The organism is Streptomyces sp. DG2A-72 (assembly GCF_030499575.1).
GTDB lineage: Bacteria > Actinomycetota > Actinomycetes > Streptomycetales > Streptomycetaceae > Streptomyces.
The window spans coordinates 6,788,020-6,900,080 of record NZ_JASTLC010000001.1; the positions used below are offsets into that span (position 1 = coordinate 6,788,020).

The 112,061-nt window shown below is 69.8% G+C and carries 103 protein-coding genes, 2 tRNA genes, 7 pseudogenes and 1 riboswitch (2 of these 113 only partly in view); of the genes and pseudogenes, 64 read left to right on the forward strand and 48 right to left on the reverse strand.

The features are described from left to right. Both QQY66_RS32295 and QQY66_RS32300 read right to left on the reverse strand, forming a co-directional pair. Nucleotides 1-809 carry the 5' portion of an AarF/ABC1/UbiB kinase family protein gene (locus tag QQY66_RS32295; protein WP_301983835.1) on the reverse strand. 562 nt of this gene lie to the left of the window's left edge, so the window shows 809 of its 1,371 coding nt (coding positions 1-809); its start codon is at nt 807-809; its stop codon lies beyond the left edge, outside the window. Then, complete coding sequence (locus QQY66_RS32300; RefSeq protein ID WP_301983836.1) at nt 802-2,016, reverse strand: TOMM precursor leader peptide-binding protein; 1,215 nt, start codon at nt 2,014-2,016, stop codon at nt 802-804. Before QQY66_RS32300 ends, QQY66_RS32295 begins: the two co-directional genes overlap by 8 nt. Nucleotides 2,017-2,245: 229 nt before the next feature. Here QQY66_RS32300 and QQY66_RS32305 point away from each other — a divergent pair, with 229 nt between their 5' ends. The 4 genes from QQY66_RS32305 (at nt 2,246) to QQY66_RS32320 (ending at nt 6,190) form a co-directional block, all read left to right on the forward strand. Beyond that, nucleotides 2,246-2,842, forward strand: a complete 597-nt coding sequence (locus QQY66_RS32305) for a M48 family metallopeptidase (protein WP_301983837.1) — start codon at nt 2,246-2,248, stop codon at nt 2,840-2,842. 138 nt (nt 2,843-2,980) lie between these two features. Then, complete coding sequence (locus QQY66_RS32310; RefSeq protein WP_301983838.1) at nt 2,981-4,726, forward strand: TerD family protein; 1,746 nt, start codon at nt 2,981-2,983, stop codon at nt 4,724-4,726. A gap of 13 nt (nt 4,727-4,739) precedes the next feature. Further along, complete coding sequence (locus tag QQY66_RS32315) at nt 4,740-5,420, forward strand: AIM24 family protein (RefSeq protein ID WP_210572303.1); 681 nt, start codon at nt 4,740-4,742, stop codon at nt 5,418-5,420. Nucleotides 5,421-5,434: 14 nt separating this feature from the next. Continuing rightward, a complete protein-coding gene (locus QQY66_RS32320; protein ID WP_301983839.1) occupies nt 5,435-6,190 on the forward strand; it encodes an AIM24 family protein in 756 nt (251 codons plus the stop codon). A gap of 52 nt (nt 6,191-6,242) precedes the next feature. Here QQY66_RS32320 and QQY66_RS32325 read toward each other — a convergent pair whose 3' ends face one another. After that, nucleotides 6,243-6,758, reverse strand: a complete 516-nt coding sequence (locus tag QQY66_RS32325) for an NUDIX hydrolase (protein WP_301983840.1) — start codon at nt 6,756-6,758, stop codon at nt 6,243-6,245. Then, on the reverse strand, nt 6,755-8,173 hold the full coding sequence (locus QQY66_RS32330; RefSeq protein WP_301983841.1) for a zinc-dependent metalloprotease: 1,419 nt from the start codon (nt 8,171-8,173) through the stop codon (nt 6,755-6,757). Before QQY66_RS32330 ends, QQY66_RS32325 begins: the two co-directional genes overlap by 4 nt. A 191-nt stretch (nt 8,174-8,364) precedes the next feature. Here QQY66_RS32330 and QQY66_RS32335 point away from each other — a divergent pair, with 191 nt between their 5' ends. The 4 genes from QQY66_RS32335 (at nt 8,365) to QQY66_RS32350 (ending at nt 11,557) form a co-directional block, all read left to right on the forward strand. Further along, the gene (locus QQY66_RS32335) at nt 8,365-9,483 is read left to right on the forward strand and encodes an SDR family oxidoreductase (protein ID WP_301983842.1); all 1,119 of its coding nucleotides are present in this window, start codon (nt 8,365-8,367) and stop codon (nt 9,481-9,483) included. Nucleotides 9,484-9,595: 112 nt separating this feature from the next. Further along, on the forward strand, nt 9,596-10,054 hold the full coding sequence (locus QQY66_RS32340) for a molybdenum cofactor biosynthesis protein MoaE (protein ID WP_301983843.1): 459 nt from the start codon (nt 9,596-9,598) through the stop codon (nt 10,052-10,054). 175 nt (nt 10,055-10,229) lie between these two features. Beyond that, nucleotides 10,230-10,394, forward strand: a complete 165-nt coding sequence (locus tag QQY66_RS32345) for a hypothetical protein (RefSeq protein WP_301983844.1) — start codon at nt 10,230-10,232, stop codon at nt 10,392-10,394. 68 nt (nt 10,395-10,462) lie between these two features. After that, nucleotides 10,463-11,557: a PDZ domain-containing protein gene (locus tag QQY66_RS32350; protein WP_301983845.1), complete on the forward strand. Its 1,095-nt coding sequence runs from the start codon at nt 10,463-10,465 to the stop codon at nt 11,555-11,557. Between the two features lie 9 nt (nt 11,558-11,566). Here QQY66_RS32350 and QQY66_RS32355 read toward each other — a convergent pair whose 3' ends face one another. Continuing rightward, nucleotides 11,567-12,112, reverse strand: coding sequence for a PPA1309 family protein (locus tag QQY66_RS32355; RefSeq protein WP_301983846.1), 546 nt, complete (start codon nt 12,110-12,112; stop codon nt 11,567-11,569). 164 nt (nt 12,113-12,276) lie between these two features. On the opposite strand from QQY66_RS32355, the gene QQY66_RS32360 reads away from it, so the two are divergent. The 4 genes from QQY66_RS32360 to QQY66_RS32375 all read left to right on the forward strand — a co-directional run bounded on the left by QQY66_RS32360 (nt 12,277) and on the right by QQY66_RS32375 (nt 17,756). After that, on the forward strand, nt 12,277-15,228 hold the full coding sequence (locus QQY66_RS32360; protein ID WP_301987566.1) for a UPF0182 family protein: 2,952 nt from the start codon (nt 12,277-12,279) through the stop codon (nt 15,226-15,228). 41 nt (nt 15,229-15,269) lie between these two features. After that, nucleotides 15,270-15,343: transfer RNA gene (locus tag QQY66_RS32365), tRNA-Met, on the forward strand. A gap of 208 nt (nt 15,344-15,551) precedes the next feature. Beyond that, the gene (locus QQY66_RS32370; protein ID WP_301983847.1) at nt 15,552-17,465 is read left to right on the forward strand and encodes a tetratricopeptide repeat protein; all 1,914 of its coding nucleotides are present in this window, start codon (nt 15,552-15,554) and stop codon (nt 17,463-17,465) included. Nucleotides 17,466-17,682: 217 nt separating this feature from the next. Continuing rightward, nucleotides 17,683-17,756, forward strand: a tRNA-Met gene (locus QQY66_RS32375). Between the two features lie 142 nt (nt 17,757-17,898). Here the strand turns inward: QQY66_RS32375 and QQY66_RS32380 are convergent. From QQY66_RS32380 to QQY66_RS32395, 4 genes and pseudogenes are all read right to left on the reverse strand, one after another. Then, entirely contained in the window at nt 17,899-18,087 is a 189-nt protein-coding gene (locus tag QQY66_RS32380) for a hypothetical protein (RefSeq protein WP_301983848.1), read from the reverse strand. A 129-nt stretch (nt 18,088-18,216) separates the two neighbouring features. Next, a pseudogene (locus QQY66_RS32385) lies at nt 18,217-18,402 on the reverse strand (ABC transporter ATP-binding protein); the annotation flags it as partial. A gap of 146 nt (nt 18,403-18,548) precedes the next feature. Beyond that, a pseudogene (locus QQY66_RS32390) lies at nt 18,549-18,758 on the reverse strand (ATP-binding cassette domain-containing protein); the annotation flags it as partial. 116 nt (nt 18,759-18,874) lie between these two features. Continuing rightward, nucleotides 18,875-19,291 (reverse strand): Fur family transcriptional regulator, encoded by a 417-nt coding sequence (locus QQY66_RS32395; protein ID WP_301983849.1) that lies wholly within the window; start codon nt 19,289-19,291, stop codon nt 18,875-18,877. Nucleotides 19,292-19,420: 129 nt separating this feature from the next. Here QQY66_RS32395 and QQY66_RS32400 point away from each other — a divergent pair, with 129 nt between their 5' ends. Continuing rightward, complete coding sequence (locus QQY66_RS32400) at nt 19,421-20,890, forward strand: catalase (protein WP_301987567.1); 1,470 nt, start codon at nt 19,421-19,423, stop codon at nt 20,888-20,890. Between the two features lie 78 nt (nt 20,891-20,968). Here the strand turns inward: QQY66_RS32400 and QQY66_RS32405 are convergent, their stop codons facing one another. Next, a complete protein-coding gene (locus QQY66_RS32405) occupies nt 20,969-21,361 on the reverse strand; it encodes a cyclic nucleotide-binding/CBS domain-containing protein (RefSeq protein ID WP_301987568.1) in 393 nt (130 codons plus the stop codon). Nucleotides 21,362-21,477: 116 nt separating this feature from the next. After that, nucleotides 21,478-22,278: a histidinol-phosphatase gene (hisN, locus tag QQY66_RS32410; protein ID WP_301983850.1), complete on the reverse strand. Its 801-nt coding sequence runs from the start codon at nt 22,276-22,278 to the stop codon at nt 21,478-21,480. A gap of 186 nt (nt 22,279-22,464) precedes the next feature. Between hisN and QQY66_RS32415 the strand changes: the two genes are divergently transcribed. Beyond that, nucleotides 22,465-23,073 carry a TetR/AcrR family transcriptional regulator gene (locus tag QQY66_RS32415; protein ID WP_301983851.1) on the forward strand — a complete coding sequence of 203 codons (609 nt, stop codon included), beginning with the start codon at nt 22,465-22,467 and terminating at the stop codon, nt 23,071-23,073. 7 nt (nt 23,074-23,080) lie between these two features. Here QQY66_RS32415 and QQY66_RS32420 read toward each other — a convergent pair whose 3' ends face one another. The 4 genes from QQY66_RS32420 to QQY66_RS32435 form a co-directional block, all read right to left on the reverse strand. Then, entirely contained in the window at nt 23,081-23,404 is a 324-nt protein-coding gene (locus QQY66_RS32420; protein WP_301983852.1) for a multidrug efflux SMR transporter, read from the reverse strand. A 103-nt stretch (nt 23,405-23,507) separates the two neighbouring features. Further along, nucleotides 23,508-24,515 (reverse strand): ribosome small subunit-dependent GTPase A, encoded by a 1,008-nt coding sequence (gene rsgA, locus QQY66_RS32425; protein ID WP_301983853.1) that lies wholly within the window; start codon nt 24,513-24,515, stop codon nt 23,508-23,510. 12 nt (nt 24,516-24,527) lie between these two features. Then, complete coding sequence (gene aroA / locus QQY66_RS32430) at nt 24,528-25,853, reverse strand: 3-phosphoshikimate 1-carboxyvinyltransferase (protein WP_301983855.1); 1,326 nt, start codon at nt 25,851-25,853, stop codon at nt 24,528-24,530. Between the two features lie 113 nt (nt 25,854-25,966). Then, nucleotides 25,967-26,680 carry a M50 family metallopeptidase gene (locus QQY66_RS32435; RefSeq protein WP_301983856.1) on the reverse strand — a complete coding sequence of 238 codons (714 nt, stop codon included), beginning with the start codon at nt 26,678-26,680 and terminating at the stop codon, nt 25,967-25,969. Between the two features lie 50 nt (nt 26,681-26,730). On the opposite strand from QQY66_RS32435, the gene QQY66_RS32440 reads away from it, so the two are divergent. The 10 genes from QQY66_RS32440 (at nt 26,731) to QQY66_RS32485 (ending at nt 36,769) form a co-directional block, all read left to right on the forward strand. Beyond that, a complete protein-coding gene (locus QQY66_RS32440) occupies nt 26,731-27,546 on the forward strand; it encodes an SOS response-associated peptidase (protein WP_301983857.1) in 816 nt (271 codons plus the stop codon). Nucleotide 27,547: 1 nt separating this feature from the next. Next, nucleotides 27,548-28,177 carry an alpha/beta family hydrolase gene (locus tag QQY66_RS32445; protein WP_301983858.1) on the forward strand — a complete coding sequence of 210 codons (630 nt, stop codon included), beginning with the start codon at nt 27,548-27,550 and terminating at the stop codon, nt 28,175-28,177. A 257-nt stretch (nt 28,178-28,434) separates the two neighbouring features. Then, complete coding sequence (gene sigR / locus QQY66_RS32450) at nt 28,435-29,130, forward strand: RNA polymerase sigma factor SigR (RefSeq protein ID WP_301983859.1); 696 nt, start codon at nt 28,435-28,437, stop codon at nt 29,128-29,130. Then, on the forward strand, nt 29,127-29,429 hold the full coding sequence (rsrA, locus tag QQY66_RS32455) for a mycothiol system anti-sigma-R factor (RefSeq protein WP_210572346.1): 303 nt from the start codon (nt 29,127-29,129) through the stop codon (nt 29,427-29,429). The genes sigR and rsrA overlap by 4 nt, the downstream gene beginning before the upstream one ends. 109 nt (nt 29,430-29,538) lie before the next feature. Then, nucleotides 29,539-30,870, forward strand: coding sequence for an HD-GYP domain-containing protein (locus QQY66_RS32460; RefSeq protein ID WP_301983860.1), 1,332 nt, complete (start codon nt 29,539-29,541; stop codon nt 30,868-30,870). Continuing rightward, the gene (locus QQY66_RS32465; protein WP_301983861.1) at nt 30,867-32,114 is read left to right on the forward strand and encodes an HD-GYP domain-containing protein; all 1,248 of its coding nucleotides are present in this window, start codon (nt 30,867-30,869) and stop codon (nt 32,112-32,114) included. Before QQY66_RS32460 ends, QQY66_RS32465 begins: the two co-directional genes overlap by 4 nt. Nucleotides 32,115-32,227: 113 nt before the next feature. Further along, nucleotides 32,228-33,208 carry a hypothetical protein gene (locus QQY66_RS32470; RefSeq protein WP_301983862.1) on the forward strand — a complete coding sequence of 327 codons (981 nt, stop codon included), beginning with the start codon at nt 32,228-32,230 and terminating at the stop codon, nt 33,206-33,208. Nucleotides 33,209-33,360: 152 nt separating this feature from the next. Next, nucleotides 33,361-34,011 (forward strand): peptide deformylase, encoded by a 651-nt coding sequence (gene def, locus QQY66_RS32475; protein WP_301983863.1) that lies wholly within the window; start codon nt 33,361-33,363, stop codon nt 34,009-34,011. A gap of 299 nt (nt 34,012-34,310) precedes the next feature. Next, nucleotides 34,311-35,396 (forward strand): epi-isozizaene synthase, encoded by a 1,086-nt coding sequence (gene cyc1 / locus QQY66_RS32480; RefSeq protein ID WP_301987569.1) that lies wholly within the window; start codon nt 34,311-34,313, stop codon nt 35,394-35,396. Continuing rightward, the gene (locus tag QQY66_RS32485) at nt 35,393-36,769 is read left to right on the forward strand and encodes a cytochrome P450 (protein WP_301983864.1); all 1,377 of its coding nucleotides are present in this window, start codon (nt 35,393-35,395) and stop codon (nt 36,767-36,769) included. Before cyc1 ends, QQY66_RS32485 begins: the two co-directional genes overlap by 4 nt. 4 nt (nt 36,770-36,773) lie before the next feature. Here QQY66_RS32485 and QQY66_RS32490 read toward each other — a convergent pair whose 3' ends face one another. From QQY66_RS32490 to QQY66_RS32535, 9 genes are all read right to left on the reverse strand, one after another. Then, nucleotides 36,774-37,739, reverse strand: coding sequence for a GlxA family transcriptional regulator (locus QQY66_RS32490; RefSeq protein ID WP_301983865.1), 966 nt, complete (start codon nt 37,737-37,739; stop codon nt 36,774-36,776). Between the two features lie 218 nt (nt 37,740-37,957). Then, nucleotides 37,958-38,971 (reverse strand): ribonucleotide-diphosphate reductase subunit beta, encoded by a 1,014-nt coding sequence (locus QQY66_RS32500; RefSeq protein ID WP_301983867.1) that lies wholly within the window; start codon nt 38,969-38,971, stop codon nt 37,958-37,960. Next, nucleotides 38,971-41,319 carry a ribonucleoside-diphosphate reductase subunit alpha gene (locus tag QQY66_RS32505; protein WP_301983868.1) on the reverse strand — a complete coding sequence of 783 codons (2,349 nt, stop codon included), beginning with the start codon at nt 41,317-41,319 and terminating at the stop codon, nt 38,971-38,973. Before QQY66_RS32505 ends, QQY66_RS32500 begins: the two co-directional genes overlap by 1 nt. Nucleotides 41,320-41,417: 98 nt before the next feature. Next, nucleotides 41,418-41,591: riboswitch (cobalamin riboswitch) on the reverse strand. A 42-nt stretch (nt 41,592-41,633) separates the two neighbouring features. Further along, a complete protein-coding gene (locus tag QQY66_RS32510) occupies nt 41,634-42,134 on the reverse strand; it encodes a GNAT family N-acetyltransferase (protein WP_301983869.1) in 501 nt (166 codons plus the stop codon). A gap of 74 nt (nt 42,135-42,208) precedes the next feature. Further along, entirely contained in the window at nt 42,209-43,840 is a 1,632-nt protein-coding gene (mctP, locus tag QQY66_RS32515) for a monocarboxylate uptake permease MctP (RefSeq protein WP_301983870.1), read from the reverse strand. Next, on the reverse strand, nt 43,837-44,091 hold the full coding sequence (locus QQY66_RS32520) for a DUF3311 domain-containing protein (protein WP_301983871.1): 255 nt from the start codon (nt 44,089-44,091) through the stop codon (nt 43,837-43,839). Before QQY66_RS32520 ends, mctP begins: the two co-directional genes overlap by 4 nt. Nucleotides 44,092-44,220: 129 nt before the next feature. Beyond that, nucleotides 44,221-44,421 (reverse strand): YbdD/YjiX family protein, encoded by a 201-nt coding sequence (locus tag QQY66_RS32525; protein ID WP_301983872.1) that lies wholly within the window; start codon nt 44,419-44,421, stop codon nt 44,221-44,223. Beyond that, entirely contained in the window at nt 44,393-46,531 is a 2,139-nt protein-coding gene (locus QQY66_RS32530) for a carbon starvation CstA family protein (RefSeq protein ID WP_301983873.1), read from the reverse strand. The genes QQY66_RS32525 and QQY66_RS32530 overlap by 29 nt, the downstream gene beginning before the upstream one ends. A gap of 96 nt (nt 46,532-46,627) precedes the next feature. Further along, nucleotides 46,628-47,392 (reverse strand): GntR family transcriptional regulator, encoded by a 765-nt coding sequence (locus QQY66_RS32535; RefSeq protein WP_301983874.1) that lies wholly within the window; start codon nt 47,390-47,392, stop codon nt 46,628-46,630. A gap of 305 nt (nt 47,393-47,697) precedes the next feature. Between QQY66_RS32535 and QQY66_RS32540 the strand changes: the two genes are divergently transcribed. From QQY66_RS32540 to QQY66_RS32555, 4 genes are all read left to right on the forward strand, one after another. Then, nucleotides 47,698-48,981 carry an extracellular solute-binding protein gene (locus QQY66_RS32540; RefSeq protein WP_301983875.1) on the forward strand — a complete coding sequence of 428 codons (1,284 nt, stop codon included), beginning with the start codon at nt 47,698-47,700 and terminating at the stop codon, nt 48,979-48,981. A gap of 104 nt (nt 48,982-49,085) precedes the next feature. Continuing rightward, on the forward strand, nt 49,086-50,078 hold the full coding sequence (locus tag QQY66_RS32545; RefSeq protein WP_301983876.1) for a carbohydrate ABC transporter permease: 993 nt from the start codon (nt 49,086-49,088) through the stop codon (nt 50,076-50,078). After that, entirely contained in the window at nt 50,075-50,917 is an 843-nt protein-coding gene (locus QQY66_RS32550) for a carbohydrate ABC transporter permease (protein ID WP_301983877.1), read from the forward strand. The genes QQY66_RS32545 and QQY66_RS32550 overlap by 4 nt, the downstream gene beginning before the upstream one ends. Before the next feature lie 9 nt (nt 50,918-50,926). Continuing rightward, entirely contained in the window at nt 50,927-52,408 is a 1,482-nt protein-coding gene (locus tag QQY66_RS32555; RefSeq protein ID WP_301983878.1) for a glycoside hydrolase family 3 protein, read from the forward strand. 152 nt (nt 52,409-52,560) lie between these two features. Here QQY66_RS32555 and nagB read toward each other — a convergent pair whose 3' ends face one another. Continuing rightward, the gene (gene nagB / locus QQY66_RS32560) at nt 52,561-53,346 is read right to left on the reverse strand and encodes a glucosamine-6-phosphate deaminase (protein WP_301983879.1); all 786 of its coding nucleotides are present in this window, start codon (nt 53,344-53,346) and stop codon (nt 52,561-52,563) included. 227 nt (nt 53,347-53,573) lie between these two features. Continuing rightward, nucleotides 53,574-53,743 (reverse strand): annotated as a pseudogene (locus QQY66_RS32565) (short-chain dehydrogenase); the annotation flags it as partial. On the opposite strand from QQY66_RS32565, the pseudogene QQY66_RS32570 reads away from it, so the two are divergent. Then, nucleotides 53,736-53,909, forward strand: a pseudogene (locus QQY66_RS32570) (TetR/AcrR family transcriptional regulator); the annotation flags it as partial. The pseudogenes QQY66_RS32565 and QQY66_RS32570 overlap by 8 nt on opposite strands. A gap of 398 nt (nt 53,910-54,307) precedes the next feature. Next, nucleotides 54,308-55,783, forward strand: a complete 1,476-nt coding sequence (locus QQY66_RS32575) for a sensor histidine kinase (protein ID WP_301983880.1) — start codon at nt 54,308-54,310, stop codon at nt 55,781-55,783. Nucleotides 55,784-55,950: 167 nt separating this feature from the next. Here QQY66_RS32575 and QQY66_RS32580 read toward each other — a convergent pair whose 3' ends face one another. Both QQY66_RS32580 and QQY66_RS32585 read right to left on the reverse strand, forming a co-directional pair. Beyond that, nucleotides 55,951-56,208, reverse strand: coding sequence for a WhiB family transcriptional regulator (locus QQY66_RS32580; protein ID WP_016639615.1), 258 nt, complete (start codon nt 56,206-56,208; stop codon nt 55,951-55,953). Nucleotides 56,209-56,528: 320 nt separating this feature from the next. Next, nucleotides 56,529-57,497, reverse strand: a complete 969-nt coding sequence (locus QQY66_RS32585) for a diacylglycerol kinase family protein (RefSeq protein ID WP_301983881.1) — start codon at nt 57,495-57,497, stop codon at nt 56,529-56,531. 104 nt (nt 57,498-57,601) lie between these two features. On the opposite strand from QQY66_RS32585, the gene QQY66_RS32590 reads away from it, so the two are divergent. Beyond that, nucleotides 57,602-58,054: a hypothetical protein gene (locus QQY66_RS32590; RefSeq protein WP_301983882.1), complete on the forward strand. Its 453-nt coding sequence runs from the start codon at nt 57,602-57,604 to the stop codon at nt 58,052-58,054. 18 nt (nt 58,055-58,072) lie between these two features. Here the strand turns inward: QQY66_RS32590 and QQY66_RS32595 are convergent, their stop codons facing one another. The 3 genes from QQY66_RS32595 to QQY66_RS32605 form a co-directional block, all read right to left on the reverse strand. Continuing rightward, the gene (locus QQY66_RS32595) at nt 58,073-59,188 is read right to left on the reverse strand and encodes a SigB/SigF/SigG family RNA polymerase sigma factor (RefSeq protein WP_301983884.1); all 1,116 of its coding nucleotides are present in this window, start codon (nt 59,186-59,188) and stop codon (nt 58,073-58,075) included. Next, on the reverse strand, nt 59,185-59,598 hold the full coding sequence (locus QQY66_RS32600; protein WP_030784224.1) for an anti-sigma regulatory factor: 414 nt from the start codon (nt 59,596-59,598) through the stop codon (nt 59,185-59,187). Before QQY66_RS32600 ends, QQY66_RS32595 begins: the two co-directional genes overlap by 4 nt. A 271-nt stretch (nt 59,599-59,869) precedes the next feature. After that, entirely contained in the window at nt 59,870-60,130 is a 261-nt protein-coding gene (locus QQY66_RS32605; RefSeq protein WP_301983886.1) for a UBP-type zinc finger domain-containing protein, read from the reverse strand. Nucleotides 60,131-60,188: 58 nt separating this feature from the next. On the opposite strand from QQY66_RS32605, the gene QQY66_RS32610 reads away from it, so the two are divergent. Beyond that, on the forward strand, nt 60,189-61,784 hold the full coding sequence (locus tag QQY66_RS32610) for a Na+/H+ antiporter (protein WP_301983887.1): 1,596 nt from the start codon (nt 60,189-60,191) through the stop codon (nt 61,782-61,784). Nucleotides 61,785-61,875: 91 nt separating this feature from the next. On the opposite strand, the gene QQY66_RS32615 is transcribed toward QQY66_RS32610, so the two are convergent. Next, nucleotides 61,876-62,784: a 1-aminocyclopropane-1-carboxylate deaminase/D-cysteine desulfhydrase gene (locus tag QQY66_RS32615; RefSeq protein WP_301983888.1), complete on the reverse strand. Its 909-nt coding sequence runs from the start codon at nt 62,782-62,784 to the stop codon at nt 61,876-61,878. 201 nt (nt 62,785-62,985) lie between these two features. Next, nucleotides 62,986-63,564, reverse strand: a complete 579-nt coding sequence (locus tag QQY66_RS32620) for an N-acetylmuramoyl-L-alanine amidase (protein WP_301987570.1) — start codon at nt 63,562-63,564, stop codon at nt 62,986-62,988. 223 nt (nt 63,565-63,787) lie between these two features. Between QQY66_RS32620 and QQY66_RS32625 the strand changes: the two genes are divergently transcribed. The 8 genes from QQY66_RS32625 (at nt 63,788) to QQY66_RS32660 (ending at nt 69,965) form a co-directional block, all read left to right on the forward strand. Continuing rightward, the gene (locus tag QQY66_RS32625) at nt 63,788-65,191 is read left to right on the forward strand and encodes a family 2B encapsulin nanocompartment shell protein (protein WP_301983889.1); all 1,404 of its coding nucleotides are present in this window, start codon (nt 63,788-63,790) and stop codon (nt 65,189-65,191) included. Nucleotides 65,192-65,302: 111 nt separating this feature from the next. Continuing rightward, nucleotides 65,303-66,442 (forward strand): family 2 encapsulin nanocompartment cargo protein polyprenyl transferase, encoded by a 1,140-nt coding sequence (locus QQY66_RS32630; RefSeq protein ID WP_301983890.1) that lies wholly within the window; start codon nt 65,303-65,305, stop codon nt 66,440-66,442. 260 nt (nt 66,443-66,702) lie between these two features. Further along, nucleotides 66,703-67,302 (forward strand): N-acetyltransferase, encoded by a 600-nt coding sequence (locus QQY66_RS32635; RefSeq protein WP_301983891.1) that lies wholly within the window; start codon nt 66,703-66,705, stop codon nt 67,300-67,302. A 181-nt stretch (nt 67,303-67,483) separates the two neighbouring features. Beyond that, nucleotides 67,484-67,693, forward strand: coding sequence for a hypothetical protein (locus QQY66_RS32640; protein WP_301983892.1), 210 nt, complete (start codon nt 67,484-67,486; stop codon nt 67,691-67,693). An 87-nt stretch (nt 67,694-67,780) separates the two neighbouring features. Next, nucleotides 67,781-68,194, forward strand: coding sequence for a YciI family protein (locus tag QQY66_RS32645; protein ID WP_301983893.1), 414 nt, complete (start codon nt 67,781-67,783; stop codon nt 68,192-68,194). A 2-nt stretch (nt 68,195-68,196) separates the two neighbouring features. Then, nucleotides 68,197-69,396, forward strand: coding sequence for an RNA polymerase sigma factor (locus QQY66_RS32650; RefSeq protein ID WP_301983894.1), 1,200 nt, complete (start codon nt 68,197-68,199; stop codon nt 69,394-69,396). A gap of 9 nt (nt 69,397-69,405) precedes the next feature. Next, nucleotides 69,406-69,729 carry a DUF952 domain-containing protein gene (locus QQY66_RS32655; RefSeq protein WP_301983895.1) on the forward strand — a complete coding sequence of 108 codons (324 nt, stop codon included), beginning with the start codon at nt 69,406-69,408 and terminating at the stop codon, nt 69,727-69,729. Further along, nucleotides 69,726-69,965 (forward strand): hypothetical protein, encoded by a 240-nt coding sequence (locus QQY66_RS32660; RefSeq protein ID WP_301983896.1) that lies wholly within the window; start codon nt 69,726-69,728, stop codon nt 69,963-69,965. Before QQY66_RS32655 ends, QQY66_RS32660 begins: the two co-directional genes overlap by 4 nt. On the opposite strand, the gene QQY66_RS32665 is transcribed toward QQY66_RS32660, so the two are convergent. Next, the gene (locus QQY66_RS32665) at nt 69,962-70,696 is read right to left on the reverse strand and encodes a VOC family protein (protein WP_301983897.1); all 735 of its coding nucleotides are present in this window, start codon (nt 70,694-70,696) and stop codon (nt 69,962-69,964) included. The genes QQY66_RS32660 and QQY66_RS32665 overlap by 4 nt on opposite strands. Before the next feature lie 147 nt (nt 70,697-70,843). Here QQY66_RS32665 and QQY66_RS32670 point away from each other — a divergent pair, with 147 nt between their 5' ends. From QQY66_RS32670 to ppk2, 3 genes are read left to right on the forward strand one after another with little or no spacing between them, the layout of a single operon-like run. Beyond that, nucleotides 70,844-71,995 (forward strand): inorganic phosphate transporter, encoded by a 1,152-nt coding sequence (locus tag QQY66_RS32670; RefSeq protein ID WP_301983898.1) that lies wholly within the window; start codon nt 70,844-70,846, stop codon nt 71,993-71,995. A gap of 16 nt (nt 71,996-72,011) precedes the next feature. Then, entirely contained in the window at nt 72,012-72,245 is a 234-nt protein-coding gene (locus tag QQY66_RS32675) for a hypothetical protein (protein WP_301983899.1), read from the forward strand. A gap of 27 nt (nt 72,246-72,272) precedes the next feature. Then, nucleotides 72,273-73,160, forward strand: a complete 888-nt coding sequence (gene ppk2, locus QQY66_RS32680) for a polyphosphate kinase 2 (RefSeq protein ID WP_301983900.1) — start codon at nt 72,273-72,275, stop codon at nt 73,158-73,160. A gap of 396 nt (nt 73,161-73,556) precedes the next feature. Here ppk2 and QQY66_RS32685 read toward each other — a convergent pair whose 3' ends face one another. Next, the gene (locus QQY66_RS32685) at nt 73,557-73,838 is read right to left on the reverse strand and encodes a hypothetical protein (RefSeq protein WP_301983901.1); all 282 of its coding nucleotides are present in this window, start codon (nt 73,836-73,838) and stop codon (nt 73,557-73,559) included. 137 nt (nt 73,839-73,975) lie between these two features. Further along, a complete protein-coding gene (locus tag QQY66_RS32690) occupies nt 73,976-74,596 on the reverse strand; it encodes a LysE/ArgO family amino acid transporter (RefSeq protein WP_301983902.1) in 621 nt (206 codons plus the stop codon). Between the two features lie 475 nt (nt 74,597-75,071). On the opposite strand from QQY66_RS32690, the gene QQY66_RS32695 reads away from it, so the two are divergent. After that, on the forward strand, nt 75,072-75,704 hold the full coding sequence (locus QQY66_RS32695) for a B3/4 domain-containing protein (RefSeq protein ID WP_301983903.1): 633 nt from the start codon (nt 75,072-75,074) through the stop codon (nt 75,702-75,704). A 597-nt stretch (nt 75,705-76,301) separates the two neighbouring features. On the opposite strand, the gene QQY66_RS32700 is transcribed toward QQY66_RS32695, so the two are convergent. Next, entirely contained in the window at nt 76,302-76,901 is a 600-nt protein-coding gene (locus QQY66_RS32700) for a TetR/AcrR family transcriptional regulator (RefSeq protein ID WP_301983904.1), read from the reverse strand. 179 nt (nt 76,902-77,080) lie between these two features. Between QQY66_RS32700 and QQY66_RS32705 the strand changes: the two genes are divergently transcribed. Continuing rightward, nucleotides 77,081-78,028: a crotonase/enoyl-CoA hydratase family protein gene (locus QQY66_RS32705; protein WP_301983905.1), complete on the forward strand. Its 948-nt coding sequence runs from the start codon at nt 77,081-77,083 to the stop codon at nt 78,026-78,028. A gap of 1 nt (nt 78,029) precedes the next feature. Beyond that, nucleotides 78,030-79,640 carry an AMP-binding protein gene (locus QQY66_RS32710; protein ID WP_301983906.1) on the forward strand — a complete coding sequence of 537 codons (1,611 nt, stop codon included), beginning with the start codon at nt 78,030-78,032 and terminating at the stop codon, nt 79,638-79,640. Between the two features lie 227 nt (nt 79,641-79,867). Here QQY66_RS32710 and QQY66_RS32715 read toward each other — a convergent pair. The 3 pseudogenes from QQY66_RS32715 to QQY66_RS32725 form a co-directional block, all read right to left on the reverse strand. Continuing rightward, nucleotides 79,868-80,044 (reverse strand): annotated as a pseudogene (locus tag QQY66_RS32715) (NUDIX hydrolase); the annotation flags it as partial. 4 nt (nt 80,045-80,048) lie between these two features. Next, a pseudogene (locus QQY66_RS32720) lies at nt 80,049-80,269 on the reverse strand (RNA-binding protein); the annotation flags it as partial. Nucleotides 80,270-80,310: 41 nt separating this feature from the next. Beyond that, nucleotides 80,311-80,502: pseudogene (locus QQY66_RS32725) on the reverse strand (hypothetical protein); the annotation flags it as partial. A gap of 23 nt (nt 80,503-80,525) precedes the next feature. Between QQY66_RS32725 and QQY66_RS32730 the strand changes: the two are divergent. Further along, nucleotides 80,526-81,320 carry a hypothetical protein gene (locus QQY66_RS32730; protein WP_301983907.1) on the forward strand — a complete coding sequence of 265 codons (795 nt, stop codon included), beginning with the start codon at nt 80,526-80,528 and terminating at the stop codon, nt 81,318-81,320. Continuing rightward, the gene (locus tag QQY66_RS32735; protein WP_301983908.1) at nt 81,317-82,135 is read left to right on the forward strand and encodes a class I SAM-dependent methyltransferase; all 819 of its coding nucleotides are present in this window, start codon (nt 81,317-81,319) and stop codon (nt 82,133-82,135) included. The genes QQY66_RS32730 and QQY66_RS32735 overlap by 4 nt, the downstream gene beginning before the upstream one ends. Before the next feature lie 114 nt (nt 82,136-82,249). Here the strand turns inward: QQY66_RS32735 and sodN are convergent, their stop codons facing one another. Continuing rightward, complete coding sequence (gene sodN / locus QQY66_RS32740) at nt 82,250-82,645, reverse strand: superoxide dismutase, Ni (RefSeq protein ID WP_020123534.1); 396 nt, start codon at nt 82,643-82,645, stop codon at nt 82,250-82,252. 289 nt (nt 82,646-82,934) lie between these two features. On the opposite strand from sodN, the gene QQY66_RS32745 reads away from it, so the two are divergent. Both QQY66_RS32745 and sodX read left to right on the forward strand, forming a co-directional pair. Beyond that, the gene (locus QQY66_RS32745; protein ID WP_301983909.1) at nt 82,935-84,569 is read left to right on the forward strand and encodes a transposase; all 1,635 of its coding nucleotides are present in this window, start codon (nt 82,935-82,937) and stop codon (nt 84,567-84,569) included. Nucleotides 84,570-84,619: 50 nt separating this feature from the next. After that, a complete protein-coding gene (gene sodX / locus QQY66_RS32750) occupies nt 84,620-85,054 on the forward strand; it encodes a nickel-type superoxide dismutase maturation protease (RefSeq protein ID WP_301987571.1) in 435 nt (144 codons plus the stop codon). Here the strand turns inward: sodX and QQY66_RS32755 are convergent. Beyond that, the gene (locus QQY66_RS32755) at nt 84,958-85,587 is read right to left on the reverse strand and encodes an ABATE domain-containing protein (RefSeq protein ID WP_210572423.1); all 630 of its coding nucleotides are present in this window, start codon (nt 85,585-85,587) and stop codon (nt 84,958-84,960) included. The two genes, sodX and QQY66_RS32755, sit on opposite strands and share 97 nt — an antisense overlap. A 114-nt stretch (nt 85,588-85,701) precedes the next feature. Here QQY66_RS32755 and QQY66_RS32760 point away from each other — a divergent pair, with 114 nt between their 5' ends. Then, complete coding sequence (locus tag QQY66_RS32760) at nt 85,702-86,475, forward strand: trans-aconitate 2-methyltransferase (protein ID WP_301983910.1); 774 nt, start codon at nt 85,702-85,704, stop codon at nt 86,473-86,475. A gap of 80 nt (nt 86,476-86,555) precedes the next feature. On the opposite strand, the gene QQY66_RS32765 is transcribed toward QQY66_RS32760, so the two are convergent. Genes QQY66_RS32765 through QQY66_RS32775 form a run of 3 tightly spaced genes read right to left on the reverse strand, consistent with a single transcriptional unit; the run spans nt 86,556 to nt 89,246 of the window. Next, nucleotides 86,556-87,323: an amino acid ABC transporter ATP-binding protein gene (locus QQY66_RS32765; protein ID WP_301983911.1), complete on the reverse strand. Its 768-nt coding sequence runs from the start codon at nt 87,321-87,323 to the stop codon at nt 86,556-86,558. A 3-nt stretch (nt 87,324-87,326) separates the two neighbouring features. Continuing rightward, nucleotides 87,327-88,256: an amino acid ABC transporter permease gene (locus QQY66_RS32770; RefSeq protein ID WP_301983912.1), complete on the reverse strand. Its 930-nt coding sequence runs from the start codon at nt 88,254-88,256 to the stop codon at nt 87,327-87,329. A gap of 33 nt (nt 88,257-88,289) precedes the next feature. Further along, nucleotides 88,290-89,246 carry an ABC transporter substrate-binding protein gene (locus QQY66_RS32775; RefSeq protein ID WP_301983913.1) on the reverse strand — a complete coding sequence of 319 codons (957 nt, stop codon included), beginning with the start codon at nt 89,244-89,246 and terminating at the stop codon, nt 88,290-88,292. Between the two features lie 559 nt (nt 89,247-89,805). On the opposite strand from QQY66_RS32775, the gene QQY66_RS32780 reads away from it, so the two are divergent. The 4 genes from QQY66_RS32780 (at nt 89,806) to QQY66_RS32795 (ending at nt 93,110) form a co-directional block, all read left to right on the forward strand. Then, nucleotides 89,806-91,029, forward strand: a complete 1,224-nt coding sequence (locus tag QQY66_RS32780; RefSeq protein WP_301983914.1) for an NADP-dependent malic enzyme — start codon at nt 89,806-89,808, stop codon at nt 91,027-91,029. 188 nt (nt 91,030-91,217) lie between these two features. After that, nucleotides 91,218-92,183 (forward strand): zinc-binding dehydrogenase, encoded by a 966-nt coding sequence (locus QQY66_RS32785; protein WP_301983915.1) that lies wholly within the window; start codon nt 91,218-91,220, stop codon nt 92,181-92,183. A 151-nt stretch (nt 92,184-92,334) separates the two neighbouring features. Then, entirely contained in the window at nt 92,335-92,544 is a 210-nt protein-coding gene (locus tag QQY66_RS32790; protein ID WP_210572430.1) for an HTH domain-containing protein, read from the forward strand. After that, nucleotides 92,544-93,110: a Clp protease N-terminal domain-containing protein gene (locus tag QQY66_RS32795; RefSeq protein ID WP_301983916.1), complete on the forward strand. Its 567-nt coding sequence runs from the start codon at nt 92,544-92,546 to the stop codon at nt 93,108-93,110. Before QQY66_RS32790 ends, QQY66_RS32795 begins: the two co-directional genes overlap by 1 nt. 70 nt (nt 93,111-93,180) lie before the next feature. On the opposite strand, the gene QQY66_RS32800 is transcribed toward QQY66_RS32795, so the two are convergent. Together QQY66_RS32800 and QQY66_RS32805 are read right to left on the reverse strand one after the other, a co-directional pair. Further along, nucleotides 93,181-94,242 carry a PadR family transcriptional regulator gene (locus tag QQY66_RS32800; RefSeq protein WP_301983917.1) on the reverse strand — a complete coding sequence of 354 codons (1,062 nt, stop codon included), beginning with the start codon at nt 94,240-94,242 and terminating at the stop codon, nt 93,181-93,183. Nucleotide 94,243: 1 nt separating this feature from the next. Further along, complete coding sequence (locus tag QQY66_RS32805) at nt 94,244-95,305, reverse strand: DUF4097 family beta strand repeat-containing protein (protein ID WP_301983918.1); 1,062 nt, start codon at nt 95,303-95,305, stop codon at nt 94,244-94,246. A 146-nt stretch (nt 95,306-95,451) separates the two neighbouring features. Here QQY66_RS32805 and QQY66_RS32810 point away from each other — a divergent pair, with 146 nt between their 5' ends. The 9 genes from QQY66_RS32810 (at nt 95,452) to fxsT (ending at nt 108,428) form a co-directional block, all read left to right on the forward strand. Next, nucleotides 95,452-96,285: a hypothetical protein gene (locus tag QQY66_RS32810; protein ID WP_301983919.1), complete on the forward strand. Its 834-nt coding sequence runs from the start codon at nt 95,452-95,454 to the stop codon at nt 96,283-96,285. 150 nt (nt 96,286-96,435) lie between these two features. Next, nucleotides 96,436-96,612, forward strand: coding sequence for a DUF6104 family protein (locus QQY66_RS32815; protein ID WP_301983920.1), 177 nt, complete (start codon nt 96,436-96,438; stop codon nt 96,610-96,612). 215 nt (nt 96,613-96,827) lie between these two features. Continuing rightward, a complete protein-coding gene (locus QQY66_RS32820; protein ID WP_301983921.1) occupies nt 96,828-97,238 on the forward strand; it encodes a CU044_2847 family protein in 411 nt (136 codons plus the stop codon). Next, on the forward strand, nt 97,235-99,307 hold the full coding sequence (locus QQY66_RS32825; RefSeq protein WP_301983922.1) for a trypsin-like peptidase domain-containing protein: 2,073 nt from the start codon (nt 97,235-97,237) through the stop codon (nt 99,305-99,307). Before QQY66_RS32820 ends, QQY66_RS32825 begins: the two co-directional genes overlap by 4 nt. A 158-nt stretch (nt 99,308-99,465) precedes the next feature. Beyond that, a complete protein-coding gene (locus QQY66_RS32830; RefSeq protein ID WP_301987572.1) occupies nt 99,466-100,482 on the forward strand; it encodes a MoxR family ATPase in 1,017 nt (338 codons plus the stop codon). Between the two features lie 7 nt (nt 100,483-100,489). Continuing rightward, complete coding sequence (locus tag QQY66_RS32835; RefSeq protein WP_301983923.1) at nt 100,490-103,693, forward strand: SAV_2336 N-terminal domain-related protein; 3,204 nt, start codon at nt 100,490-100,492, stop codon at nt 103,691-103,693. 91 nt (nt 103,694-103,784) lie between these two features. Continuing rightward, nucleotides 103,785-104,060, forward strand: a complete 276-nt coding sequence (locus QQY66_RS32840; protein WP_301983924.1) for a hypothetical protein — start codon at nt 103,785-103,787, stop codon at nt 104,058-104,060. Continuing rightward, on the forward strand, nt 104,057-105,349 hold the full coding sequence (locus tag QQY66_RS32845) for an HEXXH motif-containing putative peptide modification protein (RefSeq protein WP_301983925.1): 1,293 nt from the start codon (nt 104,057-104,059) through the stop codon (nt 105,347-105,349). Before QQY66_RS32840 ends, QQY66_RS32845 begins: the two co-directional genes overlap by 4 nt. A gap of 76 nt (nt 105,350-105,425) precedes the next feature. Beyond that, complete coding sequence (fxsT, locus tag QQY66_RS32850; RefSeq protein WP_301983926.1) at nt 105,426-108,428, forward strand: FxSxx-COOH system tetratricopeptide repeat protein; 3,003 nt, start codon at nt 105,426-105,428, stop codon at nt 108,426-108,428. 96 nt (nt 108,429-108,524) lie between these two features. Here fxsT and QQY66_RS32855 read toward each other — a convergent pair whose 3' ends face one another. Continuing rightward, nucleotides 108,525-112,061, reverse strand: the 3' portion of a protein-coding gene (locus QQY66_RS32855; protein ID WP_301983927.1) for a multifunctional oxoglutarate decarboxylase/oxoglutarate dehydrogenase thiamine pyrophosphate-binding subunit/dihydrolipoyllysine-residue succinyltransferase subunit. Its footprint extends 237 nt past the window's final position; 3,537 of the gene's 3,774 nt are visible here — the last part of the coding sequence; its start codon lies off the right edge, out of view — the gene reads right to left on this strand; its stop codon occupies nt 108,525-108,527.

A 112,061-nucleotide genomic window follows, 5' to 3' on the forward strand; every position in this document is an offset into this window, starting at 1 on the left:
GAGAAGAGGAAGCGGGCCAGGAGCTGCCCGGCACGGTCGCGCTGGTCCTGGGTGCCCTCCGAGATGATCTCCGACATGGGGATGCCGTCCATCCACTCGGTGATCAGGACCTGCTCGCGCTGGTGGACCACCTCGGGCACCACGACGTCCGGGTCGTCCGTGAACTCCTCGGCGTGCGCCTGCTGAGCCTGCGCCTCCAGGTCGTAGTCCAGCTCCTCCGAGACCCGGTCGCGCAGCTCCGCGATGAGGGGTTTGATGTCCATCCCCGGGATGAGCGGGCCCAACAGGCGGGCGAAACGGCTCAGTTGGTTCAGATCGGACAGCAGGGCTTCACCGGCGCCCGGGTACTGCACCTTGACCGCCACCTCGCGGCCGTCGTGCCACACTCCCCGGTGCACTTGGCCGATCGAGGCTGCCGCGGAGGGCTTGTCCTCGAACTCGAGGAACAGGTCGTGCCAGTCCTCGCCGAGCCGCTCCGACAGCACGGCGTGCATGGTGCGCGTCGGCATAGGCGGGGCCGCGTCCTGCAGCTTGGTCAGCGCCGCCCGGTAGGGCCCGGCGACCTCCTCGGGCAGCGCGGACTCGAAGACGGACAGGGCCTGCCCGAACTTCATCGCCCCGCCTTTCAGCTCGCCGAGGACCTTGAACAACTGCTCCGCGGTGCGCTGTTGCAGTTCGCGGCCGACGATCTCCGCGGACTCGCCGACGATCCGCTTGCCGAGTCCCCAGGTGGCCCGCCCGGCGAAGCCGAGCGGGAGTGCGGCGAGCTTGGCGGTCCGGGTGACCGCCTTCCGGGGAAGATCAGACATGCGCCCTCCAGGTCCCAGCCAGCCGCGCCGTGTGTGTCGTACGGCGAAACTCCTTCGACGGTTGTTGCTCTGCCATTGTCTCGTGTGACTCCTCGTCCTCCGAGGAGTGTTCCCCCTTAGCTTTCTCCGCGGCGCCGCAGGGGCATGCGGGATGGGCCCAGATCGGCCGCGCATGCCAGTGGAGGGAGGGCAGGGACACCTCCCAGCGGGCGCCGGCGGTCGACGGCAGATGGCCGTCCAGGAAGGCGAGCGCATGCGTGGCCGCGAGCCCGGCGACCGTGGTGGCCAGCGCCAGATCACAGGGTCCCACCTGCCGTTGTTTCCCCGAACGCCACTGGGCCACCAGGCGCGGCCAGGCCGGATCCCGGTCCGTGCGCCCCTCGTGCAGACAGCCCGCACAGCTGGTCTCCCCGGGCAGGACGAGGGGGCCGACCACGCCGGTTCCCTCCACGACGCCGGCGTACAGATGAGGCGTGCCGGAGGTGATCAGGGGCTCGGCGGTAGCGGGGACGGGCGCGTGCACACCGACGTCGTCCCGTGGCGCGAGAACGACCAGGGAGTATCCCGGGTCGCGGTCCTCGAGCGGGGACTGCGGGCCGCGGCGTGGCGGGCGGTCCGGTGCCGCCCGGCGTACGGCCCGGCGGGCCGCTTCGGCTCTGCGCTCGCCGATCGACTCGGCGGGCAGCCCACCCGGTGCGATGTCCCACGGCTCGACGGTGCCGCCGTCGAGCACGTCCACCTCGCCGACGCCGGCCCCTGACAGCAGGGAGGCGAGAACCGCTCCCACCCGGCCCGCGCCCCGCACCTGGACCCGCAGGGAGCGGCGTGCCGTCAGCTGCCGCATCGCGTCGCCCGGTGCGGAGGTGGTCAGGGTCAGGGAGGCCAGATCGGGGCGCAGCCGGTCCAGGACCTCCTTCTTCTTGCGCAGCGCCGCGGCAGCCGGGCCGCCGCCTGTCGCGTCGTCGACGAGGCCGGACCGCGTCAGCCGCTCCACCAACTCGTCGACATGTCCGTCCGGTAGATCCATTCGCCGGCCCTCTTCGCGCAGCAGTGGGAGTCCGCGCGTGCCGTTGAGCAGATCGAGAAAGCTTCCCGTCGCCGTGTCCATCGGGCCCAGGGTCATCGCGTGCGCCGGTGTCATGCCGAACTGCACGGTGTTGAGGTCGCGCCAGCCGCGCCTGAGCGCGGGCTTCACCATCGGATGCATGTCAGGCCCCCGTAGCCCTGTGAAAGATCCCCGTACGTCCCCGTTCGTCGGAGAGGCGTGGTCAGTGCTCTGCCGACGAGTGCCAGCATGCCCGCCCCCGCGGCCGGACGACGAAAGTTGTCCACAGGCGGTGGGTATTCTTCGTACAAATCAGACGCCCGGTGGGGGATCGGAATCGAACCGTCCCGGAGTCGGGACTTCACCCATGTGCAGCGGGTAACGTCGGGGCGTGTCCGCCGACCCACTGCACCGTGCCGGAACTCCACAGCGCAGTACGACGAGCCCGCCGCCGAGCGGCCCGGGGGCGAGCGCGATCGAGGTGCGCCGGAGCGCCCGCAGACGCAGGACGGTCTCCGCGTACCGCGAGGGCGATCGCACCGTAGTGCTCATTCCTGCCCGGATGTCCGAGGCGGAGGAGCAGCGCTGGGTCAACGTCATGCTCGACAAGCTCGCCGCCCAGGAGAGCAAGCGGCAGTTGGGCGACGCCGAGCTCGCCGAGCGGGCGGAACGGCTCTCGGACCAGTACTTCGGCGGTCGCGCCCGGCCCACGTCCGTGCGCTGGGTCACCAACCAGAACACACGCTGGGGCTCGTGCACCCCGGCCGAGGGCAGTATCCGGCTCTCGCACCGGCTGCAGGGCATGCCCGAGTACGTCGTCGACTACGTCCTGCTCCATGAGCTCGCGCATCTGCTGGTCCCCGGACACGGGCCCCGGTTCTGGCGCCTGCTGGAGGCGTACCCGCGCACCGAGCGGGCCCGCGGCTATCTCGAAGGGGTGGTCGCCGCCGACCGGCTGCCGCATCTGCCCGGCGAGCGCACCGAGTGACCACTCCTGCCGACGGGGCCCGAAGTGCCGTCGAAGGGTCATTGTGTACCGGGTCTGTACCGACTTCGTCCGGTGCCCGAGTTTGCAGTTAGCCTGACGCGACGCACTCACATTCGGGATGGGGGACGGTCGTTACGCATGGCCAGGGAATTCCAACGCGGCCACAAGGCCAAGATCAGTGACCTCACCGCGGGCACGGATCTGTACGTAGGTGTGCAGATTTCGGGCCCCGGGCTGAGCTTCGACATCAGCTGCTTCGGCCTCGACGCCGACGAACGGCTCTCGGACGACCGGTACTTCGTCTTCTTCAACCAGCCGAAGTCCCCCGAGGAGTCCATCCAACTGCTGGGGGCGCAGGCCGGCGACACGGAGTCCTTCCGGGTCACGCTCGACAGGATCCCGCCGCAGATCCAGAAGCTGTCCTTCACGGCGACGCTGGACGGCGCCGGTCAGCTGTCGCAGATCGCTCCCGGATACATCCGCATCGTCGCCGGTGGCGAGGAAGTGGCCCGCTATCCCTTCAACGGCTCGGAGTTCTCCACCGAACGGGCCGTGATGCTGGGCGACTTCTACCTGAAGGACGTCTGGCGGTTCGCCGCGGTCGGCCAGGGCTTCGACGGCGGCCTCGACGCACTGCTGAAGAACTTCGGCGGCGAGGTCCTCGAAGAGGAGACGCCCGAGCCGCAGCCGCAGGCCCAGGCAGGTGCGGCTCCCGGTTTCGCGCCGCCCGCGCAGGCCGCCGCGCCGCCTGCCTTCGGCGCCCCGTCCACTCCGGAACCCGCCCCCGCGCCGACCCCGGCGCCTCCGGCACCGCAGCCCGCCGCGCAGGGCTTCGCGCCCCCGCCCGCGGCCACTCCGCCGGCAGCACCTCAGGCCCCGGCGCCCGCACCCTCCGTGCACGCCGCGCCCACCGTCGTCGCCCCGATGAGCCCGCCCGGCGGTGCCCAGGTGCCGCCCCCGGCCCCCGCCCCGGCGCCCTACGGACAGCCCCCCGGCCAGCAGCAGCCGCCGTACGGCCAGGCTCCCGGCCAGACCGCCCCGCTGCCGCCCGGCTACGCCCAGCCCCAGGCACCGCAGGCCCCGCAGTCACCGCAAGCCCCCACGCCGCCGCCCGGCTACGGTCAGCCGACCCCGCCCCCGGGCTATGGACAGCCGCCGCAGTTCGGACAGGCCCACGGCCAGCAGGCAGCCCCGTACGGCGCTCCCCAGGGAACCCCGCAGGCTCCCGGTGTGGCCGCCGCGCTCCAGAAGTTCAAGGAGACGCCCACCGGGCAGCGCTGGACGCAGCAGAACAAGAAGATGGTCCGCGTCGACCTCGGCGTCGGCGGGCAGCCGGTGCTGGCCCGGCAGGGCAGCATGGTGCTCTACCAGGGCAAGGTCGACTTCAGCTACAAGAGCGCGGGCTTCGCCGGCCGGATCGCGGGCAACGCGACCGGCCAGGAGATGCAGCTGATGCGCTGTACCGGCCAGGGCCAGGTGTTCCTCGCCGAGAACTCCACGATGCTGCACCCCATCGAGCTCCAGGGCGACGGCATCTGTGTCTCCGCCGATAACGTCCTCGCCTTCGACGAGAGCCTCCAGCACGAGGTCCGCCGTATCGAGGGACACGGCATCCCCGGAGGCGCGCTGTTCACGATGCAGTTCACCGGGACCGGCACGATCGTCGTGAAGACGCACGGCACGCCCGTGGTGCTGCCGGTCACGCCCACGACGTTCGCGGACTGCAACGCCGTGGTCGCCTGGTCGGCCGCCGCCCAGGTGGTCGTCTCCAGCCAGGTCCGCATGCGCCGCAACGCCTACCCCGGCGACACCGGGGAGAGCGTCAACCTCCAGTTCCGTGGCGCGCCCGGCAACTTCATCGTCGTCCAGCCGTACGAGATCTGAGGGAGAGCCCGTCATGAACCAGCCGCTCGCGGGCTACGCTCCCGCACCCGTCACCGCCCGCATGGAGAACCACGGCAACCACATGCTGAAGGTCGCCATGCAGACCGGAAACGACCTCCTCGCGCGCGTGGGGTCGATGGTCGCCTACGAAGGGTTCGTCCAGTACGAGCCCAACCCGCCCGCCGTCCGCCAGATCGCCCGCGACTGGGCCACCGGCGAGGGCGCGCCCCTGATGAAGTGCTCCGGCGACGGCCTGCTCTACCTCGCCGACTACGGCGCCAACGTCGTCGTGATCAACCTCAACGGCGACGGGATCTCCGTCAACGCCACCAACCTGCTCGCCTTCGACGCCCACCTCACCTGGGGCGTCGAGCGGGTCAAGGGGCTGGCGAAGTTCGCCGGGCAGGGCCTGTGGAACACCAAGATCTCCGGGCAGGGCTGGGTCGCGCTGACCTCCCGGGGCAAGCCGATCGTCGTCGACTGCGGCGGTGGCGAGGACGAGACGTACGTCGACCCGGACGCGCTCGTCGCCTGGTCCCCGAACCTCAAGGTGAAGGGCAAGCGCAGCTTCAAGGCGCAGTCGCTCATCGGCCGGGGCAGCGGTGAGGCCTTCCAGATGGCCTTCTCCGGCCAGGGCATCGTCGTCGTCCAGCCCAGCGAGGACAGCACCGACCGTCTCCGGGTCCGGGGCTGAGGGGGAGCACCACCATGCAGAGTCCGCTTTTCGCCTACAACGACCAGCAGACCCAGGAGCGTTGGAGCCTGCAGAACAAGCAGATGCTCCGCGTCGCCGTGGATGGTCACGAGGACCTCCTCGCCCGCAAGGGCACGATGGTCGCCTACCAGGGCCTCGTCGAGTTCGACGCCGAGTACCAGAGCCGCAATCAGGGACGCGCGCGTGCCCGCACCGGCGAGGGCCTGGACCTGATGCGCTGCCACGGACAGGGCACGGTCTACCTCGCCAACCTCGCGCAGCACGTCCATGTGATGGAGGTGGACCACGACGGGCTGACCGTCGACAGCAGCTACGTCCTCGCCATGGACTCCTCGCTGCACCACGAGGTCATCGCCGTCGACAGCCTCTACGGCATCTCCGGCTCCGGGAAGTACCAGCTCAACATCACCGGCCGCGGCAAGGTCGCGCTGATGACCTCGGGCGCCCCGCTGATGATGCAGGTGACACCCGACAAGTACGTCAACTGCGACGCCGACGCCATCGTCGCCTGGTCGACCTCCCTGCGCGTGCAGATGCAGGCCCAGACGCACTCCTCCGGGATCTGGCGGCGCCGCGGCAACACCGGTGAGGGCTGGGAACTCAGCTTCATGGGCAGCGGCTACGCCCTCGTCCAGCCCAGCGAGCTGCTTCCGCCGCAGAACGCCCAGGTCGGCTCGGGCGCCGCCGCGCAGTTCGGCATGGGGCAGCAGGGGGCACGGGGGCAGAACCAAGGCAACGTCTGGAGCTGACCGCACGTGACAGGTAAGGGGTGACCACCAATGGCGGTCACCCCTTACACGTTCACAGCCTGGCGCGCGTCGCTTCCAGCAGTCGTACGACCGACTCGTCCGCTACGGTCGCCACCTCGTCGTAGGCGAACCAGCGCAGGTCGAGCGACTCGTCGCTGATTGCTTCCACGGCCCCGGCCGGAGCAGCCGCCGCGTACTGGACGTCGAGGTGCCAGGCGCAGGGCGTGGGATGCCGGTCCAGGCGCACCGGGCCGCCGGACAGCAGGGCCAGGCCCGCGATGCCCGACTCCTCGGTCGCCTCGCGCAGCGCGGCAGCCTGCACAGAGGTGTCCTGCGGCTCGCAGTGGCCGCCCATCTGCAGCCACATCCGCAGCTTCTTGTGCAGGGTCAGCAGGACTCGCCCGCGCGAGGGGTCGATCACCAGCGCGCTCGCCGTGATGTGCCCGTCCTTGCAGGCCTTCCACATGCCGTCCGGGTGTGCCGCGAGATGGTCCAGGTACGCCTGGCGCAGCTCTTCCTGGCCCTCGTACCCCTTCAGCACGAGGACCGCGTCGTCGTACAGGCTCACTCGGTGTCGTCGTCCTCGCTCTTGTCCCGCTTCTTGAGGTCGGGCTTGTCCGCGGCCTCGCCGAGCATCTTGTCCAGCTCGGAGAAGTCGAGCTGCTCGCGGTGCACGAAACCGTCGGGGTCGTCCAGGTCGGAGGCCGTCGGCAGCATGTCCGGGTGGGCCCACAGGGCGTCCCGGCCGTCGACACCGCGCGCGTCCGTCAGGGAGGCCCACAGACGGGAGGCGTCCCGCAGCCGGCGGGGGCGCAGCTCCAGGCCGATCAGCGTGGCGAACGTCTGCTCGGCCGGGCCGCCCGAGGCACGACGGCGGCGCAGGGTCTCGCGCAGCGCGTCCGCGGACGACAGACGGGGCTTGGCGGCCGCGTGGACCACCGCGTCCACCCAGCCCTCGACGAGCGCCAGAGCCGTCTCCAGACGGGCCAGAGCGGCCTTCTGCTCGGGCGTGTCCTCCGGCTGGAACATGCCCTGCTGGAGGGCGTCCTGCAGTTGCTCGGGGTTCTGCGGGTCGAACTGGCCGACCACGTCCTCCAGCTTGGCGGTGTCGACCTTGATCCCGCGCGCGTACCCGTCGACTGCGCCGAACAGGTGCGAGCGCAGCCACGGCACATGTGCGAAGAGGCGCTGGTGGGCGGCCTCGCGCAGGGCGAGATACAGCCGCACCTCCTCCTTCGGCACACCGAGGTCCTTGCCCAGCGCCTCGATGTTCACCGGCAGCAGCGCGGCCTTGCCGGCCGGGCCGAGCGGCAGGCCGATGTCGGTCGAGCCGACGACCTCGCCCGCGAGCACGCCGACGGCCTGCCCGATCTGCGTGCCGAACATGGCGCCGCCCATGGAACGCATCATGCCGATCAGCGGGCCCGCCATGGCCTGCATCTCCTCCGGCAGGACATCGCCCATGGCCGCGCCGACGCGCTCGGCGACCGGGTCGACCAGCTCCTTCCACGCGGGCAGGGTCGCCTCGACCCACTCCGCGCGGCTCCATGCCACGGCGGTGCCCGCGCCGGACGGCAGCGAGGTCGCGTCGTCGAGCCACAGGTCGGCCAGGCGGACGGCCTCCTGGACCGCGGTGCGGTCGGCGGGGCCGACGCTCGCGTCCTTGACGCCGTCCGACGTGCCCTGGGAGACCGTCTGGCGGGCGATCTGCTTGGCCATGTCCCAGTTCACCGGCCCGCCCTCGTACGAGAGCATCTGGCCGAGCTGCTGGAACGCGGCGCCCAGGTCGGTGGGGTTCAGCGAGCCGAACATGGCCGCGAACGGATTGTCCGCACCGGAGCCTGAAGCTCCGGGCAGCCCGCCGAAACCGAACGGGTTGGCCGGGCCCTGACCACCACCGCTCTGCTGGTCCTTCTTCTTGCCCTCGTCGCCGTCTTCCGGCTCCTCCGGCGGAAGGCCGAATCCGAATGGGGTGTCACTCACGGGATTCCTCGGCTGTTAAGGCCACCGGTTGGCTCCGGCGGCACGACTGCCCGATAACACCACCCAGCGTAGACACCCGGGGCCGTTCGGGCCTCGGTGCTCCGCCGACTCTTGGCCTGCGGCAGGATGGATGCACCTGGTACGCACGCGTCGCTCGCGTTCGTACTGAAGACAACCGCTGGAGACGCCCGGTGAGTTCCCCAGATCCACAGGTTCGCGCAGCGCGAAACCACTCAACCACGCCCGCGTCCGCTCTGCGCGGGCCCGTCGTCGCGGTCACCGGTGCCGCGTCCGGCATCGGTGCGCTGCTCACCGAGCGGCTCGCCGCGTCCGAGGAGATCAAGCAGGTCATCGCGATCGACGAGCGGCGCGGCGAGTGCGCCGGTGCCCAGTGGCACATCCTCGACGTGCGGGATCCGGCGATCGCGGACAAGCTGCGGGGCGCGGACGTGGTGGTGCATCTGGCGCTCGACCTGGATCTGGAGACCGACGCCGCGGCCCGAACGGCCTACAACGTCCGGGGGACACAGACCGTACTGACCGCCGCGGCGGCGGCCGGGGTGCACCGGGTGGTCGTGTGTACGTCGGCGATGGTCTACGGGGCGCTGCCGGACAACGAGCTGCCGTTGTCCGAGGACGCGGAGCTGCGGGCCACGGCCGAGGCCACCGGGGTCGGGGATCTGCTGGAGATCGAGCGGCTCGCGCGGCGCGCTCCGCGGGCGCATCCGGGGCTCAATGTCACCGTGGTCCGGCCCTCGGTGCTGGTCGGGGGCACCGACACCGCGCTGACCAGGTACTTCGAGTCGCCTCGGCTGCTTGTCGTCGCCGGGTCCCGGCCCGCCTGGCAGTTCTGCCATGTCGAGGATCTGTGCAGTGCTCTGGAGTACGCCGTCCTGGAGAAGGTCGACGGGGAGCTGGCCGTCGGATGTGACGGATGGCTGGAGCAGGAGGAGGTCGAGGAGCTGAGCGGGATCCGGCGGATGGAGCTGCCGTCCGCGGTCGCGCTGGGCGCGGCGGCTCGGCTGCACCGGATCGGGCTCACGCCGTCTCCGGCGGGGGATCTGGCCTACACGATGTATCCGTGGGTGGTGAGCGGGAGCCGGCTGCATGACGCCGGGTGGCGGCCGCAGTGGACCAATGAGGAGGTCCTTGCGGAGCTGCTGGAGGAGGTCTCCGGTCGGCACACGGTCGTCGGGCGGCGGCTGGGGCGCAAGGACGCGACGGCGGCGGGGGCCGCGGGTGCGACGGTGGCGCTGCTCGGTGCGGCGGCCGTGGTGCGGCGGGCCCGGAAGGCCAGGCGTCGGGTCTGACGGGTACGAGTTCCCGGACCCGGGCGTTTGTAGGAGGCTCCGAAGCTCCACGCGCGCGTGCCTGGTGAAAGTTCTCTTCCGGGTTGTCAGTGGCGTGGGGCACGATGGAGACATGGCACCCACGAACGATCATCCCGGTGAGCAGGCCGCGCACGATCCCATCAAGCTGATCGCCATCCGGGAGACGGCCCTCTCCCTCGACGAGGTCTTCAAGGCCGTCGGGGACGACGCCGCCGGCGGGACCGCGCTGTTCGTCGGGACCGTGCGGAATCACGACGGGGGCGCCGATGTCGATGAGCTCGGGTACTCGTGCCATCCCAGTGCCGAGGCCGAGATGCGGCGGATCGCCGAGAAGGTCGTCGCCGATTTCCCGGTGCGCGCGCTCGCGGCGGTGCACCGGGTCGGGGACCTCAAAGTGGGGGACCTCGCCGTCGTCGTCGCCGTGTCCTGCCCGCATCGGGGTGAGGCCTTCGAGGCCTGCCGGAAACTCATCGACGACCTCAAGCACGAAGCGCCGATCTGGAAGCACCAGAAGTTCTCGGACGGCACAGAAGAATGGGTTGGCGCGTAGCGCCGTCGTTGAGGGGTGGTGGTCGGGCGACGGGAGGGCGGGTCGGCGCCTGCTGACCGAACGCCGGGCCACCCTTCCGGTTGCGTAACCCGACCCCCGGCGTGAGCGTTGTCCGTGCAGCTGGTTAATCTGCTGATCAGTCAGTTGCGGTCGCTCATGGGGATGGGAGGACGGCATGGCGGCGCTCGCCTGGTTGCTGATTCCGCTTTTGGCTGCGATCGGTGCCGGTCTGTGGGGCAGTTGGGCCAACCGGACCCGGAAGGCGCGAGGCGACGGTCCCGAGCTCGACGGGTACGCGCGCTTCCGCGAGGCCATGGAGAAGCCCCGCACCCATACGTGACAGGGGCCGGCCGCCCGGACGGACGGCCCTGACGGTCCGCTGACAGCAGTGTCCCGTACTGTCGTTCCATGCCACGCCGCACTGCGACGATGCTCGCCTCCACCCTGATGCTGATAGCGCTCCTGTGCGCCGGAGTCTTCATCACCGTGCCGTATTCGGAAATGTCGCCGGGCCCGACGGTGAACACGCTCGGGGACCACGACGGCGAGCCGGTGCTGCGGATCTCCGGGCGGAAGACGTACGAGACGAGCGGGCATCTGAACATGACCACGGTGCGGGTCACCAGCGCCGACTACCGGATGAACCTCGTCGAGGCGGTCTACGGCTGGCTCGCGCACGACAACAAGGTCGTGCCGCACGACACGATCTACCCGGACGGCAAGACCGAGGAGGAGTCCACCCAGGAGAACGCCGAGGAGTTCAGCCAGTCCCAGGAGAGCGCCAAGGTCGCCGCCCTGAAGGCGCTGGACGTCCCGGTGAAGTCCTGGGTGATCGTCTCGACCGTCCTCAAGGACTCCCCGGCCGAGGGCCGGCTGCACGCAGGCGATGTGATCAAGGCCGTCGACGGGACGACCGTGAAGAAGCCCGAGGACGTCGCCGAACTGGTGACCAAGCACAAGCCCGGTGAGGATGTCGCCTTCACCATCGTGCCCGCCGAGGAGCAGACCGCCGCCGAGAAGGAACAGCGGGCGGCGACCAAGACCGAGAAGGTCACCATACGGACCACGAAGTCCGACGACACCGGCGAGGAGCGCGCCATCGTCGGGATCTCCGCCGGGACGGACCACACCTTCCCGTTCACCATCGACATCAAGCTCGCCGACGTCGGCGGGCCGAGCGCCGGTCTGATGTTCGCGCTCGGCATCTACGACAAGCTCACGCCGGGCAGCCTCACCGGCGGGTCGTTCGTCGCCGGGACGGGCACCATCGACGACGCCGGCAAGGTCGGCCCGATCGGCGGCATCGAGATGAAGACGGTCGGCGCGCGCGAGAAGGGCGCCCAGTACTTCCTGACGCCCGCCGACAACTGCGCGGCTGCCGCCGCCGACAACCCCGACGGCCTCACCCTGGTCAAGGTGAAGACCATCGACGATGCCCTCGGCGCCCTCAAGGACATCCGCAGCGGCGACACCGCCGATCTGCCGAAGTGCACGACGAAGTAGCCGACCGAGCTACTCCTCGAACGTCGCCGCCAGCGCCTGAGCCAGCCCCGGCACCAGATCGGAACCGGTGAGGACCTCCGTCGGCGTGTCCTTCTCACGCAGCCTCAGGGCCGATTCACGGTCGCCGCCGCGCAGGACCGCGACCGTCATACGGACCTCCTGGCGCTCCGGGTGGTCGGCGACCCACTGGGCGAGCTTCTTCTCGCTCATGCCCTCCGGAACGGACGCTTCGGCGGACGGCGGCAGCATCAGGCGTTCCACGCTGAGCGCGCAGCCGACCACCGAGTCGGGCCAGGCGATGGTGCCCAGGAACTCGTCGAGCGGCTTGCCCGTTGGAATTTCGTCCTGCTCGATCGGAGTGAGACCGGAGGTGGTCTGCTGCTCGTCCCCCAGGCCGAGCCGGTCCGCGAGCGAGGGCTGTTCGGCCCGCAACCGGGCGGTGTCTACGAGGGCGAAGAGGCGCGCGGGCTGGTCCCAGCCGAGGCCGGAGACGTACTCGTCGATCTCGAGTACGGCCCGGGTCAGGGGGCTCGCTGCCATGGGAGTGTTGGACATGGTCACAATCCTGCCTCGTTCCCTACCGGAATCGGGAACCGAGTAAAGCGTGAGTAAGTTGCATAGGTGAGGGCCTACGATCACGGGGCCCTTCGGACGGCCCGCGAACACGAGGGCCCGACAGACCAACAGCGAACTTCGAGGTGCACACCTTGGCTTTCCAGATGCCGGACCGCGGCGGAGGCCCGACGGGGCCACGGATCAGAGTGGGCCGACCGTCCCGGCGGGTCCGGACCCTGCTCATGACGCTGGGCGTCCTTGCCGTACTCGGCATGGCGTTCACCATGTTCGCGGGTTTCTGGACCGACTGGCTCTGGTATCGGTCGGTGAACTACTCGTCCGTGTTCACGACCACGCTGTGGACCAAGATCGGGCTGTTCTTCGTCTTCGGTCTGCTGATGGCACTCGCGGTCGGCTTCAACATCTGGCTGGCCCACCGGCTGCGCCCGCCGCTGAGCGCCATGTCGATGGAGCAGCAGAACCTCGACCGCTACCGCATGGGCATCGCGCCGTACAAGAAGTGGCTGCTGCTCGGCATCACTTCTCTGATCGGCCTGATCGCGGGCGCTTCGGCGTCAGGGCAGTGGCGGACCTGGCTGATGTGGGTCAACGGCGTGCCCTTCAACCAGAAGGACCCGCAGTTCCACCTCGACGTCGCCTTCTACGCCTTCGACCTGCCGTGGTACCGCTTCCTGCTCGGCTTCGGCTTCGCCACCGCGATCCTCTCCCTGATCGCCGCCGCGCTCACGCACTACCTGTACGGCGGGCTGCGCATCACCAGCCCGGGTGCGCGCGCCACGGCCGCGGCCACCAGCCATCTGTCGGTGCTCATCGGCACGTTCGTCGCCCTGAAGGCGGTCGCGTACTGGCTCGACCGGTACGGACTCGCGGTCAAGTCCAGTGACTTCAAGGCGACCGACAACTGGACCGGCCTGAGGTACGTCGACGCGAACGCCTATCTGCCCGCCAAGACGATCCTGTTCTGCATCGCCGTCATCTGCGCGCTGCTGTTCTTCGCCACCCTGTGGCGGCGCACCTGGCAGCTTCCGCTGATCGGCTTCGGCCTGATGGTGCTGTCGGCGATCCTCATCGGCGGTCTGTACCCGGCGATCGTCCAGAAGTTCCAGGTCCAGCCCAACGAGCAGGCCAAGGAAGCGCCGTACGTCAACAAGAACCTCGAGGCGACGCGCCAGGCGTACGGCATCGACGACGCCAAGGTCACCGACTACAGCGGTGTGAGCAAGACCGAGGACAAGACCACGCTGCGGGACGACGTCGACGCCACGGCGAGCATCCGCATCATGGACCCGAACATCGTCTCGCCCACGTTCCAGCAGCTCCAACAGATCAGGAACTACTACGCGTTCCCGACCAACCTGGACGTCGACCGCTACAGCGAGAACGGCAAGGACCAGGACACGGTCATCGGTCTGCGTGAGCTGAACCTCAACGGCATTCCGAAGAACAACTGGATCAACGACCACTTCCGCTACACCCACGGGTACGGCGTGGTCGCGGCCAAGGGCACCCAGGTCGACTCCGAGGGCCGCCCGGTGTTCACGGAGTCCGACCTGCCCTCCAAGGGAGAGCTGGGGACGTATCAGCAGCGGATCTACTACGGCGAGAAGACCAGCGAGTACTCGATCGTCGGCGGTCCGCAGAAGGAGATCGACTACTCCGACGACAGCGGCGAGAAGACGTACAGCTACGAGGCCAAGAGCGGCGTCAACCTCGCCAACCCGGTCAACCGGGCCGCGTACGCGGTGGCGTTCAGCGAGCCGCAGATCCTCTACTCCGGTGCGATCGGCGAGGGTTCGCGGATCCTCTACAACCGCACGCCCAAGGAGCGCGTCGAGGCGGTGGCCCCCTGGCTGACCATCGACGGCGACGCCTATCCGGCGGTCGTGAAGGGCAAGATCCAGTGGATCGTCGACGCGTACACGACGACGAACGGCTATCCGTACGCGTCCCGTACGACGCTCGGTTCCTCGACGGCCGACTCGCTGACCGCGACCAACAACTCGCGCGCGGTGGTGGCCCAGCAGAACCAGGTCAACTACATCCGCAACTCGGTGAAGGCGACCGTCGACGCGTACACCGGCGAGGTCAAGCTCTACCAGTGGGACACCGAGGACCCGGTCCTGAAGACCTGGATGAAGGCCTTCCCGGGCACGGTGGAGCCCAAGAGCGACATCTCCACGGACCTGATGGCCCATCTCCGGTATCCGCAGGACCTGTTCAAGGTCCAGCGCGAGCTGCTGACCCGCTACCACGTCGAGGACGCGGACACGTTCCTCAGCGGCAGCGAGGTGTGGCAGGTGCCGGACGACCCGACCAACAAGTCGGGCAACGCGGTGCCGCCGTACTACCAGAGCCTGAAGATGCCCGACCAGCAGGCGCAGGCGTTCTCGCTGACGACGACGTTCACGCCCAATGGGCGGGACAACCTCAGCGCGTTCATGTCGGTCGACGCCGAGGCGGGCACCAGTGACTACGGCAAGATCAGAGTCCTGAAACTGCCGACGAGCACGACCGTCAACGGACCCAAACAGGTCCAGAGCCAGTTCAACTCCGAACAGGACATCGCGGAGCAGATCAGGCTACTGAAGGGCGGCGACTCCGAAGTCGAGTACGGCAACCTGCTGACGGTGCCACTGGACGGAGGACTGCTGTACGTCGAACCCGTCTACGTCCGTGGTGGCGGACTGAAGTACCCGCTGCTGCGCAAGGTGTTGGTGACTTACGGCGGCAACACCGCCTTCGAGAACACCCTCGACGCGGCCCTCAACAAGGTCTTCGGGGCCGAAGGCGCGCCGACCGAGCCACCGGACGAGGGCGGGGATACGCCGCCGCCCCCGACGTCCACCAACCCGACGGTCCAAGAGGCGCTGAACGACGCCCAGGAGGCCTTCGACGCCGGCCAGGAAGCCCTGAAGAAGGGTGACTGGGAGGCGTACGGGCGGGCGCAGGACGACCTCCAAGAGGCGCTCCAGCGGGCCGAGGACGCGCAGGCGAAGGCCGGCAACACCGGTGGCGGGAACGGCGGCTCCAGTCCCAGTCCCAGGGCCACTCCGAGCGGCAGTCCCAGTCCCAGCAGGAGCCCGGACAGTAGTTGATCGAGACCGTCCCGCGCCGTGATACGGTTGCCGAACAACGGCGCGGGGTGGAGCAGCTCGGTAGCTCGCTGGGCTCATAACCCAGAGGTCGCAGGTTCAAATCCTGTCCCCGCTACTGATCGCGAAGGCCCGGATCCTGAAAAGGATCCGGGCCTTCGGTGTGTGTGCGAACGCATGTGCCGACCTGCGGGATGGCCGTGCCGCCGTGGGGAGTTGAGCGATGTGTGTTTGACTTGTCGTTCTGTGGGCATGTCGACAAAACGCTGAAGTGACCTCAATGGCTGCGGTATACCAGGTGTACCCAGGTTGCAGGTGGTGCGACGATGGACGTTATGGGGGACAAGGCAACTCTGTTGGAGACAGGGCGGTTTGGGGAGCCTGCCGACGTTTCGCAGTCGACGGGCGATATGTCCGTGCCTGAAATCCCGTCGCCTACGGCCCCATTTGTGACCGATTTCGAGCGTCGCGTGAACGACTTCGTCCAGTCCGCGGACCGGGACGAAACCGGTGATGCCGCCGAGGAGGCCCGGCAGCGGCTCGCCGCCGAAGCCGGTGATGTCGAGGCGATGAGTGTCCTCGGGGCCCTGCTGCTGCGCCGCGGTGACCTCGACGGAGCCGAACCCCATCTGCGCGGCGCCACCGCGGCCGGTGACCGGGCCGCGGCCAACAACCTGGGTGTCCTTCTGCACCAGCGTGGGTACGCCGACGAGGCCGCCGGCTGGTGGCGTATCGCCGCCGTCGCCGGGTCCGCCGCCGCCGCGCATGCGCTGGGCCGTCACCACCGGGAGCGCGGCGACGAGCCCGCCGCCGAGTACTGGCTGCGTCAGTCCGCCGAGCAGGGGCACGCCCTCGGCGCGTACGCGCTCGCCGATCTGCTGGAGCACCGGGGCGACGACGGGGCAGGCGCGTGGATGAGGGCCGCGGCGGAGCGGGGGCACCGGGAGGCGGCGTACCGGCTGGCGCGGGCGATCGACCGCAAGGCCGCGCAGGAGGGCGAGACCGGGACCGCCGACGGTGCCGGTGCTTCGCTCGTGGGCGAGGCCGAGCAGTGGTACCGGCAGGCCGCCGCGCGCGGGCACCGGCGGGCCGCGCTGCACCTCGGGGCGATCCTGGAGAAGCGTGGGCTGTTGAAGGAGGCCGGGCGCTGGTACCTGACGTCCGCCAAGGACGGAGAGGCGCGGGCCGCCTGCGCGCTCGGGTTCCTGCTGCGGGACGCGGGCGACTCCGAGAGCGCCGCCGTATGGTGGCTGCGGGCCGCCCAGGACGGCGACGGCAACGCGGCGAACGCGCTGGGTGCGCTGCATGCCGAGCGCGGGGAGACCCAGACCGCCGAGCGGTGGTACCGGGCCGCGATGGACGCCGGTGACGTCAACGGCGCGTACAACCTCGGGCTGCTCTGCGCCGAGCAGGGGCGGATCGCGCAGGCCGAGCAGTGGTACCGGCGTGCTGCGTACGCCGGGCACCGGGAGGCGGCGAACGCGCTGGCCATCCTGCTGCTCCAGGGCGGCGACACGGCCGGTGCCGAGCCGTGGTTCTCCAAGGCCGCGGAGGCCGGGAGCGTGGATGCCGCGTTCAACCTCGGGATCCTGTACGCCGGGCGGGGTGAGGACGAGGTCGCGCTGCGGTGCTACGAGCGCGCCGCCGCCGCCGGGCATACGGAGGCGGCGCTTCAGGTCGGGATCGCGCGGCTGCGTGAGGGCGATGAGCGGGCGGCCGAGCGGCATCTGCGGTGTGCGGCCGGGGGCGGGAGTACCGAGGCCGCGTATCGGCTGGCGACCGTGCTGGACGCGCGGCGGCCGCCTGAGCCCGCGCATGAGCTCGGGGAGCCGGTGCGGGAGCGGAGCGAGTGCGAAGAGTGGTACGAGCGGGCGGCGTCGCAAGGGCATCGGCGGGCGCAGGTGCGGGTCGGGATGCTCGCCGCCGCGCGGGGCGACGTCGTGGAGGCGGCTCGGTGGTATCGGGAGGCCGCGGAGGCCGGGTCCCGGAACGGGGCGTTCAATCTTGGGCTGCTGTTGGCTCGGGAGGGGAGTGAGCCCGAGGCTGCCGTGTGGTGGACGCGGGCCGCTGACGCGGGGCATGGGCGGGCGGCGTTGCGGCTTGCCCTGGTCTACGCGCGTCGTGGGGAGCTGGCTGAGGGGCAGCGATGGGCTGATCGGGCCGTGACGCTGGGGCCGGCGGAGGTTGCGGAGCGGGCGGAGCGGTTGCGGGACGCTCTGCGGGAGGAGCTGTCAGCTTGACGTGCGGTTGGTTTGACGGTGCCGTCGGCTGGTGCTGGTGTCGCGGTGTTTCGCCCCCGCCGCCCTTACCCGTCCCATCCCTGGGGGGCTGCGCCCCCCAGACCCCCGCTTCGGCCTGAACGGCCTCGTCCTCAAACGCCGGACGGGCTGGATTTCGCGGCCCTCGATAAGCGATTTGCCTCTGTCCGCGTCCTTGACGTAATGTTCCATTCATCGACGCGGGGTGGAGCAGCTCGGTAGCTCGCTGGGCTCATAACCCAGAGGTCGCAGGTTCAAATCCTGTCCCCGCTACTGAAGGCCCAGGGCCCGGATCCTCTAGAGGATCCGGGCCCTAGGTGTGTGTCAGGGGCGGTGGCCCACTGCCTCCTCGTAGAGGGTTCGTTCACCGTCTGTGATTCCGGTAGGGGGCCGCCCTCCGCCACGCCCTGGGCGGCTACGCGGACTGGAGGCGGTCCGTCGTGCCCGCGCGGATCTCCCAGTCCATGCGGAGGGACGGGGTCGACTGAAGGATCTCCTTGTCGGCCTTCAGGAGATTCGCCCAAGTATGTGACGACCCACTTGATGTCGAAGCCGCCCCGCTGCCCTTGGCCAGCAACGGCAGCGCGTCCGGCGTGGGCAGCACCTTCAGGGTGACGTCCAGGCCCCCCGCTTGAACTCGCCCTTGTCGAGGGCTACTTGCAGCGGCGCCACATACTCCGCGCTCAGCGTCCCCGTCGCGATAGGACCGATGAGCGGTAGGGAGCGATCGTCGTCATGCCGGCACCGCCTCCTTGCGCAGCAGGTCCCACAACTCGGTCTTCAGGGTCGTGAATTCGAGGGTGGAGCGGATGTCGCCGGTGCGCGGGCGTGGGAACGGAGGGTGGCGTTCGGCGATGAGCCGGCCCGGGCGGGCCGATATCACCAGGACGCGGTCGCCGAGGACGATCGCCGCCTCCAGGCCCACCAGTTGGATTAGCCAACAGTAGTGACGATGTGGCAGAACGTGACGCGCATACCCGGCGCCCTGGCGACTTCCGTCGTTCGGCACCAGGGGCGAAGGCGATTGTCAATCAGAGACGCTGTGGGTGATGAAGAGAACGGTCACCTTCTGGAGGAGCTCCAACCCTCACCCGTGCTCGGGCGGAGCAGGTCCGCGGCGATACGCAGCAGCGTGGACTTGCCGCAGCCTGAGGGGTCGACGAGGCAGACGAACTCGCCGGGGGTGACGGCCAGATCGACGGGGCCGAGGGCGTGCACGGCTCCCGGACCCCGGCCGAAGGTTCGGGTCGGACAGGTGGGCACCGCCGATGATATGACGACCCGTCAGGTACGGGAAGGTCGTACGCAGGAGAAGGTTGTACGTGGCAGAAGGTTGTACGCAGCAGATAACCCCGGCACTGGATCAGTGCCGGGGCTTGCAGCGGTATGTGTTACGCCGTGGCGCAGTTCGGGCACACCCCGCGGTAGGTCACCTCGACGTCCGAGACCGTGAAGCCGAAGCGCTCCGTGTCGGGGAGGTCGGCCAGCGGGTTGCCGGTGGGGTGGACGTCCCGGATGGCGCCGCACCGGGCGCAGACCAGGTGGTGGTGCGGCTGGTGGGCGTTCGGGTCGTACCGCTTGGCGCGCTTGTCGGTGGCGACCTCGAGCACCTCGCCGAGGGTCACCAGCTCGCCCAGCGTGTTGTAGACGGTCGCCCGGGAGATCTCGGGCAGCTTGGCCACAGCCCGCGCGTGGACCTCGTCGGCCGTCAGATGGACGTGTTCGCCGTCGAGGACCTCGGCCACGACGCGCCGCTGCGCGGTCATCCGCCATCCGCGTCCGCGCAGCCGTTCCAGAAGGTTGCTCATGCGCACCAGCTTAACAGCCAGGGACCAGAATCCGAATGGGTGTGAGTTTGGAAGCCTGCTTGATTTAGATTAAGTCTAATGTAGGATTGATTCAGAAGCAGCCGAGGAGAGAAGTAGCTCGGGGCAGAACTGACGCAGGAGGCGCACGTGACGCAGGGACCGCTCACCACAGAGGCCGGTGCCCCGGTCGCCGACAACCAGAACAGCGAGACCGCGGGCGTCGGCGGCCCGGTGCTCGTCCAGGACCAGCTGCTGCTGGAGAAGCTGGCCCACTTCAACCGGGAGCGCATCCCGGAGCGCGTGGTGCACGCCCGCGGCGCCGGCGCCTACGGCACCTTCACGGTGACCGCCGACGTGACGAAGTACACGCGCGCCAACTTCCTCTCGGAGATCGGCAAGCAGACCGAGACCTTCCTGCGCTTCTCCACGGTCGCGGGCAACCTCGGCGCGGCCGACGCGGTGCGCGACCCGCGCGGCTGGGCGCTGAAGTTCTATACCGAGGAGGGCAATTACGACCTCGTCGGCAACAACACCCCGGTGTTCTTCATCAAGGACGCCATCAAGTTCCCGGACTTCATCCACACCCAGAAGCGCGACCCGTACACGGGCTCCCAGGAGGCGGACAACGTCTGGGACTTTTGGGGCCTCAGCCCCGAGTCGACCCACCAGGTGACCTGGCTCTTCGGCGACCGCGGCATCCCGGCGTCGTACCGCCACATGAACGGCTACGGGTCGCACACGTTCCAGTGGAACAACGAGGCGGGCGAGGTCTTCTGGGTCAAGTACCACTTCAAGACCGACCAGGGGATCAAGAACCTCATGCAGGCCGAGGCCGACAAGCTCGCCGGTGAGGACCCGGACAGCCACCAGCGGGACCTGCGCGAGGCCATCGAGCGGGGCGAGTTCCCGACCTGGACCGTGCAGGTGCAGATCATGCCGGAGGCGGACGCGGCGACGTACCGCTTCAACCCTTTCGATCTGACCAAGGTGTGGCCGCACGCGGACTACCCGCCGATCGAGATCGGCAAGCTGGAGCTCAACCGCAACCCGGAAAACATCTTCGCCGAGGTCGAGCAGTCCGTCTTCAGCCCCGCGCACTTCGTGCCGGGCATCGGTCCGTCGCCCGACAAGATGCTCCAGGGGCGGCTGTTCGCGTACGGCGACGCCCACCGCTACCGCGTCGGCATCAACGCCGACCACCTGCCGGTGAACCGCCCGCACGCGACCGAGGCGCGCACCAACTCCCGTGACGGCTTCCTGTACGACGGCCGGCACGGCGGTGCCAAGAACTACGAGCCGAACAGCTTCGGGGGCCCTGTCCAGACGGACCGTCCGCTGTGGTCCGCCGCCGCCGTGAACGGCGGCACGGGCAACCACCCGGCCCCGGTGCACGCCGAGGACGACGACTTCGTGCAGGCGGGCAACCTCTACCGGCTGATGTCCGAGGGCGAGAAGGAGCGTCTGATCGACAACCTGGCGGGCTTCATCGCCAAGGTCTCGCGCGACGACATCGCCGAGCACGCGATCGACAACTTCCGCAAGGCGGAAGAGGACTTCGGCAAGCGGCTGGAGGTCGCGGTCCAGGCCCTGCGCGGCTGACACACCCACCAGCACTGGATCGCTTGCCGAAGCGGGCCGGATTCCCGCACAAGGGGGGTCCGGCCCGTTCGCGTGAGCTCAGGCCGGTACCTGCTGCCGCAGGGGAGCCCAGCAGCGGATGATGTCGCGGACCGAGACGATGCCGACGGGCTCGTCGTGGTCGAGCACGATCAGGTGGCGGAAGCCGCCGTGTGCCATGGCGTGAGCGGCCTCCTCCAGGGTCCAGGACGGAGCCGCGAACACGACGTCGGTGGTGGTGTGCGCGTGGGCGTACTCCGTGTCCGGGTCCTCACCCAGGCCGACGGAGATCAGGATGTCGCGTTCGGTGAGGATGCCGATACCGCCGGCGTCGGGGTCGAGGACGACGGCCGCGCCCACCCGGCGGGTGGACATCAGCGCGGCGGCCTGGCGAAGGGTGTGGGCGGGGCCGATGGTGAGGACCACTGTGCTCATGGCGTCGCGGACGAGCATGGATGCAGCCACCTCCTGAGGGTGTCCGCCGCTTGTTCATCGTTTCACAAATTCACAAGGGGCGGGACTTTCAGAGTGACAGGCAAAGAGAGGGTCAACAAGGGGGCGCGTGGAGCTCAGTAGCGCTGGTTGAGATACCCCAGGAACTCGTCGTGCAGCAGCCCGTTCGACGCGGCCGCGTTTCCGCTGTGCGGGCCGGGGCGGCCGTCGAGGCCGGTGAAGGAGCCGCCCGCCTCCGTCACGATGATCGCGTTCGCGGCCATGTCCCACAGGGACAGCTCGGGCTCGGCGCAGATGTCGACAGCGCCCTCGGCGACCAGCATGTACGGCCAGAAGTCGCCGTACGCGCGCGTGCGCCACACCTCTCGGGTCAGGTCCAGGAAGCCGCCCAGGCGGCCCTGGTCCTCCCAGCCGGTGAGCGAGGAGTACGCGAAGGAGGCGTCGGACAGCTTCGAGACGCGGGAGACGTGCAGCCGGGAGGCCGAGGAGAGACTGCGCCCGGTGAAGGCGCCGTGCCCCTTCGCGGCCCACCAGCGGCGGCCCAACGCGGGGGCGGAGACAAGGCCGACGACGGGCTCGTAGCCGCCCTCGCTCGCCTCTGTCAGGGCGATGAGCGTGGCCCAGACGGGCACGCCGCGTACGTAGTTCTTGGTGCCGTCGATCGGGTCGACGACCCAGCGCCGGGGGCCGGTGCCCTCGATGCCGTACTCCTCGCCGAGGACCGCGTCCCGGGGGCGGGCGCGCTGCAACTGGCCGCGGATGAGTTCCTCGGTGGCCTTGTCCGCTTCGCTCACCGGAGTCATGTCCGGCTTCGTCTCCACCTTCAGGTCGAGGGCCTTGAAGCGGGCCATGGTCGTCGCGTCGGCGGCGTCCGCGAGGACGTGGGCGAAGCGGAGGTCGTCGAGGTAGTCGGCCATGCGTGAACCGTATCTTTCGCGGTCACGGCCGGGCTACAGCGGGATGTGGGGGAACGGTGTGCACGGCACCCGGTCGCCCGGATGGCCTACGACAGCGTCGCGCGCCCCCTTGTGCCCTCGCGAACCCTTGACAGTGCCCCCGCGCGCGTCAAATCTGGGCGCAGAGTCGGTCGGGCTCGGGAGGCGATGATGCCTGCAGCGCGGGAATCCCTACTGGACGCCGCATACACGGCGCTGGCGCGGCGGCCATGGGCCGCGGTGCGGATGGTGGATGTGGCCGCGGCGGCCGGCGTGTCCCGGCAGACGCTCTACAACGAGTTCGGGAGCAAGGAAGGGCTGGCCAGGGCCCTCGTCCGCAGAGAGGCCGACGCCTATCTCGCCGGCGTCGAGCGGGCCCTCGCCACCAACCACGACGCCCGCGAGCGGCTCACCGCCACCGCCGAGTGGACCGCGTCGGCGGCCCGGGAGAACGCGCTCGTACGGGCCATGCTCACCGGCTGCTGGAGCGAGCGGCTGCCCTCGCCGACGCTCTCGGCCGTGCCGTCCACCTCGGCGGTGCCGGCACAGCGGCGGGCGGACGGGCCGCTGCCCTCACCCGGCGACCTCGTGGCCCTGGTCCGTGACCGTGCCGTGGCGGTGCTGGCCGGACCCGGCACCCACAAGTCGGAAGCCGCCGACCTGGCCCGCTCCTGCGAACTGGTCGTCCGGCTGGCGCTGTCCTGCGTGGCGGCCCCGCCCGGCGAGGGAGGCGTCGCGGATCTCGTACGGGGCGCGCTGCACCGGCAGTTGGTGTGATGCGGGGTCAGTGGGCCGAGCCCGACAGCTGGAGCCCGATGACGCCCACGATCACCAGGCTGATCGAGACGAGCTTCAGCGTCGACACGAGGTCGCCCAGGAAGACCATGCCGTAGATGGCGGTGCCCGCCGCGCCGATGCCCGTCCACACCGCGTAGGCCGGGCCCACGTCGAGCTTCTTCAGGGCCAGCGTCAGCAGGCCGAAGCTGCCGAGCGCGAAGATGCAGAACGCGACGGTCGGCCACAGCCTGGTGAAGCCGTGCGACAGCTTCAGGCAGACGGCGAAACCGGTTTCGAGGAGTCCTGCCACAACCACCAGCAGCCACGCCATGTCTTGTCCTCCCGTGTACACGTCGACTGCTTCATCTGGCTTGGATCGGACTCGGTGCGATTATGCACTTACCGACCTTGCGTTAAGACAAACAACGCGAAGGTCAGTCGCCTTCCTTCCGTTCCCTCGTGGACAGCAGCCGACGCAGGGAGTAGAGCCGTGCCGGGTCCGCATGTCCCTCGGCCACCCACTCGTCCAGCGCGCAGTCGGGCTCGTCGTGACTGCACGCGCGCGGACAGCCCTCGGTGCCCGGCTCCAGGTCGGGGAAGGCATGGATGACCCGGGACGGATCCACGTGGTGCAGCCCGAAGGACCGTAGGCCCGGGGTGTCGATGACCCAGCCGCCGGCCAGCAGCGGCAGCGCGAGCGCCGATGTCGTCGTGTGCCGGCCGCGGCCGGTCACCGCGTTCACATGTCCGGTGCTGCGTCGGCGGTCCTCCGGCACCAGAGCATTGACCAGCGTGGTCTTGCCGACGCCGGAGTGGCCCACGAACGCCGTGATCTTGCCGTCGAGTTGCTCGTGCACCCAGTCCGCCGCTTCGCCGTTCTCCAGCTCCTCGCGGCTGGTGACGACGTGCGGGATGTCGAGGGCGCCGTACAGCTCCAGGATCTTGTCGGGCGGGGCGAGGTCCGACTTCGTGAGCACGAGCAGCGGTTGCAGGCCGCCGTCGAACGCCGCCACCAGGCAGCGGTCGATGAGCCGTGGGCGCGGTTCGGGGTCGGCGAGCGCGGTGACGATGGCGAGTTGGTCGGCGTTGGCGACGACCACGCGCTCGTACGGATCGTCGTCGTCCGCGGTGCGGCGCAGGACCGAGGCGCGCGGCTCGATGCGGACGATGCGGGCGAGGGCGTCCTTCTTGCCGGACAGGTCGCCGACGATGGCCACCCGGTCACCGACGATCGCCGCCTTGCGGCCCAGTTCGCGGGCCTTCATCGCCATCACGATCCGGTCGTCGACGAGGCAGGTCAGACGGCCGCGGTCGACGGTGAGGACCATGCCCTCGGCCGCGTCCTCGTGCTTGGGGCGGATGTTCGTACGCGGCCGGTTGCCCTTGCGGTTCGGGCGGCTGCGGATGTCGTCCTCGTCGGTGTGCTTGCCGTAGCGACGCATGGCGTGTGTCCCCTACGCCCCGTCGCTCCCGAGCATCCCGGTCCACAGGTCGGGGAAGTCCGGCAGCGTCTTCGCCGTCGTCGCCACGTTCTCGATCTGCACGCCCTCCACCGCGAGGCCGATGACCGCGCCGGCGGTGGCCATGCGGTGGTCCTCGTACGTGTGGAAGACCCCGCCGTGCAGCGCGCGCGGGCGGATGTGCAGCCCGTCGGCGGTCTCCGTCACATCGCCGCCGAGTTCGTTGATCTCCTTGGTCAGCGCGGCCAGCCGGTCCGTCTCGTGCAGCCGCAGATGCGCCACGCCGCGCAGCGTGGAGGGGGAGTCGGCGAGGGCGGCCACGGCCGCGATGCCGGGGGTGAGTTCGCCTACGTCGCTCAGATCGACATCGATGCCGTGGATCGCGCCGGACCCGGTGAACTCCAGGCCGTAATCAGTCAGTTGGCAGGAACCGCCCATCTCGGTGAAGATCTCCCGCAGCCGGTCACCGGGTTGGGTGGTCCGCGTCGGCCAGTCCGGGACGAGTACCTTGCCGCCGGTCACCAGCGCCGCCGCCAGGAACGGCTGGGCGTTGGACAGATCCGGCTCCACCGTCAGGTCCCGGCCGAGCAGCGCACCCGGCGTGACCCGCCAGACGTTCGGCTCGCCGCCCGACTCCGGGGTGTCCACCTGGGCGCCGACGCCGCGCAGCATGTCGACGGTCATCCGGATGTGGGGCACGGAGGGCAGCGTCGCGCCGATGTGGCGGATCTCCACACCCTGGTTGAAGCGCGGGCCGGAGAGCAGCAGCGCACTGACGAACTGGGACGACGTGGACGCGTCGACCTCCACCGGGCCGCCGTCCAGCGCACCGCCGCCGTGCACGGTCAGCGGCAGCGCGCCGCGGCCGTCGTCGTCGATCCGGGCGCCGAGGACGCGCAGGGCGTCGATCACGCCGCTCAGGGGGCGCTCGTACGACCTCGGGTCGCCGTCGAAGCGGATCTCGCCGTCGGCGAGGGCGGCGACGGGAGGCAGGAAGCGCATGACGGTGCCTGCGTTGCCGACGTCGATCGTGGCGGGGCCGCGGAGCCCTGCGGGCAGCACGCGCCAGGTCTCGCCCGTGCCGTTGGGGCCTACGCCCTCCTCGATGCCGACGCCCATCGCCCGTAGGGCGTCGGCCATCAGCAGGGTGTCGCGGGAGCGGAGGGGGCGGCGCAGCCAGCCGGGCTCGGAGGCGAGGGCAGACAGCACGAGGGCGCGGTTGGTGACGGACTTGGACCCCGGTACGTGGACCGTCGCGTCGACGGCTCCGCTCGCGTGCGGGGCGGGCCAGAGGGCGGTGTCTGAGGGGTTCAAAGCCATAAGCCCACTCTAGTAGGGGGTTGTGTTTCGGGTGCGGCGCCGTCGTGGCTGGTCGCGCCCCGCGGCGGAGCCGCTGATAGACACAGCCCCGAGCCCCTGAAGGGGCGCTGACCTCACGCGTCCAGCAACCAACGGCCTCCGCCTATCAGCGAACACAACGACACCGCGTGGAACAGGAACAGCCACAACCCCGCCGGCACATGCGTCAGCCTCGACAGTTGATCAGCGTCCGAATCCCCCGCCCCTCCCCGCGCCCTCTTCGCCTGCAGCTCGAACGCCGGGCGTACCCCGCCGAGCAGCAGGAACCACACCACCGCATACGCGAAGGCCGCCTGCACCTGGGGACCGGCCAGCCAGGACACCAGGACGAAGGTGCCGCCGGTGAGGACGACCGTCACGGCACCGTACGCGTTGCGGATCATGACCAGCATCGCCAGCAGCAGGGCCGTGGCCAGCCACAACAGCAGCGTGATGCGGCCCGCGCCGAGCAGAGCCGCGCCGCCGAGGCCGAGGAGTGGGGGAGCGGTGTAGCCGGAGGCGGCGGTGAGGATCATGCCGAGGCCGTACGGCTTGCCGCGGCTGACCGTGAGGCCGCTGGTGTCGGAGTGGAGGCGTATGCCGGTGAGCTGTCGGCCGGTGAGCAGCGCGACCAGGCCGTGGCCGCCTTCGTGGGCGATGGTGATGGCGTTGCGGGCGAGGCGCCACAGGCCGTGTGGGACGACCACCACGACCGCGGCGACGAGGGTCGCGATCACCACCCACACGTCCGGGTCGGTCTGGGTGCCGATCAGCTCGTCCCACAGAGAGGTCGCTGTGCTGCTGTCCATGTGTCCGGGGTGCTCCCTCTGTTCATACGGAGTCTGGCAGTGTGGCACGTATGTGCGGACGGTATGCATCGAGTCGTAGGCCCGAGGATCTCGCAGGAATCTTTGAGATCGAGAAGTGGGAGCCAGAGGAGACTCTGGAGCCCGACTACAACGTGGCCCCGACCAAAGAGGTCTACGCGGTCCTGGACCGTCCTGTGAGAGACGCCGACGAGAAGCGACCGGTTCGGCAGCTGCGCAAGCTCAAGTGGGGGCTCGTCCCTTCCTGGTCGAAGACTCCCGAGGGCGGCGCGCGGATGATCAACGCGCGGTCGGAGACGGTGCACGAGAAGCCGTCGTACCGCCGTGCCTTCGCCGCTCGCCGGTGCATCCTGCCCGCCGACGGCTACTACGAGTGGGTCACCGGCAAGCAGGAGCGGGACCTGGAGGAGGAGGGGAAGAAGAAGCGGCCGCGCAAGCAGCCCTACTTCGTGCTCCCCGCCGACGGGTCCGTGTTCGCCATGGCCGGGCTGTACGAGTTCTGGCGGGACAAGACGCTGCCCGACGAGCATCCGCAGGCCTGGTGGGTGACCTGCTCGGTGATCACGACGGAGGCGGAGCAGACCCCGCTGGCCGTGGCGCCCGCCGACGGGCCGTACACGCTGTCCGACATCCACCCCCGGATGCCGCTGATGCTGACGCCCGACCGCTGGGACAGCTGGCTCGACCCGTCCCGCACCGACCCCGACGAGCTGCGTGAACTGCTCGCCCCGCCGCCCCCCGGACTGATGCGCGCCTATCCGGTCACCACCGCGGTCAGCAATGTCCGCAACAACGGGGCGGAGTTGCTGAAGGAGCTGGAAGGGCCCGAAGAGGGCACACTCTTCTAGCGTGACGACCGAGATCATCAGCACCGACGCGGGGGACGCCCGCATCACCTGGCACCGGGCGAAGAAGCCGCGGCTCGTGCTGGCGGTGAGCCATGGCGCGGGCGGCGGCATCGAGGCGCGGGACCTTCGGGCGATCGCCGCCGAGCTGCCGGGGCACGGCGTGAGCGTCGCCCTCGTGGAGCAGCCCTGGCGGGTGGCCGGGAAGAAGCTGGCGCCCGCGCCGAAGACCCTGGACGTGGGGTGGCGGGGTATCTGGCCCGCGGTCGCCGAGTCCGGGCTGCCCGTGATCTCGGGCGGGCGCAGCGCCGGGGCCCGGGTCGCCTGCCGTACGGCCGTGGAGCTGGGAGCCGCCGGCGTCCTCGCCCTCAGCTTCCCGCTCCACCCGCCGGGCAAGCCCGAGAAGTCCCGCGTCGACGAACTGCTCGGCGCCGGGGTGCCCGCGCTCGTCGTGCAGGGCGGCAACGATCCGTTCGGGAGGCCCGAGGAATTCCCGAAGGGCACTTATGAACTGGTCGAGGTGCCGTACAGCGATCATGGCTTCGCCGTGCCGAAGCGGGCGGAGATCGGGCAGGACGAAGCCGTGGCCATCGTCACCGACGCGGTCGTGAAGTGGACCGGGTCACTGGGGTAAAGGCCCGGGAATGTTGGGCCGCGGACCACTGTTGAGCGGGACAGAAGTGCTGAGAGACCAGCACCGACGTCGTGGGAGAGGGAGTCCGCCGCATGGGTTCGACCGCATGCCCGAGCCGCAGCAGCCGCACTGACCTGGACTGGACGGTGCTGCGCGCGGCCAAGACCACCCCTATTCGAGGGGCGGCGGGGACGGGTCGTCGTCTATCCTCCGAATCTGGTGACACCGGTATCGGTGCTGCCCGGAATCTTGAGGAGGTGGGTCCGGTCACTGGGATCGACGCAGGGACCGACAACGGCCAGGCGGAGCAGCCCGAGGGCCTGGGCACGAGCGTGGACACGTCCGCGGAGACGACCGCCGAGCGCAGCGCGCGCTTCGAGCGGGACGCGCTCGAATTCCTCGATCAGATGTATTCGGCCGCGCTGCGCATGACGCGCAACCCGGCAGACGCCGAGGATCTGGTGCAGGAGACGTACGCGAAGGCGTACGCGTCCTTCCACCAGTTCCGCGAGGGCACCAACCTCAAGGCGTGGCTGTACCGGATCCTCACCAACACCTTCATCAACTCGTACCGCAAGAAGCAGCGCGAACCCCAGCGCTCCGCGGCCGAGGAGATCGAGGACTGGCAGCTCGCCCGTGCCGAGTCGCACATGTCGACGGGTCTGCGCTCCGCTGAGTCGCAGGCGCTCGACCACCTGCCCGACTCGGACGTGAAGCAAGCGTTGCAGGCGATCCCCGAGGAGTTCCGCATCGCCGTCTACCTCGCGGACGTAGAGGGCTTTGCGTACAAGGAGATCGCGGACATCATGGGGACACCCATCGGTACGGTGATGTCCCGGCTGCACCGGGGCCGCCGTCAACTGCGCGGCATGCTCGAGGACTACGCCCGTGAGCGCGGACTGGTCCCGGCCGGCGCCGGAGAGTCGAACGAAGCGAAAGGCTCGGGCTCATGAGCTGCGGAGAGCCGCACGAGACTGACTGCAGTGAAGTCCTGGACCATCTCTACGAGTTCCTCGACAGCGAGATGCCGGACGTCGATCGCGCCAAGTTCAAGCAGCACTTCAAGGAGTGCTCGCCGTGCCTGGAGAAGTACGGGCTCGAAGAGGCAGTGAAGAAGCTCGTCAAGCGGTGCTGCGGTCATGACGACGTACCCACCGACCTGCGCTCCAAGGTCCTGGGGCGGATCGACCTGATCCGCTCCGGGCAGGCAGTGCCGGACCATGACGTGACGGCGACCCCGCAGGAATCCTGAACGGGCTGTCGTCACTCGAACGTGCTAACCGCGGGTCATCGACCCGCGGCCGTCCCACCCGCCGCCCTAGGCTCCTGAGCCCGTACGGGCACGGTCGGGGAGGGACGTCATGGAGGCGATACCAGCACGGGCACGCGCGTACGTCGCCTGCGTCGCCCTCGGTGCGCTGCTCTGCCTCCTCCCGCTGCCGTCCGTGCACACGCCCTGGTGGGCGGTCGCGCTGCTCGCCGCGCTCTACGCCGCGTGCGAGCAGATCACCCGGTGGCGGTTCTACGGCACCTTCTATCCCGTCCTGCTGGCCGGGGCCTTTCTGCTGCCGCCGCCCGCCGCCGCGCTGGTCGCGGTGCCCGGAGCGCTGCTGTCCCCCGTAGCGGGTCGGCGCCGGGCGCTGCGGCGGATCTGGCGGGCGGCCGAACTCGTCGTCGCCGTCTGGGCGGCGGCCCGCGTCCACTGGGCGCTGGGCGGCCGGGACGCGGTCGTGGCATCCGACTTCCCGTACGCGCTGCTGCCCGCCCTGGCCGCGGTGCTCGCCTTCTGCCTGGTGCTCAGCGTGCTGGACGGGGGGATCCTGGCCCTCGCCGTGGGGGCGCCTCCCACGCCTTTCGGGCAGTGGGGGAGAGTGCCGGTACGGCGGGCCTGGCGCGGTCTGTTTCTACGATCCCTTGCGCCGATCGGTGTCCACGGGCTCGCCGGGCTGATGATGGCCGTCCTGTGGCGCAGCCCGTACGGGCCGTTCGCCGCGCTGCTCGTACTGCTGCCGATGTGCGTGTCGGCCTGGGTGTTCGCGCAGTACCACCGGGAGCGGGCGGCGCATCAGGCGACCATCCGGGCGCTGGTGCAGGCCGTCGACATCAAGGACGCGTACACGCGCGGGCACAGCGAGCGGGTCGGGCAGGCGTCGACGATGATCGCGCGCGAGCTGGGCATGGACGACGAACGCGTCGAAGTCCTGCGGTTCGCCGGAATCCTGCACGACGTGGGGAAGTTGGGCGTGCCGACGCGGCTGCTGCGCAAGGACGGGCCGCTGACCCCCGAGGAGCGGCGGGTCATCGAGCTGCATCCGGAGTACGGGCACGAGATGGTGCGCGGGATCGCCTTCCTGGGCGAGGCGCGGGCGGCGGTGCTGCACCATCACGAGCGGCTGGACGGGAGCGGGTATCCGTACGGGCTGGTGGGCACCCAGATCCCGGAGTGCGCGCGGGTGGTGGCGGTCGCCGACGCCTTCGACGCGATGACGTCCACACGGTCCTATCGGCGGGCCAGGCCCGTCGCGGTCGCGCTGGAGGAGCTGCGGCGGTGTGCGGGAGCGCAGTTCGACCCCCGGATGGTCGAGGCCCTGGTCCGGGCACTCGGCCGACACGGCTGGCACCCGGCGGTCACCGCGGGGGAGGAACCGCGCGTCACCCCACCCGCCGAGAGCCGCCAGGGAGCGCGGCGATGAGCGTCGCACGCCGGCGGCCGTTGGTGATCCTCATCCACGCCTGCGCGCTCTGTATCGCCGCCGCCTGTCTCGCCCACACCCTCTGGACCGGCCTCGACGACCGCTGCGTCGCCCTCGCCTTCGCCGTCCTCGTCGCCCTCGGTGAACTCGCCCGGTGGAGCGGGGCCGAGGTCAGGGAGTCCGCGCCGCTCGGAGCGGCGGGGGCGCTCGCGTACGCGCTGCTCGGGGAGGACGCGGGACGGGCCACGGAACATGGCGTCCCGCAGGTCGTCACCGTCGTGCTCGCCGCCTCACTCGTCGGGAGCGTGCCGCACATCGCGCGGGGACAGGGGCCGACGGCCGATCATCTGGCCCGGCGCGTCCTGACCGTCGCCTTCGCCGCCTTCTGCTTCCAACCGCTGTACAACCAGGGCGCGTTCGGCAAGGGCGCAGGACCCGCGTACGCCCTTCTGCTCGTCGCGCTGCTCACGCTCACCGCGCTGTGCGACGCCGTCCTCGCCGCGGCCCTCGCGCACTCCCGCACCGGGTGGCCCTTCGGACCGCTGCTGCGGGACGAGCTGCGGGGCATGCTCGGGATCGGGTCCGCGGTGTGCGCCACCGGGGCGGTCATGGCGCTCGCTGTGGCCGTCGTCGGACTGTGGGCGCTGCCCGTCTTCTCGCTGCCGCTGCTGCTCACCCAGCTCTCCTTCCGGCGGTACGCCGCCGTCCGGACCACCTACCGGCAGACCATCGCCTCCCTCGCCCGCGCCACCGAGATCGCCGGATACACCCCCGCGGGGCATGCCCGGCGGGTGGCCGCGCTCAGTCGGGCGGTCGGGCGCGACATGGGTCTGTCCGGGCCCGACCTCACCGTCCTGGAGTACGCGGCACTCATGCACGACATCGGCCAGCTCAGCCTCGTCGACCCCGTCCCGGCGGGAGCCACCGCCGCGCTCCCCGCGTCCGAGCAGCGGCGGATCGCGCTGCTCGGCGGGGCCGTCGTACGGCAGACCGGGGTGAGCCCCCTGGTCGCCACGGTCGTGGAACGGCAGGCCGACCCCTGCCGGGAGCAGCCCGTGGCCGCACGGATCGTACGGGCGGTGAACGCCTACGAGGAGAAGGCGCGGGACGCCGGTCCCGGCGGGCCGCTGCGGGCCCTGGAGGAGCTGCGGCTCGCGACCGCCGGGGACTACGCACCCGAGGTGGTGGAGTCGCTGGCCCGTGTGCTGGCCAAGGACTGTCTGACCCTGCCCGGGGCTGGGTAACCCATGGGTAATGAGCGCCCCTCCAGCCGTACGTGGTTTGATGCGCAGGAGAGGGTGTCCGGGGGCGCGAAAGGCACAGCCAGCCCACTCCACGGAACTGGCAGGCGGGAATCGTGAGGATCTTCGGCAAGGGACGGCACCGGCCCTCCGCCTCCTGGCGGCAGGCCACCGACCGTGCGTTCACACTGATCGGGGACGGTCGGTACGAGGACGCGGGCGCGCTGCTGACACGGGCCGCCGATCTGGAGCCCTGGCTTTCCGAGTCCTGGTTCAACCTGGCCCTGCTGCACAAATTCCGGCACGACTGGGAGCAGGCGCGGGCCGCGGGCCTCAGGGCCGTGGCGCTGCTCGACCGGGAGACCGGCGCACCTGACTGGTGGAACGTCGGGATCGCCGCCACCGCACTCCAGGACTGGCCGCTGGCCCGCCGTGCCTGGCAGGCGTACGGGCTGCGGGTGCCGGGCGGTCCCAGCGCATCCGGGGAGCCTGTCGGGATGGACCTGGGCAGTGCGGCCGTACGGCTGTCACCGGAGGGCGAGGCCGAGGTCGTGTGGGGGCGGCGGCTCGATCCCGCGCGTATCGAGGTGCTGTCCATTCCGCTGCCGTCGTCGGGGCGGCGCTGGGGCGAGGTCGTGCTGCACGACGGGGTTCCGCACGGCGAGCGGACCATCGCCGCGGGGCACGCGTATCCCGTGTTCGACGAGATCGAGCTGTGGGCGCCGTCCCCGGTGCCGACCTGGGTGGTCCTCCTGGAGGCGGCCAGCGAAGCCGACCGGGATGCGTTGGAGCAGTTGGCTGCCGATGCGGGGTTCGCTGCGGAGGACTGGTCGTCTTCGGTGCGGTTGCTCTGTCGGATGTGCTCCGAGTCCCGGATGCCGTCCGACGAGGGCGACGGGGAGCATCTCGATCCGCACGATCACAGTGAGCCGGGGCATCCCGGGCCGCTCGGGCATCGGACCGACGGGCAGCTGTGGGTGCCGGAGCGGGAGTGCGGGGTGGCTGCGCCGGCTTCGCTGGTTCGGGGGTTGCTGGACGGGTGGGTTGCTGACAGTCCGGATTCACGGGATTGGCGGGATCTCGAAGAGGTCTGCTGAGGACCGGGGACGACTGCGGGTCCGTTGTGGCTGGTCGCGCCCACGCGGCGGAGCCGCATATTGATACAGTCCCGCGCCCCTGACGGGGCGCTCCCCGTACCCTGTATCAGCATCACACCCTCTTTTCTTGTGCAGGAAGGCATACGTCGGTCATGGCCCAGCAGGACACCGAGCAGCAGCACGCGGGCGTGCTCCCCGTGGACGACGAGGGGTTCGTCGTCGACACCGAGGACGCGGAGGAGCGCGAGCACGCCTGGCGTGAGCACGGCACCTCGCGGCCGATCACCGTCGTCGGGAACCCGGTGCTGCACAAGGAGTGCAAGGACGTCACCGACTTCGGCGAGGAGCTCCAGCAGCTGGTCGCGGACATGTTCGCCTCGCAGCGCACCGCCGAGGGCGTGGGCCTGGCCGCCAACCAGATCGGCGTCGACCTGAAGGCCTTCGTCTACGACTGCCAGGACGACCAGGGCGTCCGGCACGTGGGCGTGGTCTGCAACCCGAAGCTGGTCGACCTGCCCGCCGAGCAGCGCCGGCTGGACGACAGCAACGAGGGCTGTCTGTCGGTGCCGACGGCCTACGCACCGCTCGCCCGGCCCGACTACGCCGAGGTGACCGGTCAGGACGAGCAGGGCAACCCGATCAAGGTGCGCGGCACCGGCTACTTCGCCCGGTGTTTGCAGCACGAGACGGACCATCTGTACGGCTACCTCTACATCGACCGGCTCTCCAAGCGCGAACGCAAGGACGCGCTGCGGCAGATGGCCGAGAACGAGCCCCGCTACGCCGTGGTTCCGAACGGCTGAAGCCGACCAGGGGCAACTGAAGCCCCACAACTCCCTTCCGTACGGCGCCTGGTCAGGATCCCCTTCCTGACCAGGCGCCGTTCGCATGTCCGTCGCACGTTCGATCGTATGCGTGCAGCCGGTGACCCATATTCAGTCACACAAGGGGACGTTCTCGACATCGTGGGGTAGTGAAGGGAGCAAATGCGTTCCCAGATCGGTCAGTTGCGGTGCTGAATGGAAGTGCGGGGATACGCAACGGCGCACGCCCGGCACGGCGGGAGGGGTGTGTGCAACTGGCGGCTGAGAGGGGTTTGTTCGTGCATGCTTTCTCGCACAGCACCACATCGACACCGACGGCGGTCGCGGTCCCACCATCGCTCTCTCTACCGGTGATCGAGACAGCGTTTCCCAGGCAACTCCATCCGTATTGGCCCAGGCTCCAGGAGAAGACCCGCACCTGGCTACTGGAAAAAAGGCTCATGCCGGCGGACAAGGTGGAGGAATATGCCGACGGCCTGTGCTACACGGACCTCATGGCGGGCTACTACATTGGCGCCCCCGACGACGTCCTCCAGGCGATTGCGGACTACAGCGCGTGGTTCTTCGTCTGGGACGACCGGCACGACCGCGACATCGTGCACGGCCGGCCGGCGGCCTGGCGGCGGCTGAGGTTCCGGTTGCATACGGCCCTCGACTCCCCCGAGGGCCATCTGCACCACGAGGATGCCCTGGTCGCGGGGTTCGCGGACAGCATGGTGCGGTTGTACTCGTTCCTGCCCGAAACCTGGAACGCGCGGTTCGCCCGGCACTTCCACGCGGTGATCGATGCGTACGACCGGGAATTCCACAACCGTACCGAGGGAGTCGTCCCGACGGTCGAGGAATATCTCGCTCTGCGCCGCCTCACTTTCGCGCACTGGATCTGGACGGATCTGCTGGAACCGAGCGCGGGACAGGAACTGCCGGACAGCGTGCGGAAACACCCGGCATATCGCCGGGCGGCCCTGCTGAGCCAGGAATTCGCCGCCTGGTACAACGACCTCTGTTCGTTGCCCAAGGAAATCGCGGGCGATGAGGTCCACAATCTCGGAATCAGTCTCATCAAGCATGAGGGGATGACACTGGAAGCGGCGATCGGGGAAATGCGGCGACGCGTCGAGGGATGCGTCTCCGAGTTCCTGGTCGTCGAAGAGAAGGCCCTGCGTTTCGCCGACGGGCTCGACGACGGAACGGTGCGGGGAAAGGAATTGAGCGCCGCCGTGCGGGCCTGCGTCTGCAATATGCGGAACTGGTTCAGCACGGTCTATTGGTTCCACCACGAGTCCGGCCGCTACAGGGTCGACTCCTGGGACGACCGGTCCACGCCCCCGTACGTCAACAACGAAGCGGCAGGTGAGAAATGACCGTCGAGTCCGTCAAGCCCGATACACAGCCCCGTGCGGCTTCGGAGCTGCGTGAGCCGCCCCTCGCGGGTGGCGGAGTCCCGCTTCTCGGCCACGGCTGGAAGATGGTCCGTGATCCGCTGTCCTTCATGGCCGCACTCCGGGAGCACGGCGATGTCGTACGGCTCAAGCTCGGCCCGAAGACGGTGTACGCCGTCACCACGCCGGACCTCACCGGAGCGCTGGCCCTGAGTACCGATTTCGAGATCGCCGGGCCCCTGTGGGAGTCCCTGGAGGGCCTGCTCGGCAAGGAGGGCGTGGCCACGGCGAACGGCCCGCGGCACCGGCGTCAGCGGCGCACCATCCAGCCCGCCTTCCGGCTCGACGCGATCCCCGGGTACGGGCCGATCATGGAGGAGGAGGCACACGCGCTGACCGAGCGCTGGAAGCCCGGCGAGACCATCGACTGCACCTCCGAGTCGTTCCGGATCGCCGTGCGCATCGCCGCCCGCTGTCTGCTGCGCGGCGCGTACATGGACGAGCGGGCCGAGCGGCTCTGTGCCGCGCTCGACACCCTCTTCCGCGGTATGTACCGGCGGATGGTGATCCCGCTCGGGCCGCTTTACAACCTGCCTCTCCCGGCCAACCGCACATTCAACCGCGCCCTGGCTGATTTCCATCTCCTGGTCGACGAGATCGTCGTCGAACGCCGGGCATCTGGTCAAAAGCCGGACGATTTGCTGACGGCATTGCTGGACGCGAAGGACGAGAATGGCGATCCCATCGGGGAACAGGAGATCCACGATCAGGTCGTCGCGATACTCACCGCGGGCGCCGAAACCGTGGCCTCCACGATCATGTGGCTGCTCCATGTGCTCGCGGAACATCAGGAACACGCCGACAAGGTGTGCGCGGAGGTCGAATCCGTCACCGGTGGCCGGCCCGTGGCATTCGAGGACGTCCGCGGGCTCAGGCACACCAACAATGTCGTCGTGGAGGCGATGCGCTTGCGCCCCGCGATCTGGATTCTGACGCGACGGGCGGTGACCGATACATCACTCGGTGGCTATCGCATTCCGGCCGGGGCCGACATCGTCTACAGCCCCCACGCCATCCAGCGCGACCCGAAGTCGTACGCGCACAACCTCGACTTCGACCCCGACCGCTGGCTTCCAGAACGTGCCAAGGACGTGCCGAGATACGCCATGAGTCCGTTCGGCGTCGGCAACCGCAAGTGCCCGAGCGACCACTTCTCCATGGCGATGCTGACGCTGATCACGGCGGCGCTGTGCACCAGGTACCGCTTCGAGCAGGTGCCCGGTTCGAACGACGCGACACGGGTGGGCATCACGCTCCACCCGCACAAGCTGCTGCTGAGGCCCGTACCAAGGTGATGCGTCAGGCCGCTTCGGGGCCCCGGAATGTCCGCCGGTAGGCCTGCGGGGTCGTCCCGATCGACCGTACGAACTGATGGCGCAGCGCGGCCGCGGTACCGAACCCGGTTCGGGCCGCGATCGCGTCCACCGTCTCGTCCGTCGCCTCCAGCAACCGCTGGGCCAGCAGCACGCGCTGGCGCAGGATCCAGCGGTAGGGAGTCGTGCCGGTCTCCTGCTGGAAGCGGCGGGCGAAGGTGCGCGGCGACATGTGCGCCCGCGCGGCGAGCTGCTCGACGGTGACCTCCTCGTCGAGGTGCTCCTCCATCCAGACCAGCACCTCACCGACCGTGTCGCACTGCGACCGGGGCAGCGGCCGCTCGATGAACTGGGCCTGCCCGCCGTCTCGGTGCGGCGGCACGACCATGCGCCGGGCGATGGCGTTGGCGACCTCCGGCCCCTCGTTCTTGCGCACGATGTGCAGACAGGCGTCGATGCCGGCGGCCGTGCCCGCCGAGGTGATCACCGGGTCCTCGTCCACGTACAGCACATCGGGCTCGATGATCGCGCGGGGGAAGCGCCGGGCCAGCTCGTCCGCGTGCCGCCAGTGCACCGCGCACCGCCGCCCGTCGAGCAGCCCGGCGGCACCGAGGACGAAGACGCCGGAGCAGACGCTGAGCACCCGGGCACCCCGGTCCGTGGCCCTGACCAGGGCGTCGAGCAGCTCGTCCGGATAGTCCCGGCCGACGTAGTCGCTTCCCGCCGGTACGGCGATCAGATCCGCCTCGTCGAGCCGCTCAAGGCCGTACGGCGTGGAGACCGTGAACCCGGGGACATGGGTGCGCAGCGCGGGGCCCTCCGCCGAGACGACCGCGAAGTCGTACACCGGCAGCCCCTCGTCGCTGCGGTCGAGGCCGAAGACCTCGCAGACCACACCGAGTTCGAACGGATGAACGCCGTCGAGCAGGGCGACGGCCACGTTCTTCAGCATGCTGCCAGTGTGCCATTGACGCTGGCAGTAATTCGAGGGTGTACGACAGTTCTGCCACTGTCAGGAGTGTCATGCCAGTACGAGACTTACCGCATGAACACATTCCTCGAATACATGGCCGTCGTGATTCTCTTCTCCCTCCTCGGGGGTCCGGCGCTCGTGGGGGCGATCCACGAGCGCCGGATCGACCGACAGCTGAGGGAGGCGGAACGCAAGACTCAGAAGTCCTCGTCCAGGTCGACGGTGCCCTCCACCGCCACCTGGTACGCCGAAGGACGCCGCTCGAAGAAGTTGGTGAGTTCCTGAACCCCCTGCAACTCCATGAAGGAGAAGGGGTTCTCGGAGCCGTACACCGGAGCGAAACCGAGGCGGCCGAGCCGCTGGTCGGCGACGCACTCCAGGTACTGCCGCATCGATTCCGTGTTCATCCCCGGGAGGCCGTCACCACACAGGTCGCGCGCGAACTGCAGCTCGGCCTCGACGGCCTCCCTCAGCATGTCGGTGACCTGCTGCTCAAGCTGGTCGTCGAAGAGCTCCGGCTCCTCCTTGCGGACCGTGTCGACCACGTCGAACGCGAAGGACATGTGCATCGTCTCGTCGCGGAACACCCAGTTGGTGCCGGTCGCCAGGCCGTGCAGCAGACCCCGGCTGCGGAACCAGTAGACGTACGCGAAGGCACCGTAGAAGAACAGGCCCTCGATGCACGCGGCGAAGCAGATGAGGTTGAGCAGGAAGCGGCGCCGGTCGGCCTGTGTCTCCAGGCGGTCCAGCTTCTCGACCTCGTTGATCCACTTGAAGCAGAACCCGGCCTTCTCGCGGATGGACGGGATGTTCTCCACGGCGTCGAACGCGGCGGCCCTGTCTTCCGGATCGGGGAGGTAGGTGTCCAGCAGCGTCAGGTAGAACTGGACGTGGACGGCCTCCTCGAAGAGCTGGCGGCTCAAGTACAGCCGTGCCTCGGGGGAGTTGATGTGCTTGTAGAGCGTCAGCACCAGGTTGTTGGCGACGATCGAGTCACCCGTCGCGAAGAAGGCGACCAGGCGGCCGATGAGGTGCTGTTCGGCGGGCGTGAGCTTGGCGAGGTCGGTGACGTCCGAGTGGAGGTCGACCTCCTCCACGGTCCAGGTGTTCTTGATGGCGTCCCGGTAGCGCTCGTAGAAGTCGGGATAGCGCATGGGGCGCAGGGTCAGCTCGAAGCCCGGGTCGAGGAGATTCTGGTTACGGGTCGTCATTACTGGCAGGCCTCGCAGGACTCGGGGTTTTCCAGGGAGCAGGCGACGGCGTCTTCAGAGGGCACCTGCTGTACGGGGACCGTCGCTTGTGCCGCGCGGGCGATGCGGGTCGCCGGGCGGGAGCGCAGGTAGTACGTCGTCTTCAGCCCCGACTTCCAGGCGTACGCGTACATCGAGGAGAGCTTGCCGATGGTCGGCGTCTCCAGGAAGAGGTTCAGGGACTGGGACTGGTCCAGGAACGGGGTGCGGTCAGCCGCCATGTCGATCAGGCCGCGCTGCGGGATCTCCCACGCCGTGCGGTACAGCGCCCGTACGTCCGCCGGGATCCAGGCGAAGTCCTGCACCGAGCCGCCCGACTCACGCAGGGCCTCCCGCGTGCGGGCGTCCCAGACGCCGAGCGCCTTGAGTTCGTTCACCAGGTACGAGTTGACCTGGAGGAACTCGCCGGACAGGGTCTCGCGCTTGAAGAGGTTGGACACCTGCGGCTCGATGCACTCGTACACACCGGCGATGGACGCGATGGTCGCGGTGGGCGCGATCGCCAGCAGGAGGGAGTTGCGCATCCCGACCTCGGCGATGCGTTCCCGCAGGGCCGCCCAGCGCTCGGGCCAGGTGAGCTCGACGTCGTAGTGGTCGGGGTGCAGGACACCCTTGGCGGTACGGGTCTTCTGCCAGGCGGGGAGGGGCCCGTTGCGCTCGGCGAGGTCGGCGGAGGCCTCGTACGAAGCCAGCATGATGCGCTCGGCGATGCGGGTGGAGAGGGCCTTGGCCTCGGGTGAGTCGAAGGGCAGGCGCAGCTTGAAGAAGACGTCCTGCAGGCCCATCGCGCCGAGTCCGACGGGGCGCCACTTGGCGTTGGAGCGGCCCGCCTGCTCGGTCGGGTAGAAGTTGATGTCGACGACGCGGTCCAGGAAGGTGACGGCGGTGCGGACCGCCTCGTCCAGCCGCTCCCAGTCGATGTCCCCGTCGTTCACGAACGCGCCGAGGTTGACCGACCCCAGGTTGCACACCGCCGTCTCGCCGTCGTCCGTGACCTCCAGGATCTCCGTGCAGAGGTTGGAGGAGTGGACGACATGGCCCGGCTCGGCGGTCTGGTTGGCGGTGCGGTTGGCGGCGTCCTTGAAGGTCATCCAGCCGTTGCCGGTCTGCGCGAGGGTACGCATCATGCGGCCGTACAGGTCACGGGCGGGGATGGTCTTGCGCGCGAGCCCCGCGGCCTCCGCCTTCCGATAGGCGGCGTCGAACTCCTCGCCCCACAGGTCGACCAGTTCGGGCACATCGGCGGGGGAGAAGAGGGACCACACCCCGTCCGCGTTCACCCGGCGCATGAACTCGTCCGGGACCCAGTGCGCGAGGTTCAGATTGTGCGTACGGCGGGCGTCCTCACCGGTGTTGTCGCGCAGCTCCAGGAACTCCTCGATGTCGGAGTGCCAGGTCTCCAGGTACACCGCCGCCGCGCCCTTGCGCCGGCCGCCCTGGTTCACGGCGGCGACCGAGGCGTCCAGGGTCTTCAGGAACGGGACGATGCCGTTGGAGTGCCCGTTCGTGCCGCGGATCAGTGAACCGCGGGAGCGGATGCGGGAGTAGGCGATGCCGATGCCGCCCGCGTGCTTCGAGAGGCGGGCCACCTGGTGGTAGCGGTCGTAGATGGAGTCCAGCTCGTCCTTGGGGGAGTCGAGGAGGTAGCAGGACGACATCTGGGGGTGCCGGGTGCCGGAGTTGAAGAGGGTGGGGGAGGAGGGGAGGTAGTCGAGGCGGCTCATCAGCCCGTAGAGAGCGGCGACTTCGTCGACGGACCTCGCGGTGTCGTCCTCGGCGAGACCGGCGGCGACGCGCAGCATGAAGTGCTGGGGCGTCTCGATCACCTTGCGGGTGAGGGGATGCCGGAGGAGGTAGCGGCTGTGCAGGGTGCGCAGGCCGAAGTAGCCGAAGCGGTCGTTGGCCGCACGGTCGATCAGGTGGTCCAGGCGGTCCGTGTGCAGCCGTACGAACTCGGCGGTGCGGTCGGCGATGAGGCCCTCGCGGTGGCCGACGGCGACCGACTCGGAGAACGACGTGACGCCCTGCGAGGCTGCTTCGGCGGCGATGCTGATCGTCAGGAGACGGGCGGCCAACCGGGAGTACGCGGGGTCCTCCGAGATGAGGCCGGCCGCGGCCTCGGTGGCCAGCTCGCGCAACTCCGACTCGTCCGCCCGGGCCGACTTGCCGCGCAGCGCGGCGGCGGCGACCCGGCCGGGGTCGGCGTCGGGGAGGTCGGCGGTCAGCTCGGTCAGGGTCCGCAGCAGTGCGGTTCCTGGACCGTCGGTCTCCTGGATCGCTGAGGCCGGTTCGGCTGGCGCGATGGTCACGTGGGGCTCTCCCTCGCTCGGCACGGGGCCTTGCGGAGGGCAGGGGGCAGCACACGAGCGCACACGGCGTCGCGCCCACCGGCCCATTCCACGAGGCCCGGACATCGGGCGCACCGGCCGGGTGGCCGGGCGCGCTGTCGACAGGTCCTCGGACTGAATCCTGTGCACGCCGCTTCTGGGAACAGACACGCACAAGTACACCGTTGCGGGACAGTTCCGGATTCGCACCGGATTCCCCTGCGGCGACAGCGAGCATGAGCATACATCTTGTGCCGGGTTCCGGTGACACCCCTAGATGTTGTGTCGCGGTGACTTCAGAGCGTCAATTCATAAGTGAGGAGAGTGAACTCGGCGCCCGGGATCGGGTTCCAGTCGCGCTCGGGGGCACGGGTGAAGCCGAGGCGCTCGTAGATGCGGTGGGCGGCGTGCATGGTGCGCTGGGTCGACAGGACGACGGCGGTGCGCTCCGCGGTTCTCGCCCGGTCGACGCAGGCTCGTACGAGGGCTTCTCCGGCGCCTCTGCCGCGGGCCGCCCGGGCTACGGCGAGCATGCGGATCTCCGCCTCTCCCGGGCGGGCGAGGTCGGCCATGGGGCCGGGGGAGGGGACGAAGGTGACGCCGCCGAGGAGTTGGTCGCCCTGTGTGGCCACGAGGACGTCGGCCGCTGCCGCCCGCTTGGCCACGTCCTTCAGCTCACCGAGGTACCAGTCGCTCTCGCCGAACGTCAGGAGGTCGTCCTGGAGGTAGGCCTGGGCGGTGATCTCGCCGAGGGTGTCGTATTCGGTGGGTTCTACGGGCCGGATCACTATGTCCATGCAGGTGAGTGTGCCGGACAGGTACGACAACGGGCCGCCGGATTTCCCCGACGGCCCGTGCCCTGACGTACAGGTCAGTGAGCCGCGCCGGCAGTCGCCGGGGGCAGCTCCGTCTTGACTTCCGGGTCTCTCGCCGCCTCGCCCGTGTAGTCCTCCGGGCTTGTCTCGTCCACGCCCTCGGGGGCCTTCATCGCCTTCAGTACGAAGGTGAGGACGACCGTCACCACCAGGTTCAGGATGAACGCCGTCAGGCCGATGTAGCCGATCTCGCCGATGCCGGGGATCTCCTTGGAGGAGCCGCCGAAGTGCTTCTGGGTCGGGGAGGCGACGCCGTACGCGGCGACTGTGCCGTAGATCATGCCGACCGCCCAGCCGGCGAGCAGGGCCCAGCGGTGGAACCAGCGAGTGAAGAGGCCGCCGACGAGGGCCGGGAAGGTCTGGAGGATCCAGATGCCGCCGAGGAGCTGGAAGTTGATCGCGACCGTCTTGTCCATGGTCAGGACGAAGACCAGCGCGCCCACCTTCACGAGCAGGGACACCAGCTTGGAGACCTTGGTCTCCTGCGCCGGCGTGGCGTCCGGCTTGATGAAGTCCTTGTAGATGTTGCGGGTGAAGAGGTTGGCCGCCGCGATGGACATGATCGCCGCCGGCACCAGCGCGCCGATGCCGATCGCCGCGAAGGCCACGCCCGCGAACCAGTCGGGGAACATCGTCTCGAACAGCTGCGGGATCGCCAACTGGCCGTTGTCCACCTTGATTCCGGCGGCGATCGCCATGAAGCCCAGCAGACCGAGCAGGCCCAGCATCAGCGAGTACAGCGGCAGGATCGTGGAGTTGCGGCGGATGACGTCACGGCTGCGGCTGGAGAGCACGGCCGTCACCGAGTGCGGGTACATGAACAGCGCGAGCGCCGAGCCGAGGGCCAGGGTCGCGTATGTCCACTGGCCGGCGTCACCCGGGACCATCGCGCCGCGTGGCGCGCCCGTCGCCGGGTTGGTCTGGCTGAACGCGGCGCTCGCCTTGGCGAAGATGTCGTCGAACCCGCCCAGCTTGATCGGGATGTAGATGATCGCGACCGCGATGACGATGTAGATCAGCGTGTCCTTCACGAACGCGATCAGCGCCGGGGCCCGCAGACCCGAGGAGTACGTGTACGCGGCCAGCACGCCGAAGGCGATCAGCAGCGGCAGGTCCTTGATGAACCAGTTGGTGTCCTCGCCGCCGCCGACGCCCATCACGTCCAGCACGGCCTGGATGCCGACCAGTTGGAGCGCGATGTACGGCATCGTGGCGAGGATGCCGGTGACGGCGACCGCCAGCGACAGCCCCTTGGAGTCGAAGCGGCCCCGGACGAAGTCCGACGTGGTGACGTAGCCGTGCTTGTGCGAGACCGACCACAGCCGCGGCAGGAAGACGAACATCATCGGGTAGATGAGGATCGTGTAGGGCACCGCGAAGAAGCCGGCCGCGCCCGCCGCGTAGATCGCCGCCGGTACGGCGACGAAGGTGTACGCCGTGTACAGGTCGCCGCCGAGCAGGAACCAGGTGATCCAGGTGCCGAACGAGCGCCCGCCCAGGCCCCATTCGTCCAGGGTCTGCTCGTTCTCGGCCCTGCGCCAGCGCGAGGCCAAGAAGCCCATGACCGTGACGGCCACGAAGAAGAGGATGAAGACGGCGAGTGCGACGCCGTTCACGCCGTCCTTCACTTTCCGGCACCCCCCTTGCGTGCCTGCTGGTCACGCTGCCACAGCTTGTACGCGACCATCGTCAGCACGGTGGAGAGGACCACCCAGGCCATCTGGTACCAGTAGAAGAACGGGATGCCGATGAAGGCCGGGTCCTCCTTCGCGTACGAACCCACCCACAGCATCGCCACGAAGGGCGCGAATAGGCAGAGAGCGATGACGACCCTGGCGGGTGTCACCGTCCCTCTGTTCACTTCCGATGTTTGTGACATCCGGCGGCTCCGTCCCCTCACTGATCACCTGTGTAACGCGCAGGCAATGTAGGTCACGGTGTCGCGAAAGCGGAAGTCCCCGTCCGCATTCCGGGCGCAATCCTCACCAGACGTCCCCACCAGGCATTCTCAGCAGCAGCGGAATCCCTGCCGTGGATCCTTCTCCTGCCGGTCCGTGCGCATCCGCTCGAAGTCACGCCGGGACGGCACCTCGGCCCGAGGGTGGTCCTTTCGTACGTGCGCGACATACCGGTCGTACGCCGACTCGTCGGTCAGCTCCCGCACGTACCAGCGCACGCCCCTAAGAGCTCGTGCCACTGCCGACCGCATCGCGCTCCTCCTCCTTCTCCTCCCGGGTCGGGATCAGCCCGGCCGGGGCGACGAGCTTCGACTCGACGTACGGTGCCTCGCTCAGCGTGGACAGGGCCGGGCGGCGGATGTGCCGGACGCAGACGCGGGTCGCGTCGACGATCACGACGACGATCAGGATCGCCAGGATCGCGGTGAGGACGCCGTCCACCGTGGAGTTGATGACCACGGTGCGCATGTCGTCCATGGACTTGGCGGGCGCCAGCACCTCGCCCCGGTCGATGGCGTCCTGGAACACCTGGCGCTGCTTGAAGAAGCCGACCTTCGGATCGGACGAGAAGACCTTCTGCCAGCTGGCGGTCAGGGTGACCGTCGCGTCCCAGGCGAGCGGAACCCCGGTGATCCAGGCCCACTTGAGACGCCCCGACTTCACCAGCAGGGTCGTGCAGACGGCCAGCGCGACGGCGGCCAGCAACTGGTTGGAGATGCCGAAGATCGGGAAGAGCTGGTTGATTCCTCCGAGGGGCTCATGGACGCCGACCCACAGGAAGTAGCCCCACAGCCCGCACACGATGCCGCTGGTGATGAACAGGCCGGGCTTCCAGCTGACGTTCTTGAACGGCCGGTAGATGTTGCCCAGGGTGTCCTGGAGCATGAAGCGGCCCACGCGCGTGCCTGCGTCCAGCGCGGTCAGGATGAACAGCGCCTCGAACATGATCGCGAAGTGATACCAGAAGGCCTTGAGGCTCCCGCCGGTCACCTCGGAGAAGATCTGCGAGACCCCGACGGCGAGCGTGGGCGCGCCGCCGGTGCGGGACAGCAGCGTCGACTCCTCCACGTCCTGGGCCGCCTTGGCGAGTTCGGCGGGGGTGATCTGGTAGCCCCAACTGCCCACCACCTGCGAGGCGTTCTCCACCGTCGTACCGATGACACCGGACGGCGCGTTCATCGCGAAGTACAGGCCTGGGTCGATGATGCTCGCCGCCACCAGCGCCATGATCGCGACCGACGACTCCATCAGCATGGAGCCGTAGCCGATCATCCGGACCTGCGTCTCCTTCTGGATCATCTTCGGCGTCGTACCGGACGAGATGAGCGAGTGGAAGCCGGACAGGGCGCCGCAGGCGATCGTGATGAAGACGAACGGGAAGAGCGAGCCCGCGAACACCGGCCCGTCGCCGCGCGAGGCGAAGTCGGTGACCGCGGGCATCCTCAGCGTCGGCAGCGCGATCACGACGCCGAGCGCGAGCAGCAGGATCGTGCCGATCTTCATGAAGGTGGACAGATAGTCGCGCGGCGCGAGCAGCATCCACACCGGCAGGATCGAGGCGATGAAGCCGTACGCCACCAGCCAGATGACCAGCGTGGACGGCGCGAGGGTGAAGGTGTCGGCCCAGGACGACTCGGCGACCCAGCGGCCCGCGACCAGCGCGAGCAGCAGCAGCGCGACGCCGATGAGGGAGACCTCGGCGACCCGGCCGGGGCGCAGTACCCGCAGGTAGAAGCCCATCAGCAGCGCGATCGGGATCGTCATCGCGATGGAGAAGGTGCCCCACGGGGACTGTGCGAGGGCGTTGACGATGACCAGCGCCAGCACCCCGAGCAGGATGATCATGATGGCGAAGGCGGCCAGCAGCGCCGCCGCGCCGCCGAACGGGCCGATCTCCTCCCGCGCCATCTGGCCCAGCGACCTGCCGTCCCGCCGCGTGGAGAAGAACAGCACCACCATGTCCTGGACCGCGCCCGCGAAGATGACGCCCACGATGATCCAGATCGTGCCCGGCAGATAGCCCATCTGCGCCGCAAGCACGGGCCCGACCAGCGGTCCGGCGCCCGCGATCGCGGCGAAGTGGTGGCCCAGCAGAACCCGGCGGTCGGTGGGATGGAAGTCGATGCCGTTGTTCAGCCGTTCCGCCGGAGTGGCCCGGGTCTTGTCGACCTTCAGGACCTTGTACGCGATGAACTTGGCGTAGAAGCGGTAGCCGATCGCGTACGAGCCGAGGGCCGCCGCGACCATCCAGGCGGCGGACACGTCCTCGCCCCTGGCCAGCGCGAGCACCGCCCAGCCGACGGCTCCGACCAGCGCGACAAGACTCCAGATGACGATCGTTCGAACGTTCGCGGTGCGCACCGGCTCGCCCTCCCGTCCATGCGATGACGGGAGGACGGTAGAACAGGAATGTGATCTGCGCTACACCGCGTGCAGGTGTTCGCCCTACGAACGACCCTATTCCTGCGGCCGCTTCAGTCGGGCGACGAACTTGTAGCGGTCCCCCCGGTACACCGACCGCACCCACTCCACCGGCTGTCCCTCCCGGTCCAGCGAGTGCCGGGACAGCATCAGCATCGGCAGGCCGACGTCGGTGCCGAGCAGGCCGGCCTCGCGGGGAGTGGCCAGCGAGGTCTCGATGGTCTCCTCGGCCTCGGCGAGATGGACGTCGTAGACCTCGGCGAGGGCGGTGTAGAGGGAGGTGTACTTCACGAGCGACCTGCGCAGGGCGGGGAAGCGCTTGGCGCTCAGGTGGGTCGTCTCGATCGCCATCGGCTCGCCGTTGGCCATGCGCAGCCGCTCGATGCGCAGCACCCGGCCGCCGGCCGTGATGTCGAGCAGTTCGGCGAGGCGGTCGTCGGCGGTGATGTACCCGATGTCGAGGAGCTGCGAGGTGGGTTCGAGGCCCTGGGCGCGCATGTCCTCGGTGTACGAGGTGAGTTGGAGCGCCTGCGAGACCTTGGGCTTGGCGACGAAGGTGCCCTTGCCCTGGATCCGCTCCAGGCGTCCCTCGACGACCAGTTCCTGCAGCGCCTGGCGCACGGTGGTGCGCGAGGTGTCGAACTCCGCGGCGAGGGTGCGCTCGGGCGGGACCGGGGTGCCGGGCGGCAGCGTCTCCGTCATGTCGAGCAGATGCTTCTTCAGGCGGTAGTACTTGGGCACGCGCGCGGTACGGACGGTGGCCCCACTCTCGTTCTCCGCACTGCTGACGTCGGTGCTCATGCTCTGCCTTCCCGGCTCCGGATGCGGGTCACATCGTGATCCCCTCTGTATACCGTTGCCGCCTCTTTTGGTCTAGTCCACAGAGGTAAGTGGTCTAGCGGACGACAGTACTCCGCGCGCGCTGATTTCGCTGTCTTCTTACTTAAAGGTTCCTGCATATGTAGGTCGCATAACGGCTGGTCGGAGCCGTTTCGAACCCCCTTGACAGGGGTGTTGGTCTGGTCCAGGCTCCCGGTACTGGTCTACACCATTGGTCCAGTCCCGGCCCCGATGGCGGTACGGGGGGCATCCCTGAGGAGGGTGGCGTGAAGCGCAAGCTGATAGCCGCGATCGGTATCGCGGGCATGATGGTGTCCCTTGCGGCGTGCGGGGACAGTGACAGCGGGGGTTCGGACAACACCGGCGCGGATGCCAAGGAGCTGACCGTCTGGCTCACCGTCGACGCGCAGAACAACTGGCCCGAGCTGGTGAAGGCCGCGGACGACGCGATCAAGAAGAAGCACCCCGGCATCAAGATCAACCACGAGTACTACGGCTGGCCCGACAAGAACACCAAGCTCGACGCCGTCCTCGCCACCGACAAGGCCCCCGACGTGGTCGAGATGGGCAACACCGAGATGCTCGGCTACATGGTCAAGGGCGCCTTCGCCCCCGTCGACCCGGCCAAGTTCGACAACGCGGAAGCCTGGCTGGATGGCCTCAAGGCCTCGGTGACGTACGAGGGCGAGACATACGGCGTTCCGTACTACGCCGGCGGCCGGGTCGCCAACTGGCGCAAGGACGTGGCGGCTTCGGTCGGCGTGAAGTCCCCGCCGAAGACGTACGAGGAGCTGACCTCCGCCCTGGACAAGATCCAGAAGGAGGAGGGCGACAAGTTCAGCGCCTGGTACCAGCCCACCCGTGACTGGTACGCGGCCATGTCCTTCGTCTACGACGCCGGCGGCTCCATCGCCGAGGAGTCCGGCGGCCAGTGGAAGGCCAACCTCTCCTCGCCCGAGTCCATCAAGGGCCTGGAGGCGTTCAAGAGCGTCGTCGACACGTACATGCACGGCGACAAGACCAAGGACGAGGCCGACCGCTACATCGTCTACGGCCAGGGCAAGTCCGCCATGATCTTCGGCGCGGCCTGGGAGGGCGCGACCTCCGAGGACCCGAAGAACGACAAGACCGGCAAGCTCAAGGGCAACCTCGAGAGCTTCGTGATGCCCGGCCCGTCCGGCAAGAACCTCCCGGTCTTCCTGGGCGGCTCCGACCTCGCCGTCCCGGTGAAGTCGGACGCGCAGGCGGTCGCCGCCGAGTGGATCAACGCCTTCGCGGGCGCCTCCGGCCAGAAGGGGCTGATGGCCAAGGGCAACCTGCCCAACAACAAGACCGACCTCGCGACCCTCAAGAACGACCCGGCGACGGCCGTCCCGGCCACCGCCGCCGAGTCCAACTGGTTCGTCCCGATGGCGCCGGGCTGGGGCCAGGTCGAGAAGGCCCAGATCCTGCAGACCATGCTGCAGAACATCGGCACCGGCAAGAAGACGGTCGAGGCCGCCGCGAAGGAAGCGGACGCAGCGATCGACAAGGTCATCAACACCAAATGACCTGAGGCAGGGCCCCGTTGACCCCGGGGGGATTTCCGGGGCGGGGCCCTGTTTTCCGTACGACGTTTTCCGTACGACCTGAGGGACCGCTGAGGAGCGCGCGGATGAGTGCCGCAGACACGACCACCCCTGCCAAGGTGCCGCCGCGGCGGCAGTCGCCCCCACCACCGGCTGTCGCGAAGCAGCCACCGAGAGACCGGAAGACGTCGGGCGGACGCGGCCTGCCCTGGCTGCTGCTCGCCCCCTGCCTCCTCATCCTCGCACTCGTCCTCGGCTACCCCCTGGTCCGTCTGGTCACCCTCTCCTTCCAGGAGTTCGGCCAGTCCCAGCTGTGGGGCTTCAAGCCGGCGAAGTCGGTCGGGCTCGACAACTTCACCAAGGTGCTGGGCGACGGGCAGTTCTGGACGGTCGTCGTACGGACGATCGTCTTCGCGGCCGGTTGCGTGATCTTCACGATGGTCATCGGCATGCTGATCGCGCTGCTCCTCCAGCGGGTCTCCGGCTGGATGAAGACCCTGATCAACATCGCACTGGTGGCGAGCTGGGGCATGCCGATCATCGTGGCGACCACGGTCTTCAAGTGGCTGTTCGACGCGGACTACGGCATCCTCAACGCGCTGCTCAGCAAGTTGCCCGGCGTGGAGATGATCGGCCACAACTGGTTCGCGAGCGGGCCGGAGGGCCTCGCGGTCATCATGCTGCTGGTGGTGTGGGGCGCCGTGCCCTTCGTGGTCATCACGCTGAGCGCCGGTCTGACCCAGGTCCCGAAGGAACTGGAGGAGGCGGCCCGGCTGGACGGCGCGGGCGCCTGGGGCGTGTTCCGCTACGTCACGCTCCCCATCCTCAAGCCGATCATCGTGATGCTGACGACCCTGTCGGTCATCTGGGACATGGGCGTCTTCCCGCAGGTCTTCGTGATGCGCAACGGCCATCCCGAGGCCGAGTTCCAGATCCTCACCACCTACTCGTACGACCGCGCGTTCGTGGTCAACGACTACGCGCAGGGCTCGGCGATCGCCCTGCTCACCGTGGTGTTGCTGCTGGGTGTCGTGGCCGTGTACATGCGCCAGATGCTGAAGATCGGAGAGGTCGAATGAGCACCGTGGTCCCTCAGGCCCCCCGGAAGTCCAAGGCGGGCTGGAACCTCCTGGGCCTCCTCGTCTTCCTCACCGCGGGCTTCCCGGTCTACTGGATGCTGAACACGGCGTTCAAGCCGGAGAAGGACGCCATCGACCCGGACCCGAGCCTGTGGCCGACCGCCCTGACCTTCTCCAACTTCGGCCGGGCGCTGGACATCGCGGACTTCTGGGGCCCGGTCGGCCGCAGCCTGATCGTGTCGCTGGCCGTGGTCGTGGTCGGGATGGTCGTAGGCCTGCTGGCCGCGTTGGCGATCTCCCGGTTCGCCTTCCGCGGCCGCAGGATCGTGATCGTGGGCATCCTGGCGGTCCAGATGGTCCCGCTGGTCGCCATGATCATCCCGGTCTTCCTGCTGCTCAACGACCTCGGTCAGTACGACAGGCTGAGCGGCCTGATCATCACGTACCTGACCTTCATCCTCCCCTTCACGGTGTGGACCCTGCGCGGCTTCATCGTCAACATCCCGAGGGAGCTGGAGGAGGCGGCGATGGTCGACGGCTGCACCCGCACGGGCGCCTTCGTCCGGGTCGTCTTCCCGCTGCTCGCTCCGGGCATGGTCGCGACCTCGGTCTACGGCTTCATCCAGGCATGGAACGAGTACCTCTACGCCCTGATGCTGCTCAGCCAGAACAACCAGACCGCGACCGTGTGGCTCAGCAACTTCAGCACCAAGCACGGCACCGAGTTCGCCCCGATGATGGCCGGTGCCACGCTGATGGCCGTGCCGATCGTCGTCCTGTTCCTCCTCGTCCAGCGCAAGATGGCCGCGGGTCTGACCGCGGGCGCCGTGAAGGGATAACGCCACCCGATGACGACATTCGCCAGCGGCACAGACACCCTGACGCGCGATGCGCTGACCGTCCTCCAGCCCGGCTTCCCGGGCACCACCGCCCCCGACTGGCTGCTGCGCCGCCTCGGCGAGGGCCTGGCCTCCGTCGGCCTGTTCGGCCGCAACATCGCCTCCCCCGACCAACTGGCCGCACTCACGGCCCAGTTGCGCGCCGAACGCGACGACGTACTGGTCGCGATCGACGAGGAGGGCGGTGATGTCACCCGCCTGGAGGTGAGGACCGGTTCCTCGTTCCCCGGCAACCATGCGCTGGGCGCGGTGGACGACGTCTCGCTCACCGAGGAGGTGGCGTACGCACTCGGCCGCCGCCTCGCCGAGTGCGGAGTGAACCTCGACTGGGCCCCGTCCGCCGACGTGAACTCCAACCCCTCCAACCCGGTCATCGGCGTCCGCTCCTTCGGCGCCGACACGGACCTGGTCGCCCGCCACACCGCCGCCTACGTCACCGGCCTCCAGTCCTCCGGGGTGGCCGCCTGCACCAAGCACTTCCCGGGCCACGGCGACACCGCGGTCGACTCCCACCACGCGATGCCCCGCATCGACGCCGACGCCTCGGTGCTGTCGTCCCGCGAACTCGCCCCGTTCCGCGCCGCCATCGCCGCCGGCACCCGCGCGGTGATGAGCGCCCACATCCTGGTCCCGGCCCTGGACCCGGACCGCCCGGCCACCCTCTCCAGCCCGGTCCTGACGGAGTTGCTGCGCGGCCGACTCGGCTACGACGGCCTGATCGTCACCGACGGCATGGAGATGCAGGCCATCGCCGCCATCTACGGCATAGAACGCGGCAGCGTCCTCGCCATCGCCGCCGGCGCCGACGCGATCTGCGTGGGCGGCGGCCTCGCGGACGACGAGACGGTACGCCGCCTGCGCGACGCCCTGATCTCAGCCGTCCGCTCGGGCGAACTCCCCGAGGAACGCCTGGCGGACGCGGCGGAACGCGTCCGCGCGCTGGCCCACTGGACGTCCGAGGCCCCGACGAACACGGGCGAGCCCCGAACGGACATCGGCCTCATCGCGGCCCGCCGCGCCCTGAGAGTGACGGCCGCGGAGCCATACGCCCCCCTGACCAAAGCCCCCTACGTCGCCGCCTTCACCCCGGTCGCGAACATAGCCGTCGGCGACGAAACCCCCTGGGGCGTCGCCGCGGAACTGACCCGCCTGCTCCCGGGCACAGAGACGGGCAGCTTCACAGGGGACGAGGCAGGCCCCAAAGCCCTCGCCGCAGCGAACGGCCACCGCATCATCGCCGTCGTCCGCGACGAACACCGCCACGCCTGGATGGCAACGGCCCTCGACACGGTGCTGCAGGAACGCCCCGACACGATCGTGGTCGAGATGGGCGTACCCCAGGCGGCCCCGAGGGGCACGCTGCACATCGCGACGCACGGGGCGGCGCGGGTGTGTGGACGGGCGGCGGCGGAAGTGATAGCGGGAGCGTAACCGGTACGACGACAAAGGCGCCGGTCCCTTGAAGGGGACCGGCGCTGTCTGTACTCAGGGGCGCGGGGCTGTATCGATATGCGGCTCCGCCGCGTGGGCGCGACCAGCCACAGACAACCCGCAGCCGACACTGAACAGAACCCGGCAGACGCCTAGATCCCCTGCCACTCCGGCTTATTGGCAAACGTGTGCCGGAAGTAGTCCGCAAGCTTCAACTTGGAAGCGGCCCCTTCATCGACAACAACCGTCGCATGCGGATGCAACTGCAACGCCGACGCCGGACACACCGCGGCAACCGGCCCTTCCACCGTCGCCGCCACCGCATCGGCCTTCCCCTCACCCGTGGCGAGCAACACCAGATGCCGAGCCTCAAGGATCGTCCCGATCCCCTGAGTGATGACGTGATGCGGCACCTGCTCCATGTCCCCGTCAAAGAAGCGCGCGTTGTCCACCCGCGTCTGCTCGGTCAACGTCTTGATCCGAGTCCGTGAGGCCAGCGACGAGCACGGCTCGTTGAACCCGATGTGCCCGTCCGTCCCGATCCCGAGCAACTGCAGATCCACCCCACCGGCGGCGCCCAACGCAGCGTCATAGGCCTCGCAAGCCCCCAGTACGTCCTCAGCCGTACCGTCCGGCCCCATGAACGCGTCCATCCCGAGCCCCAGCGGCTCCAGCACCTCCCGCCGCAGCACCGAACGGTACGACTCCGGATGCTCGGCCGGCAGCCCCACGTACTCGTCGAGCTGGGCGATCCGCGCCCGAGAGGCATCCACGGCACCGGACTTCACCTTGGCGGCCAGCGCCTCATAGATGGGCAGCGGCGTCGACCCGGTGGCCACGCCGAGCAGGGCGTCGGGCTTGCGCCGCAGGAGTTGCGCCATGGCCTCGGCGATCAGCTCGCCACCCGCCTTGGCGTCCGGAACGATGACAACTTCCACGCTGGGCCTGCCGATCTGAGAAGAGGGGCTCTGGGGGACCCGTAGGGGCTATGTGGTTTAGACCAATCTAACAGAGACGGGCCTTGTGTCCCAGGTGAAGAGGGGCACCCGCACCACCACACTCCCTCCCGCATGCTGACACCCACACACCCGCGCCGAAACGCGAAGCGACCCCTCAGCGACACACCGGCAACACCGCCACGCCCCGGAGCAACGGCGTTCGTCCCTCAGGTCAGCGAACCCCCCGTCGCATCCACCCAGCTCCCGGTCACCCACCGTCCTCCCCGGACGCAAGAGACGCCACCACGTCCGCCACCGAGTTCACCGTGATGTTCCGAGAGCCCAGCACCTTGGACAGGTCGCGGGAGAAGACATCGAGGGCGCCCTTCGTCAGAGCGGGCATCGCCGCAGGTGAACTCCCAGCCGGCGCCGACGCCGCGGCGCTCGCCCGGCACACGGGTGCGGTGATCCAGGGCATGTCCCAGCAGGCGCGCGACGGCGCGAGCCGGGAGGAACTGGAAGCGCTCGCGGAAATTGCCATGGCCAACTGGCCCCGCGCGTAGCCCGAGCGGGTTAGGCTGCGAAGCGCCAACAACGCACAGGGTCCAACAACAAAACAGCTCCCGATGCATAGACACGCCTAGTGGTCTAGTCCACAATGCGTAGGGAAGCTCAAGTGCGTATCAAGCACGGCGCGCTTCACTAGAACCTCCGTCTTCCCCGCACAGGAAGGCGGACGAGGAACCGGAGCTCTCTGCCCTGACTGCCCCGGCTCCTCATCCTTCGGCCGACCGGGACCGCACACCCCGCGGCCGATGCTGCTCCGGGCTGCGGTGCCGGGAGGGTTGAGGGTCCCTCTCAGGCGCCGCGGCCCGCGGGTGTCTTCGAGGGCCGTACGGCAGGCTCGTATGAGAGCCCATACATTTCAGAGCCGTACAAACCGCCAGGTACGCTCGCACACGTGCCCTCCATGAACGAACTGGTCCGCCAGCACACCGCCCTCGACGACTCCGATCTCGAGTGGCTGCATCTGCTGGTCTCGGAGTGGCAGCTGCTCTCCAACCTCTCCTTCGCCGACCTCGTCCTGTGGGTCCCCACCCGCGACGGCACCCGCTATGTCTCCGTCGCCCAGATGCGCCCCAACACCGGCCCCACCTCCTACCAGGACGACATGGTCGGCCACCTCGTCCCGCGCGGCCGGCGCCCCATGCTGGACGCCGCCCACGACGAGGGCCGGATCGTGCGCGAGGGCGACCCCGAGTGGCGAGAAGAGGTGCCGGTCAGGGTCGAGTCCATTCCGGTACGACGGGAAGGGCGCGTCCTCGGTGTCATCGCGCGCAACACCAACCTCCTGACCGTCCGCACCCCGAGCCGCCTGGAGTTGACGTATCTCCAGAGTGCGTCGGACCTCGCGCAGATGATCGCGGCGGGCTCGTTCCCGTTCCCGAACCAGCAGATGGACATGGACGCCGCCCCGCGTGTCGGCGACGGACTGATCCGGCTCGACGCCGACGGCATCGTCCACTACGCCTCCCCGAACGCACTCTCCGCCTACCACCGCATGGGCCTCGCCGCCGACCTCGTCGGCTGCCACCTCGGCAGGATCACCGCCGAACTCGCCCCGTCCCGCGGGCCGGTGGACGAGGCGCTCGCCAAGGTGGCCAGCGGCTGGGCGCCGCGCGAGTTCGAGATCGAGGCCCACGACGGGGTGATCCAGTTCCGCACGATCCCGCTCAAACCCAAGGGCACCCGCATCGGTTCGCTGGTCCTGCTCCGCGACGTCACCGAACTGCGCCGCCGCGAGCGCGAGTTGATCACCAAGGACGCCACCATCCGGGAGATCCACCACCGGGTGAAGAACAACCTCCAGACCGTGGCGGCCCTGCTCCGCCTCCAGGCCCGCCGCATCGAGTCCGACCGCGGACGCGAGGCCCTCGAAGAGGCGGTACGGCGGGTCGGGTCGATCGCGATCGTGCACGAGACGCTCTCCCAGAACCTGGACGAGCGTGTGGAGTTCGACGAGATCGCGGACCGGGTCCTCGCGATGGTCGCCGAGATCTCGCCCGGCAAGGTCACCGGCCGACGCACCGGACGCTTCGGAATCCTGGACGCCGAGGTCGCCACCCCGCTTTCCATGGTCTTGACCGAAGTCCTCCAGAACGCCCTCGAACACGGCTTCCGCGAAGGCGACACGGGAACCGTCGAGGTCACGGCCGTCCGCGGCGGTACGACGAAGGAGGCGCGGCTCCTTGTCACCGTCCAGGACGACGGGGTCGGGCTGCCGGCCGGCTTCGACCCGCACACCGCGGGCAACCTGGGGCTGCAGATCGTGCGGACGCTGGTGGAAGGCGAGTTGGGCGGCTCGTTCGACATGGTGCCGGCGCCGGAGCGGGGTACTCAGGTGATCCTTGACATCCCGGTGCAGGCGAACAAGTAGCGCACGTAGCGTTTGCGCACAGCAAAGAGCCCCGGACCATCCTGTGGTCCGGGGCCAGTGCTCGTGCGTGCTATGCGCATCGGGGGTACTGCGCGCTGCGGCTCGGGGGCGGGAGATGCGTACTCGCTGTACGCGCCGCCAAGCTCAGGCTGTGCGGGGCGGGTGTGTCAGGCGGAGGCCTGACGGGCCCGGTTGCGGGCGGCGCGGCGCTTCATGGCGCGGCGCTCGTCCTCGCTGAGACCACCCCAGACGCCGGAGTCCTGACCGGACTCGAGCGCCCACTGCAGGCACTGCTCCATGACGGGGCAGCGGCGGCAGACGGCCTTGGCTTCCTCGATCTGCAGCAGCGCAGGACCGGTGTTGCCGATGGGGAAGAAGAGCTCGGGGTCTTCCTCGCGGCAAACGGCGTTGTGACGCCAGTCCATGGCTGCTACCTCTCCTTGGTATTACGTGCTGATTGCTTGTGAATGTGAACGCTTTCACGAATCCCTCAACAAGGGAAGGGCCGACCGTCAGGTTTCCCTGGCGTGGTCCTGTGGATTGAAGAGGGGTTCCGGTGATCTGTGGAGGCCGATTCTGCGGGCCGTCCCGATCGCCACGTAGAGACTCGCAAACCTCAGCGGCGGATACAACCCCTTCCGGAAAGTTTTTTTTGATTCCTCGGTGTCGACTAGGTCACAGCCGTACTTCCATGGGGTGGACCCTGGCCTAAACGTTCGAGTGAAAGGACTTTAGCCCCTTCTGCTCACACAATCACACGCAGTGCACGGCGTACGCCTGTGAACGTCACGCTGGTACGCAGCCCGAGGTGGTCGCCGTCCATCTGGAGGGGTAGTGGCGCCTTCGATTGCAAGGTGAACTGGTCCAGGTCGTGCAGGCCCACGGCGTGCTTGCCCTGGGGTCCGTGTTCGGGGGACGAATTGAGCAACTGCGTGCCATACCGGGCGACCGCCGGCATGGACAGCCGGGTCAGACCGAATACGTCGAGCCCGGTATCGAACGAAGCCTTAGGTGACGCGTACATCGGGCGATTGCCCAGATAGGTCCATGGAGCGGTGTTCGAGACTATGGACACCACCAGACCGGTCACCGGCTCCTCGCCGGCCCGCTCGAGCGTGATCGAACCGTGTCTCCGGTTGGACTCACCCAGCAGTTGACGGACGACCTGGCGGACGTAGAGCGCGTGTGTCGACTTCTTGCCCAGCTCCCGCTGCTGCTCGACCCGGCCGACGACACCGCCGTCGAAGCCGAGCCCCGCGTTGAAGGTGAACCAGCGGGCCGGGACGGCCTCGTCCTCGGTGCCCGGTGTGCCCGCGGCGAGGCCGAGTCCGACCGTGCGTTCGCTTTTGTCGCGCAGTGCGTCCAGTACGGCACCGGTGGCCTCCACGGCGTCGTTGGGCAGGCCGAGGGCGCGGGCGAAGACGTTGGTCGAGCCGCCGGGGACGACGGCGAGGCGGGGGAGGTGGTCCGGATCGGGGCCGGCGTGCAGTAGGCCGTTGACGACCTCGTTGACCGTGCCGTCGCCGCCGAGGGCCACCACGAGATCGATGTCGTCGCTCTCCGCGGCCTGCCGGCCCAGGTCGCGTCCGTGGCCGCGGTACTCGGTGGTGACCGCCTCCAGCTTCATCTCGCTGGCGAGCGCATGGATCAGGACATCGCGCGTACGTGCGCTTGTGGTGGTAGCCGCCGGATTGACCACGAGAAGTGCACGCATGCGTTGCAGCGTACCTACTGGGTGGTACCGGGCCCAGTCCAGGTAGGGATCTCGTAAGAGATCCTGGCCATGGCGGCGGACATGGCGAGGGCTACGCTTCAGGGGTGAGCAGTGAGAAGAACCCCTCTTCGGAAACCGCCCCGGAAACCGCAGAACCCCGCCCCCGGCGCCTGACCTGTGCGGCCGCGCTGGCCGGTCTGGAGGGGCTCGCCCTGGTCGTCGGCGGTGTCTGGATGCTCGTCCTGGGGATCACGGGCGACCCGGACGACCGGCAGCAGGCCATCACCGGTGGCGTCACCGTGCTCGTCCTCGCGCTGCTGCCGCTGCTGGCCGCCCGCGGACTTCTCGCCCGGCGCAGCTGGAGCCGTGGCCCGGCCGTCATCACGCAGCTCCTGGCGCTGCCGGTGGCGTACAACCTGCTCCAGGCCGACAGCCTGGCCATTCCCGGCGGTATCGCGCTCGCCGTGGTGGCGGTGGCGGCGCTGGTGCTGCTGGTGAACGCCGAGACGACCCGGGCCCTTGGGATCCAGGGGCCCGGGAACGCGTCTCAGAAGTAGGCGTTCTTGAAGTAGGCCTTACTCCTCCACGAGGAGCTTCTCCCGCAGCTGTGCCAGCGTCCGTGCCAGCAGCCGCGACACATGCATCTGTGAGATGCCGACCTCCTGCGCGATCTGCGACTGCGTCATGTTGCCGAAGAAGCGCAGCAGCAGGATCCGCTTCTCGCGCGGCGGCAGGTCCTCGAGCAGCGGCTTGAGCGACTCGCGGTACTCGACGCCCTCCAGGGCCTCGTCGTACGCGCCCAGCGTGTCCGCGACCGCCGGGGACTCGTCGTCGGTGTCGGGGACGTCCAGAGACAGCGTGGAGTACGCGTTGGCCGACTCCAGGCCCTCCAGGACCTCCTCCTCCGAGATGCCCAGCTTCTCGGCCAGCTCATGGACCGTGGGGGAGCGGCCGTGCCGCTGCGAGAGCTCCGCCGTGGCGGTGGTGAGCGCGAGGCGCAGCTCCTGCAGCCGGCGCGGGACGCGCACCGCCCAGCCCTTGTCGCGGAAGTGCCGCTTGATCTCGCCGACGACCGTCGGAGTCGCGTACGTCGAGAACTCGACCCCGCGGTCCGGGTCGAAGCGGTCGACCGACTTGATCAGGCCGATGGTGGCGACCTGGGTCAGGTCGTCCAGCGGCTCTCCGCGGTTGCGGAAGCGGCGCGCGAGATGCTCGACGAGCGGCAGGTGCATGCGGACCAGCTTGTTGCGCAGCTCCGCGTACTCCGCACTGCCGTCCTTCAGTGTGCGCAGCTCGACGAACATGGCGCGCGCCCCGCTGCGGTCCTGAGGGTCGTGCTGCGTGGCCTGCACGCTGGGCACGCCCGGCTGATCGTCTCGCTCGTGCTCGCTCATCGTCCCGCCCGTCGCCCTTCCCCGAGCCGCCGCCCCTTCCCGGACCGGAGGGACCCCGTTCCGGCCTTCCAGGGGCGCGCTCTGCACGGCACCATCCCGATCCCGCTGCCCGTCGTCCAGGAAGCCGGCCGCCGTCAGGTCGTCGGCGTCGTCCTCCGGATGCGGCCGGGCCTGCTCGGGGATGCCGTCGATGCCGTCAGCCATGCGTCGGGCACCGCTCGGACCGCTTGTGCCCTCGGCCGGCAGCTCCCGTGTGCCGCGCTCTTCGTCCCGCACCGGCCCGTCCCCGTCCTTCACGCCGGCCCGGGTCCCGCGCCGCGCTGTTTGTAGAGGCTGATCGAAACGGTCTTGTCGTCGTCCACCGCGGAGGAGACCTTGCCCGCCAGGGCGGACAGGACAGTCCAGGCGAAGGTGTCGCGCGCGGGGGCGTGACCGTCCGTGGTCGGGGCCGAGACGGTGACCTCGAGCGAGTCGTCGACGAGACGGAAGACACAGCTGAGCACCGAGCCGGGCACGGCCTGCTGGAGCAGGATCGCGCAGGCCTCGTCCACCGCGATGCGAAGGTCCTCGATCTCGTCGAGGGTGAAGTCCAAACGGGCCGCGAGACCGGCCGTGGCCGTACGCAGCACCGACAGGTAGGCACCCGCAGCCGGCAGCCGGACTTCCACGAAGTCCTGGGTCGCGGGCTCGCCTGCGATCTGGGACACCCTCACCTCCAAGGTGGTACAAGCTCTTCGGGGCCGAGGGTCGCCCCCCGGGGTAACGCGATGTGTGTTCAGCGGTGACGCTACCGCGCTCTCGAGTTTCCTGTCCCCCGGGACCCCAACCCCTTGCTGTCACTCATAGTAAACACACGGATACGCTCCGTGGCTAGGGGGTCTGCGGGCCCAATTGGGAAGAGCGCGCGCCGGGTTGACGTACCCAGACGTCCCACGTTTGAACCGTGCGAATCAGACGTCGAATTCGTCGAATACAGCGTCACACAAGTACATGGTCGACGAAGCACCAGCGCCAGTGCTCACCGGGCTCGTGCGTCCGCATGATGGGATGCCCCGAGTCCTTGTGGTGCTCCGCCGCGTGCCTCCCGGGCGAGGAGTCGCAGCAGCCGACATGACCGCAGGTGAGACACAACCGCAGCTGTACGGGGTGCCAGCCCTCCGCCAGGCACTCCGGACAGGCGTCGCTCAGGGGCTTGGGTTCCGGGTGCGGCAGCGCGTCGGCGTGCGTGCACTGTTTCATGATTGCCAGGTTACGTCGGGCGCGTGGATGACCGCGCGGAAAAACGAGGGCGGGAACGATGGACGTGATGCCACTGCTGTTGCTGGTGGCGGGCAGCGCCGCCGTCGCAGCGGCGGCCCGGCGGACCCCGGTGCCGGCTCCGCTGCTGCTGGTCGCGGCCGGCCTGGTGGTCTCGTACGTCCCCGGCGTGCCCGATTACACACTCGACCCGCACATCGTCCTGCCGCTCGTCCTGCCCCCGTTGCTGCACTCGGCGGCCACCGACAGCTCGTACCTCGATCTGCGCGCGCAAATGCGGCCCGTGGCGCTGCTGTCGGTCGGGTACGTGCTCTTCGCGACCTTCGTCGTCGGCTGGGCGGCCTATGTGATCGTGCCCGATCTGCCGCTGACCGCGGCGCTGGTGCTCGGCGCGGTGGTGGCGCCGCCGGACGCGGTCGCGGCGACGGCGGTCGCGCGCCGGGTGGGGCTGCCGTCCCGGATCACCACGATCCTCCAGGGCGAGTCCCTGGTGAACGACGCCACCGCGATCACCGCCTACCGGGTGGCCCTCGCCGCCGCGGTCGGGGAGGGCGCCACCTGGGCGGGCGGGATCGCCGAGTTCGTGGTCGCGGCGGTCGGTGGCGTCGGCATCGGGCTGGTGCTGATGGTGCCGATCCACTGGCTGCGCACCCACGTCAAGGAGGCGCTGCCGCAGAACACGCTCTCCCTGATGATCCCCTTCGTCGCCTACGCGGCCGCCGAGCAGGTGCACGCCTCCGGAGTGCTCGCCGTCGTGGTCGTCGCCCTCTACCTGGGACATCGCGCCTGGGAGGTCGACTTCGCGACCCGCCTCCAGGAGGACGCGGTCTGGAAGATGGTGGCGTTCGTCCTGGAGTCGTCGGTGTTCGCGCTGATCGGACTGCAACTGCCGGTCGTCCTCAAGGGACTCGGGGAGTACGAGGGTGCCGCCGCGGCCTGGTACGCGGTGGCCGTCTTCCTCGTCGTCGTCGCGGCCCGGTTCGTGTGGGTGTATCCGGTGGCCATGCTGACCCGCATGCTGCCGGCACGCACGCGTGTGCATCGTGACTACCCCGCGTGGAAGGGGTCGTTCATCATCTCCTGGGCCGGGATGCGGGGGGTGGTGTCGCTGGCGATCGCCTTCTCGATCCCGCTGACGGTCGACGACGGCGAGCCCTTCCCCGAGCGCAACCTCATCCTCTTCCTGACCTTCACGACGGTCATCGGCACGCTGGTCCTGCAGGGCGTCACACTGCCCCCGCTGATCCGCCTGCTGAAGCTGCCCGGCCGGGACGAGCAGGCCGAGACCCTCGCCGAGGCGAACGCCCAGGCGCAGGCCTCCCGGGCCGCCGAGCGCCGCCTGGACGAACTCCTCTTGGACGAACGCAACGCCCTCCCCGGGCCCCTCGCCGACCGCCTCCGCACCGTCCTGGAGCGCCGCCGCAACGCCGTCTGGGAACGCCTCGGCGCGGTCAACCCCGTCACCGGCGAAACCGCCGACGACACCTACCGCCGCCTGTCCCGGGAGATGATCGGCGCCGAACGCGAGGTGTTCGTCAAGCTGCGCGACGGCCGCTTCATCGACGACGAGATGCTGCGGACGCTGCTGCGCAGGCTGGACCTGGAGGAGGCGGCGGCCTTCCGGGAGACGACGTGAGCGCTCCGCTGGATATGCGGTTCGTGCGCCGCGGGCCGGTGAGGGCTGGTCGCTCCCCCATCGCGGCGGTAGCCGCGGCACGCGCGCGTGGTCAGCCGAAAGGCCGTCCCGTGACGATCGCCGCCAGCGTCGTCCCGCGCGGGAAGGCGCCCTCTTCCGCGAGGGCGACAAGGGCGTACAGCAACTTGGCGACATAGAGACGCTCGACGGGCAGGCCGTGGCGGTTCTCGAAGTCGTCGGCGAAGGCGTCCAGGGCGGGGGCGGTGCGGGCGTAGCCGCCGAAGTGGAAGCGGTCGTCCAGGGTCCAGGTGCCGCGGGGGCCGCCGAAGGCCTGGGACTGGAGGGCCTGGACGTCGGCGGTCAGGAAACCCCCTTTGAGCACCGGAACGCCGAGAGCGCGCTGGTCGGGAGCGAGCCCCGCGGCCAGTCCGGCGAGAGTGCCGCCGGTGCCGCAGGCGACCGCGACGACGTCGGCGTGACCGCGCAGCTCCTCGCCGAGCGCCTGACAGCCGCGTACGGCAAGGCGGTTGCTGCCGCCCTCGGGGACGACGTACGCGTCCTCGGCGCTCAAAGCGCGCAGGACGGCCGCCAGGGTGTCAGGTTCGGACTTGCGGCGGTACGTCGATCTGTCGACGAAGTGCAGGCGCATGCCGTCGGCCGCGCACCGGGCCAGGGAGGGGTTGAGCGGGCGGTCGGCGAGCTCCTGGCCGCGGACCACGCCGACCGTGGGCAGGCGGAGGAGGCGGCCCGCGGCGGCCGTGGCGCGCAGGTGGTTGGAGTAGGCGCCGCCGAAGGTGACGACAGTGCGTCCGGCCGCCGCGGTGAGGTTCGGCGCGAGCTTGCGCCACTTGTTGCCGATCAGCTCCGGGTGGATCAGGTCGTCGCGCTTGAGGAGCAGGCGGATGCCGTTGCGGGTGAAACGGTCGTCCGTGACCTCCTGCACGGGCGAGGGGAGGCTGGGGTGCAGGTCGGTGAGGGGGGAGGTGTCGGGGCCGGGCACCTTGTCATTGTCGCCGCCGAGCGCTCCGCGGGAAGTGCCGCGATGTGCCGTGGGCCGGCTGCGGCGCCGTCGTGGCTGGTCGCTCCCCCACTCTCGGCTTCGCTAGAACGGGGGACCCCCATCGCAGCGGAGCCGCATATCGACACAGCCCCGCGCCCCTTCGGGGCGCTGCCGAACCGCACCGGAATTCGCCGGACCCGCTTACTTCAGCCGGTCCCGGATGCGCTGCCGCATCGCCGCCATCGTGAACCCCCGTGGGTCCACTTTCCCCGGCTGCCACTCCAGGTGGCCGATGACCGAGCGCTCCGTCCAGCCGTGGTGGCGGCAGACCGCGGCGGCGGCCCGCTCGATCGCCTCCAGCTGGGCCGCGGGCCAGGGGTCCTTGCCGTCGCCGAGGTTCTCGCACTCGAAGCCGTAGAAGTGGCGGTTGCCGTCGGTGTTGGCCTCGTTGTCCGGCGGGAGCGCCTTCTCGGCGATCACCGCGCGCAGGACGTCGTCGTCGCCGAGGCCCGCGTGGTTGGCGCGGCCGTAGCCGACCAGGTGGACGGTGCCGTCCTTGGTGATCACGCCCTGGCACAGGGGTCCCGGCAGACCCTCGTAGCCGTTCCGGCACAGATCGACCGTGTGTTTGCTGCCCTTGGTCACCGTGTGGTGGATCATCACGCCGTGGACCGGTCCCCACGGGCCTTTGTGGTTGCGGTTGTGATGCCGCCAGTCGCCGACCTCGACGACCTTTGAGCCTTCCGCACGCAATCTCCTCAGGAAGTTGTCCGCGGACATGGGTGGGGCCATGACCGTCTCCTTCGCGCTGCGCGACGCCCGCCGGACGCGGTCGTCTGGTGATGGCGGTGGACGGGGTCCCCATGAATGCCCAGGCGGACCGTGATCCATTCCCGCTCTTTCGTGTAATAGCACCAGAACGTTCCGTGATGGAAGGCTTTGCCGTGCAGATCGATGCCCGGCGCAGATCGGCGCCGTTGCAGACCGGGAGGGCAATTCCACTATGTCGGTAGGCGAAGAGGTCCGCACCGAGCAGGACAGGCCGCAGCAGAGTCTCGGCACGGCGGCCGCGCGGAACCTGGCCACCACCACCAAGTCCGTACCCCAGATGCAGGAGATCAGCTCCCGCTGGCTGCTGCGCATGCTGCCCTGGGTGAATGTAGAGGGCGGCACATACCGAGTGAACCGCCGTCTCACGTACGCCGTGGGCGACGCCCGCGTGACGTTCGTGAAGACCGGCGACCGCGTCGAGGTCATCCCCGCGGAGCTGCGCGAACTGCCGGCCCTGCGGTCGTACGAGGACGAGGAGGTGCTCTCCGAGCTGGCCCAGCGGTGCCGGCAGCAGGAGTTCGCCCCCGGCCAGGTGATCGCCGAGTTCGGCAGCCAGACCGGCGAGGTGTATCTGCTCGCGCACGGCAAGGTGGAGAAGGTCGGCACCGGCCCGTACGGCGACGACGCAGGCCTCGGAGTCCTCGCCGACGGCGCCTACTTCGGCGATCAGGCGCTGCTGGACCCGGACGCCATCTGGGAGTACACGGCCCGCGCGCTCACCGCGTGCACGGTGCTCGTCCTCTCCCGCCAGGACGTCGAGCAGATCGCGGAGCGCGCCGACTCCTTGAACGCGCACTTCGAGCAGCTGCGCGCGATCCCCGAGCAGCGGACCAACAAGTACGGCGAGAAGGAGATCGACCTCTCGGCCGGCCACTCCGGTGAACCGGACATCCCGCACACCTTCGTCGACTACGAGGCCAGGCCCCGTGAGTACGAACTGAGCGTCGCCCAGACCGTCCTGCGCATCCACTCGCGCGTGGCCGACCTCTACAACAAGCCGATGAACCAGACCGAGCAGCAGCTCAGGCTGACGGTCGAGGCGCTGAAGGAGCGCCAGGAGCACGAGCTCATCAACAACCGCGAGTTCGGCCTGCTCAACAACTGCGAGTACGAGCAGCGCATCCAGCCGCACGACGGTGTGCCCGGCCCGGACGACATGGACGAGCTGCTCAGCAGGCGCCGCGGCACCAAGCTGTTCCTCGCCCACCCGCGCGCGATCGCCGCGTTCGGTCGCGAGCTGAACAAGCGCGGACTGGTGCCCGAGACCATCGACATCGGCGGCAACCGCATCCCCACCTGGCGCGGTGTCCCGGTCTTCCCGTGCAACAAGATCCCGGTCACCGACGCCCGTACGACCTCGATCATCGCGATGCGTACCGGTGAGTCCGACCAGGGCGTCATCGGTCTGCACGCGACCGGGATCCCGGACGAGATCGAGCCGAGCCTGTCCGTGCGCTTCATGGGCATCAACGAACAGGCGGTCATCAACTACCTGGTGACGGCGTACTACTCGGCCGCGGTCCTGGTGCCGGACGCGCTCGGCGTCCTGGAGAACGTCGAGATCGGCCGCTGGTGACCGTCCCCGTCCGCACACGGTGTCCCCGCCCGTCAGGGCGGGGACACCCCCGGGGTGGGCGCCCGGCCGTAGCGGAAGCGCCACCGCCCGCAGACTCTCCGAGGCGATCCCATGGGTGAGTTCATGACGGAGGCGAAGCAACGCCCCGCCGGACCAAGGCGGTTCACCGAGACACCGGAAAGGCAAGGGCCCATCGCGAAGCGGACGGACACCGGGCCTGACCGGCTCGACGGGCACGAGGCGCCGGCGATCCTGGAGCGCGCCCGGACATCGGTCGAACCCGAACTGCGCGCCGCCGTCGAGTCGCTGCCCGGCTCCATGCGCCGTGTCGCGCTCTATCACTTCGGGTGGGAGCACGCGGACGGCACACCGGCGGCGGGCAACGGGGGCAAGGCGATCCGTCCCGCGCTGGTCCTCACCGCGGCCGCCGCGCTCGGCGGACCGGCGGCACGGACGGCGGCCGTGCGGGCGGCCGCGGCGGTGGAGCTGGTCCACAACTTCACGTTGCTGCACGACGACGTGATGGACCGGGACACCACCCGACGGCACCGGCCCACCGCCTGGACCGTGTTCGGCGACGCCGACGCGATCCTCGCCGGGGACGCCCTCCAGGCGCTCGCGCTGCGACTGCTCGCCGAGGACCCGCATCCGGCGTCCGCGGCGGCCGGGGCCCGGCTCGCGGACTGCGTCGTCGAACTGTGCGAAGGCCAGCACGCGGACGTGGCCATGGAGCGGCGCGGCCCCGACGAGGTCGGCCTCGACGAGGTGCTCGCCATGGCCGAGGCGAAGACGGGCGCGCTGCTCGGGTGCGCCTGTGCGCTGGGCGCGCTGTTTGCGGGGGCGGCGGAGGAGGACGTCGAGGCGCTGGACGCGTTCGGCCGGGAGGCCGGGCTCGCCTTCCAGCTCATCGACGACGTGATCGGCATATGGGGAGACCCGTGCCGCACCGGCAAGCCGGCCGGAGCGGATCTGGCGGTCCGTAAGAAGTCGCTGCCGGTGGTCGCCGCGCTGGTCTCCGGCACCCCGGCCGCCGCCGAACTCGCCGAGCTCTACCGAGGGCCGTATCAGGAGGCCGACCTGGAGCGCACCGCACGGGCCGTGGAGCAGGCGGGTGGCCGTGACTGGGCGCAGGCCCAGGCAGCCGACCGCATGGCCCACGCCATGCGACAGCTCTCCCGGGCGGTCCCGGACCCGGAGGCGGCGGGGGGCCTGCTCGCGCTGGCGGAGTTCGTGACGCGGCGGAGCAGTTGAGGTCGGGTGACGTCACAGCAGACGTCGACCGGAAAGCCCTCCCGGAATGACCCCGGAGCCTCCGGCCCGTGCGGCTCCTGACCCCGCACGGTCACCGGGGGCTCCGGCACGGCGGGTCCCGCGCATCCCCACGGTGCGCGGGACCCGTCCCTCGCCGGCCGAAGGAACGGGCCGCCGTTGCCGCCCGGAGGACCGGCGCAGCAACCGCACAGGCTTCAACGGCCGTATGATCAAGGTCGGTTGAGGTGAAGGGGCGACACATGGGCGTGGCGATCCGGACGGCGGGCGAGGGCGACCGGGAGCTGGTGGTCCGGCTCCTGGACGAGGCCTTCCAGGACGACCCGGTCAGCAGCTGGGTCTTCCCCGGCGCCGAATACCGCCGTACGACCCACCCCAGGCTGATGGCGGCCTTCACGGACGCCGTGCTCGCCGAGGGGCGGATCGACGTCACCGAGGACGGCATGGCCTGTGCGCTCTGGCTGTCCGTGCCCGCGGCGGACCCGGCCGACGCTCACGCCGACGACAGCGAAGCCGCCCAGGTGCGCGAGGTCGTCGACCCGGACAACGAGCGCGTCGAGCTGATCGCCCGCCTGACGGCCGAGATCCACCCCTCGCACCGGGCCCACGCCTATCTGTGGATGATCGGCGTCGCCCCCGGTCACCAGGGCAAGGGCCTCGGCACCGCCCTCATCGCCGCGACCCTCGACCGCTGCGACCGTGAGGGCCTGCCCGCGTATCTGGAGGCGAGCAGCGCCCGCAGCCGCCGGCTGTACGAGCGGCTCGGCTTCGAGTTCACCGGGCGTGTGCTCGGCCTCCCGGACGGCCCGTCGATGTGGCCGATGTGGCGCGAACCCCGCTAGACGCTCCGCTGGTGGTGCCGCGATTGGTCGTTGATCGTCTGCGGCGCCGTCGTGGCTGGTCGCGCAGTTCCCCGCGCCCCTTCGGGGCGCGGCGACGAACTCGTCATCAAGTCGTATCCGGTCGTGTACGGCGGACGTACAGCAGGAAGCGCTGAGGCCCTTACCGCTCTACGCTTGGGACATGGACAGCGAAAAGCACGCCTGTCCCGTCTGCGGACAGCCCGTCGAAACAGTCGTCAAGCGCCACAAGACGCTGGGCGCATGGGTTCCGGTGTGGGTACCGGGACCGTGCCACAACCCCGAGTGCAAGGCATACGTCGACACCGGCACCGAGCCCGTCGAGGAGCCTGCGAAGAGCACACCGAAGAACACCGCCGCCGAGAAAAACTGAAGCCCGTGTCGAGAAGCGTCGGCCGGCTCCGACGTCCCCTGTGAGAGCCGCCCACCGGAGGGCGGCCCGAACCGAAGGAGCGGACTGATGAAGTATCTGGTGATGGTGCAGGGCTCGCAGGCGGACTACGAGGCGATGAAGGGCAACGCCTCCGCGCACTCCCCGGCCTGGACCGAGAAGGACATCCAGGCGATGTACGCCTTCATGAACGCGCTCAACGACGACCTCGCCGAGACCGGTGAAATGGTCGACGGCCAGGGCCTGGCCGAGCCCGCGAAGACCCGGCACGTCAGCCTGGACGCGGAGGGCAAGCCCGTGATCACCGACGGCCCGTACGGCGAGACCAAGGAGCTGCTGGCCGGCTACTGGGTCCTGGACTGCGCGAGCCTGGAGCGGGTCACGGAGATCGCCGCGCGCATCCAGCGCTGCCCCCAGCCCGCCGGGGCGCCCGAGTACCCGGTGGTGATCCGGCCCATCCAGGACGGCGCCGGAGACATCTGACCGTGAGCGAGACCATCGAGGACCTGCTGCGCCGGTGCGCGCCGCAGGTCCTCGGCGCGCTGGTCCGGCGGTACGGCCATTTCGACGCCGCCGAGGACGCCGTACAGGAGGCGCTGCTCGCGGCGGCCGGGCAGTGGCCGTCGGCCGGCGTTCCCGACAACCCGCGCGGGTGGCTGATCAGGGTGGCCTCGCGGAAGCTGACCGACGCGCTGCGCAGCGAGGAGGCGCGGCGGGCGCGGGAGGAGCGGGCGGCGGCGCTCGCCGTACGGGAGACGTCCGGCGAGGACCGCGCGCCGCGCGAGGACGACACGCTCTCCCTCCTCTTCCTGTGCTGCCACCCCGATCTGCCCCCGCCCGCGCAGATCGCCCTCACCCTGCGCGCGGTCGGCGGTCTGACCACGGCGGAGATCGCCCGCGCCCATCTGGTGCCCGAGGCGACCATGGCGCAGCGGATCAGCCGGGCCAAGCAGAAGGTGCGGGGCGTGCGCTTCGGGCGGCCGGACAACTGGGAGGAGCGGCTGCCGGCCGTTCTGCAGATCCTGTATCTGATCTTCAACGAGGGGTATACGGCGACCTCCGGCACCAGCCTCCAGCGGCGTGACCTCGCCGGTGAGGCGATCCGGCTGACCCGGGAGGTCCACCGGCTGCTCCCCGAGGCCGGCGAGGTGTCCGGCCTGCTGGCCCTGATGCTGCTCACCGATGCCCGCCGCGACGCGCGCAGCGGCCCGCACGGCGAACTCGTCCCGCTCGACGAACAGGACCGCGACCGCTGGGACAAGGCCGCGATCGATGAGGGCGTCGCCCTGGTCACCAGGGCCCTGGCGCGCGGACCTGCGGGCCCGTACCAGGTGCGGGCCGCCATCGCCGCCGTACACGACGAGGCGCCGTCCGCAGAGGCGACCGACTGGCAGGAGATCCTCGGCTTGTACGACGTGCTGGTACGGCTGGTGCCCGGTCCCGTCGAGCGGCTCAACCGGGCCGTCGCGGTGGCCATGGTCGACGGCCCGTACGCCGGACTGGCGGAACTCGACCTACTGGAAGGGGCCGCCGGGCATCGGCGGGACGCCGTGCGGGGCCATCTGCTGGAGCGGGCCGGTGAACCGGAAGCCGCCCGCGCCGCCTACGAGTCGGCCGCCGCACAGACCCTGAGCCTGCCGGAGCAACGCTATTTGCAGGCGCGGGCGGCTCGGCTCAGGCCATAGCCTCACTCCATGCCACACATCTTCCACATCACCGAACGCTCCCTCTGGGACGCCGCCCGCGCGCGGGGCACGTACGAGATGTCCACTCGCGGCCGGACCCTCCAGGAAGAGGGCTTCATCCACTGCTCGACCCGCGCCCAACTCCCGGGTGTCGCCGAGTTCCTGTACGGCTCGTACGACGGGCCCGATGAGCTGGTGGTCCTGGTCATCGACCCCGAGCGGCTCGACGTACCTCTGAAGTACGAGGCAGCGGAGGCCGGGGGCGAGGAGTTCCCGCATGTGTACGGGCCTGTGCCGGTGGGGGCGGTGGTGGATGTGGAGGTGTGGCGGTGACGGCATCACGACGCCGCTCATGGCGCTGGGCCGTCACCGTGTGGGCGGTCGCCGTCGTCGTCGGGGGAGGGCTGACGCTGTGGCTGCAGGATTCGGCGGAGCCGCCGGAGCCGTACGGCTGGGAGGAGACGGAGGACCCGGCTCCGCTGGTGCGGTCGGACGTGGAGTCTCTCTGCCCGTCCGCGACGTTTCAGCCGGAGGAGGACTTCGTGTGCGCGTATGCGACGATCCGCTAGCCCGGCAGCCCGCCCGTCTCCGGATCGCGGCCCGTCAGGCAGTACGTGCCGCCCGCCGGGTCCCGCATCACCGTCCAGTGGCGGCCCGCGGCGACGAAGGACGCGCCCAGGCGCTCGTGCGCGGCGCGGGTCGCCGGGATGTCGGCGCAGGCGAGGTCGAGGTGGGCGGAGGCGGGGCGCTGCTCGCCGAGCCGCTGGAGCAGGATGCGGATGGGCAGCCCGGGCGGCGGCTTGAGCACATGGAACTCGGGGAGGGAGCCGGGCGCCGACGCCCAGCTCGCCAACAGGCCGCTCCAGAAGGCGACTTTGGCGGTGTACAGCGACGGCGGTACGTCGACGCAGACCTGGTCGAGCCGGGTGCCGCGCACCACGGGCGGCCGTACCGACTCTCCGTGCCAGGGCACGGCGCAGAACAGCTGCCCGGCGGGGGAGCGGAGCACCGCCCAGTCGTCGTGGTCGGCGACGACATCCGCGCCTGATGTGAGCGCTGACGTCACCAGGCCCCGTACGTCGTCCACCGCGAAGTCGAGATGCGCTCCGCCCGCGCCGGAGTCGACCCCCTGGACCTTCACGCAGGCGTCCGCCGCGCCGGGGAGCAGGGTCGCGAACTCCCCTTGGTCGCCTCGCGGCTGCGAGAGGCGTGTGTCCGTGACGGCCGTCCAGAATGCGGCGGCGCGGTCGAGGAGCCCGGCGGGGCGGTCGACGAAGGCGTAGGTCCAGCGGATGGTCATGGGGTGATCGTAGGACGGAGGGCCGTAGCCGCTCCGCCCGATTTCCCGGACGCCCGGCGCTGGAATTTGCAGATGTTAAAGACGACCCAGACGGAGCCTTTGCCTCCAGTTCGCCGGGTATTGGGAAGCGCTTGCTTTGCTCGAACAATGGATCACATCACGTTCCTCGTGGCGGTCGTCATCGTCACAGCGCTGGCCTTCGACTTCACCAACGGATTCCACGACACTGCCAACGCGATGGCGACGTCCATCGCGACAGGAGCGCTCTCACCACGTACAGCGGTGCTGGTGAGCGGTGTGCTGAACGTCGTCGGTGCCTTCCTCTCCACCGAGGTGGCCAAGACGATATCCGGCGGCATCGTGGACGACACGCTCGTCACACCAGGGATGATCTTCGCCGGGCTGGTCGGCGCGATCCTGTGGAACCTGCTGACCTGGCTGGCCGGACTGCCGTCGAGTTCCTCGCACGCCCTGTTCGGCGGGCTGATCGGTGCCGTGTGGGTCGGTGCGGGCGCGAACGGCGTGCACTTCGACAAGGTGCTCGAGAAGGTGCTGATCCCGGCGGTGGCCTCGCCGGTCGTCGCCGGTGTCGCCGCGCTGATCGCGACGTATCTCGCCTACCGGCTCACCGCACGGGCCCGGGAGAAGTCCGTGACCAAGGGCTTCCGGGTCGGGCAGATCGCCTCCGCCTCGCTCGTCTCCCTCGCGCACGGCACGAACGACGCGCAGAAGACCATGGGCGTCATCACGCTGACCCTGATCTCCGCGGGCGCCCTCGGCCACGACGCCGGTCCGCCGCTGTGGGTCATCGCGTCCGCCGGTCTCGCGATCGGCCTCGGCACCTACCTCGGCGGCTGGCGGATCATCCGCACCATGGGCAAGGGCCTGACCGAGATCCAGTCGCCGCAGGGCTTCGCCGCCGAGACCGCGTCGACCACCGTCATCCTCACCTCCGCCCACCTCGGCTTCGCCCTGTCCACCACCCAGGTCGCCTCCGGCAGCATCCTCGGCGCGGGACTGGGCAGGCGTCTGGCGGAGGTGCGCTGGGGCGTCGCCGGCCGGATGGTGATCGCCTGGCTGATCACGCTGCCGTCCGCCGCGATCGTGGGCGGCCTCGCCGCGAGCCTGGTCACCCACGGTGGCAACGTCGGCATCGTGGTGGTCGCGCTGGTCGCCGCCGCGGTGGCGGGCGGCATCGTCGTCGCCTCGCGCCGCAACCCGGTGGACGCGAAGAACGTGAACGACCACCACGAGGTCTCGATCCGTACGGAGCCGGCGAGCGTCGGCACGGCCGCCTGAGCAAGGGGAGTTGGACATGCAGCTGGACTGGAGCGCCCTCGGTCAGGTCGCCGCGGTGAGCCTCGGCGTCACCGTGGCCGTGGTGGTCGTCTTCGCCCTCGGTGTACTCGGGCTCGCCCGCGTCGAGGGGACGAGGGAGACTGACGGAGGCACCCATGCGCTCGGCCTCGCCCAGGCCGGGCTCTGTTTTCTCGCCTGTGCGGCGGTCGTCGCGTACGGCATCTATCTGATCGTGCCGCAATTCCACTGAAGCACCGAAGCCGGGGAGGGCGACAGGATGACCACGCCACTGCTGTCAGGACTGACGGTCGACTACAGCGACCTCGACGAGCCTGTTCTGATCAAGCCGGATGGAAACCCGGTCGAGACCTGGCGGGAGAACTACCCGTACGCCGAGCGCATGGAGCGCAAGGAGTACGAGTGGCACAAGCGGCTCCAGCAGATAGAACTGCTGAAGCTGCAGAGCTGGATCAAGGAGACCGGCCGCCGGCTCGTCATCGTCTTCGAGGGACGGGACGCGGCCGGCAAGGGCGGCACGATCAAGCGCTTCACGGAACACCTCAATCCGCGTGGTGCCCGGGTCGTGGCGCTGGAGAAGCCCACGGAGCGCGAGCGTGGGCAGTGGTACTTCCAGCGCTACGTCGAACACCTCCCGACCGCCGGCGAGATCGTCCTGTTCGACCGCTCCTGGTACAACCGGGCCGGTGTGGAACGGGTGATGGGCTTCTGCTCGGACGACGAGTACCGGCGCTTCATGCGCCAGGCCCCGCTGTTCGAGCGGATGCTGGTCGACGACGGCGTGGACCTGATCAAGTTCTGGTTCTCCGTCTCGCAGAAGGAACAGATCACCCGCTTCACCATCCGCCAGGTCGACCCCGTACGGCAGTGGAAACTCAGCCCGATGGACCTGGCCTCCCTGGACCGCTGGGACGACTACACCGCCGCCAAGGTCGCCATGTTCCGCGAGACGGACACCGAACAGGCGCCCTGGACCGTGGTGAAGTCCAACGACAAGAAGCGCGCCCGCGTCGAGGCCATGCGCAGCGTGCTGGCCCGCTTCGACTACAACGACAAGGACCACGAAATCGTCGGCACGCCGGACCCGCGCATCGTGGGCGCGGCGGCGAACCTGCTGGAGGCGGGGGAGGACGACACGGAGCGGTGATCCGCCCCGGAACGGCGAGGGGCCCGGCCGGACAACCGACCAGGCCCCTTCATGGTGATCGTCGACCCGCGACGGCGCACCGATCGCCGGTCGATTGAAGCTGACTTGTGGGCGCCGGTCTCGTGGTTGTCGAGGTGCTGGTAGAAGCCGCTCATGCCGCGGAACACGTAGCGCGTCTCCTGTGCTTCGGGCGGAGTGAGATCCCCGGCCGCGATCCCGTCCAGGGCGTCTGCGAGGGGGTACGGGAAGGTGACCTCCTCACTCACGTACTCGCCGTCGGCCTCGTGCCACCCTTCGGGAAGCGGGGTTCCCGGGGGTGGTGGACAGGGCGCCCCCAGCGCTCGAAGGCGTACATGTGCCGACCGATCTCCCGCCAGTTCGCTGTGTCCCTGAAGGTCAGTTCGCCCTCGCCGTTGACGACGATGTCGATGGACGGGCACTCGCGGAAGACCCGTTGAGCTGTTTGAAGAGTTCGGCGAGGCAGGCGAAATTGCGGTAGTTCCAGCCCAGTACGGAGAAGGCGAGGACGTCGGGTGTGTCCCCGTCGCCGAAGATCATTCGGGCCATCTGTGTGATGGACCATCTGCCACGTACGTTGTGGATGCGGACATCGGTCTCCGGCGCGGGGTCCGGGTCCGCGTCGATCACGGCCTTCAAGTAGCCGGCGGCCAGTGGCATGGAGTCGATGGGCAGGTCCCCCAGGCGCTCTGCTGCACTGAGCCGATCTTGAGCATGGTGCGACTCCCTTCGGGTGCGGGTCGACGGGGCCGAACGGGATTCGAGCGAAGAGGACTGGAGGCGAGTGTGAAGTGGGATCAGGGACGCAGGAGTTCGCCGGCGAAGAGGGCCGCGAAGACGAGCAGCAAGGCTCCAGAGACCCGGTCGATCCACACACGGCGGTGCGGAGTGAGCCAGCGTCGCAGCGTCGAGGCGCCCAGTGCGAGGGCGGTGAACCAGAGCCATGAGGCGCTCACGGCGCCTGCCGTGGAGCCGGGGCGGTGGGCTGGGTCCTGGGCCGCGATGGCCACGCCGAGGATGCCCACGACGTCCAGCACCGCATGGGGGTTGAGGACGGTGACTGAGGCGCACTGGGCGACCACGCGTGGCCAGCGCATCTCCGGGGCCGTGGACTGGTCGAAGTCCTCCGGCCGTGAGCGGAAGGATGAGCGGAAGGACTTGACCGCCAGATAAGTCAGAAAGACCACCCCGGCGGCCAGCAGAAACTCTTTGATGCCGGGTATGCGCTCCAGCACCGCAGAGGTCCCGGCTCCGCCGAGGGATATCAGCACGGTGTCACAGATCCCGGCGGCCACGACCGCGACGAATACTCGGGGCACGCCGAAGGTGAAACCTTGGTTGATCAGGAAGATGTTCTGCGGCCCGATCGGAGTGATCATGGCCAGGCCGAGCATCATCCCCGCGAAGTAGACGTCCATGGATCAGTGCGTGGGCGTCCAGGAAACCGTCGTCTCCCGTGCCGGGTCGAAGGCATGGAGGGTGACCGACGCGGCATGGGGTGCGACCCGGTTCGCGAGTTCCTGCTGGGCCTTCTCCAGCACGTCCGGCCCGATGGCGGGAGAGATCCCTTCGAGTAACCACGTTCGCGGAACTTCGGCCACGTTGGGCGTGGAACCGGCCATCTCGGGGGTGGCCCGTTGAAGGCACGACGGGTCGTGGTCTGAAGTGGAGTGGCCTGAGCTGGACGGGACCCGGCCGGTCCTGACGCCACCACAGTGGGAGCCGGTCACCTGGTTGTGTCTCACAAAGACACACGCGATTCACGTCCACAGCGCCGACGAGTGACATCGCCTGCCCCTGTTCGTTGCACGAGGCGCAAGATCATCTGCGCCCACACCGACTGAGACGCGCAGGGATCCCCGCCTCAGCCTGTGAAGTCAGGAAACCGCCTGAATGACCGACGCCGTCACCCCTCAGCTCGCCCCACGTGCCGAACGCCGCCTGTGTCTCAGCATCGCTCCGGAGATCGCTGCCCGCTATCCGGATTGCCGGACCGCAGTGATCCTGGCCCTCGGCGTGGACAATTCCGGGCCATGGACGGAGACCGATGCGGAACTGTCCGCCCTGGAAGCCGAGGTGGCCGACGGCCATCGGCACATGCCCGACGAGGGCCATCCCGCCATCGCAGCCTGGCACAGCCTGCTACGCAGCTTCGGGACCAATCCACGCCGTATGCGCCCGAGCGTCGATGCTTTGGGGCGCCGGCTCGCGAAGTCCGGTCGGCTGCCGCGGATCTCACCGCTCGTCGACACCTGCAACGTCATCTCCCTGCGATACACGCTGCCTACCGGCGGCTACGACCTGGAGCACGTCCGACACGGCTTCGCGCTGCGCTACGCGCGTCCTGATGACGTGCACATCCCTCTCGGACAGCCCGAGGAGCGGGAGACGCCGCTGCCAGGCGAAGTGGTGTACGCCGACGGCCAACAGGTCCTGACCCGGCACTGGAACCATCGAGACGCCGACAACACCAAGGTCACACACACCACTGTGGACGCCGTGCTGTTCCTCGAAGATTGCGCATAAGCGAAGTGCGGTTGCGGACACCGGGGTTCATGCCCGTCACCGTGGGAGAGCGCGGTGCTCAGCGAGACGGGTGGACTGTCACGGCGGGTCCCGCTTGCGCTGAGGCCAAGGACGAGGGCGACCGGTGTTCGTTGGCGGAGGAGCAGCGTCCAGGGCCGGCTGAGGAGGCGCAGACGGGGCCCGATGTCGGGGAGTGGTGCCGTGGCCGGTCCGAGGGCGAGGGCGGTCGCGAGGGTGCGCATGCGCTGCTCGATGACTGTGGGTGTCTCGTACGGGCTACGGGACGGCTGGGGCCCGAGGAGGAGGCAGCACAGGGTGGCGCCGGCCGGATCGGTGTCGAGCCGGGCGATGGTTGCCAGGGAGGCAATCAACCCGGCGGACGGGGTTCGTGGTTCGGCCGGATCTGCCACCTGCTGACGGCGGTCGGCCGGGTCCTGGGTGGGGAGGCGTTCGCAGAGGCCAAGGAGTGAACAGGTCCTGGTCCAGGCACGGAACGAGCAGGAGGAACCAGGCGCGGGGTTCAGGAACTCAAGGACTGTTGCTCACCCAATTGGGGGTGGTCTCGTCGGCCCGACAGGCGAGAGACGGCAGCAACGGTCACTCGTCACCGAGCAGCCTGGGTGCCATGTGATCGAGCCAGTAGCTCACGACTTCGTCCCGGGAGTCGTCATCGTTGCGCAGAATGCTGGTGATCGCGAGGCCCCGCAGGAAGATCAGCAACACGTCGAAGGCCAACCGGACCTGCGCCGGGTCCGTCTGTGCGGTGGCCTTCTCGAAGATCTCACGCAGGGCGCGGCCCAATCGCCGCTCCGGGGGGATCAGTGCGGCACGCAGTTGTGGATCGGTGCGGGCGCTGATCCACAGTTCAAGCGCGGCCAGGAAGGGAGGCCCGGACATCGCGGTTTGGATCACTGAGACCACCTGGGGCAGTGCGTGCGGCCCCGGCTCGATTTCGTCGGCCGCCGACCGCAGCAGTTCCAGGCGCTGGTCGGCGATGTGATGGATGGCGGCGACCAACAGGTCCGTCTTTGAGGCGAAGTGGTGCGACAGCGCACCCCGGGACAGATTGACCCGGTCCTGGATCCGCTGGGTTGTGGTGCCCGCGTAGCCGAATTCCATCAGACAGTCCACGGCCGCATCGAGCAGCCGCATGCGCGTCTGTTCACGCTGTTGCTTACGGGTCAGGGGAGCCGTCATGGGCCCGAGCCTACGGTGCGAACGCATCCCTTGTGAGCATTTCACAGACCGGATAGTCTGTCAGTGAAGACAGGGTGGGGCACCGAGATCTCTTCCTCGGGTGGTGAGGGCGTGGGGCCCCTTGGTGTGCCGCCGGACGGTGCGGCGTCATCCATGGCCACATGATCAAAGGGAGAAGCATGGCGCAGGACCAGACGAAGGAGCGGGTCTACGTGGAGTCCGAGCACGTCGTGCTCTACGCGGTGCGTGACCGCAAGGCGTACCTGACGCTGAACCGGCCCGAGCGGCTCAATGCCATCACCCACGACATGGCCGCCCAGATCGCTGCCGCCGTGGCCAGGGCCAATGAGGACCCGTCAGTCCACGTGATCATCCTGCAGGGAGCGGGGCGGGCGTTCTGCTCCGGCTACGACCTGCACCACTACGCCGAGGACGGCGTGGACACCCAGCCGCCGGTGTGGGATCCGATCCAGGACTTCCAGATGATGAAGTCCAACACCGACAACTTCTTCACCCTCTGGCGTTCGCTGAAGCCGACCATCGCGAAGATTCATGGCTACGCCGTCGCCGGGGGCAGCGACATCGCGTTGTCCTGCGATCTCGTGGTGATGGCCGAGGATGCGAAGATCGGCTACATGCCCGCTCGGGTGTGGGGCTGCCCGACCACGGCGATGTGGGTCTACCGGCTCGGCGCGGAGAAGGCCAAGCGCATGCTGCTGACCGGTGACAAGATCGACGGCCGCCAGGCTGCCGACTGGGGCCTGGTCGTCGACGCCGTCCCCGCCGAGGACCTGGACCGCACGGTGGAGGAGCTCGCCGACCGCATCGCCGGCGTGCCGATCAACCAGCTCGCCATGCAGAAGATGATGGTCAACCAGGCGTACGACAACATGGGTCTGCACGGCACCCAGATCCTTGCCACGCTTTTCGACGGCATCACCCGCCACTCCCCGGAGGGCCGCTGGTTCCGTGATTTCTCTGCCGAGCATGGCTTCGCCGAGGCGGTGCGCTGGCGCGACACCGGCCGCTGGGTCCCCAACGGCGGGGGCCCCGTGCCCACCGCAGAGGAGGTTGCCAGGGATCGCACCGACGGCGCTTCGTCCGACATGTCAGGTAAGGAGGCGTGACATGACGGGGATCTCGTACCTCCCCGCACAGACCGGCGCGAAGATCCTCGATCTCACCGTCGGCGGGCTGCTGCGGGACGTAGCGGAGGCCGAACCCGACCGGCCGGCACTGATCGCCTGCGCACCGGAGCAGCCGGCGCAGGTGTGGGCCTACCGCGAGCTGCTCGCCGACGCCAACCACGCCGCGCAGTGGCTGCTCACGAGATTCCGTCCGGGTGAGCACGTGACCGTGTGGGCGCGGAACGTCCCCGAGTGGATTGTGCTGCAGTACGGGGCGGCACTGGCCGGGCTGGTCCTGGTCACGGCCAACCCGGCACTGCGCGCCGGCGAACTGGAGTACGTGCTGCGCCAGTCGAAGTCGGTCGGTATCGCCTACAGCGACTCCTTCCGGGGCACCGACATGGCCGTGATCGCCGAGCAGGTCCGCCGGCAGATACCCCAGATCCGCGAGGCGATCCGGTTCGAGACCTGGCATGCCGAGCTGAAGGCGTTCGACGGACTGCCGCAGCCGCTGCCTGCGGTCGAGCCGAATGCTGCCGCCCAGCTGCAGTACACCTCGGGCACCACCGGATTCCCCAAAGGCGCCCTGCTGCACCACCGTGGTCTGATCACCGCCGCCCACTACGTCCACCAGCGTGCGCAGTTTCCCCGCCACGGTGTGTGGGCCACAGCGCTGCCGCTCTTCCACACCGCGGCGTGCGGGATGTCGGTGCTGGGGACCGCGGCCAGCCACGGCACCGTAGTGATCTGCCGGCAGTTCGATCCCGCGCTGGTGCTCTCCGCGATCCAGGAGTACCGCGCCGACCTCTACGCCGGCGTCCCGGCGATGATGCTCGGGCTGCTGGCGCACCCCGACTTCGACTCCTTCGACCTGTCCTCCCTCCAAGTCGCCCTCTCCGGGGGCGACACGGTCCCGCCTGATCTCGTGCGTGAGGTCGAACGCCGCTTCGGGGCGAGGTTCTCCACCGTGTACGGGCAGACCGAACTCAGCCCGATCATCACCCAGGCCAGCCCGGACGACTCGATCGAGGACAAGTGCGGCACTGTTGGGCGGCCCCTGCCCAACGTGGAGATCCGTCTTGTCGAGCCGGGCGGAGACCGGCCCGTGCCGATCGGCGAGCAGGGGGAGATCTGTGCCCGGGGCTACCAGGCGATGCTCGAGTACTTCGACATGCCTGAGCAGACCCGGGACACCCTCGACGCCGAGGGCTGGGTGCACACCGGGGACCTGGGGGTCCTGGACGAGCGCGGATACCTCCGGGTCACCGGCCGCATGAAGGACATGATCATTCGTGGTGGAGAGAACATCTACCCACGCGAGATCGAGGCCGTACTCACCAGCCATCCAGGCGTCGCCAGAGCGGTCGTCGTGGGTGTCCCGGACAAGCAGTGGGGCGAGATCATCGCTGCGGTGATCGAGCTACAGGACGCGGCGAACCCGCCGTCGGCCACCGAGCTGCACGAGCTGGTCCGCAGGCACCTGGCCCCGGCCAAGACTCCCAAAGACTGGTACGTCACCGGGCAGATTCCCAGCAACGCCATGGGCAAGCTGCAGAAGTTCGTCCTACGCGATCAGATCACCGATGGGGCACTCAAGCAGCTCCCGGCCTGATCCCGAAGACCAGTTCCGGCCTCGTGCAGGGCCGACTCGTCGCCGGCCTGTCCGACGTGCGGTGGGAGGCGAAGGCCAACAGGGCTGCGAAGAAGCTCAGCTGAGCGCGGGTGTCACCTTCGCTTTGGGACTGGTTGCTTAGGCTCACTCGCCACAGCAACGTTCTGCAGCAGGGGCACGACGCCGCACTCACAATGCGAGTGCGCTGGCACTTGACTGAATCATTGAGACTCCTCGTACAGCTCGCGCACAGCCGTTTCCGTGATCGGCTCACCGGGCTCGCTCTTGCCGACGGGCAGGTCCCACATGCCCTGGGCGAACTTGGCGTTCTGGCTGCGCTGGAGGAGGACGACGCGGTTGGTGGCTTTGTCGTGGACGATGACGGCGGCGACCAGCAGGGTCATGGAGCGGGTAGATGGTTCGGATGTTGTTGAGCTGCTGTTCGCGAGTGGCGGTCGGATTGACGTTGGCCGGTCCCTCGCCGTCGAGTAGGGCCTCGAAATCGGCGTACTCCGCGACCCGTTTGACCCTCACGTCGCAGGTCTCATCGGTGCCCTTGATACGGCAACGAGGCCGAAGTACCGGCGGTAAAGGTTGAGCTCGCGGACGCGGGCGGTGGTGTCGGTCATGGGGCGGGAACCTCCTGGTGGCTGGTGCGGTCATCATCCGGGCCGATCTCGGCGGCCGAGTAGGCGCGGAAGAAGTGCCGGGGGTCGGACAGCAAGGTATCGGTCATGGCCAGCAGTTGCTCTACATACTCAGCGATGGTGCCGGGCCACTGACGGGTGTCGAGCATCCAGTCAGCTGCACCTTCTGGTAGAGGTGCACGGCCTTCGCGGATCAGAGTTACTGCGCGGGCGCCAGCGCCCCCGGCAGAGCGTCGACTTGTACGTCGCGGCCTCACGGCTGTGCGGGCTGTCCGCACACGTCTGCCTGGACATGGGCGACTACGACTCTGCGGCCACACATGCCCGTACGGCCCGGGCCTGCGCGGAAGCGGCCGGGCACGAGGGCATGCCGGCCTGGGTATGCGCGGTGACATCCCTGATCGCCTACTGGACCGGGCGGTACGAGCAGGCGGCGCGGCTGGCGCAGGCCGGCCGTCACCAACGGGTTGGCGGCACCATTGGAGCCCGGCTGGCGAGCCTGGAGGCACGGGCACTGGCCATAGCCGGCGACCGAGCGGGCGCGGTGGCCGCGCTGGCGGACGCCGAACGCTCTCGTGAAGCGGTGCCCGGCCACGACGAGGCGCCGGGCGTCTTCGCCTTGCCGGCCGGCAAGCAGTTCGCGTACGTGGGGACGAGCTACCTGGCCGTGGGCGGGCGGGAGCACGTGCGGCGGGCCGTCGCCAGCGCGAACACCGCGATCCGGCTCTACCGCAGTGCCGAGGACGACGACCAGTCGGTAGGTGATCTGTTCGCTGCCCATGTCGATCTAGCCCGTGGTCATCTGCTCCTGGGCGACCTGGACGGTACCGAGGCGATGCTCGGTTTCGTCCTCGAATCCACGCCCGAGCGCATGTCGGCCAGCATCGTGCGCCGACTCACCGCTCTGGGCCGGGAGCTGAGCGGCCCGCAGTACGGTGGAGCCGCGCAGGCCGCATACCTACGCGAACGACTCCAACACAGGGCCGTCCTCGCGGCCTCACCTGCCGCCCGCCTACCGGAGCTGCCGACGTGAGCGAACTGTCCGCCGCACACGACGCCGCCGTCACAGACCGAGCGCGCCTCGCCGGGCGCGCCTACCGCAGCGACCGGGACCTCGCCGCACGCCAGGCGCTCTACGAGTGGAAGAAGCCCCGTTACGACCTGCCGGGCATCGTCGCCGGGCAGTTGAGCGAGGTGCGCGGACGCGTCGTCGATGTCGGCTGCGGCAACGGCACGTATGTCCAACGACTCCGCCGGGACAGGCCCGACCTGGCCGTACTGGGCCTTGACCTCGCTCCCGGCATGCTCGTCGGCGTCCCTGGCCCGGTCGCCGTTGCGGACGTCACTCGCCTGCCTCTGGCAACGGAGGGTGTCGAAGCCGCCTTGGCGATGCACATGCTCTACCACGTCCCGGACATCCCGCAGGCGGTCGAGGAACTGTCCCGCGTCGTCACCCGTGACGGGCTGCTGATCGCCTCCACCAACAGTGCCCGCGACAAGCCCGAACTCGACGACCTGTGGCAACGGGCCGCAGGCGACGTCCTCGGCACCGGACGCGGCCCGGCTCGCATCTCCCTCAGCGCCCGCTTCACACTGGAGAAGGCCCCGGCCTTCCTCGGCGAGGAGTTCGGCCGCGTGGAGACGATCGAGTTGCCCGGCGCCATCACCGTCCGCGACCCCGAGCCCGTCATCGCCCACATGGCCTCGTATCAGGCGTGGGCGGACCAGCACGACGTGCCGTTCGAGGAGACCATCGACAGGGCTCGTGCCATCCTCGCCGAGCACATCGCGCAGCAGGGCGCCTTCGAGATCAACTGCCGAGGTGGCATTCTCGTTTGCCGTCGTTGAAAGGACGCACGCGACGCCGAAGGGGCCCGGTCGGACAACCGACCGGGCCCCTTCATGGTGCTCGTCGACCCGCGATGGTGCACCGATCGCCGGTCGATCGAAGCTGACTTGACGTCAGGCCTTCTTGGTCTCCCAGAAGATCTTGTCGATCTGGGCGATGTAGTCGAGGGCCTTCTGGCCGGTCGCCGGGTCGGTGGAGGCCTTGGCGGCCGAGAGGGCCTTCAGGGCGTCGTTGACCAGCTGGTGCAGCTCCGGGTACTTCTCGAAGTGCGGGGGCTTGAAGTAGTCGCTCCAGAGCACCGAGACGTGGTGCTTGGCGAGCTCGGCGCGCTGCTCCTTGATGACGGTGGCGCGGGCCTGGAAGTGCGGGTCGTCGTTGGCGGCCATCTTCTCCTGCACGGCCTTCACCGACTCCGCCTCGATGCGGGCCTGGGCCGGGTCGTACACACCGCAGGGCAGGTCGCAGTGTGCGCTGACCTTGACCTTGGGGGCAAACAGGCGGGAGAGCATTGAGCTGTCCTTCCTCGTGATCGTCTTCTCAGGTGGGACATTACTCCGTGACGGACGGGATTTCGCGAGTGCCCCCATGGGCTTAGGACAAAAGTCCGGGGTGGGGAACTGCTGCAGATGTACTTAAGCAGCAGTGGCTTCCGGTGACTGTGAGTGAGTGTCGAGGTCGGACGTGTGTTCAATGTGCGCCTGAGTGGGGAACGGGGGTTCTTGGGTCGAATGGGTGACCTTTGAGGGCGGGGCTCGTTGACTGCCGTGACGGGATCTTCGGCCGGGCGGGGGTGAACGGGTGGGCGGGCTGCGGAAGTTGGCGGCGTCGTACGTGGTGTCCGGTCCCGCCGGGGTGGCCATCCGGGACCGGTGGCGGGTGTCCGAGTCGGATGCGGCTGTGCTGCTTGAGGTCGGGACGTTCCTGGGCTCGCTGGCCGCGGGTGATCTCGCAGAGCGGTCCCGGCGGGGTATGGCGCACGACGCGGCCTCGTGGGCGGAGCGCAAGCGGGAGTTGACGGGGAAGTCGTCGGCGCGCTGGGCGGGCAGCATCATCAAGGCCACGCATGATCAGTGGGCGCTGGCCCGGCGCGGGCAGGCCGCCCACCTGGCCTGGCTGCGCGGGCAGATCGCCTCGATCGAGGCGCGGCTGGCCCGCCCGCTGGGCGCCAAGGCGGACAAGCGAGAGGAACTGCCGCGCGGCTATGCCTCGCGAGGTGAGTGGCACGCCAAGGCACGCCGCCTGCAGGCCTTGAAGGCGCGGCTGGAGGCGGTCGAAGCGGACTGGTCGGCGGGCCGGGTGCACGTGGTGCGCGGTGGCAAGCGCCTCGCCAACACCCGCCACCACCTGGAGGCAGCCGGGCTGACCGAGCAGCAGTGGCGACAGCGGTGGCAGGCGGCGCGGATGTTCCTGGCCGCGGACGGGGAGTCCGGCAAACGGTTCGGCAACGAGACTCTCCGCGTCACCGACACCGGCCACATCTCCCTCAAGCTCCCGGCGCCGCTTGCTCACCGGGCCAACGCCCCGCACGGCCGATACGTGCTGGATGCGACCGTACGCTTCCGGCACCGGGGTGCGGGGTGGCGCGACCGGATCATCGCGAACCGGGCGGTGGCCTACCGCATCCACCACGACGTTCTCCGCGACCGTTGGTATGTGACCGCGTCCTGGCAGCGCGCCGCCACCCCGGTCCTGCCACTGGAGGCGGCGCTGGCCCGGGGGGTGGTGGGGGTGGACATGAACGACGACCACCTGGCCGCCTGGCACCTCGATGTGCACGGCAACCCGGTCGGGGAGCCGCAGCGCTTCTTCTACGACCTCAGCGGCAGCGCCGACCACCGGGATGCGCAGATCCGGCATGCGCTGACCCGACTGCTGCACTACACCCAACGCTGCGGGACCGCCGCGATTGCCCTCGAGGACCTCGACTTCACCGAGGGCACCAGCCGGGAGCAGCACGGCCGCAACAAACGCTTCCGCCGCCTGATCTCCCGCTTCCCCACCGCCCGCCTCAAGGCCCGGCTGATCTCGATGACCGCCGAGCAGGACATTGCCGTCGTCGCGGTCGATCCGGCCTATACCAGCCGGTGGGGTGCCCAGCACTGGCAGAAACCCCTGACCACCCCACGACGTGAGATGTCCCGGCACGATGCGGCGAGCATCGCTGTCGGGCGACGCGCCCTCGGGCATCCGATCAGCCGTCGGACGGCACCGCCCCCGCAGCACCGGAGCGATCCTGCGGGGCATCGGATCGTCCAGGCCCGACCGGAGACCCGGCGGCGTGAGGAAACCCGCCCCCACCTGCCCGGACCGCGCACCGGATGCGCGCCGCCCGGCGGTGGCGCGAAAGCGGGCGACCGGCGTGCCCAACACCGTTCGGGGCACGCGACTGAGCATGGGTCCTGGCACCAGGACTCACTACCGCTCGGTCTTTAGGAACGGTCAGACTGAGACTGGTGGAGGACCGAACCGGGGAGGTGCCGGGGATGCCGGAGCTGTCGCAGGAGACCGAGCGCGGGAGGTCGTTCCTGCCATTCGGGGTGGCCGAGGTGACCGGGCCGTCGATGGTGCCCACGCTGTATCACGGAGACCAGTTGGTGGTGCAGTGGGGAGCCAGGGTCGGGCCTGGTGACGTCGTCGTCCTGCGGCATCCGTTCCAGCAGGACCTGCTCGTCGTCAAGCGGGTCGCGGAGCGGCGCGAGGGCGGCTGGTGGGTGCTCGGGGACAACGCGTACGCCGGGGGCGACAGCACCGACTACGGGGCCGTCCCCGAGGAGCTGGTGCTCGGGAGGGTGCGTTTTCGGTACCGGCCGCTGAAGCCCGGTCAGCGCTCGCCGTTCGCGCTGGTGCGCTGGGCGGTGTCGGCCGCCAGGCCCGTCTTCTCCGACCGGTCGGCCTCCAGGCGCTTGCGGGCGCGGTAGGCGGCCACGTTGGCGCGCGTGGCGCAGCGGTCCGAGCAGTAGCGCCGGGAGCGGTTGGTCGAGGTGTCGAGGTAGGCGTTGCGGCAGGGTGCCGCCTCGCACAGGCCGAGGCGGTCCACGCCGTACTCGGTGAGGTGGAAGGCCAGGCCCATCGCCGCGATGGCCGCGTAGCCCGCCGTCGCGTTCGACGGGTGGTCCGCGAGGTGCATGTGCCACAGCGGGCGGCCGTCGTCGTCCCGGAAGTCGTGTCCGGAGATCTGCGGGCTCACCGGGAACTCCAGGAGCAGGGAGTTCAGCAGGTCCACGGCCAGGGTCTCGTCGCCCTTGTCAGCCGCCTCGAAGACCGCGCGCAGCCGCCCTCGGACCGAGCGGAACCGTGTCACGTCCGCGTCGGTGGCCCGGCGGGCCGCCGACTGGTTGCCGCCGAACAGGTCGCGAACGGCCTCGACCGAGGTCAGTGAGTCCTTGCCCCGGGCCGGTTCCTCGCTGTTGACGAGACGGACGGCGTAATCCGAGTAATAGGCCAGTTCCACTTGTAGTCCTTACGGAGGCGTTCTATGGTCATGCTGCGGTCGGGGTAACAGCCGATCGTGCTTCCAGGGTATTACGTGACGGGTGTCACGTGACATGTGCGACGGAGGGTCTCGATGACGGACACCGACACCACCACGACAACCGGGGCCGACTGGCAGGCCTGGCAGGAGAGCTGGGACCGGCAGCAGGAGTGGTACATGCCGGACCGGGAGGAACGCTTCAGGATCATGCTCGACATGATCGAGGCCCTCGTCGGCCCCGCCCCGCGCGTCCTCGACCTCGCCTGCGGCACGGGAAGTATCACGGCCCGGCTCTTCGCCCGGTTCCCGGACGCCACCAGCACCGGCGTCGACCTCGACCCGGCACTCCTCGCCATCGCCGAGGGCACCTTCGCGGGCGACGACCGCGTCACCTTCGTCACCGCCGACCTCAAGGACCCCGACTGGCCTGCGCGGCTGCCGCATCAGTCGTACGACGCCGTCCTGACCGCCACGGCCCTGCACTGGCTGCACAGCGAACCCCTCGCGGCCCTCTACGGTCAGGTCGCGGGTCTCGTCCGCGACGGCGGTGTCTTCATGAACGCGGACCACATGATCGACGACACGACGCCCCGGATCAACGAGGCCGAACGCGCCCTGCGGCACGCCCGCATGGATCAGGCCAAGCGGGACGGCGCCCTCGACTGGGCCGAGTGGTGGCAGCTCGCGGGCAAGGACCCCGTCCTCGCCGAGCCGACCGCCCGCCGCTTCGAGATCTACGGCGAGCACGCCGACGGCGACATGCCGTCCCCCGCCTGGCACGCGCGCGTACTGCGCGAGAAGGGGTTCGGGGAGGCGCGGCCGGTGTGGTGCTCGCCTTCGGACACGCTGCTGCTGGCGCTGAAGTAGCACCCCGGCTTCCGCTGAAGCGGCCACATGCCAAAGGGGCGGCACGGAAACCTCCGTACCGCCCCTTGTTCGTACGACCGTCAGAGCACCTTGGACAAGAACGCCTGCGTCCGCTCGTGCTGCGGGTTGGTCAGCACATCGCGCGGGTTGCCGGACTCGACGACCACGCCGCCGTCCATGAAGACCAGGCTGTCGCCGACCTCGCGGGCGAAGCCCATCTCGTGGGTGACGACGATCATCGTCATGCCGGACTCGGCGAGGTCGCGCATGACGTCGAGGACGTCGCCGACCAGCTCCGGGTCGAGGGCCGAGGTCGGCTCGTCGAAGAGCATCAGCTTCGGGTCCATCGCGAGGGCCCGGGCGATGGCGACGCGCTGCTGCTGGCCGCCGGAGAGCTGGGACGGGTAGGTCTTCGCCTTGTCGGCGAGGCCAACCCGCTCCAGCAACTGGCCCGCACGCTCCCGCGCCTCGGTCCTGCCGACGCCCTTGACCTGCACCGGGGCCTCGATGACGTTCTCCAGCGCCGTCATGTGCGGGAACAGGTTGAACCGCTGGAAGACCATGCCGATGTCCCGGCGCTTCAGCGCGACCTCGCTGTCCTTGAGCTCGTACAGCTTGTCGCCCTTCTGGCGGTAGCCGACCAGCTCTCCGTCGACGTACAGGCGACCGGCGTTGATCTTCTCCAGGTGGTTGATGCAGCGGAGGAAGGTCGACTTGCCGGAGCCGGAGGGGCCGATGAGGCAGAAGACCTCGCCGGACTTCACCTCCAGGTCGATGCCCTTGAGGACCTCGACCGGGCCGAAGGACTTGTGGACGCCTTCAGACTTGACCATTGCGGTGGTGCTCATCGGTCAACGCCTCCAGCCTGAGAGGGACAGCATGTTCGCCTTGATCTTCTGGTACGGCGTGTCCGGAAGAGTACGGCTGGAACCGCGGGCGTAGTACCTCTCGAGGTAGTACTGGCCGACGCTGAACACCGAGGTCAGCGCCAGGTACCAGGCCGCGGCGAGGAACAGCATCTCGGCCGGGGCGCCGGAGGTCTGGCCGATGTCCTGGGCGACGCGGAACAACTCGGAGTACTGGACGACCGACACCAGCGAGGTCGTCTTCAGCATGTTGATGACCTCGTTGCCCGTCGGCGGCACGATCACGCGCATCGCCTGCGGGATGACGATCCGGCGCAGCGTCTTGGCGTGGCTCATGCCCAGCGCGTGGCTCGCCTCGGTCTGGCCCTCGTCGACCGAGAGCAGACCGGCACGGCAGATCTCGGCCATGTACGCGGCCTCGTTGAGGCCGAGACCCAGCAGCGCCGTCAGGAACGGCGTCATGAAGTCCGACCACTCGTCCCGGTAGAACGGGCCGAGGTTGATGTACTCGAAGACCAGGCCCAGGTTGAACCAGACCACGAGCTGCACCAGGACCGGCGTACCGCGGAAGAACCAGATGTAGAACCACGCGATGGACGAGGTCACCGGGTTCTTCGACAGCCGCCCCACGGCCAGCAGGATGCCGCCGACGACGCCGATCACCATGGCCAGGACGGTGATCAGAAGCGTCTTGCCGACACCGCTGAGGATGCGGTCGTCGAGGAAGTAGTCCGGGATCGCGTCCCAGTTGATCTTGCCCTGGGAGAACGCGTACACGACGCCGCCGAGGATCGCGATCGCGATGACGGCGGAGACGTACCGGCCGTAGTGACGGACCGGGATGGCCTTGATGGCCTCCGGACCGGCCGGCGGGGTGTCCGCCGGCCCGTCCGTCTTGTCGATGTCAACAGTCACGGGTGTTGCCTTTCGGTGCCCGCAGTCCCGCGGTCACTTGCCGCCGTTGATGGTGGCTTCCTTGACGGCGCCGTCCTCGACGCCCCACTTCTTGATGACCTTGTCGTACTCGCCGTTCGCGATGATCGCGTCCAGCGCCGCCTTCAGGGCGTCCCGCAGCTGGGTGTTGTCCTTGGCGACCGCGATGCCGTACGGCGCCGCCTCGACCTGCTCGCCGACCAGCTGGAAGTCCTTGCCGCCGCCGGAGGTCTTCACCGCGTACGCGGCGACCGGGAAGTCGGAGGAGCCGGCGTCCGCGCCGCCCGCGCGCAGGCGGGTCTGGGCCTGCTGGTCGTTGTCGAACGGCTCGATGGAGATCGTCTTGCCGCCGGTGCACTTCTTGGCCTCGGCCTTGGCGAGGTCCTCGGAGACCGTGCCGCGCTGCAGCACGATCTTCTTGCCGCAGAGGTCCGACCAGGTCTTGATGTCGGTGTTCTTGCCCTTCTGGGTGTAGATCGAGACACCGGCGGTGAAGTAGTCGACGAAGTCCACGCCTTCACCGACCTTCTTGCCGGTGTCGGAGTCGATGCCCTCCTGGCGGTCCTTCGTGTCGGTCATCGCGGACATCGCGATGTCGTACCGCTTGGAGCGCAGACCCGTGATCAGGGTGTCGAAGGTGCCGTTCTCGAAGTCGAACGTCACGCCGAGCTGCTTGCCCATGGCGGCAGCGAGGTCCGGGTCGATGCCGACCGTCTTGCCGGAGCTGTCCTTGAACTCGACCGGCGCGTAGGCGATGTCGGAACCGACCTTGATGACGCCCTTGTCGCGGATTTCCTTGGGCAGCCGGTCGGCCAGCGGGGCCGACACGGCGGTGTCGCCGCCGTCCGAGCCGGCTTTCTCCGTCTGGTCACCGCAGCCGGTGAGCAGCAGCGCGCCTGCGACCGCGATCGAGCCGACCGCTGCCAGGCGGGAGCGCGTGGCGGTCGTACGACGGGTGGAGCGTGCGGTCATGGTGGGTTCCTCCGGCGAATGGGTGGAGTTGCCGATGGGGCGGACGGCTGCCGATGGGCTCGGTAGTCGCCTTGGGTCTTGGGTCGACCAGAGCACACCGATCGACGAGAGCACTCGCCTTCGAGTGTCGCGACCTTGTGTGATTACGGCATCTTGCCATTCGGACTACGCCATTCAGGGCGCCCCTCATGTCAAAATCGGATAACGGGTGACCCCTGAGGCGCCGCAGGTCGGACATCGTGGCCGGACCTTCTGCGGGAATCCCTCGTTCCGGCCGGAAGATCTTCGGTGTCAAGCGTTTCTCCGGGACGCGTCCCTACATTGAGGTATGAGTCATGTCACCGGCATGTGATCTTCGCGTTATGGACTCGTCCTCGGCACCGTCCGTCCGGTAAGAAGGTTCTTTACACCCCTCATCCGGGGCTCAGGGCGCGTGTGCGGCGCGCCCGTCGCGTATGTGCCCGTACGCATCACCGACAAGGGCCTTACGCGGTGCCCGCCCGCTCCTCAACCAGGAGCGGCCACCCTCAAACCATGAAGACCTAAGGGGTAAAGCAACGTGGCAGCGGAGATCGTCAATCCTCGCAGCGACAGCACTACGGACCAGAACGGCGAGGGCGAGCCCCTCGATTCCTTCGATCCGGCATTCGCGCTGCACCGCGGCGGCAAGATGGCCGTGCAGGCCACCGTTCCGGTCCGGGACAAGGACGACCTGTCCCTCGCGTACACGCCCGGCGTCGCCCGCGTGTGCACCGCCATCGCCGAGCAGCCGGAGCTGGTCCACGACTACACGTGGAAGTCGTCCGTGGTCGCGGTCGTGACCGACGGTACGGCCGTGCTCGGGCTCGGCGACATCGGGCCGGAGGCCTCCCTTCCAGTGATGGAGGGCAAGGCGATTCTGTTCAAGCAGTTCGGAGGCGTGGACGCGGTCCCGATCGCGCTGGACTGCACCGGTGTCGAGGAGGTCGTCGAGACCGTGGTGCGGCTCGCGCCGTCGTTCGGCGGAGTGAACCTGGAGGACATCTCGGCGCCCCGGTGCTTCGAGATCGAGCGGCAGCTGCAGGAGCGGCTGGACATCCCGGTCTTCCACGACGACCAGCACGGTACGGCGGTCGTGACGCTGGCGGCCCTGCGGAACGCCGCGCGGCTGACGGGCAAGGGGCTCGATGAGCTTCGGGCCGTCATCTCCGGTGCCGGTGCCGCTGGTGTCGCCATCGCGAAGATGCTGGTCGAGGCCGGGATCGGGGACGTCGCGGTGGCCGACCGCAAGGGTGTCGTCTCCGGTGACCGGGAGGACCTGACGCCGGTCAAGCGTGAGCTCGCCGAGCTGACGAACAAGGCCGGGATCACCGGGTCGCTGGAGGCGGCGCTGGAAGGCGCCGATGTCTTCATCGGGGTCTCCGGCGGTACGGTCCCGGAGGCGGCGGTCGCTTCCATGGCCGAGGGCGCGTTCGTGTTCGCCATGGCCAACCCGAACCCCGAGGTGCACCCGGAGGTGGCGCACAAGTACGCGGCGGTCGTCGCGACCGGGCGCTCGGACTTCCCGAACCAGATCAACAACGTGCTGGCGTTCCCGGGCATCTTCGCCGGCGCGCTGCAGGTGCGGGCGTCCCGGATCACCGAGGGCATGAAGCTGGCGGCCGCCGAGGCGCTGGCCGCGGTGGTCGGGGACGACCTCGCCGCCGACTACGTGATTCCGTCGCCCTTCGACGAGCGGGTCGCCCCCGCGGTGACCGCGGCGGTGGCCGCGGCTGCCCGGGCCGAGGGTGTGGCTCGTCGCTGAGGCAGGTGTGAGGTGGTGGCCCCGTCCGGTTGGGCGGGGCCATTGCTTTTTCTTTGCCTGCTCGTGGGGCCGTTCGGGTGGTTGCGGGGTGCCGCCGCACCAAACGCCCGTGCGCGTTCGTGCAAGAGGGCAAGTGTCACAGGGCCCTGTTGTTCCGTGGGCCCCGCACGCGCCCTATCGTCGAGCCCATGTTCGCCGCATACGCTGCCCGAATCGACCGTGACCAGCCGCTGACCGGCCTGGAGCTGGGGGAGCGTCCGGCTCCCGAGGCTCGTGCCGGTTGGAGCGTCGTCAACGTCAGAGCCGCCTCTCTCAACCATCACGACCTGTGGTCGCTGCGGGGCGTGGGCCTCACGGACGCCTTGCTGCCGATGATCCTCGGATGCGACGCCGCGGGTGTCGACGAGGACGGCAACGAGGTCGTGCTGCACTCCGTCATCGGTCAGAGCGGGCACGGGGTCGGCCCCAAGGAGCCGCGCTCCATCCTCACCGAGCGGTACCAGGGAACCTTCGCCGAGCAGGTCGCCGTACCGACGTGGAACGTGCTGCCGAAGCCCAAGGAGCTGTCCTTCGAGGAGGCCGCCTGTCTGCCGACGGCCTGGCTGACGGCGTATCGGATGCTGTTCACCAATGCCGGGGTGCGGCCGGGGGACTCCGTGCTCGTGCAGGGGGCCGGCGGCGGGGTCGCCACGGCCGCGATCGTGCTGGGGAAGGCGGCGGGGCTTCGGGTCTTCGCCACCAGCCGGGACGAGGCCAAGCGGAAGCGGGCCGTGGAGCTGGGGGCGGTGGAGGCCGTGGAGTCGGGGGCGCGGCTGCCGCAGCGGGTCGATGCCGTGATCGAGACCGTGGGCGCCGCCACCTGGTCGCATTCCGTGAAGTCACTGCGGCCCGGGGGCACTCTCGTCATCTCCGGCGCGACGAGCGGTGACCGTCCTTCGCATGCCGAACTGACGCGGATCTTCTTCCTGGAACTCAAGGTCGTGGGGTCCACGATGGGCACCAAGGACGAGCTGGAGGATCTGCTCTCCTTCTGTGCCGCCACGGGCGTGCGTCCCGTGATCGACGAGGTGCTTCCGCTGGACCGCGCTCGCGAGGGCTTCGAACGGCTGGAGTCCGGTGAGCAGTTCGGCAAGGTCGTGTTCACGAACGGCTGACGGTTTCGTTTTCGCTGCACGTCAATTCGCTGCACGCCAAATCGCTGCACGCCAATTCGCTGTATGCCAAGGGCCGGCCCGGTATCGGGTCGGCCTTCGGCGTGCGTCAACTATGGTTGACAAGTATGCGATGTCAACGTAGGTTGACGTCATGACCGAAGCAACGGATCTCGCCGAGCGTGCGGGTGATCGCGACCCCCGGGTCGGGCTGCGGGCCGTCGCCGCACTGCGCCGGCTGCTGGAGCAGCTGGAGGCGGTACAGGTGCGCAGTGCGCGCAATCAGGGCTGGTCGTGGCAGGAGATCGCCGCGGAACTCGGTGTGAGCAGGCAGGCCGTGCACAAGAAGTACGGGAGGAATTGATGTTCGAGCGGTTTACGAAGGACGCCCGGGCCGTGGTGGAGGGGGCGGTGGGGTGCGCCGAGCGGGAGCAGGTGGCGTGCGTCGACACCGAGCACATGCTGCTCGCCCTGCTGGACAGGGAGGGCAGCCGGGGCTCCTTCGCGTTGTCCTCGCTCCTCGGCAATGGCACGGACGGCAAGGAGTCGGTGCGGAGCGCCGTCGTCGAGGCGCGGCGGCGGGGCGGGCTGTCGCGGGCCGACGCCGACGCGCTCGCGGGACTGGGGATCGACGTCACGGAGATCGTCGCCCGGGTCGAGGAGGTGCACGGTGTCGGGGCGATGTCCGGTGACCGGCGCGGCAAGGGGTGGTTCGGGCATCGTCCCTTCAGTCGGGGCGCCAAGGACACGCTTGTGGAGGCCCTGCGGGTCGCTTCCGGGCGCCGCGACCGGCACATCGGCGACGAGCACATCCTCCTCGCTCTGGCCGCCCGTCCCGGCGTCCCCGCCGAGGTCCTCGCCGATCACGGAGTGACGTACGAGGCGCTGACGCGTGTGCTGTACGGCGGGGGAGAGGCGAAGGCCGGCTGACGGGGTGGGGCGTTTCCGCCGGCAGTGCGGCTGATCCTGGTTGCCACACTGCCGTACGAGGGCCGCGGGGTCACCCCTTCGGTGTCCGCAGCAGCGCCCCGATATGTGCCGCCGCCGTCGACAAGTGGCGGCGGGTGTCGCGGAGTTGGTCGGCCGTGACGCCATGGTCGCGGGCCGCGTCGCGGATGTCGTCGCGGAAGCGGTCCAGCAGACGGTCGAGGTCGCGGGCCGGATCGCCGGTGGGGGCCTCGTGGGCCCAGGAGGGTTCGAAGTCGGCCGGGAAGTCCTGCGGGGCGTCGGAGTACTCCGGCTCGGCGGGCTCCGACTTGGCGGTGCCGGTCCGGCCGAAACCGAAGTCCCTGCCGAACTCCTTGCCGTAGTCCTTCCCGAACTCGCCGAACTCCCTGGCCAGTTCCGTCAGGCCCTCGCGCACACCCGTCGGCCAGTCGCCCCGCGCGAAGTGGTCCTGCACCTGCTCCTGGACCCGTCGGGCGATGCGCTGCACCTCCTCCTGCGCCTGCGCCCGGGCCCGGTCCTGGGCCTCCTTGGCCTGGCGCCGGGCCCGCTGGGCCTCCTCGCGGGCCCGGCGGCTCTCGTCCTTGGCGCGCCTGGCCTGCTCCTTCCACTCCTGCTTGACGCGACGCATCTCCTCCTTGGCGGCGCGCCACGCCTCGTTGTCGGCGTAGTCCGCGAAGTCGCCGAGCGGGCCGTCCGGTTCGACGTGTGCCTGGGTGCCGGTGCCCCGGCGGGCCTCGCTCGCCGCCGCCCGCACCTCGCGCCGCAGGTCGCCCGCCGCGCCGCGCACATCGGCCTGGATCTCGGCGGCGAGTTCCGCGACGGACTCGCGGATCTCCAGTTCCAGGTCGGCGAGTTCACCGCTGCGGTCGGCCAGTTCGGCGCGGCCCGCGTCCGTGATGGCGTACACCTTGCGGCCGCCCTCGGTGGTGTGGGTGACCAGGCCCTCGGCCTCCAGCTTGGTCAGGCGCGGGTAGACGGTGCCCGCCGAGGGGGCGTACAGGCCCTGGAAGCGGTCTTCGAGGAGCCGGATCACCTCGTAGCCGTGGCGCGGTGATTCGTCCAGCAGCTTCAGCAGGTAGAGGCGCAGGCGGCCGTGGGCGAAGACGGGAGGCATGTCAGAGCACCTTCTTGTCGGTCGTGCCGTCGGCCGGGGCGCTGGTGGCGCCGGCGCCCGGACCGGAAACGGAATTGTCCCCCGAGTCGGCCTGTGGTTCGTGCCCCGGGTCATCGTGTGGACGGTCCGCCGGGTCATCGTGTGGACGGTCCGCCGGGGTGTCCTGTGGACCGTTCGCCGAGGCGTCGTCCCCGGTGGCGTCCCTCGGGACGTCCGCCGGTCCGGCCGGCGAGTCCCACGGCTCTTCCTCCTCGTCCTCCCTGGGCGGGCGGGGCAGCAGCGCGATCGAGCCGGAGACGGTGGTCGCGCGCAGCTTGCCGTTGCCCGGGCCGAGACGGCCGGTGATCTTGTGGGCGCCCCACTGGCCGTGGACGCGGAGTCCTTCGAAGGCGTTGGAGATCGTCCCGCTCGCGGTGTTCGCCTCGACCTCGGCGTCCGCCCGCTGCGGCAGCCGGATGGCGATCTCGCCGGAGACGCTGGTCAGGCGTACGTCCGTGGGGCCCTCGGGATCCAGATCGATGATCATGGAGCCGCTGACCGAGTCGGCCCGCACGGAGGAGCCCGAGCCCTCGACCACGGTGAGGTCGCCGGAGACCGAGTTGAAGCGCAGATCGCCGGTGACGGCCTGGGCCTCCAGATTCCCGGAGACCGTGTCCGCGCGGACCGGACCGGAGAGCCGGACGAGGGCCGTGTCGCCGGTGACGCCCTTCACCACCGAAGGACCGTCGATCCCGGAGACGACCGCGCCCGCGCCGACCACCCCCACCTCCACGCGCGTGGACGCCGGAACGGCCAGGGAGACCACGGCACTGCGGCGCCAGCCCTTGCGGTCCAGCCACTTGAGGAAGCCCTTCCAGGGCAGGTCGTCGTACGCCACCGTCAGCGTGCCGTCCTGCTGGGTGACCACCAGGGGCGGGCCCTCGATCTCGGAGACCTCCAGGCGGGCGGAACCTTCGTCCGTCCCCACGACGTTCACCGTTCCGTTGACGATGCGCACATGGAGCTCGCTCACCGGCTCGTCGAAGGTGAGCTTCCTGGGCTCGGTGACGGACCACTCGGACATGGTGCAGACCTCCTAGCGGCGACGCGTCATATCGCGTCTCTTGCTATTCAAGATATATCGCGGATGGGGAAAGTCAAGACACTCGTTCCGGGGATGCCTGCTCCCTCGAAATGCCTGAATGGGGCTGATCGACCTACCGTGTGATCATGTCGACGGAAGCCTCCCGTACCGCTCCCGCGCCAGGTGCCCTGCTGCTCTGCCGGGCGGAGCCCGAGTCCGTCGGCCCCGCCGCCCAGCTGCTGCACGAGCGCATGCTGCTCACCCCGGCCGGCGCGGAGTGGAGCGTCCTCGTCCCCGAGGGCACGCCGTGGCGGCACGGCGGTGAACCCGTCGACCGCGTCGTCACCGGCTGGGCCACCGCCCTGGCCGTCGGCGCCCCCTGGCCCGTCCTCGCCGTCTGGTGGGACGCCGACCGCAGCGGCTTCACCCTCGCGTCCGGCTTCCGCCGCCCCGTCGGCTACGACTGGCTCACCGATGGCATCCCGGCAGGCGAGGACGAGGCCATGCGCACCTTCGCCGCCCGTCTCGGGCTCGACCCGGAGCTGGACATGCAGGCACTGGACGCCCTGACGAAACCGGACTCCGCCGCCGACGCGCGCGCACGCGTGCGTGGCCTGCTCACGGTCCTCACGCGCGCGGGAGTGGCCCTACCCGCCGGCCTCGCCCCCGGCGAACCCGCCGACCGGCTGAGCGAGGCGGCCCGCGCCCACCCACAGGCGCGGATCGTGGAGTGGCCGGGCGGGCGCGAGGCCGTGCGCGCGAGACTGGCCGCCGTCGATCGCGCCCGTCTGGCCCCCTGGCTGCCCTGGTCCGGCGACCCCAGGGCCCGCGCGCTCGCCCTCGCGCAGGTGGCGGTGGGGCTCCCGCTGGCGGTCTGGGGTGTACGGCGGCGCAGTGGCGGCTGGGTCGTTGCGGGGGCGCTGCTGGTCGCGCACGGCGCGTTCGGGCTGACGTACGGGATCGTGCGCCCGCGCGACTGACGCGCGGCGCCCGCGCCCGAGCGGCCGACGCACGCGCGTGTGCACCGTGCTCCAGCCGCGCTCCGGGGCCGGCGGAAACCGTACAGACCCCCGATTACATAGGCTGTCCTTCACTGCCCGACCAGGACGTATGACGACGGAGAGCACCCCATGTACTTCACCGACCGCGGCATCGAGGAACTGGAGAAGCGGCGCGGCGAGGAAGAGATCACCTTCGAGTGGCTTGCCGAGCAGCTGCGGACGTTCGTGGATCTCAACCCGGACTTCGAGGTGCCGGTCGAGCGCCTGGCGACCTGGCTGGCCCGGCTGGACGACGAGGACGACTAAGCGCTCCGCTGGAGTGCCGCGATGGGCCGTCGGTCGTCTGCGGCGCCATCGTGGCTGGTCGCTCACACAGCCCCGCGCCCCTTCGGGGCGCTGCCGAACCGCAGCGGACTTCGCCCGACCTGCTTGGGTCCGATCGTCAACTGGCCCCTCTCGCACTGGACTTCATCCGGAGTTAGCCTTCTTCCTTCCCTTGCGGAGCGGAGGACGGGGGCGCCATGGGTGGAGGGGTCGAACGGATACGGCTCGACGACGGGACCGTCGTATGGGCCAGAATCGGCGCGGCGGACGAGGCCGCGCTGGAACGGGACGGTTATCAGGACACCGGAATCGGGGGCCGGATCACCGACATGGCCGACGGCCTCTCCGGCACGGTCGGCGGCGTCGTGCGCTCCTTGCGCGCCGGTCTGGACCTCACGGCGCCGGTCGAGGTGGCCGTGACCTTCGGCATCGAACTGTCGGCGCAGTCCGGCAGGATCGTGAGCGCCATCGCGGGAGCCGGCGGTCAGGCCGCGCTGACGGTGTCCCTGACCTGGACCGAACCGGCCCGGGAGGACGGCGGCCCGGATCCGCGGCCGGGAGACGGCGGCGACGCGTCGAACGGACGCCTGGCCTCCGGCCCCGAATGAGCGCCCTCGAAGTCGTGGTGCGCCCCTCCCTCGCCCGCATCGAGGAGCCGGGCGCCGGGTATGCAAAGGGCTACTGGGGATCAGGCTTCTTCATCGCCCCGGGCTGGCTGCTGACCTGCGCTCATGTCGTGGGAAAGGGGGGAGCTGCGGTGTTGCGAGGGGAGGCTGCCGTCGGTGTCACCTGGGAGGGTGACGCCATCAGCGGCGCATCGAGCGCCACCACCGGTGAAGTCGTCCTCGCCAAGCCCCGGCCCGCCGCACCCGAAAGGGCAGGCAGCAGCTGGCCGTTGCCGGACATCGCGCTCGTCAGGGTCCCGGCCGCGACGGACGCGCGGTGCGTGTGGCTCACCGACCGCGAGCCGGGCATCCCCGGCCCGGTCGGTCTGCACGGCTGGTCACGGCAGACCGGCGACGTCGGCATACGGGGCGGCGTCGGCGAGGCCCGCGGCTGGGACGCGGGCGCGATGGTGATCGGCGACAGCCTGCCCGTCGACGGGCTATCGGGCGGACCCGTGGTCGATCTGAGGTACGGCGCGGTCGTCGGCCTGAACAAGGGCCGCGGCCGGGACGAGGGGGTCGCCGTCCCGATCACCGCGCTGTACCAACTGCTGGAGCTGCCCGGCGGCGACGTCCTGCACACCGTGCTGCGCGAGCACGACCTGTACCACCTCGGTCGGCTGTCCGACGGCCGGCCGGCGGATCCGGACTGGCCCTCAGCCCAGGCCGACCTGCCGGGGCAGCGCGGCTCGGCCGTCACCCCCGAGCTGCGGATCCGCCTCCACGGCCACCTCGCCCACCTCCCGCCGCCCGCCCGTACGGGCGACGTCATGCGCCTGGTCCACGAGGTCAGGCGCCTGGTGACGGACGAGCGGTCCCCCTCCCCGATCCTGCACGAACCGCACACCTGGCGGGAGGGCACCGGACTGCTGACGGGCCTGCGCGCCCCGGGCCATGGCGACGGGAGGTCCCGCGTCGATCTCGAAGCCGTCCTGCTGTACGCGGCGATGGTGGCCCTGCACTGCGTCCGGGAGCGCCCTGCCGAGGTGGCGCGGGAGCCGCTGCGTGAGTTCACCGACTGGATCACCGAGCAGGCCCGCCACCACGACCACTGGGCGGTGCGCGAACACATCGGCCGGCTTCTCGACGGTCTCGGCCGCCCACCCGGGCCCGGGCCGGCCCCGGCGCCGCCCCCGACCCGCATCGACGTCCTCGTCACCATCGGCGACCGCCTCTACGGCGACCGCTATCCCTGGCGCGTCCAGCTCCTGTACGACGGCCGCGACGTCACGCCGGTCGACGGCGACGACCGCGGCGTGCCCCTGGAGCGGCTGCATGAGTCCCTGCGGGAACCGCTCGCGCGGGCCCTGAGCCAGGGCGACCACGGTGAACACCTGGCCGCGGTGGAGGTGTTCCTGCCACGTCGGCTGTTCGACCTCCCGGTCGACGAATGGCAGCTCGCCCCGGACGACCCGGAGGACGACGAAGCCGACCTGTTCGACGAGCGGTCCGTACCACTCGGACTGCGCAGAACCGTCGTCATCCGCGACCTGAAGCGCAACAGCGGTGTTCCGAAGCCCGACTGGCGCCACCGCTGGCGGGGCACGCAACGCGGCCGGCTGTCCGCCGAACCGCTGTACGCCGACGCGCGTGAGGACGGCGGCACGGCCGGCGGACAGCAGCGCAAATGGGCTGTCTACGGCCGCATGCTGGGCATGGCGGAAGGGCGAGTCCCCGTGCTGTGCGGCCCCGTCGGCAGCGGGGACGCCCGGGTGGCCCTGGAGGCAGCGCTGATGACCGGTCACTCCGTGGTGCTCTGGCGCCGGGACGGCCACGATCACGACGAGTGCCGCGACTTTCACGGACAGGCCGCCGGTCTGCTGGAGTCGGCCGGCCGGGTGGACGCCCTGCACGCTCCGGTGCGCGAACTGCGCATCCGGGCGGCCGATCTCGACACCGCGCGGGTTCAAGGCCTGCGGGGCAGAATCGCCGTACTCCTGGATCCACCGGACCGTCCGCCCTACGGAAGGGAGCCCATGCGACCGCCGTCGCCGGCCGGACCCGACAGCTGAGCGGGCCCGTCAACCGGCATATGAGACAAGGGCGTTGGCCGACCGGATCGGAACACCGGGCGCCCTGGAACCTCGGCAGGCACGGTGGTTGGGCGGTAACGTCATACGTCGAACGGCCGGGCCCGCTGCATGATCACCAGAGCCGGGAGGAGCCCATGGTGAACGACTGGCGGATCTACCGAGGAGTGGGTCAGCCGCACGACGGTGTACGGCAGTTGCCTGCCCCGCCGCCGTGGCGCGACTTCGAGGGCGCGCGGAGCGGCCCGGAGCCCGGCGACGAGGACCCCAGCAGCGCCCGCCGGCTCGGCGTCCGCCGCCGCCTCGTGGAGAACTACGCGCCGCGTGCCGCCGAGGTCGACGCCGTCAACGCCGCGCTCTATCTGCGCCGCCCGCTCCTCGTCACCGGCAACCCGGGCACCGGCAAGTCCACCCTCGCCTACGCGGTGGCCCACGAGCTGGGCCTGGGGCGGGTGTTGCGCTGGCCGATCGCCAGCCGGTCCACCCTGCAGGACGGCCTGTACCGCTACGACGCGATCGGCCGGCTCCAGGACGTCCAGCTGGAGCGGGCCCAGGGCGGCGCCGGGCCCGCGGCGGCCCCCTCCGGCATCGGGTCGTACATCCGGCTCGGGCCGCTCGGCACCGCGCTGCTGCCCGCGGAGCGACCCCGCGTCCTGCTCATCGACGAGCTCGACAAGAGCGACCTCGACCTGCCCAACGACCTGCTGAACACGCTGGAGGAGGGCGAGTTCGCCATCCCCGAGCTGGAGCGGCTCGCGGACCGCGAACCCGTCGTGGAGGTGCTCACCCACGACGGCGAGCGCGTGTCCGTACGGGACGGACGGATCGCCTGCACCGCCTTCCCGGTGATCGTCCTGACGTCCAACGGCGAACGGGACTTCCCCGCCCCGCTGCTCAGGCGCTGCGTCCAGCTCGAACTCGAGCCGCCCGGCGAGGAGCAGCTCACCGCCATGGTCGAGGCGCACCTCGGTGACGAGGGCCTCGCCGCCGGCCGCGATCTGATCGCCCGGTTCCTGGACCGCGAGCCGGGCGAGGTCGTCGCCGCGGACCAGTTGCTCAACGCCCTCTTCCTCACCCAGCACGCACCGAACACGGAACGCCTCACCCGGGAGCGCATCGCGGACCTGCTGATGCAGCCGCTCGACCGTACGAGGTGAGGGACGGATGCCGGGAATACGTCTGGACGAGCTGATCAGCAGGCTGCGCCGCGGCGGCCTCGACCTGACCGCCGAACAGGTCGCCGACGCGGTCTGGCTGGCCCGGCGGCTCGACGCGGCGGCTCCCCGCGACGATCCCGGCGGCGCTCAGGACGTCCCGGAGCCGGCGCACGTCCCGCCGGAGGAGCGGCCGGACCGCCCCGGGGAACCGGTCCCGTCCGGCGGACGGCGGACCGGTGACGACCCGGCCCCGTCCACCCCGGTCCCTCTGCACACGGCCGCCGGCGCCCCGGGCGCCCTGGCCGACGGCACCCAGCACGTCTTCCCGGTGCGTGCTCCCGCCGCCACCGCCCTGCCCGGACTGCTCGGCCTGGAGAAGGCGCTACGGGCCCTCGGCCGCTACCGGGTCGACGCGTCCGCATCCCAGGAAGCCGGGATCGACGAGGAGAAGACCGCCGAACACGCCGCCGCGAGCGGGCTTCTGCTGCCCGTGCCACGGCTCGGACGCCGGCACCGCTGCGACGTCCAGCTGCTGATGGACACGGGACCCGCGATGGCCGTATGGGGCCGGCTGGTCGAGGAACTGCGGCAGGCCTGCCAGCAGTCCGGCGCCTTCGCGTCCGTACGCGTCCACCAGCTGTACGACGACGGATCCGGTACCCCCCTCGTCGGTACGACCGCCGGGCCCGCCCGGCACACCCGGCTGCGCTCGGCCGACGAACTGCACGACCCGTCGGGCCGTTGCCTCACCTTCGTGATCAGTGACTGCGTCGGCCCTCTGTGGCAGAACGGCGCCGCGCAGCGACTCCTGCACACCTGGCCCCGTGCCTCGCCGCTCGCCGTGATCCAGCCGCTGCCGCCGCGCCTGTGGGGCCGTACCGCCCTGCCCGCCGAACCGGGCCTGCTCCTGCGGCCCGCCGAACTCGGCGGCCGCATCACCTTCCTGCCCGACGACGAGCCCTGGGACGAACCGGCCGCCGATGCCCGGCCCGTGCCGGTGCTCCAGCCGAGTGCCGAGGCGTTCGAGGCGTGGGCACGGCTCTTGTCGGGCACCGGGCCGACCCGCGAGCGGGCGTGGGCCGCCTGGACGACCCCGGAGGTGCCGTCCGAGGCCTCCGCCCGGAGCGCGGCCTCCCCACCCGGGGGCCCGCGTGGCGATGACGAACTCGTGCGCGCCTTTCGGGCCGGCGCCTCGCCCGGCGCGCTCCGGCTGGCCGTGTACCTCGCGGCGGCGCCGCTCACCCTGCCGGTCATGCAGCTCGTCCAGCGGGCCATGCTCCCGGACACCGGCCCCATGGAGCTGGCCGAGGTGCTGCTCGGCGGACTGCTGCGCCAGCTGCCCGGCACCGAGGCCCAGCCCTGCTTCGCCTACCCGGGCCGGGTACAGGACCTGCTGCTCTCCTCCCTCGACCAGGACACGGCCGGACTGGTCCTCAAGCACTGCTCCGCCTACGTCGAACGGCACTTCGGCAAGGGGACCCGCAACTTCGCCGCGTTCGCCGCCGCCCGGCTCGCCGACCACGCTCCCACCGTCGGTGGCCCGTCCCTGGACGCCGACGGCCCCCGGGACGCCGAAGGGGGAGTCGAGGCCGAGCTGTTCGCGCGCATCCCGGCGCGGGTGCTGCGCTTCTACCTGCCCGATCTGGTGACCCCCCGGCCCGTCGACGAGGCGGAGCGGCTGTTCGGCCAGTGGCAGGCGCTGGCCGACCCGGAGGTGCTGCACCGGGCGCGGGAACAGGCGGAGGCCGCGGTACGCGTACCCGCGCCGGCCGGGGACGACGGCGTACGGGCCCGGCTGGTCCTCGGCCGGGTGCTGCGCGCCGAGGCCGGGACGTCGGCGGCGCGAGCGGGAGGCCGCCGGACCGAGCTGCTGCGCACGGCGGTCGAGGAGCTGGCGACGGCCCAGTCCGCGGCCTCGGCGGACAGCGCGGAACAGGCCGACGCCGCGCTCGAACTCGCGGCGGGCCGCCATGAGCTGTGGCGCCTGACGGGCGAGACCGAGCAGCTGACGGCCGCGCTGGACGTCCTCGCACCCGAGACCGCTCCATGGCCCACGGTGGCTCGCCTGGCCGGCGAGGGGAGGCGGCAGGCGGAGGCCGGGGCGGTGAGCGAGCGGGCGGACGCCGGGCGTTTCCAGGTCGCGCACCGGGCTCGGTTGCTGCGACGCGGGCGGATCCTGCTCGATCTGGCCAGGCCCGTTGCCGCCGTTCCCGAACTGGAGGAGGCCTGCGCTCTGTTGGACCTCGACAGCGCTCCCGACGCTGTACGCAGTCCGGCTCTGCTCGATCTGGCGCGGGCGCTGCGCGCGGCCGGAGCCGAGGGCGCGATGACGCGCGCGGTCCTCGTAGCGGCTGAACGTGCCGCGGGCGACGACCCCGCCCTGCGGCTGCCCTGCCTGGCCGCCCTGGCCACGTTCCACGACGCGGCGGGCGAGATGCGGGAGGCCGACGAAGCGTACGAGAGCGCCGCCCTGCTCGCCCCGCCCGACAGCCTTCGGCGCTGCGAACTCCTCACGGCCTGGGGCGAGTCGCTGCTCAGGCGCGCTTCGGCAGGGGACGGCGCGCGGATCGTGGACCGCGCCGAGAACGTGCTGCGCGAAGCGCTCAAGGCGCTGCCAGCGTCGTCCGAGCAGCGCGGCCGGCTGCAGGGGCTCGTCGGCAGCGCGCTGGCGCAGCGGTTCCGTCATCTGGGCTTCCTGCCGGACCTGTTCGAGAGCCGGCATCTGCTGACCCAGGCGGTGCGCGCCGCGGCCGACGTCGGCGTACGCGCCGAGGCCTGGCTCCAGCTCGGCCGGGTGCGCCTCGAAGGGTGGTACCGGGCCGGGGCGCCCGTCCTCGTCGACGCGCTCCAGGCGTACGAGAACGCCGAGCGCGAGGCCGGGGCGGCCCACGGCACCGATCCGGGCTCGGTGACGGCGGCCCGGGCCCGGCACGGACGCGGCGCGGTCCTCGTGCTCATGGGGCGGCCGGGGGCGGCCCTGACGGCGTACCGGTCGGCCCGGGAGCGGTGGCAGGGGCTGGCCGCCGCATTGCGCGAGGTCGACTGGGCAGACGTGGAGTTGACGCGGCGCGCGCAGGAGGAGCTCGCGGCGGCACCGGATCGGCCGGGCGGGACACGGGCGATGCCGGAGCAGGCGTGGGGGCGGGTGGCGCCGCCGTGGTGGCCGTGGTCGCAGGAGTGGACCAACACAGGCGAGCTTGACCGGAGTTGATCCGCACAGGGTTTCTGTTCCCGGCCCGTCGGGAAGAAGACGGCAGCTACGGCGACTGGGCGGGGCAGGCGCGGGCAGGGAGGAGCCGAGGGTGGCGGAGCAGCGGAAGAGGGCGGTCGGCCCCGGTGAGGACGCCGGACGTACCGCGCCCCTGCCCGACCTCACCGACATAGACCTGCGGACTTTGCGTGCCATGGACGATCCGGGGCTCAGTGCGGCCGTCGAGCAAGTGCTGTGCGGCGCCACCGAGTTCCGGGAGGTCTGGTACGGCGACGGCGAAGGCGGGGACAATCCGGGGAAGCCTGGTAAACGAACGTTTTCAGTCGGACTCGCCGAGGTCGGGCAGGCCGAGGAAAACCGGGGATGACCCGGGCTCCGGTCTCCTCCGAAGTCTTCACGGCGCTCGCGAGGACCCGGCCCGCGCCGAAGGCCACGACGGTACTGCGTGTCGCACTCCACGCGCGTCGCATGCTGCTCCTCAAGTCCCTCCTCGTCCGTGTCGAGCGGCAGTCCGCTGCGCTCGCCCCGGCGGTCCGGCGTCGCTTCGAGCGGGACTGGTCGCTGCTGGTGCGGGCGGAGCGGACCGACGCCGCCGCGGTCCGGGAGGTCGTCGACTACCCGATGACCGGCGCCTGGCTCACGGAGGCGCTCGCCGCACCGGACGGCGCGGCCTTCGCGCGGCAGCTGGCCCAGGTGGGCGGCGTGGCCGTCGCGGCCGCCGTCCGGGCGGGCTGCCCGGTCGACGGTACGCTCCCGACCCCCTCGGGAGCGCTGGTGCTGCCCGGCCTCGGCGTGCTCCGCTGTCCGTCCGGCCATGCGCGGCTGAGCGGGCAGCCGGGGCTGGTGCGGATCACGGACGACGCGGGCCACAACGACGTCCTGCTGCCGCGGCCGGTGGTCCGGCCGGGGGGCGGCACACACGGCGGGACCGGGCGCGGACCCGGCTGGTCCGCGCTTCGTACCCTGCCCGGCAGCACGGTCGTCCTCGACGACCTCGACCCGTACCGGGCGCCGCCGTCCGGCATAGGGCCGCAGTCCCTGCTCGCGGCCGAACGCCCCTACAGCTCCTACCGGATGTGGGCCCGTCGATGGCGCGAGGCCTCGGCGCTGCTGTCCGCGACGGATCCGGACCGCGCCGCCGAGCTGCGGGGGCTGCTGCGTGCCGTGGTGCCGCTGGCGGCTGCGGAGCGCCCGGGAGGTACCTCGATGGGCGCCACCCTGCGGTCCGCTCCGGGGGCCGCCCTGACTCAGCTGCCCGACGAGGGGCGGGAGCTTGCCGAGTCCCTGGTGCACGAGACGCACCACAGCAAGCTCGCCGCCCTCGACGAACTCGTCCCGCTGTGCCGTCCCGGCAGGGGTACCGCGCACCGGGTGGCCTGGCGCTCCGACCCACGGCCCGTTCCGGCGGTTCTCCAGGGCGCCTACGCGCATCTGGCACTCACCGACCTGTGGTGGCGGGCAGGCAACGGATCCCGGGCTCCCGCGGACTGGCGGCTCAGGGCCCGGGAACGATTCGAAGCGCAGCGGGAAGAGGTCGGCGAGGCCTTGTCCGTCCTGCTCGAATCCGATGAACTGACCTGTGCGGGCAGGGAGTTCGTCCAGGAGATGGGTAGGCACCACGCAGGTCTCGGGGTGACAGCCCGAAACCTTCTGTGACACTTCGTGTACGTATGAGTGCATTGCGTTAGCGTGTGGCGCGAGAAGCGGCAGACGCGGGAACAGGGAGCGTGCGATGGCGGAACAGCGGCGGTCGGGCGGGGACGGTGCCTCGGCACCCGACCGCGTCCTGGTGGTCTTCCCCGGCTACCACCGCTCGTGGGCGACATGGATCGCCCAGTGCCTGGAGAGTCACGGAAACCAGGCCACCCTGCAGCGCTGGGACCCGCCGCGCGAGGTCCCGCTGGAGGACTCGCTCGGCGACCTGCTGCTGTCCTCCGGTCCGGTGCTCCTCGTCCTCGACGACTGGTTCTTCGAACTGGGCCCGCGCCCGGCCGGCGAGTGGAACGACGTGCTGCGCGGCTTCGTCGCCGCGAACGCCGACCGGTTCGCCGCCGTCAACCTCACCAACCGGCCGCTTCTGCCCGCCACCGCGGTCCTCGAACCGGCCAGCCTGTGGGGGCTCAGCGAGGAAGCGGCCGAGGAACGGCTGCTGCGGCGGCTGGGCCTGGAACGCCGTCGTAACCCCAGGCCGCCCGCCGTCAGGGTCCGCTACCCCGAGACACGGTGCGAGATCTGGGGCGAAGTGCCGCGCCGCAACCCGCGGTTCACGGGCCGCGACGATCTGCTCACCGGCATCCACCAGCGCCTCGCCGACGCCGACCGCAGTGCCGCCGTGTGCACCCTGCTGGGCATGTCCGGCATCGGCAAGACCCAGCTCGCCGCCGAATACGCGCACCGTTTCAGCCCCGACTACGACGTGGTGTGGTGGGTCAACTCCGACGACCGCAACATCCAGCGGGACCGGCTCGGCGAACTCGCCGTGGAACTCGGACTGCGCATCGGCAACGAGCCCGGCGAACGCATCCGCGCCGTGCGGGACGCCCTGCGACGCGGCGAGCCGCACACCAACTGGCTGCTGATCTTCGACGGCTGGGACGACACCGACGGGATCAACGCGCTGCTCCCGCAGGGCTCCGGGCACGTCCTCGTCACCTCACGCAACCGTGCCTGGAGCGAGCACACCGACGTCCTGGAAATCCCCGCCTTCCTGCGCCAGGAGTCCACCGGCTATCTGATGCGCCGCGCCCCGCACATCACCGCCGACCAGGCGGACGAGGTCGCCGCCGAGTTCGGCGACGTACCGCTGCCGCTCGTCCAGGCCGCCTCCTGGCTCGGCGAGTCGCGCATGGAAGTGCCGGAGTACCTGCGGATGGTGCGCGAGCGCAGGCTCACCACGGTCGACGAGCCCGTCACCGGCGACGGCTTCCCGCAGTCGTCCATGACCTCCTGGTCGATACTGCTCAACCGCCTGCGCAACGCCCAGCCGCAGGCCATCGACGTGCTGGGCCTGTGCACCTCGTTCGCACCCGGACGCATCCCGCTCGGCCTCATCCGCGCCTATCCGCAGGCCGACCTCCCCGAGGAGCTGCGGTGGATGTCGACCGACCTGGCCGCCTGGACCCGGGCCCTGGACACCCTGGTCAACTACTCGGTGCTCACCCGGGAGACCCGAGGCCCGGTCGGCGCGGAGATGGGGCCGCACCAGGAGTCGGTGCACATGCACCGGCTGGTCCACGACATCGTCTCCAAGCTGACCAGCGAGGACAGCCGCACCACCCATCGCCGGGCGGTCCGCATCCTGATCGCACAGGCCGACCCCGGCAACCCCCTGGACAGCAGGAACTGGCCGCTCTACGCCGAACTGGTGCCGCACCTGGAACCCTCGGGCGCGCTCAGCAGCACCCAGACCCGGGTCCAGGAGACCGTCATGAACTGCCTGCGGTACTGCTTCCGCAGCGGGGAGTACAAGAGCGGTCTGGACCTGGCGCAGCGGATCCGCGACCACTGGTCGCAGTTCATGGATCCGCTGGCCCAGCCCTTGCTCGACCTGACCACGCAGGAGGGCAACATCCTGCGGGCGATGGGCCGGTTCCGTGACGCGTACGAGCTGGACCGCGGCGTCCATGAGCAGTTGCACACCGCCGAGCCGCGCAACGAGCTGGCCGAACTGGCCACCAAAGGCTCCATGGCCGCCGACCTGCGCCACCTGGGCCGCTACGGCGACGCGCACGAGCTGCAACGGGAGACCTTCGACGGCTACGCCCGGCAGCTCGGCCCGGACGAGGCCGCCACGCTGATCGCCCGGCACAACCTCGGCGTCGGGCTGCGGCTGCTGGGCAGGTACCAGGAGGCGTACGACCTCGACCTGGAGACCCTCGCCCGGCGGGAGAGCGTGCTGCGCGCCCGGCACATCAACACACTCAGCTCGGGCAACGCGGTCGTGCAGGACCTGCGCTTCCTCGGCCGCTGGCGCGACGCGCTCACCCGTCAGGAGCCTCTGGTCCGCCTGCATGTGCAGGTGCTCGGCCCGCAGCATCCGCAGACGCTCTCCGCCCGCGGCCAGCTGGTCATGTGCCGCCGCCGTGAGGGCGGCCAGACCCAGGACGCGGGCCCCGAGATGGCCAGCCTCCTCGAGCAGCTGGCGCAGGTGCACGGCCGCGGGCACTACCGCACCCTGGCCTTCATCTGCAATTACGGCAACTATCTGCGGGAACACGGTGACCTCAGCCAGTCCCGGGACCTGATCGACGAGGCGGAGGCGGGCTACCGCTCCCTTCTCGGTCCCGCGCACCCGGTCGCCACCGGCATGCTCTCCAACAGCGGCCTCGTCATGCAGGCCGCCGGTGAACGCGCAGAGGCCATGTCGATGTTCGAGGCCGCGCTGGCCGGTCTCACCGCCACGCTCGGCCCGGACCACCCGTGGGTCCTGGGCTGCGCCCTCAACGCCGCGAGCGGGCGGAACTTCAACGGCCGTATCGCCGAGGCCGCGGAGCTGAGCCGGGACACCCTGCGCCGTGCCCGGCACGCGCTGGGCGACGAGCATCCGCTCACGCTGTCCGGGCAGGTGGCGCTGGCCGCGGACCTGCGCGCGGCGCGCGAGCAGGAGGAGGCCGGGAAGCTCGAGGAAGACGGCCTGCTGGCCCTGACCCGGACGCTCGGCGCGCAGCACCCGCACACCATCTCGGCCCGGCAACGCACGCGCCCCTACTGGGACTTCGAGCCCTTCCTGGGCTGACCGCGACGCCTGACCGCACGCCGAAGGGCCCGGCCCCGGAGAAACTCCGGAACCGGGCCCTTCGCCGTGCGTGCCGTCGTGCGTTTGTCGCGAGGACTACGCCTCGAACACCTCACGCACCAACTGCTCCTGCTCGGCCTGGTGCCGCTTCGCGGAGCCCACCGCCGGGGACGAGCCGTGCGGGCGCGAGATGCGCCGCAGGCGCTCGCCGTGCGGGATGTCGGCGCCGACCGCGAGGTCCAGGTGGTCGATCAGGTTGAGGGCGATGAACGGCCAGGCACCCTGGTTCGCCGGCTCCTCCTGGGCCCAGAGGTATTTCTCGGCGTTCGAGTACTTGGCGATCTCGGCCTGGAGCTCGGCACCCGGCAGCGGGTACAGCCGCTCGATACGGATGATCGCCGTGTCCTTGGCGCCGCGCTTCTGGCGCTCCGCCTCCAGGTCATAGTACAGCTTGCCCGCCACGAAGACGACCTTGCGGACCGCGGCCGGATCCACGGCCGCGTCGCCGATGACCGGGCGGAACTGACCCGACGTGAACTCCTCCGTCTTCGACGCGGCGGTCTTGAGGCGCAGCATCGACTTCGGCGTGAAGACCACCAGCGGCTTGTGGTGCGGGTTGTGCACCTGCCACCGCAGGAGGTGGAAGTAGTTCGACGGGAGCGTCGGCATCGCGACCGTCATGTTGTTCTGGGCGCAGAGCTGGAGGAAGCGCTCGACGCGGGCCGAGGAGTGGTCCGGGCCCTGGCCCTCGTAGCCGTGGGGGAGGAGCAGTGTCACGCCGCTCGTCTGGCCCCACTTCTGCTCGGCCGCCGAGATGTACTCGTCGACCACCGTCTGCGCGCCGTTGACGAAGTCGCCGAACTGCGCCTCCCACATCACGAGCGCGTTGGGACGGGCCAGCGAGTAGCCGTACTCGAAGCCCATGACCGCGTATTCGGACAGCAGGGAGTTGTAGACGTTGTACCGCGCCTGGTCCTCGGCGAGGTACTGCAGCGGGGTGTACTCCTCGCCCGTCTGACGGTCGATGAGAACCGCGTGGCGCTGGCCGAAGGTGCCCCGCTGGGAGTCCTGGCCGGACAGGCGGACCGGGGTGCCCTCCAGCAGGAGGGAACCGACCGCGAGGGTCTCACCCATGCCCCAGTCGATCGTGCCGTCCTCGACCATCGCCGCCCGGCGCTGCAGCTGCGGCAGCAGCCGCGGGTGGACGTGGAAGGAGTCCGGGATGTTGACCTGGGACTCGGCGATCCGCTTGACGACCTCCGTGGAGATCGCTGTGCCCACGGCGACCGGGAAGTCGGCCTGGGGGTCCGACACCGGAGCCGCGGCCGGCTGCGAGACCGCCTCACGGACCTCCGTGAAGACCTTCTCCAACTGGCCCTGGTAGTCCTGCAGCGCCTGCTCGGCCTCTTCCAGGGTGATGTCGCCGCGACCGATCAGGGACTCGGTGTACAGCTTGCGCACCGAGCGCTTCTTGTCGATCAGGTCGTACATCAGCGGCTGGGTGAAGGCCGGGTTGTCCGACTCGTTGTGACCGCGGCGGCGGTAGCAGATGAGGTCGATCACCACGTCCTTGTTGAAGGCCTGGCGGAACTCGAAGGCCAGCCGCGCGACGCGCACGCAGGCCTCCGGGTCGTCGCCGTTCACGTGGAAGATCGGGGCCTCGATCATGCGCGCCACGTCGGTGGCGTACATCGACGAGCGGGACGACTCCGGCGCGGCGGTGAAGCCCACCTGGTTGTTGATGACGACGTGGACCGTGCCGCCGGTGCGGTAGCCGCGCAGCTGCGACATGTTCAGGGTCTCGGCCACCACGCCCTGGCCCGCGAAGGCCGCGTCGCCGTGGATCGCCACCGGCAGGACCGTGAAGTCCGTGCCGCCCTTGTTGATGATGTCCTGCTTGGCGCGGGAGATGCCCTCGATGACCGGGTCGACCGTCTCCAGGTGGGACGGGTTCGCGGCCAGGGAGACCTTGATCTGCTCGCCGTCCAGGCCCGTGAACGTGCCCTCGGCGCCCAGGTGGTACTTCACGTCGCCGGAGCCGTGCATCGACTTCGGGTCGAGGTTGCCCTCGAACTCGCGGAAGATCTGGGCGTACGACTTGCCGACGATGTTGGCGAGCACGTTCAGCCGGCCGCGGTGGGCCATGCCGACGACGACCTCGTCCAGGCGGGACTCGGCGGCCGAGTCCAGCACCGCGTCGAGCAGCGGGATGACGGACTCGCCGCCCTCCAGGGAGAAGCGCTTCTGGCCGACGTACTTCGTCTGCAGGAAGGTCTCGAAGGCCTCCGCGGCGTTCAGCCGGCGCAGGATGCGCAGCTGCTCCTCGCGCTCCGGCTTGGTGTGGCCGCGCTCGACCCGGTCCTGGATCCACTTGCGCTGCTTGGGGTCCTGGATGTGCATGAACTCGATGCCGGTGGTGCGGCAGTACGAGTCGCGCAGCACGCCGAGGATGTCGCGCAGCTTCATCATCGACTTGCCGGCGAAGCCACCGACGGCGAACTCGCGCTCCAGGTCCCACAGGGTGAGGCCGTGCTCGACGATGTCGAGGTCGGGGTGCTTGCGCTGGCGGTACTCCAGCGGGTCGGTGTCGGCCATGACGTGGCCGCGGACCCGGTAGGAGTGGATCAGCTCGAAGACGCGGGCGGCCTTCGTCACGTCGTCGTCGTGCGACGCGTCGATGTCCTTGAGCCAGCGGACCGGCTCGTAGGGGATGCGCAGCGACTCGAAGATCTCGTCGTAGAACCCGTTCTCGCCGAGGAGCAGGTTGGCGACCGCGCGCAGGAACTCGCCGGAGGCCGCGCCCTGGATCACCCGGTGGTCATACGTCGACGTGAGCGTCATGACCTTGGAGATGCCGAGCTTGTTCAGCGTGTCCTGGGAGGTGCCCTGGAACTCCGCCGGGTAGTCCATGGAGCCGACGCCCATGATGACCGACTGGCCGGGCATCAGGCGGGGGACCGAGTGGACCGTGCCGAGGCCACCGGGGTTGGTCAGCGAGACCGTGACACCGGTGAAGTCGTCCATCGTCAGCTTGTTGTCGCGGGCGCGACGGACGATGTCCTCGTAGGCCTGCCAGAACTCGAAGAAGTTCAGCGTCTCGGCCTTCTTGATGGCCGCGACGACCAGCTGGCGGTCGCCGTTCGGCTTCACCAGGTCGATGGCGAGGCCGAGGTTGATGTGCGCCGGCTTGATCAGCGTCGGCTTGCCGTCCTTCTCGCCGAACGCGTAGTTCATCGACGGCATGGCCTTGATGGCCTGCACCATCGCGTAGCCGATCAGGTGCGTGAAGGAGATCTTCCCGCCCCGGGCGCGCTTGAGGTGGTTGTTGATGACGATGCGGTTGTCGAACAGCAGCTTCACCGGGACCGCGCGCACGGACGTGGCCGTGGGCAGCTCCAGCGAGGCGTTCATGTTCTTGGCGACCGCGGCGGACGGGCCGCGCAGCGTCACGTACTCCGGGCCGTCGGGGGCCTGAGTCGCGGGCGCGGCCTTGGGCGCGGCGGCAGCGGGCTTGGCGGGCGCCTTCGCCGGGGCGGGAGCCGCGGCGGCGGGCTTCGGGGCCGCGGGCGCCGGAGCCGGGGCGGCGGGAGTGGCCGGTGCGGCCGGGGCCTGCGCCGGCTGAGCCGTGGTGGT

Excerpts from the sequence above, each read along its gene's own strand:
- QQY66_RS32300 (WP_301983836.1), bottom strand. The coding sequence starts at position 2,016 with ATGCATCCGATGGTGAAGCCCGCGCTCAGGCGCGGCTGGCGCGACCTC.
- QQY66_RS32310 (WP_301983838.1), top strand. The coding sequence starts at position 2,981 with ATGGCCAGGGAATTCCAACGCGGCCACAAGGCCAAGATCAGTGACCTC.
- QQY66_RS32315 (WP_210572303.1), top strand. The coding sequence starts at position 4,740 with ATGAACCAGCCGCTCGCGGGCTACGCTCCCGCACCCGTCACCGCCCGC.
- QQY66_RS32320 (WP_301983839.1), top strand. The coding sequence starts at position 5,435 with ATGCAGAGTCCGCTTTTCGCCTACAACGACCAGCAGACCCAGGAGCGT.
- QQY66_RS32340 (WP_301983843.1), top strand. The coding sequence starts at position 9,596 with ATGGCACCCACGAACGATCATCCCGGTGAGCAGGCCGCGCACGATCCC.
- QQY66_RS32345 (WP_301983844.1), top strand. The coding sequence starts at position 10,230 with ATGGCGGCGCTCGCCTGGTTGCTGATTCCGCTTTTGGCTGCGATCGGT.
- QQY66_RS32350 (WP_301983845.1), top strand. The coding sequence starts at position 10,463 with ATGCCACGCCGCACTGCGACGATGCTCGCCTCCACCCTGATGCTGATA.
- QQY66_RS32355 (WP_301983846.1), bottom strand. The coding sequence starts at position 12,112 with ATGTCCAACACTCCCATGGCAGCGAGCCCCCTGACCCGGGCCGTACTC.
- QQY66_RS32360 (WP_301987566.1), top strand. The coding sequence starts at position 12,277 with ATGCCGGACCGCGGCGGAGGCCCGACGGGGCCACGGATCAGAGTGGGC.
- QQY66_RS32370 (WP_301983847.1), top strand. The coding sequence starts at position 15,552 with ATGGACGTTATGGGGGACAAGGCAACTCTGTTGGAGACAGGGCGGTTT.
- QQY66_RS32395 (WP_301983849.1), bottom strand. The coding sequence starts at position 19,291 with ATGAGCAACCTTCTGGAACGGCTGCGCGGACGCGGATGGCGGATGACC.
- QQY66_RS32405 (WP_301987568.1), bottom strand. The coding sequence starts at position 21,361 with ATGCTCGTCCGCGACGCCATGAGCACAGTGGTCCTCACCATCGGCCCC.
- hisN (WP_301983850.1), bottom strand. The coding sequence starts at position 22,278 with ATGGCCGACTACCTCGACGACCTCCGCTTCGCCCACGTCCTCGCGGAC.
- QQY66_RS32415 (WP_301983851.1), top strand. The coding sequence starts at position 22,465 with ATGATGCCTGCAGCGCGGGAATCCCTACTGGACGCCGCATACACGGCG.
- QQY66_RS32420 (WP_301983852.1), bottom strand. The coding sequence starts at position 23,404 with ATGGCGTGGCTGCTGGTGGTTGTGGCAGGACTCCTCGAAACCGGTTTC.
- rsgA (WP_301983853.1), bottom strand. The coding sequence starts at position 24,515 with ATGCGTCGCTACGGCAAGCACACCGACGAGGACGACATCCGCAGCCGC.
- aroA (WP_301983855.1), bottom strand. The coding sequence starts at position 25,853 with ATGGCTTTGAACCCCTCAGACACCGCCCTCTGGCCCGCCCCGCACGCG.
- QQY66_RS32435 (WP_301983856.1), bottom strand. The coding sequence starts at position 26,680 with ATGGACAGCAGCACAGCGACCTCTCTGTGGGACGAGCTGATCGGCACC.
- QQY66_RS32440 (WP_301983857.1), top strand. The coding sequence starts at position 26,731 with ATGTGCGGACGGTATGCATCGAGTCGTAGGCCCGAGGATCTCGCAGGA.
- rsrA (WP_210572346.1), top strand. The coding sequence starts at position 29,127 with ATGAGCTGCGGAGAGCCGCACGAGACTGACTGCAGTGAAGTCCTGGAC.
- QQY66_RS32460 (WP_301983860.1), top strand. The coding sequence starts at position 29,539 with ATGGAGGCGATACCAGCACGGGCACGCGCGTACGTCGCCTGCGTCGCC.
- QQY66_RS32465 (WP_301983861.1), top strand. The coding sequence starts at position 30,867 with ATGAGCGTCGCACGCCGGCGGCCGTTGGTGATCCTCATCCACGCCTGC.
- def (WP_301983863.1), top strand. The coding sequence starts at position 33,361 with ATGGCCCAGCAGGACACCGAGCAGCAGCACGCGGGCGTGCTCCCCGTG.
- QQY66_RS32485 (WP_301983864.1), top strand. The coding sequence starts at position 35,393 with ATGACCGTCGAGTCCGTCAAGCCCGATACACAGCCCCGTGCGGCTTCG.
- QQY66_RS32490 (WP_301983865.1), bottom strand. The coding sequence starts at position 37,739 with ATGCTGAAGAACGTGGCCGTCGCCCTGCTCGACGGCGTTCATCCGTTC.
- QQY66_RS32500 (WP_301983867.1), bottom strand. The coding sequence starts at position 38,971 with ATGACGACCCGTAACCAGAATCTCCTCGACCCGGGCTTCGAGCTGACC.
- QQY66_RS32510 (WP_301983869.1), bottom strand. The coding sequence starts at position 42,134 with ATGGACATAGTGATCCGGCCCGTAGAACCCACCGAATACGACACCCTC.
- QQY66_RS32520 (WP_301983871.1), bottom strand. The coding sequence starts at position 44,091 with ATGTCACAAACATCGGAAGTGAACAGAGGGACGGTGACACCCGCCAGG.
- QQY66_RS32525 (WP_301983872.1), bottom strand. The coding sequence starts at position 44,421 with ATGCGGTCGGCAGTGGCACGAGCTCTTAGGGGCGTGCGCTGGTACGTG.
- QQY66_RS32535 (WP_301983874.1), bottom strand. The coding sequence starts at position 47,392 with ATGAGCACCGACGTCAGCAGTGCGGAGAACGAGAGTGGGGCCACCGTC.
- QQY66_RS32545 (WP_301983876.1), top strand. The coding sequence starts at position 49,086 with ATGAGTGCCGCAGACACGACCACCCCTGCCAAGGTGCCGCCGCGGCGG.
- QQY66_RS32550 (WP_301983877.1), top strand. The coding sequence starts at position 50,075 with ATGAGCACCGTGGTCCCTCAGGCCCCCCGGAAGTCCAAGGCGGGCTGG.
- QQY66_RS32555 (WP_301983878.1), top strand. The coding sequence starts at position 50,927 with ATGACGACATTCGCCAGCGGCACAGACACCCTGACGCGCGATGCGCTG.
- QQY66_RS32580 (WP_016639615.1), bottom strand. The coding sequence starts at position 56,208 with ATGGACTGGCGTCACAACGCCGTTTGCCGCGAGGAAGACCCCGAGCTC.
- QQY66_RS32585 (WP_301983881.1), bottom strand. The coding sequence starts at position 57,497 with ATGCGTGCACTTCTCGTGGTCAATCCGGCGGCTACCACCACAAGCGCA.
- QQY66_RS32605 (WP_301983886.1), bottom strand. The coding sequence starts at position 60,130 with ATGAAACAGTGCACGCACGCCGACGCGCTGCCGCACCCGGAACCCAAG.
- QQY66_RS32610 (WP_301983887.1), top strand. The coding sequence starts at position 60,189 with ATGGACGTGATGCCACTGCTGTTGCTGGTGGCGGGCAGCGCCGCCGTC.
- QQY66_RS32620 (WP_301987570.1), bottom strand. The coding sequence starts at position 63,564 with ATGTCCGCGGACAACTTCCTGAGGAGATTGCGTGCGGAAGGCTCAAAG.
- QQY66_RS32625 (WP_301983889.1), top strand. The coding sequence starts at position 63,788 with ATGTCGGTAGGCGAAGAGGTCCGCACCGAGCAGGACAGGCCGCAGCAG.
- QQY66_RS32630 (WP_301983890.1), top strand. The coding sequence starts at position 65,303 with ATGGGTGAGTTCATGACGGAGGCGAAGCAACGCCCCGCCGGACCAAGG.
- QQY66_RS32635 (WP_301983891.1), top strand. The coding sequence starts at position 66,703 with ATGGGCGTGGCGATCCGGACGGCGGGCGAGGGCGACCGGGAGCTGGTG.
- QQY66_RS32640 (WP_301983892.1), top strand. The coding sequence starts at position 67,484 with ATGGACAGCGAAAAGCACGCCTGTCCCGTCTGCGGACAGCCCGTCGAA.
- QQY66_RS32645 (WP_301983893.1), top strand. The coding sequence starts at position 67,781 with ATGAAGTATCTGGTGATGGTGCAGGGCTCGCAGGCGGACTACGAGGCG.
- QQY66_RS32655 (WP_301983895.1), top strand. The coding sequence starts at position 69,406 with ATGCCACACATCTTCCACATCACCGAACGCTCCCTCTGGGACGCCGCC.
- QQY66_RS32665 (WP_301983897.1), bottom strand. The coding sequence starts at position 70,696 with ATGACCATCCGCTGGACCTACGCCTTCGTCGACCGCCCCGCCGGGCTC.
- QQY66_RS32670 (WP_301983898.1), top strand. The coding sequence starts at position 70,844 with ATGGATCACATCACGTTCCTCGTGGCGGTCGTCATCGTCACAGCGCTG.
- QQY66_RS32675 (WP_301983899.1), top strand. The coding sequence starts at position 72,012 with ATGCAGCTGGACTGGAGCGCCCTCGGTCAGGTCGCCGCGGTGAGCCTC.
- ppk2 (WP_301983900.1), top strand. The coding sequence starts at position 72,273 with ATGACCACGCCACTGCTGTCAGGACTGACGGTCGACTACAGCGACCTC.
- QQY66_RS32685 (WP_301983901.1), bottom strand. The coding sequence starts at position 73,838 with ATGCCACTGGCCGCCGGCTACTTGAAGGCCGTGATCGACGCGGACCCG.
- QQY66_RS32690 (WP_301983902.1), bottom strand. The coding sequence starts at position 74,596 with ATGGACGTCTACTTCGCGGGGATGATGCTCGGCCTGGCCATGATCACT.
- QQY66_RS32695 (WP_301983903.1), top strand. The coding sequence starts at position 75,072 with ATGACCGACGCCGTCACCCCTCAGCTCGCCCCACGTGCCGAACGCCGC.
- QQY66_RS32700 (WP_301983904.1), bottom strand. The coding sequence starts at position 76,901 with ATGACGGCTCCCCTGACCCGTAAGCAACAGCGTGAACAGACGCGCATG.
- QQY66_RS32705 (WP_301983905.1), top strand. The coding sequence starts at position 77,081 with ATGGCGCAGGACCAGACGAAGGAGCGGGTCTACGTGGAGTCCGAGCAC.
- QQY66_RS32710 (WP_301983906.1), top strand. The coding sequence starts at position 78,030 with ATGACGGGGATCTCGTACCTCCCCGCACAGACCGGCGCGAAGATCCTC.
- sodN (WP_020123534.1), bottom strand. The coding sequence starts at position 82,645 with ATGCTCTCCCGCCTGTTTGCCCCCAAGGTCAAGGTCAGCGCACACTGC.
- sodX (WP_301987571.1), top strand. The coding sequence starts at position 84,620 with ATGCCGGAGCTGTCGCAGGAGACCGAGCGCGGGAGGTCGTTCCTGCCA.
- QQY66_RS32760 (WP_301983910.1), top strand. The coding sequence starts at position 85,702 with ATGACGGACACCGACACCACCACGACAACCGGGGCCGACTGGCAGGCC.
- QQY66_RS32765 (WP_301983911.1), bottom strand. The coding sequence starts at position 87,323 with ATGAGCACCACCGCAATGGTCAAGTCTGAAGGCGTCCACAAGTCCTTC.
- QQY66_RS32775 (WP_301983913.1), bottom strand. The coding sequence starts at position 89,246 with ATGACCGCACGCTCCACCCGTCGTACGACCGCCACGCGCTCCCGCCTG.
- QQY66_RS32785 (WP_301983915.1), top strand. The coding sequence starts at position 91,218 with ATGTTCGCCGCATACGCTGCCCGAATCGACCGTGACCAGCCGCTGACC.
- QQY66_RS32790 (WP_210572430.1), top strand. The coding sequence starts at position 92,335 with ATGACCGAAGCAACGGATCTCGCCGAGCGTGCGGGTGATCGCGACCCC.
- QQY66_RS32795 (WP_301983916.1), top strand. The coding sequence starts at position 92,544 with ATGTTCGAGCGGTTTACGAAGGACGCCCGGGCCGTGGTGGAGGGGGCG.
- QQY66_RS32800 (WP_301983917.1), bottom strand. The coding sequence starts at position 94,242 with ATGCCTCCCGTCTTCGCCCACGGCCGCCTGCGCCTCTACCTGCTGAAG.
- QQY66_RS32805 (WP_301983918.1), bottom strand. The coding sequence starts at position 95,305 with ATGTCCGAGTGGTCCGTCACCGAGCCCAGGAAGCTCACCTTCGACGAG.
- QQY66_RS32810 (WP_301983919.1), top strand. The coding sequence starts at position 95,452 with ATGTCGACGGAAGCCTCCCGTACCGCTCCCGCGCCAGGTGCCCTGCTG.
- QQY66_RS32815 (WP_301983920.1), top strand. The coding sequence starts at position 96,436 with ATGTACTTCACCGACCGCGGCATCGAGGAACTGGAGAAGCGGCGCGGC.
- QQY66_RS32820 (WP_301983921.1), top strand. The coding sequence starts at position 96,828 with ATGGGTGGAGGGGTCGAACGGATACGGCTCGACGACGGGACCGTCGTA.
- QQY66_RS32825 (WP_301983922.1), top strand. The coding sequence starts at position 97,235 with ATGAGCGCCCTCGAAGTCGTGGTGCGCCCCTCCCTCGCCCGCATCGAG.
- QQY66_RS32835 (WP_301983923.1), top strand. The coding sequence starts at position 100,490 with ATGCCGGGAATACGTCTGGACGAGCTGATCAGCAGGCTGCGCCGCGGC.
- QQY66_RS32845 (WP_301983925.1), top strand. The coding sequence starts at position 104,057 with ATGACCCGGGCTCCGGTCTCCTCCGAAGTCTTCACGGCGCTCGCGAGG.
- fxsT (WP_301983926.1), top strand. The coding sequence starts at position 105,426 with ATGGCGGAACAGCGGCGGTCGGGCGGGGACGGTGCCTCGGCACCCGAC.